Annotated in this window: 116 protein-coding genes and 3 pseudogenes (2 of these 119 cut by a window edge); 30 read left to right on the forward strand and 89 right to left on the reverse strand. The window is 52.2% G+C overall.

From position 1 onward, the window contains the following. From F1381_RS21510 to F1381_RS21645, 28 genes and pseudogenes are all read right to left on the reverse strand, one after another. On the reverse strand, positions 1-1,367 hold the 5' portion of the coding sequence (locus F1381_RS21510) for a glycoside hydrolase family 1 protein (RefSeq protein WP_151736905.1). It extends 91 nt beyond the left edge of the window; the window shows 1,367 of its 1,458 coding nt (coding positions 1-1,367); it begins with the start codon at positions 1,365-1,367; its stop codon lies beyond the left edge, outside the window. A 229-nt stretch (positions 1,368-1,596) separates the two neighbouring features. Continuing rightward, positions 1,597-2,013, reverse strand: a complete 417-nt coding sequence (locus F1381_RS21515; protein WP_151736906.1) for a cupin domain-containing protein — start codon at positions 2,011-2,013, stop codon at positions 1,597-1,599. A 30-nt stretch (positions 2,014-2,043) separates the two neighbouring features. Further along, complete coding sequence (locus F1381_RS21520; protein WP_151736907.1) at positions 2,044-2,907, reverse strand: aldo/keto reductase; 864 nt, start codon at positions 2,905-2,907, stop codon at positions 2,044-2,046. 412 nt (positions 2,908-3,319) lie between these two features. Then, complete coding sequence (locus F1381_RS21525; RefSeq protein WP_151736908.1) at positions 3,320-3,610, reverse strand: hypothetical protein; 291 nt, start codon at positions 3,608-3,610, stop codon at positions 3,320-3,322. 22 nt (positions 3,611-3,632) lie between these two features. Then, entirely contained in the window at positions 3,633-3,998 is a 366-nt protein-coding gene (mnhG, locus tag F1381_RS21530; protein ID WP_151736909.1) for a monovalent cation/H(+) antiporter subunit G, read from the reverse strand. Further along, positions 3,988-4,281, reverse strand: coding sequence for a Na(+)/H(+) antiporter subunit F1 (locus F1381_RS21535; RefSeq protein ID WP_151736910.1), 294 nt, complete (start codon positions 4,279-4,281; stop codon positions 3,988-3,990). Before F1381_RS21535 ends, mnhG begins: the two co-directional genes overlap by 11 nt. Beyond that, entirely contained in the window at positions 4,281-4,763 is a 483-nt protein-coding gene (locus F1381_RS21540; RefSeq protein ID WP_151736911.1) for a Na+/H+ antiporter subunit E, read from the reverse strand. Before F1381_RS21540 ends, F1381_RS21535 begins: the two co-directional genes overlap by 1 nt. A 5-nt stretch (positions 4,764-4,768) precedes the next feature. Continuing rightward, positions 4,769-6,244, reverse strand: coding sequence for a Na+/H+ antiporter subunit D (locus tag F1381_RS21545; RefSeq protein WP_151736912.1), 1,476 nt, complete (start codon positions 6,242-6,244; stop codon positions 4,769-4,771). Continuing rightward, positions 6,241-6,573: a Na(+)/H(+) antiporter subunit C gene (locus tag F1381_RS21550; protein WP_151736913.1), complete on the reverse strand. Its 333-nt coding sequence runs from the start codon at positions 6,571-6,573 to the stop codon at positions 6,241-6,243. Before F1381_RS21550 ends, F1381_RS21545 begins: the two co-directional genes overlap by 4 nt. Next, the gene (locus F1381_RS21555) at positions 6,561-9,425 is read right to left on the reverse strand and encodes a Na+/H+ antiporter subunit A (protein ID WP_151736914.1); all 2,865 of its coding nucleotides are present in this window, start codon (positions 9,423-9,425) and stop codon (positions 6,561-6,563) included. Before F1381_RS21555 ends, F1381_RS21550 begins: the two co-directional genes overlap by 13 nt. A gap of 33 nt (positions 9,426-9,458) precedes the next feature. After that, a complete protein-coding gene (locus tag F1381_RS21560; RefSeq protein WP_151736915.1) occupies positions 9,459-10,091 on the reverse strand; it encodes a universal stress protein in 633 nt (210 codons plus the stop codon). 462 nt (positions 10,092-10,553) lie between these two features. Beyond that, entirely contained in the window at positions 10,554-12,110 is a 1,557-nt protein-coding gene (locus tag F1381_RS21565; RefSeq protein ID WP_151736916.1) for a glycine betaine uptake BCCT transporter, read from the reverse strand. Between the two features lie 379 nt (positions 12,111-12,489). Continuing rightward, complete coding sequence (locus tag F1381_RS21570; protein WP_151736917.1) at positions 12,490-14,316, reverse strand: APC family permease; 1,827 nt, start codon at positions 14,314-14,316, stop codon at positions 12,490-12,492. Positions 14,317-14,594: 278 nt separating this feature from the next. Beyond that, positions 14,595-15,077, reverse strand: a complete 483-nt coding sequence (locus F1381_RS21575; protein WP_151736918.1) for a heme-degrading domain-containing protein — start codon at positions 15,075-15,077, stop codon at positions 14,595-14,597. Between the two features lie 172 nt (positions 15,078-15,249). Next, the gene (locus F1381_RS21580) at positions 15,250-16,020 is read right to left on the reverse strand and encodes an ABC transporter permease (protein ID WP_151736919.1); all 771 of its coding nucleotides are present in this window, start codon (positions 16,018-16,020) and stop codon (positions 15,250-15,252) included. Beyond that, a complete protein-coding gene (locus F1381_RS21585; RefSeq protein WP_151736920.1) occupies positions 16,021-16,782 on the reverse strand; it encodes an ABC transporter ATP-binding protein in 762 nt (253 codons plus the stop codon). It abuts the gene before it with no gap. Further along, complete coding sequence (locus F1381_RS21590) at positions 16,779-17,150, reverse strand: DUF1048 domain-containing protein (RefSeq protein ID WP_151736921.1); 372 nt, start codon at positions 17,148-17,150, stop codon at positions 16,779-16,781. Before F1381_RS21590 ends, F1381_RS21585 begins: the two co-directional genes overlap by 4 nt. Further along, positions 17,143-17,457, reverse strand: coding sequence for a PadR family transcriptional regulator (locus F1381_RS21595; protein WP_281349943.1), 315 nt, complete (start codon positions 17,455-17,457; stop codon positions 17,143-17,145). The genes F1381_RS21590 and F1381_RS21595 overlap by 8 nt, the downstream gene beginning before the upstream one ends. A gap of 140 nt (positions 17,458-17,597) precedes the next feature. Beyond that, a complete protein-coding gene (locus tag F1381_RS21600) occupies positions 17,598-17,807 on the reverse strand; it encodes an RNA polymerase sigma factor (protein ID WP_246188143.1) in 210 nt (69 codons plus the stop codon). A gap of 144 nt (positions 17,808-17,951) precedes the next feature. Further along, positions 17,952-18,251 carry an iron-sulfur cluster assembly accessory protein gene (locus F1381_RS21605; RefSeq protein ID WP_151736923.1) on the reverse strand — a complete coding sequence of 100 codons (300 nt, stop codon included), beginning with the start codon at positions 18,249-18,251 and terminating at the stop codon, positions 17,952-17,954. Positions 18,252-18,330: 79 nt separating this feature from the next. Continuing rightward, a complete protein-coding gene (locus tag F1381_RS21610; RefSeq protein ID WP_343043451.1) occupies positions 18,331-19,992 on the reverse strand; it encodes a DUF6138 family protein in 1,662 nt (553 codons plus the stop codon). An 86-nt stretch (positions 19,993-20,078) separates the two neighbouring features. Beyond that, a complete protein-coding gene (locus F1381_RS21615; protein ID WP_151736924.1) occupies positions 20,079-20,363 on the reverse strand; it encodes a metal-sensing transcriptional repressor in 285 nt (94 codons plus the stop codon). Between the two features lie 118 nt (positions 20,364-20,481). Continuing rightward, complete coding sequence (locus tag F1381_RS21620; protein WP_222850470.1) at positions 20,482-22,389, reverse strand: heavy metal translocating P-type ATPase; 1,908 nt, start codon at positions 22,387-22,389, stop codon at positions 20,482-20,484. A gap of 167 nt (positions 22,390-22,556) precedes the next feature. Next, positions 22,557-22,712 (reverse strand): annotated as a pseudogene (locus tag F1381_RS21625) (ferritin-like domain-containing protein); the annotation flags it as partial. Between the two features lie 47 nt (positions 22,713-22,759). Next, the gene (locus F1381_RS21630) at positions 22,760-23,311 is read right to left on the reverse strand and encodes an STM3941 family protein (protein WP_151736925.1); all 552 of its coding nucleotides are present in this window, start codon (positions 23,309-23,311) and stop codon (positions 22,760-22,762) included. Positions 23,312-23,389: 78 nt separating this feature from the next. Continuing rightward, entirely contained in the window at positions 23,390-23,944 is a 555-nt protein-coding gene (locus tag F1381_RS21635) for an ATP-binding cassette domain-containing protein (protein WP_187355506.1), read from the reverse strand. A 347-nt stretch (positions 23,945-24,291) separates the two neighbouring features. Next, complete coding sequence (locus F1381_RS21640) at positions 24,292-24,480, reverse strand: hypothetical protein (protein ID WP_151736927.1); 189 nt, start codon at positions 24,478-24,480, stop codon at positions 24,292-24,294. A gap of 102 nt (positions 24,481-24,582) precedes the next feature. Next, positions 24,583-25,401, reverse strand: a complete 819-nt coding sequence (locus F1381_RS21645; protein ID WP_151736928.1) for a DUF2935 domain-containing protein — start codon at positions 25,399-25,401, stop codon at positions 24,583-24,585. Positions 25,402-25,735: 334 nt separating this feature from the next. Here F1381_RS21645 and F1381_RS21650 point away from each other — a divergent pair, with 334 nt between their 5' ends. Next, positions 25,736-26,395, forward strand: coding sequence for a pectate lyase (locus F1381_RS21650; protein ID WP_187355514.1), 660 nt, complete (start codon positions 25,736-25,738; stop codon positions 26,393-26,395). Between the two features lie 145 nt (positions 26,396-26,540). Beyond that, on the forward strand, positions 26,541-27,002 hold the full coding sequence (locus F1381_RS21655; protein WP_425495287.1) for a GNAT family N-acetyltransferase: 462 nt from the start codon (positions 26,541-26,543) through the stop codon (positions 27,000-27,002). Here F1381_RS21655 and F1381_RS21660 read toward each other — a convergent pair. The 5 genes and pseudogenes from F1381_RS21660 to F1381_RS21680 form a co-directional block, all read right to left on the reverse strand. Then, positions 26,983-28,068, reverse strand: coding sequence for a hypothetical protein (locus F1381_RS21660; RefSeq protein ID WP_151736929.1), 1,086 nt, complete (start codon positions 28,066-28,068; stop codon positions 26,983-26,985). The genes F1381_RS21655 and F1381_RS21660 overlap by 20 nt on opposite strands. 75 nt (positions 28,069-28,143) lie before the next feature. Beyond that, the gene (locus tag F1381_RS21665) at positions 28,144-29,424 is read right to left on the reverse strand and encodes a sensor histidine kinase (protein ID WP_246188146.1); all 1,281 of its coding nucleotides are present in this window, start codon (positions 29,422-29,424) and stop codon (positions 28,144-28,146) included. 80 nt (positions 29,425-29,504) lie between these two features. Further along, positions 29,505-30,164, reverse strand: coding sequence for a response regulator transcription factor (locus F1381_RS21670; protein ID WP_151736931.1), 660 nt, complete (start codon positions 30,162-30,164; stop codon positions 29,505-29,507). 70 nt (positions 30,165-30,234) lie between these two features. Beyond that, the gene (locus F1381_RS21675) at positions 30,235-30,906 is read right to left on the reverse strand and encodes a S1 family peptidase (RefSeq protein ID WP_151736932.1); all 672 of its coding nucleotides are present in this window, start codon (positions 30,904-30,906) and stop codon (positions 30,235-30,237) included. A 67-nt stretch (positions 30,907-30,973) separates the two neighbouring features. Continuing rightward, positions 30,974-31,189, reverse strand: a pseudogene (locus F1381_RS21680) (ATP-binding protein); the annotation flags it as partial. A gap of 24 nt (positions 31,190-31,213) precedes the next feature. On the opposite strand from F1381_RS21680, the gene F1381_RS28440 reads away from it, so the two are divergent. Then, positions 31,214-31,447 carry a hypothetical protein gene (locus tag F1381_RS28440; protein ID WP_187355507.1) on the forward strand — a complete coding sequence of 78 codons (234 nt, stop codon included), beginning with the start codon at positions 31,214-31,216 and terminating at the stop codon, positions 31,445-31,447. Positions 31,448-31,515: 68 nt separating this feature from the next. Here F1381_RS28440 and F1381_RS21685 read toward each other — a convergent pair whose 3' ends face one another. Together F1381_RS21685 and F1381_RS21690 are read right to left on the reverse strand one after the other, a co-directional pair. Then, on the reverse strand, positions 31,516-31,743 hold the full coding sequence (locus F1381_RS21685) for a HAMP domain-containing protein (protein WP_187355508.1): 228 nt from the start codon (positions 31,741-31,743) through the stop codon (positions 31,516-31,518). Between the two features lie 39 nt (positions 31,744-31,782). Further along, complete coding sequence (locus F1381_RS21690; RefSeq protein ID WP_151736935.1) at positions 31,783-32,124, reverse strand: DUF1801 domain-containing protein; 342 nt, start codon at positions 32,122-32,124, stop codon at positions 31,783-31,785. Positions 32,125-32,299: 175 nt separating this feature from the next. On the opposite strand from F1381_RS21690, the gene F1381_RS21695 reads away from it, so the two are divergent. Then, entirely contained in the window at positions 32,300-32,659 is a 360-nt protein-coding gene (locus tag F1381_RS21695; RefSeq protein ID WP_151736936.1) for a BlaI/MecI/CopY family transcriptional regulator, read from the forward strand. After that, positions 32,656-34,098, forward strand: coding sequence for a M56 family metallopeptidase (locus F1381_RS21700; protein WP_246188147.1), 1,443 nt, complete (start codon positions 32,656-32,658; stop codon positions 34,096-34,098). Before F1381_RS21695 ends, F1381_RS21700 begins: the two co-directional genes overlap by 4 nt. 54 nt (positions 34,099-34,152) lie before the next feature. Here F1381_RS21700 and F1381_RS21705 read toward each other — a convergent pair whose 3' ends face one another. From F1381_RS21705 to F1381_RS21740, 8 genes are all read right to left on the reverse strand, one after another. After that, positions 34,153-34,623, reverse strand: coding sequence for a DinB family protein (locus F1381_RS21705; protein WP_151736937.1), 471 nt, complete (start codon positions 34,621-34,623; stop codon positions 34,153-34,155). A 134-nt stretch (positions 34,624-34,757) separates the two neighbouring features. Further along, entirely contained in the window at positions 34,758-38,054 is a 3,297-nt protein-coding gene (locus F1381_RS21710) for a chitinase N-terminal domain-containing protein (RefSeq protein WP_151736938.1), read from the reverse strand. Between the two features lie 274 nt (positions 38,055-38,328). After that, the gene (locus F1381_RS21715; RefSeq protein ID WP_151736939.1) at positions 38,329-39,126 is read right to left on the reverse strand and encodes an ABC transporter permease subunit; all 798 of its coding nucleotides are present in this window, start codon (positions 39,124-39,126) and stop codon (positions 38,329-38,331) included. A 45-nt stretch (positions 39,127-39,171) separates the two neighbouring features. Beyond that, positions 39,172-39,972: an ABC transporter permease subunit gene (locus tag F1381_RS21720; protein ID WP_151736940.1), complete on the reverse strand. Its 801-nt coding sequence runs from the start codon at positions 39,970-39,972 to the stop codon at positions 39,172-39,174. A gap of 5 nt (positions 39,973-39,977) precedes the next feature. Then, on the reverse strand, positions 39,978-40,859 hold the full coding sequence (locus F1381_RS21725; RefSeq protein WP_151736941.1) for an ABC transporter ATP-binding protein: 882 nt from the start codon (positions 40,857-40,859) through the stop codon (positions 39,978-39,980). A gap of 42 nt (positions 40,860-40,901) precedes the next feature. Beyond that, positions 40,902-41,516, reverse strand: coding sequence for a TetR/AcrR family transcriptional regulator (locus F1381_RS21730; RefSeq protein ID WP_151736942.1), 615 nt, complete (start codon positions 41,514-41,516; stop codon positions 40,902-40,904). A 138-nt stretch (positions 41,517-41,654) separates the two neighbouring features. Beyond that, a complete protein-coding gene (locus tag F1381_RS21735) occupies positions 41,655-44,306 on the reverse strand; it encodes an ABC transporter permease (RefSeq protein ID WP_151736943.1) in 2,652 nt (883 codons plus the stop codon). 13 nt (positions 44,307-44,319) lie between these two features. After that, positions 44,320-45,021 (reverse strand): ABC transporter ATP-binding protein, encoded by a 702-nt coding sequence (locus F1381_RS21740; RefSeq protein ID WP_151736944.1) that lies wholly within the window; start codon positions 45,019-45,021, stop codon positions 44,320-44,322. Positions 45,022-45,239: 218 nt separating this feature from the next. Here F1381_RS21740 and F1381_RS21745 point away from each other — a divergent pair, with 218 nt between their 5' ends. After that, complete coding sequence (locus F1381_RS21745; protein WP_151736945.1) at positions 45,240-45,476, forward strand: CBS domain-containing protein; 237 nt, start codon at positions 45,240-45,242, stop codon at positions 45,474-45,476. Positions 45,477-45,556: 80 nt separating this feature from the next. Here F1381_RS21745 and pdxT read toward each other — a convergent pair whose 3' ends face one another. Both pdxT and pdxS read right to left on the reverse strand, forming a co-directional pair. Beyond that, positions 45,557-46,135: a pyridoxal 5'-phosphate synthase glutaminase subunit PdxT gene (gene pdxT / locus F1381_RS21750; protein WP_151736946.1), complete on the reverse strand. Its 579-nt coding sequence runs from the start codon at positions 46,133-46,135 to the stop codon at positions 45,557-45,559. A gap of 17 nt (positions 46,136-46,152) precedes the next feature. Further along, complete coding sequence (gene pdxS, locus F1381_RS21755) at positions 46,153-47,037, reverse strand: pyridoxal 5'-phosphate synthase lyase subunit PdxS (protein ID WP_222850473.1); 885 nt, start codon at positions 47,035-47,037, stop codon at positions 46,153-46,155. A 148-nt stretch (positions 47,038-47,185) separates the two neighbouring features. Between pdxS and pdxR the strand changes: the two genes are divergently transcribed. Together pdxR and F1381_RS21765 are read left to right on the forward strand one after the other, a co-directional pair. Next, the gene (gene pdxR / locus F1381_RS21760) at positions 47,186-48,640 is read left to right on the forward strand and encodes a MocR-like pyridoxine biosynthesis transcription factor PdxR (RefSeq protein WP_151736948.1); all 1,455 of its coding nucleotides are present in this window, start codon (positions 47,186-47,188) and stop codon (positions 48,638-48,640) included. A gap of 96 nt (positions 48,641-48,736) precedes the next feature. Beyond that, on the forward strand, positions 48,737-49,558 hold the full coding sequence (locus F1381_RS21765) for a DUF2785 domain-containing protein (protein ID WP_151736949.1): 822 nt from the start codon (positions 48,737-48,739) through the stop codon (positions 49,556-49,558). Positions 49,559-49,736: 178 nt separating this feature from the next. Here F1381_RS21765 and ppsA read toward each other — a convergent pair whose 3' ends face one another. The 3 genes from ppsA to F1381_RS21780 form a co-directional block, all read right to left on the reverse strand. Beyond that, on the reverse strand, positions 49,737-52,352 hold the full coding sequence (ppsA, locus tag F1381_RS21770; RefSeq protein ID WP_151736950.1) for a phosphoenolpyruvate synthase: 2,616 nt from the start codon (positions 52,350-52,352) through the stop codon (positions 49,737-49,739). 189 nt (positions 52,353-52,541) lie between these two features. Beyond that, on the reverse strand, positions 52,542-53,123 hold the full coding sequence (locus F1381_RS21775) for a lysozyme inhibitor LprI family protein (protein WP_187355509.1): 582 nt from the start codon (positions 53,121-53,123) through the stop codon (positions 52,542-52,544). A gap of 92 nt (positions 53,124-53,215) precedes the next feature. Next, complete coding sequence (locus F1381_RS21780) at positions 53,216-53,983, reverse strand: AIR synthase related protein (RefSeq protein WP_151736952.1); 768 nt, start codon at positions 53,981-53,983, stop codon at positions 53,216-53,218. 218 nt (positions 53,984-54,201) lie between these two features. On the opposite strand from F1381_RS21780, the gene F1381_RS21785 reads away from it, so the two are divergent. Continuing rightward, positions 54,202-55,008: a DNA-binding protein gene (locus F1381_RS21785; RefSeq protein WP_151736953.1), complete on the forward strand. Its 807-nt coding sequence runs from the start codon at positions 54,202-54,204 to the stop codon at positions 55,006-55,008. Positions 55,009-55,021: 13 nt separating this feature from the next. Next, positions 55,022-55,171, forward strand: a complete 150-nt coding sequence (locus F1381_RS28445) for a hypothetical protein (RefSeq protein ID WP_187355510.1) — start codon at positions 55,022-55,024, stop codon at positions 55,169-55,171. Between the two features lie 202 nt (positions 55,172-55,373). Here the strand turns inward: F1381_RS28445 and F1381_RS21790 are convergent, their stop codons facing one another. From F1381_RS21790 to flgB, 5 genes are all read right to left on the reverse strand, one after another. Next, positions 55,374-57,176, reverse strand: coding sequence for a methyl-accepting chemotaxis protein (locus F1381_RS21790; RefSeq protein WP_151736954.1), 1,803 nt, complete (start codon positions 57,174-57,176; stop codon positions 55,374-55,376). A gap of 365 nt (positions 57,177-57,541) precedes the next feature. Next, entirely contained in the window at positions 57,542-58,696 is a 1,155-nt protein-coding gene (locus F1381_RS21795) for an NAD(P)/FAD-dependent oxidoreductase (protein WP_151736955.1), read from the reverse strand. A gap of 40 nt (positions 58,697-58,736) precedes the next feature. Further along, positions 58,737-59,450 carry a methyltransferase domain-containing protein gene (locus F1381_RS21800; RefSeq protein WP_151736956.1) on the reverse strand — a complete coding sequence of 238 codons (714 nt, stop codon included), beginning with the start codon at positions 59,448-59,450 and terminating at the stop codon, positions 58,737-58,739. Continuing rightward, positions 59,437-60,594 carry a type III polyketide synthase gene (locus tag F1381_RS21805; protein ID WP_151736957.1) on the reverse strand — a complete coding sequence of 386 codons (1,158 nt, stop codon included), beginning with the start codon at positions 60,592-60,594 and terminating at the stop codon, positions 59,437-59,439. Before F1381_RS21805 ends, F1381_RS21800 begins: the two co-directional genes overlap by 14 nt. A 153-nt stretch (positions 60,595-60,747) precedes the next feature. Then, positions 60,748-61,158, reverse strand: a complete 411-nt coding sequence (gene flgB / locus F1381_RS21810; RefSeq protein ID WP_151736958.1) for a flagellar basal body rod protein FlgB — start codon at positions 61,156-61,158, stop codon at positions 60,748-60,750. A gap of 139 nt (positions 61,159-61,297) precedes the next feature. Here flgB and F1381_RS21815 point away from each other — a divergent pair, with 139 nt between their 5' ends. Next, positions 61,298-61,738 carry a DUF6376 family protein gene (locus F1381_RS21815; RefSeq protein WP_151736959.1) on the forward strand — a complete coding sequence of 147 codons (441 nt, stop codon included), beginning with the start codon at positions 61,298-61,300 and terminating at the stop codon, positions 61,736-61,738. Positions 61,739-61,833: 95 nt separating this feature from the next. Beyond that, positions 61,834-63,009 (forward strand): serine hydrolase domain-containing protein, encoded by a 1,176-nt coding sequence (locus F1381_RS21820; RefSeq protein ID WP_151736960.1) that lies wholly within the window; start codon positions 61,834-61,836, stop codon positions 63,007-63,009. Between the two features lie 71 nt (positions 63,010-63,080). Here F1381_RS21820 and F1381_RS21825 read toward each other — a convergent pair whose 3' ends face one another. Further along, a complete protein-coding gene (locus F1381_RS21825; RefSeq protein ID WP_151736961.1) occupies positions 63,081-64,019 on the reverse strand; it encodes a glycoside hydrolase family 43 protein in 939 nt (312 codons plus the stop codon). 294 nt (positions 64,020-64,313) lie between these two features. After that, complete coding sequence (locus F1381_RS21830) at positions 64,314-65,540, reverse strand: NAD-dependent epimerase/dehydratase family protein (RefSeq protein WP_151736962.1); 1,227 nt, start codon at positions 65,538-65,540, stop codon at positions 64,314-64,316. 476 nt (positions 65,541-66,016) lie between these two features. Between F1381_RS21830 and F1381_RS21835 the strand changes: the two genes are divergently transcribed. Next, positions 66,017-66,871 carry an AraC family transcriptional regulator gene (locus F1381_RS21835; RefSeq protein WP_151736963.1) on the forward strand — a complete coding sequence of 285 codons (855 nt, stop codon included), beginning with the start codon at positions 66,017-66,019 and terminating at the stop codon, positions 66,869-66,871. Positions 66,872-66,963: 92 nt separating this feature from the next. Continuing rightward, the gene (locus tag F1381_RS21840) at positions 66,964-67,341 is read left to right on the forward strand and encodes a hypothetical protein (protein WP_151736964.1); all 378 of its coding nucleotides are present in this window, start codon (positions 66,964-66,966) and stop codon (positions 67,339-67,341) included. Positions 67,342-67,402: 61 nt separating this feature from the next. On the opposite strand, the gene F1381_RS21845 is transcribed toward F1381_RS21840, so the two are convergent. Next, positions 67,403-70,729 carry a DUF5107 domain-containing protein gene (locus F1381_RS21845; RefSeq protein WP_246188148.1) on the reverse strand — a complete coding sequence of 1,109 codons (3,327 nt, stop codon included), beginning with the start codon at positions 70,727-70,729 and terminating at the stop codon, positions 67,403-67,405. A 152-nt stretch (positions 70,730-70,881) separates the two neighbouring features. Here F1381_RS21845 and F1381_RS21850 point away from each other — a divergent pair, with 152 nt between their 5' ends. After that, entirely contained in the window at positions 70,882-71,757 is an 876-nt protein-coding gene (locus F1381_RS21850; RefSeq protein WP_151736966.1) for an AraC family transcriptional regulator, read from the forward strand. A gap of 28 nt (positions 71,758-71,785) precedes the next feature. Here the strand turns inward: F1381_RS21850 and F1381_RS21855 are convergent, their stop codons facing one another. Next, positions 71,786-73,753 carry a glycoside hydrolase family 2 protein gene (locus F1381_RS21855; RefSeq protein ID WP_151736967.1) on the reverse strand — a complete coding sequence of 656 codons (1,968 nt, stop codon included), beginning with the start codon at positions 73,751-73,753 and terminating at the stop codon, positions 71,786-71,788. Positions 73,754-73,883: 130 nt separating this feature from the next. Next, the gene (locus tag F1381_RS21860; RefSeq protein ID WP_151736968.1) at positions 73,884-74,726 is read right to left on the reverse strand and encodes a helix-turn-helix transcriptional regulator; all 843 of its coding nucleotides are present in this window, start codon (positions 74,724-74,726) and stop codon (positions 73,884-73,886) included. 198 nt (positions 74,727-74,924) lie between these two features. Here F1381_RS21860 and F1381_RS21865 point away from each other — a divergent pair, with 198 nt between their 5' ends. The 3 genes from F1381_RS21865 to F1381_RS21875 all read left to right on the forward strand — a co-directional run bounded on the left by F1381_RS21865 (position 74,925) and on the right by F1381_RS21875 (position 78,681). Further along, positions 74,925-76,589 carry a glycoside hydrolase family 2 TIM barrel-domain containing protein gene (locus F1381_RS21865; protein ID WP_246188149.1) on the forward strand — a complete coding sequence of 555 codons (1,665 nt, stop codon included), beginning with the start codon at positions 74,925-74,927 and terminating at the stop codon, positions 76,587-76,589. A gap of 253 nt (positions 76,590-76,842) precedes the next feature. Further along, complete coding sequence (locus F1381_RS21870) at positions 76,843-77,832, forward strand: HD domain-containing protein (protein WP_151736970.1); 990 nt, start codon at positions 76,843-76,845, stop codon at positions 77,830-77,832. A 48-nt stretch (positions 77,833-77,880) separates the two neighbouring features. Continuing rightward, the gene (locus F1381_RS21875; RefSeq protein WP_187355511.1) at positions 77,881-78,681 is read left to right on the forward strand and encodes an aminoglycoside phosphotransferase family protein; all 801 of its coding nucleotides are present in this window, start codon (positions 77,881-77,883) and stop codon (positions 78,679-78,681) included. Positions 78,682-78,797: 116 nt separating this feature from the next. Here the strand turns inward: F1381_RS21875 and F1381_RS21880 are convergent, their stop codons facing one another. From F1381_RS21880 to F1381_RS21935, 13 genes and pseudogenes are all read right to left on the reverse strand, one after another. After that, complete coding sequence (locus F1381_RS21880; RefSeq protein WP_151736971.1) at positions 78,798-80,096, reverse strand: glycoside hydrolase family 28 protein; 1,299 nt, start codon at positions 80,094-80,096, stop codon at positions 78,798-78,800. A gap of 72 nt (positions 80,097-80,168) precedes the next feature. After that, the gene (locus F1381_RS21885; RefSeq protein ID WP_151736972.1) at positions 80,169-81,197 is read right to left on the reverse strand and encodes a glycoside hydrolase family 88/105 protein; all 1,029 of its coding nucleotides are present in this window, start codon (positions 81,195-81,197) and stop codon (positions 80,169-80,171) included. 207 nt (positions 81,198-81,404) lie between these two features. After that, a complete protein-coding gene (locus F1381_RS21890; RefSeq protein ID WP_151736973.1) occupies positions 81,405-82,295 on the reverse strand; it encodes a class I SAM-dependent methyltransferase in 891 nt (296 codons plus the stop codon). 68 nt (positions 82,296-82,363) lie between these two features. Continuing rightward, positions 82,364-82,765, reverse strand: coding sequence for an RrF2 family transcriptional regulator (locus F1381_RS21895; RefSeq protein WP_151736974.1), 402 nt, complete (start codon positions 82,763-82,765; stop codon positions 82,364-82,366). A 207-nt stretch (positions 82,766-82,972) separates the two neighbouring features. Beyond that, positions 82,973-83,506 carry an MFS transporter gene (locus F1381_RS21900; RefSeq protein WP_151736975.1) on the reverse strand — a complete coding sequence of 178 codons (534 nt, stop codon included), beginning with the start codon at positions 83,504-83,506 and terminating at the stop codon, positions 82,973-82,975. Between the two features lie 67 nt (positions 83,507-83,573). Next, the gene (locus F1381_RS28625; RefSeq protein ID WP_222850471.1) at positions 83,574-83,687 is read right to left on the reverse strand and encodes a DUF6254 family protein; all 114 of its coding nucleotides are present in this window, start codon (positions 83,685-83,687) and stop codon (positions 83,574-83,576) included. A 189-nt stretch (positions 83,688-83,876) separates the two neighbouring features. Beyond that, positions 83,877-84,158, reverse strand: a complete 282-nt coding sequence (locus F1381_RS21905) for an alpha/beta-type small acid-soluble spore protein (RefSeq protein WP_151736976.1) — start codon at positions 84,156-84,158, stop codon at positions 83,877-83,879. A gap of 112 nt (positions 84,159-84,270) precedes the next feature. Continuing rightward, positions 84,271-85,014: an SDR family NAD(P)-dependent oxidoreductase gene (locus F1381_RS21910; protein ID WP_151736977.1), complete on the reverse strand. Its 744-nt coding sequence runs from the start codon at positions 85,012-85,014 to the stop codon at positions 84,271-84,273. A 506-nt stretch (positions 85,015-85,520) separates the two neighbouring features. Further along, positions 85,521-85,829: pseudogene (locus F1381_RS21915) on the reverse strand (aldo/keto reductase); the annotation flags it as partial. Between the two features lie 34 nt (positions 85,830-85,863). Then, on the reverse strand, positions 85,864-86,844 hold the full coding sequence (locus tag F1381_RS21920; RefSeq protein ID WP_151736978.1) for an aldo/keto reductase: 981 nt from the start codon (positions 86,842-86,844) through the stop codon (positions 85,864-85,866). Positions 86,845-86,896: 52 nt separating this feature from the next. Then, positions 86,897-87,286: a MerR family transcriptional regulator gene (locus F1381_RS21925; RefSeq protein WP_151736979.1), complete on the reverse strand. Its 390-nt coding sequence runs from the start codon at positions 87,284-87,286 to the stop codon at positions 86,897-86,899. Positions 87,287-87,498: 212 nt separating this feature from the next. Then, positions 87,499-87,924 (reverse strand): MaoC family dehydratase, encoded by a 426-nt coding sequence (locus F1381_RS21930; protein WP_151736980.1) that lies wholly within the window; start codon positions 87,922-87,924, stop codon positions 87,499-87,501. A 74-nt stretch (positions 87,925-87,998) separates the two neighbouring features. Then, complete coding sequence (locus F1381_RS21935) at positions 87,999-88,541, reverse strand: GNAT family N-acetyltransferase (RefSeq protein WP_151736981.1); 543 nt, start codon at positions 88,539-88,541, stop codon at positions 87,999-88,001. Between the two features lie 174 nt (positions 88,542-88,715). Between F1381_RS21935 and F1381_RS21940 the strand changes: the two genes are divergently transcribed. Together F1381_RS21940 and F1381_RS21945 are read left to right on the forward strand one after the other, a co-directional pair. Next, complete coding sequence (locus F1381_RS21940; RefSeq protein WP_151736982.1) at positions 88,716-89,354, forward strand: nitroreductase family protein; 639 nt, start codon at positions 88,716-88,718, stop codon at positions 89,352-89,354. Positions 89,355-89,427: 73 nt separating this feature from the next. Beyond that, positions 89,428-89,853: a MarR family winged helix-turn-helix transcriptional regulator gene (locus F1381_RS21945; RefSeq protein ID WP_151736983.1), complete on the forward strand. Its 426-nt coding sequence runs from the start codon at positions 89,428-89,430 to the stop codon at positions 89,851-89,853. Here F1381_RS21945 and F1381_RS21950 read toward each other — a convergent pair. After that, on the reverse strand, positions 89,834-90,724 hold the full coding sequence (locus F1381_RS21950) for a LysR family transcriptional regulator (RefSeq protein WP_151736984.1): 891 nt from the start codon (positions 90,722-90,724) through the stop codon (positions 89,834-89,836). The two genes, F1381_RS21945 and F1381_RS21950, sit on opposite strands and share 20 nt — an antisense overlap. Before the next feature lie 133 nt (positions 90,725-90,857). On the opposite strand from F1381_RS21950, the gene F1381_RS21955 reads away from it, so the two are divergent. Then, on the forward strand, positions 90,858-91,076 hold the full coding sequence (locus F1381_RS21955) for a hypothetical protein (RefSeq protein WP_151736985.1): 219 nt from the start codon (positions 90,858-90,860) through the stop codon (positions 91,074-91,076). Between the two features lie 125 nt (positions 91,077-91,201). Here F1381_RS21955 and F1381_RS21960 read toward each other — a convergent pair whose 3' ends face one another. From F1381_RS21960 to F1381_RS21970, 3 genes are all read right to left on the reverse strand, one after another. Next, complete coding sequence (locus F1381_RS21960) at positions 91,202-91,651, reverse strand: OsmC family protein (protein ID WP_151736986.1); 450 nt, start codon at positions 91,649-91,651, stop codon at positions 91,202-91,204. Between the two features lie 3 nt (positions 91,652-91,654). Continuing rightward, positions 91,655-92,779, reverse strand: a complete 1,125-nt coding sequence (locus F1381_RS21965; RefSeq protein WP_151736987.1) for an NADH-dependent flavin oxidoreductase — start codon at positions 92,777-92,779, stop codon at positions 91,655-91,657. 203 nt (positions 92,780-92,982) lie between these two features. Then, complete coding sequence (locus F1381_RS21970) at positions 92,983-93,429, reverse strand: acetyltransferase (protein WP_151736988.1); 447 nt, start codon at positions 93,427-93,429, stop codon at positions 92,983-92,985. Positions 93,430-93,738: 309 nt separating this feature from the next. On the opposite strand from F1381_RS21970, the gene F1381_RS21975 reads away from it, so the two are divergent. Then, positions 93,739-93,987, forward strand: a complete 249-nt coding sequence (locus tag F1381_RS21975) for a stalk domain-containing protein (protein WP_187355512.1) — start codon at positions 93,739-93,741, stop codon at positions 93,985-93,987. A gap of 87 nt (positions 93,988-94,074) precedes the next feature. On the opposite strand, the gene F1381_RS21980 is transcribed toward F1381_RS21975, so the two are convergent. From F1381_RS21980 to F1381_RS22005, 6 genes are all read right to left on the reverse strand, one after another. Then, positions 94,075-94,818, reverse strand: coding sequence for an amino acid ABC transporter ATP-binding protein (locus F1381_RS21980; RefSeq protein ID WP_281349942.1), 744 nt, complete (start codon positions 94,816-94,818; stop codon positions 94,075-94,077). 15 nt (positions 94,819-94,833) lie between these two features. Continuing rightward, complete coding sequence (locus F1381_RS21985; protein WP_151736990.1) at positions 94,834-95,493, reverse strand: amino acid ABC transporter permease; 660 nt, start codon at positions 95,491-95,493, stop codon at positions 94,834-94,836. A 28-nt stretch (positions 95,494-95,521) separates the two neighbouring features. Beyond that, positions 95,522-96,295, reverse strand: a complete 774-nt coding sequence (locus tag F1381_RS21990; RefSeq protein WP_151736991.1) for an amino acid ABC transporter substrate-binding protein — start codon at positions 96,293-96,295, stop codon at positions 95,522-95,524. Positions 96,296-96,442: 147 nt separating this feature from the next. After that, positions 96,443-97,219, reverse strand: coding sequence for a DUF817 domain-containing protein (locus tag F1381_RS21995; protein ID WP_151736992.1), 777 nt, complete (start codon positions 97,217-97,219; stop codon positions 96,443-96,445). Positions 97,220-97,431: 212 nt separating this feature from the next. After that, positions 97,432-98,283 carry an aldo/keto reductase gene (locus F1381_RS22000; protein WP_151736993.1) on the reverse strand — a complete coding sequence of 284 codons (852 nt, stop codon included), beginning with the start codon at positions 98,281-98,283 and terminating at the stop codon, positions 97,432-97,434. Between the two features lie 39 nt (positions 98,284-98,322). Beyond that, entirely contained in the window at positions 98,323-99,174 is an 852-nt protein-coding gene (locus tag F1381_RS22005; protein WP_151736994.1) for an aldo/keto reductase, read from the reverse strand. A gap of 175 nt (positions 99,175-99,349) precedes the next feature. On the opposite strand from F1381_RS22005, the gene F1381_RS22010 reads away from it, so the two are divergent. After that, positions 99,350-99,892, forward strand: coding sequence for a TetR/AcrR family transcriptional regulator (locus F1381_RS22010; RefSeq protein WP_151737029.1), 543 nt, complete (start codon positions 99,350-99,352; stop codon positions 99,890-99,892). Between the two features lie 165 nt (positions 99,893-100,057). Here F1381_RS22010 and F1381_RS22015 read toward each other — a convergent pair whose 3' ends face one another. Continuing rightward, positions 100,058-100,432, reverse strand: a complete 375-nt coding sequence (locus F1381_RS22015) for an MmcQ/YjbR family DNA-binding protein (RefSeq protein WP_151736995.1) — start codon at positions 100,430-100,432, stop codon at positions 100,058-100,060. Next, positions 100,422-101,318 carry a LysR family transcriptional regulator gene (locus tag F1381_RS22020; protein ID WP_151736996.1) on the reverse strand — a complete coding sequence of 299 codons (897 nt, stop codon included), beginning with the start codon at positions 101,316-101,318 and terminating at the stop codon, positions 100,422-100,424. The genes F1381_RS22015 and F1381_RS22020 overlap by 11 nt, the downstream gene beginning before the upstream one ends. A 109-nt stretch (positions 101,319-101,427) precedes the next feature. Between F1381_RS22020 and F1381_RS22025 the strand changes: the two genes are divergently transcribed. Further along, positions 101,428-102,789 (forward strand): MFS transporter, encoded by a 1,362-nt coding sequence (locus F1381_RS22025; RefSeq protein ID WP_151736997.1) that lies wholly within the window; start codon positions 101,428-101,430, stop codon positions 102,787-102,789. Here F1381_RS22025 and F1381_RS22030 read toward each other — a convergent pair. After that, positions 102,754-103,677 (reverse strand): LysR family transcriptional regulator, encoded by a 924-nt coding sequence (locus F1381_RS22030; protein WP_343043454.1) that lies wholly within the window; start codon positions 103,675-103,677, stop codon positions 102,754-102,756. The genes F1381_RS22025 and F1381_RS22030 overlap by 36 nt on opposite strands. Positions 103,678-103,862: 185 nt before the next feature. Here F1381_RS22030 and F1381_RS22035 point away from each other — a divergent pair, with 185 nt between their 5' ends. Then, entirely contained in the window at positions 103,863-104,456 is a 594-nt protein-coding gene (locus F1381_RS22035; protein WP_246188150.1) for an ankyrin repeat domain-containing protein, read from the forward strand. A 53-nt stretch (positions 104,457-104,509) separates the two neighbouring features. Continuing rightward, positions 104,510-105,847, forward strand: a complete 1,338-nt coding sequence (locus tag F1381_RS22040; RefSeq protein ID WP_151736998.1) for a uracil/xanthine transporter — start codon at positions 104,510-104,512, stop codon at positions 105,845-105,847. A 127-nt stretch (positions 105,848-105,974) separates the two neighbouring features. Here the strand turns inward: F1381_RS22040 and F1381_RS22045 are convergent, their stop codons facing one another. Further along, positions 105,975-106,625 carry a FusB/FusC family EF-G-binding protein gene (locus F1381_RS22045; protein WP_151736999.1) on the reverse strand — a complete coding sequence of 217 codons (651 nt, stop codon included), beginning with the start codon at positions 106,623-106,625 and terminating at the stop codon, positions 105,975-105,977. Between the two features lie 250 nt (positions 106,626-106,875). After that, the gene (locus F1381_RS22050; protein WP_187355513.1) at positions 106,876-108,102 is read right to left on the reverse strand and encodes an NAD(P)/FAD-dependent oxidoreductase; all 1,227 of its coding nucleotides are present in this window, start codon (positions 108,100-108,102) and stop codon (positions 106,876-106,878) included. Between the two features lie 340 nt (positions 108,103-108,442). Here F1381_RS22050 and F1381_RS22055 point away from each other — a divergent pair, with 340 nt between their 5' ends. After that, the gene (locus F1381_RS22055; protein ID WP_151737001.1) at positions 108,443-108,892 is read left to right on the forward strand and encodes a GreA/GreB family elongation factor; all 450 of its coding nucleotides are present in this window, start codon (positions 108,443-108,445) and stop codon (positions 108,890-108,892) included. A 96-nt stretch (positions 108,893-108,988) separates the two neighbouring features. Here the strand turns inward: F1381_RS22055 and tlp are convergent, their stop codons facing one another. From tlp to F1381_RS22070, 3 genes are all read right to left on the reverse strand, one after another. Next, positions 108,989-109,213, reverse strand: a complete 225-nt coding sequence (gene tlp / locus F1381_RS22060) for a small acid-soluble spore protein Tlp (RefSeq protein WP_151737002.1) — start codon at positions 109,211-109,213, stop codon at positions 108,989-108,991. Between the two features lie 72 nt (positions 109,214-109,285). Continuing rightward, positions 109,286-111,712, reverse strand: a complete 2,427-nt coding sequence (helD, locus tag F1381_RS22065) for an RNA polymerase recycling motor HelD (RefSeq protein ID WP_151737003.1) — start codon at positions 111,710-111,712, stop codon at positions 109,286-109,288. A 257-nt stretch (positions 111,713-111,969) separates the two neighbouring features. Next, positions 111,970-112,707, reverse strand: coding sequence for a glucose 1-dehydrogenase (locus F1381_RS22070; protein WP_151737004.1), 738 nt, complete (start codon positions 112,705-112,707; stop codon positions 111,970-111,972). A gap of 178 nt (positions 112,708-112,885) precedes the next feature. On the opposite strand from F1381_RS22070, the gene F1381_RS22075 reads away from it, so the two are divergent. The 3 genes in view from F1381_RS22075 to F1381_RS22085 are tightly spaced (at most 5 nt apart) and all read left to right on the forward strand, a layout consistent with a single transcriptional unit that may run on beyond the window. Beyond that, positions 112,886-113,812, forward strand: coding sequence for an AraC family transcriptional regulator (locus F1381_RS22075; RefSeq protein ID WP_151737005.1), 927 nt, complete (start codon positions 112,886-112,888; stop codon positions 113,810-113,812). A 5-nt stretch (positions 113,813-113,817) separates the two neighbouring features. Further along, positions 113,818-114,492: a response regulator transcription factor gene (locus F1381_RS22080; RefSeq protein WP_151737006.1), complete on the forward strand. Its 675-nt coding sequence runs from the start codon at positions 113,818-113,820 to the stop codon at positions 114,490-114,492. Continuing rightward, on the forward strand, positions 114,489-115,343 hold the 5' portion of the coding sequence (locus F1381_RS22085) for a sensor histidine kinase (RefSeq protein WP_151737007.1). The gene runs 201 nt beyond the window's last position; the window shows 855 of its 1,056 coding nt (coding positions 1-855); the start codon lies at positions 114,489-114,491; its stop codon lies beyond the right edge, outside the window. Before F1381_RS22080 ends, F1381_RS22085 begins: the two co-directional genes overlap by 4 nt.

The raw sequence follows: 115,343 nt of genomic DNA on the forward strand, positions 1-115,343 counted from the left end.
TCCAGATCGACATAGATGAACCCGTACCGCTTGGACATTTCCGAGGTGGACATGCTGACCAGATCAATCGGGCCCCAAGCAGTATAGCCCAGCAGTTCAACGCCATCCTTGACGGCTTCCTTCATCTGGATAATATGCTTCTTCAAGTAATCAATCCGGTAGCAGTCATGGATAGCTCCGTCTTCCTCGACCCGGTCAATGGCGCCAAGTCCGTTCTCTACGATAAAGAGCGGCTTCCGGTACCGGTCATACAGCGTATTCAGGGTAATCCGCAGGCCCACAGGGTCGATCTGCCAGCCCCAGTCGGAGGCCTCCAGATAAGGATTCTTGACGCCGCCGACCAAATTACCGGCTGTCGCTTCGCCTTCCGGTCCGGCGGAGACCGCCACGGTCATGTAATAGCTGAAGGAGATGAAATCCACGGTATGCGCGGCAAGAATCTCGTCATCCCCCGGCTCACGCGCGATGACAATGTTATTGTCCGCAAAGTAGCGGTCCATATAAGCAGGGTATTCGCCGCGTGCATGCACATCGGTGAAGAACAGATTCATCTGGTTCTCCTGCTGGCTCTTGCGTACATCCTCCGGATTGCAGGTATGCGGGTAAGATTCGATCCGGGCCAGCATGCAGCCGATTTGCGAGCCCGGGATGATCTCATGCCCCAGCTTCGTCACCATGGCACTCGCCACGAATTGATGATGCAGCGCCTGATACACCGTCTGCAGCTTATGCTCTGTGCGGTCCGTAAGCACTCCGCCACCGGTGTACGGGCTGAACAGCATAACGTTAATCTCATTGAAGGTCAGCCAATATTTCACTTTATTCCGGTAACGGGTGAATACGGTTTCGGCATACTTCACATAATGGCCGATCACCTCGCGGCTGGCCCAGCCGTTGTACTTCTGCGTCAGGCCCAGCGGTGTCTCATAGTGTGACAGCGTAACCAACGGCTCGATGCCGTATTTAAGGAGTTCATCGAACACGTTGTCATAGAATTGCAGTCCCGCTTCATTCGGCTGTGCATCATCGCCGTTCGGGAAGATCCGCGCCCAGTTGATGGACATGCGGAACACCTTGAAGCCCATTTCAGCGAAGAGCGCGATGTCCTCCTTATAACGGTGGTAGAAGTCGACACCTTCCCGCTTCGGGAACCGTTCCTCAATCTCACCGGCCAGAATCTGCGCAATGCGCTCGCTGGAAATCTCCATGGCATGATCCCCCTGGCGCTGGGCCTTCGGCACATAGGCGATCATATCCGCTGTTGACAGTCCTTTGCCGTCCTCGGCATAGGCACCTTCGAGCTGATTAGCTGCAGTAGCTCCGCCCCATAAGAAGTTTTCAGGGAATCCTGTTTTGGCTGTAGTCATCGTTTCTGCCTCTTTTCTGTAGTGATTGGTGGAGCCAAAGGGCCAATAAAACAAGAAAAACCTAAACCATTGGCAAAGAGTTAAGACCTTCATGAAGAAGATCCAATCATTCACCATCGGTTTAGGTTTTGCCTGGACGCCCAGTAACAATCCGTTAAACGATGTATTTAAGGATTATTTAATTGAATTCATCCTATCACAGGTACAAGGAGATTTCAAATGTGTAACATTAATTAGCTAAAAGGCTGTCATAATCCTCATCCGCAACGGGCTCCAGCCATTCTGGCGTACCTGCAGTGATGGCAATATGCTCGAACCAGCTGTCATGGGTTGCACCATGCCAATGCTTAACCCCATCATGGGTAACGATCACATCCCCTGCTTTCAACGATTGTGCGGGTTTACCTTCTTCCTGGTACCAGCCTTCCCCGCCGGTTACCAGTAAAATTTGAAAGCCATCCCGGTGGATATGCCAGTTGTTTCGGCAGCGCGGTTCAAAGGTCACGTTTCCAACGCCAACATTCACTTTTGAATCGGCAACCAGCGTCTTCAGGTAACTTTGTCCTGTAAAATATTGTGCAAAGGCTTCGTTCTTCTCGCCCGCAGGGAAAATCACGCCCGCTTTGACTTCTTCGTATTTTGCCATTGTACATCCTCCATTATCAATAGAACTGGTTTACTTCATTTTCCCGCCAAATACCGGGAAGAAGCTATGCTCACCATAATTCTGGATGGGCTCAACGTTCTTCAGCGTCTCCATATCTGCATCGCTGATCACAAAATCAAGCTCGCCATTGACTCTCATATGCTCCGGATTTGCCGTCTTAGGGATAACTACAAGACCTAACTGGATATCATAGCGCAGGCTAAGCTGGGCTACCGATACTCCATACTTATCCGCCATAGTCTTAATCTCCGCGTGATCAAGGATAGCACCGTGGGCAATCGGTGAATAGGCCTCAACCAGGATGTCATTCTGCTGGCAGTATTCAATTAATGCAAACGGCGTATTGCTCACATGGGCCAAAATCTGATTGACCATCGGCTTAATTTCACAGCTCTCCAGAATATTTTCTATATCATCCTGAAGGAAGTTGGACAGTCCGATCGCCTTGACTTTGCCGGCTTTATAAGCATCCTCCATGGCTTTCCATGCTTCTTTGTTTTCCTGGAAATAGCGGTTCTCCTCACGGAACTCACTCCAGGGCTGCGGGCTGTGAATAATCAACAGGTCAATGTAGTCCAGCCCCAATTTAGCTAAAGACTCATCAATGGAATGTGTAACTGCAGTATAGTTCTTTGCCTCGGCAGCGACCTTTGTCGTAATGAACAGCTGTTCTCTTGTGGTACCGCAGGAGCGGATGCCTTTGCCTACACCGGCTTCGTTCTGATAAGCCTGAGCCGTGTCAATATGACGATAGCCGAGGGACACCGCATCACGTACGGCCTGTTCTGCCTGTCCATCGTCAAGCAGCCAGGTACCCAGCCCTAATGTGGGGATATTTACACCATTAGATAATCTGAGGGTTTCGTTAAACATGTGTATGTCTCCTTTGCATAGTTTTATTTTTAGAATGCCGATTGGCGCTTTCAATTAATCGATAGTAATCGATTAAACGACATATGTTTATAATAAATCAAATTCAATACGGATCAATCGTTATTATTCGCGGATTCGTCCATTACTCGACACACCGGTGGAAAGTGTCAATTATTGAGGATGCCAGTATATCCGGGATGGCTGAATGCATGGTCGGGATTACCAACGGAGACGCCTTGCCTGCCCCGGGAACTGGCCGAACAAATATGGATTTGTTGAAAAGGGATTTGCTGCAGCCTTATACGGCATAGGCTGTATGAATATAGTTCAATAAAAAAACCGCTTATTTGGTAATCTGGCAGTGTCAAAGTGCCATTTTCCAATGAGCGGTTTCTTTTGTGAATTGAATTTACTATGGTTCTAACTGAGCTATGAGCCGCTTTACTTCTGCAACAAACATCTCGTCCACTGCTTCTATTGTGTAGGGATAAACTCCTTGTTTCGTATGCAAATACAACACTGCATGTCCTTGACCGTAGTCCTTAAAAGAGACATCAAAGACATCTTCAATGAAAAACCGGTGGTAAGCGGAATGGATTTGAGTCGGACATAAACATAATAACCGTCTTTGCTTGATGATTTCGAGTTTCTCGCCAGTCATGATTCGTTCGACTTTGTAGTACGGCTGAACGGCGATCGTCAAAGCACTCCCTCCTGTTAACCAGTCATGATTTATTGGCTGGGGATCGCAGCTCTTCTTCCGACAGGGATTTCAGATCATCCCGCACGCTTCCCTTCCATAGCGGTACACCCGAGCGGTAAGCCGCCCGGCCGTTCAAATGCCCCGCTACCGGAGACGTAATAAAAACAAACAAGATGGCGAGCAGCAGCTTGACATTCACCGTCCCGTCTTTAAACAGGAAATACAGAAATCCTCCCCCCAGCAAACACAGCACGCCGAAGGTCGCACTTTTGGTGGCGGCATGCGAGCGCAGGTATACATCGGGAAGCCGGATTAATCCAAAAGCGCTTATTCCGCAGAAGATGGCGCCGCATACCACAAGGATCGAGCTAATCAACTCACCTGTCATTTACGTCCCCTCCTTCCTCCATAATAACGCCCCGTTCGATGTATCTGGCCAGTGCGGTGGTTCCAATAAACGTCAGAATGCCGATGACCAGAATGACCTCCAGAAAATCACGGGTATCCAGCAGCATACAGATAACAGTAATCATAGCGAGCACATGGATGCCTATAGTATCCAGTGCCGCTACCCGGTCTGATCGGGTCGGCCCTTTCAGCAGACGGAAGAGACAAGCCAGCATCGCCAGACCCAATATGATAAGCGAGGTCGTTAACAGCACTGAAACCATTAGCGGGTCACCTCCACGATCGCTTGTTCAAAGGTTCCGCGGATCTGGGCAACCTGCGCTTCCGCATCTTTAATATCAATAGCATGAATGTATAACGTCTTTCTGTCAGGAGAAACATCCAGCGTTAACGTTCCCGGTGTGAGACAAACCAGGCAGGACAGTAAGGTAACTTCCCACGCTGAAGCCAAAGCTGTCTCATAAGCAAATATTCCGGGCTTAATGGCCAGCTTAGGACGAAGAATATGCCCGATGACTACAAAGTTCGAGATGGTCAGCTCGCGGATAAAGATCAGCAGCAGCTTCAGGATAGCCCATAGGCGTCTGAGGTAAAACGGCTTTTTCTGCGGCCTGGTTCTTCGGAAGAAGATTAATAAGGCAACCCCGAGCAGATATCCTACGATAAAGCTTGAGCCGGAATCATTGTTGTTCATCGCCATCCATAGAAAGGCAATCAACAGGTTGAACAGAAATTGTAAGGCCATCTCCTCTACTCCTTCATTATGGCTTGGATATAAATATCAGGTGTAGCCAAGACCTCGCCTGCCTGCGCTACATAGTCATATACGTAATCGGCTCCGATTCCCATTACGATTACCAGTACAACCAGTCCGGCGGCGACAGCCGCAGCCCCTCTCAGGTTCACTTTAGGCAGTTCTGTCTCCGGTTCATTCCCCCAGAATGCGAGCCGGAACACCTTAATCAGGGAATACAGCACCATTAAGCTTGAACCCAGGGCAATGAGGGACAATGGCAGCATACCCGCATCAAGCGCTCCCCGAATGATCAGGACCTTGCCTGCAAAACCGCTGAGCGGCGGTATGCCCACCAAAGCAAGCGTCAGAATAAAGAACATCCAGCCAATGAGCGGATACCTTTTGATGAGGCCGCCCATGCTGGTTAGCCCCTCCGTTCCCGCTGCGGATATGATCATCCCGCCGAGAATAAACATGAGCGCCTTAGCCAGCATATCGTGCAGCAGATAGAAGACTGCACCGTCAAGTGCATTCTCTGTCCCTGCTGCGAGCCCAAACGCGACAAACCCTACACTAATGATCACATTGTAATTAAGGATGCGCGGGATATCCTTATAGGCTACGGCTCCCAGGCTGCCGAGAATCATTGTAACAGCAGCCATCCAGGCGATCAGATTATGGGTTAGCCCCGGATCGTTAACAAACAGCAGTGTAAAGGTCCGGATTATCGCGTAAAGCCCCACTTTGGTCAGCAGTGCCCCAAACAGCGCCCTTACCGCCGGCGGCGGAGCACTGTAGGATCCCGGGAGCCAGAAGAACAGAAACAGTCCGGCCTTCAAGGCAAATACAATCAGAAACAATACGGCAATTACATTCAGTACACCGCCTTGTCCGGTTTCGGCGATGCGCTGGGACAGATGCGCCATGTTAAGCGTCCCTACTGCTGCATAGAGGTAAGCGACGGCTGCAACAAACAACGTCGAGGACACGATGTTGATTAATAAATACTTGGGTGTTTCCCGCAGCTGAAGCTTTGTCCCGCCAAGTGAAATCAGGGCATAGGAAGATATCAGCATCACTTCAAAGAAAACAAATAAATTGAAGATGTCTCCCGTAAGAAAGGAACCGGTAACCCCGACCATCAGAAACTGAAAGAAAGGATAGTAATAAAATCGTTCCCGCTTCTCCTCAATGCTCTGGAATGAGTACAGCAAAACCGCAAAGCTGACCACAGCCGTCATCATAACCAGTAACGCTGCAAGCATATCCCCTACAAATACGATTCCGTAAGGAGCAGCCCAGCCCCCCATTTCCAAAGTTAGAATGCCCTCCCTGTGAATATGCGAAACGAGCAATATAGCAGTAAACAGATTCAGCAGTCCGCTGACCGTACTGATACCCCGCTGAAGGCGGATCTTCTCTTTAAAGAAAAACAGGATCACAGCCGTGCACAATGGTATCAGGACAGGCAGCACCAAAACATTGCTCATTCTTTGACCTCCTTGATGCTGTCAATCTCATCCGTACCTAACCCCTGATAAGAACGGTAGGCCAGTACAAAATAAAAAGCGGTAACGCCGAAGCTGATGACGATGGAGGTTAGGATCAGCGCCTGAGGCAGAGGGTCAACATAGGATTCTGCGTCCCCGAGTACAGGTGCGGCTCCCTGCTTGAGTCCGGCCATGGTCAGGAGCAGAAGATGAACGCCGTGCGTCAGCAGAGAGGTTCCCAGTATAATCCGCAGCAGGACCTTTGAAAGAATCAGATAAACCCCAATCGTAAATAATATGCCTATGGCCAGCGCCATTACGAGTTCCATTGTTTATCCTCTCCGATCGTTAAAATAATGTTCATGGTTACACCCACCACAGCCAGATAGACCCCCAGGTCAAATAAAACGGCCGTTGCCAGCTCGGTGTCCCCAAGGATAGGCAGATGGAAATGGCCAAAGGCATGACTCAGGAACGGGGCGCCAAAGAGAAATGAACCTGAAGCCGTTAGTATGGCGGTTAAGAGCCCGGCCGCAGTCAGCAGCCGGTAATTCACAGGAACCGCCTGCCGGATCTGATCCATACCAAAAGCGATGGCCATCAGCACCAGTGCGGCAGAGGTCATCAAGGCCCCGATAAAGCCTCCCCCCGGGTTGTTATGTCCCGCAAAGAACAGGTACAGCGAAAAGATCACAATAATCACTACAATCGCCCTCGACATCGTCTGCAGAATGACGTCATTGCTGCGCACCGGCAAGGCTGCACGCGGTTTCCCCGGCGGCGTTTGCTGCGCATCCCCGTCCAGCTTTAATTTGATTAGAGCGTAGATGGACAGTGAGGCGATGCCAAGCACCATAATCTCAAACAAGGTATCGAATCCGCGGAAGTCCACCAGGATGACATTGACTACATTTTTTCCTCCGGCCAAATTATAGCTCTCTTTCAGGAAAAACTCGGAGATGGGCTCGAACGGGCTGCTGCCCATCGCTGCCAGCGCAATTAAGGTCATTGTAACGCCAACGCCCACCGCAATAACCAGATTTGGCAGCTTAAAGCGCAGCGGCTCCTTCTGCTGCTTCAGCTTCGGCAAATACCGGAAGCAGAGCAGGAACAGAATGACCGATACGGTCTCGATGATCATTTGTGTCAATGCAAGGTCCGGCGCCCGGAAAAGAACGAACAACAGCGTTACCATATATCCTACACAGCCGGTGAAAAGGATGGCATTAACCCGGGACTTGGCAAACGGAATCCCGAAAGCCGCCAGCAGCATGACTAATACTACAGCCAACTCGTATATGGACAGCGGAGCATACTGCTTCATGCCAAAGCTTATACCGGGTTCCCGTACCATGACGGTAAGCAGCGCAATGACGAAAAAGCTGAAAATATACAGCAGGTAATGACGGTTCGAGCCGGTCATATACGCATCGGTCAGACGTCTTGATCCCCGCTCAAGAAGCTGGAGGGATCCGTCATATATTCGGTTGAGGGTATTGGTGCCCTTTGCTTCCCGGTCCAGCAGGCGCAGCCGGGTGTATGTTCTGTAAAGAAGGATGCCCACTGCAATGACACCGAGTGTCATAAAGATCTCGGCTGTCCAGCCATGCCAGAAATGAATCGACACCTCGAAGGTTTCACCGGGCGCAAGCATTCCCTGGTGAATGGAAACCATAGCCGGTTCAATCAGCGTCCTAGACACAAGCTTCGGGAAGAATGCAAACACAACAGCCAGCGATATTAACAATACCGGCGGCAATAATAGTCCCAGTGGCGCTTCATGCGGGGCTTTATCCAGCTTATCTTGTTTGAGCTTGCCGCCAAAGGCCTTAAATACGAGAATCATGCTGTATACAAAGGTGAATACACTGGCAATCCAGGCCATGACCGGAAAGAGACTCAACCAGAAGCTGGAGTTCCAGAGGTCAAGCTCCCTGATATTCAGCATGGAAGTGAAGAACATTTCCTTACTCAGAAAACCGCTGAAGGGCGGCAATCCCGCCATCGAGAACGCCCCGATTGACGCAATGGTGAAAGTAACCGGCATCACCGTCATGAGTCCACCCAGATTGCGGAGATCCCGGGTTCCGGTCTCATGGTCAATTATGCCGACCACCATGAACAAGCTGCCCTTAAAAACAGCATGGTTGATCAGGTGAAAGAGCGCTGCTGTAGTAGCCATAGCATAGAAGACGGCGTCTTCTTTACCGCTGAAAAAGGCAGACGCAGACCCGAGTCCCAGCAAAGACATAATTAAGCCGAGCTGGCTGATCGTCGAGTAGGCAAGCAGGGCTTTAAGATCGGTTTGCCGGATCGCTTTAAAGGAACCGTAAATCAGCGTGATCAGACCGGTGGCAGAAATCAGCCAGAACCAGCCGGCTTGACCGGCAAATACCGGGGTCAGTCGGGCCACGAGGTATAATCCTGCCTTCACCATCGTTGCCGAATGAAGATAGGCACTTACCGGAGTCGGAGCTTCCATGGCATCTGGCAGCCAGATATGAAACGGGAATTGCGCTGATTTCGTAAATGCACCCAGCAGAATCAGCAGCATAGCCGGAATAAACATTGAGTTCTCTGTTAAAGCTCCCGCCTGAGGAATAATCTCGCGGATACTGTACGATCCGGTCATTAAATACAGCATATTAAAGCCGGCAAACATCGCCAGACCGCCGAAGACGGTAATCAGCATGGATTTCAGCGCTCCGTAGCGGGATCTCTCCCGGCCGTACCAGAATGCGATGAGCAGGAAGGACGAGATGCTTGTAAGCTCCCAGAACCCGTAGAGTACCATCAGATTATCCGAGAGAACGACGCCGAGCATTGCCCCCATGAACATGAGCAGATAGATATAGAACTGGTGAATTCCTTCTGTATGCTTATCCAGATAATGAATGGAATATAGTACAACAAGCGCACCCATCCCGGTAATCAGCAGAACAAACAGCAGGCTCAGTCCGTCCAGCACCAGCGTAATGTCAATTCCCAGTTTGGGCATCCAAGCAATAGTGGACACTATGCTCTCTTCCGTCCGGACCGTATGAATCTCCGTCAGGAAATACACAAAGAGGGCAGCCGGAAGCGGTAAAACTACCCAACCCGGATGAACGAGCTTGGTTGGTTTGATCAGCAGTATGATTACTGACAGTAAAAATGGAAGCAAAACAGCGACATGCAGCAAAGCTTGGTCCCCCCTCTAATTTGTATTGTTTATTTAAACGGGCTTCACCCATTCATTTTGGACAATCCTTAAGTATTGCGCTTCACCGTGCTTAACCACCTTAAACAAACCGGTGTTAAAATCCGTGTCCAGCTCGCGGAAGAATACGCCTTTGATCGTTTCGCCGCCGGCAGCCTCCTCAGCAAGAATGTAACGCCCTCCCTCTGGGACCAGATATGCAGTGGAGCCCTGTTCATGGGTCTGCTCCAGCATTTCCGGATAGCGCTGGACTGCTACAATATGCAGATCAATGGTCCCTACACGTTCCATTAAATCGTTGATGAAATTACCCTTGGTGATTTCCTGCCACAGCGTTCGGATCGATTGTCCAAGCACAATCTGAGTAATCCGGTTCTCTCTTGCAGTCTCGGTAATAATATCAACTGTTTTTCTTCCGTTACATTTACGAATTAAAAACTGCCCTCCCGCTTCCTTCGTCTGCTTCTCCCACGCGGAAAGGTAATGCTGCCTTTGCATGTTATACTCATTGTCCCCAATTGCATCAACCGTAAGTACAATCAGGGGGGCCTGTAAGCGTCTGGCCAGCTCTCCTCCCCGATGAATCAGCCGTTGTCCATGGGGACCGTAGTGTACACATACCATGATGCCCTCCGTGCGTATTTCCATTTCAAAGCCTCCCTGATAGTTAAATTATTCCATTAAAAAACAATAAAAAGAGCCCGCTGTTGGCAGGCTCCTCCGGTTTGGTGCGTATACAATTAGTGACATTATATAGTCAACCGTAAAGAAAGTAAAGCGATCTGCTTGGGTATAGTCTGAAATTGATTAGGGGAGCCTGTGTTAAAAGGAGATGGCTCGCTTGACTGTGCTGAGATATAAAATTACTATCTGTGCTACACTGTTCGTTCTAATGTTAATGCTTGGATGGGGACTGGAGCAAACGATGAGTGCTTCCCAGGCAAAGAATTCCCCTGCTCTGATCCCGAGCGAAGAAAGTGAACTGTATAGTGAAGGTGGATATACGGAGATTCAGCTTCTTACAGAACCTTTTCTGCCCCGTCAATACGCAAGAATCCGCAGAATGGCGGAGTAGAGTATGCCCGCAGCTCAAAGCGCTTGCCCCCGCCCTCACTTCACTGGAATTTCGTTCTGGAATGGTTCTTGTTCCTCCAGCAATTGCTTCAGCTTCTGACGGTGACGTTTTTCCCTTTGGCGGCGCTCTTTATCCTCAGCCTGAAGAGCCTTGAGCAGTGAGAAACACATGCCGATCAGGACAACAGCAAAAGGTAAGGCTGCTACAATGGACGCTGTCTGAAGGCCGCTTAATCCGCCGCTGATCAGCAGCACTACCGCTATAGCAGACTGCAGGATCCCCCAGGTTAATTTCACTCTGGCACTGGGATCGAGCTTGCCGTCCGAGGTCAGCATTCCCAGCACAAAGGTTGCCGAATCGGCTGAGGTGATAAAAAAGGTCATAATCAGCAGCGTCGCAATAAGCGCGATGATGTAACCTAAGGGCAGTTGCTCCAGTGTGATAAACAGAGCGGTGGTAGTATCTTCTTTAACGGCTTGAGCCAGCTCGGCGGCATTGAACATTTCCAGATGGAGCCCCGTCCCCCCGAAAACCGAAAACCAGACAAACCCGAACAGACTCGGAATAATCATGACACAGATGACAAACTCTTTGATGGTCCTGCCCTTGGATACCCTTGCGATAAAAGTCCCGACAAAGGGAGCCCAGGCGATCCACCAGGCCCAATAGAATAACGTCCATGCGCCGACCCAGGTTCCTCTTGAGAATGGAGTTAACCGCAAACTCATATTTATGATATTTTGCAGGTAGCTGCCTAACGTTGTTGTAAACGTATCGAAAATAAAGGATGTCGGTCCTGTTGCCCATACGAACAGCATTAACAGAACGGCTATAACCAGGTTGGTGTTGCTGAGGATTTTGATTCCTTTATCCAGGCCTGTAGTGGCAGAGATGAGGAACAACACGGTCACTATAGCAATGATAATAACCTGGGCTGTAACAGAGTTCGGAATCCCGAATAAATATTCCAATCCTCCGCCGATTTGAAGAGCACCTAGTCCCAGTGAAGTTGCAACCCCGAAGATCGTGGCAATCACCGCCAGGATATCGATAATTTTGCCCAGCCAGCCGCCAGCCAGCCGTTCGCCCAATAAAGGAATAAACGTTGAACTGATCAGCCCTTTATACCCTTTCCGGAACTGGAAGTAAGCAAGCGCCAATCCGATGACGGTGTATATAGCCCAGGGATGCAGTCCCCAGTGGAAAAAGGAATACCGCATGGACAGCCTTGCCGCTTCTGCTGTACCTCCTTCTACGCCCTCCGGCGGAGATAAATAGTGGGATAAGGGCTCCGCCACGCCCCAGAATACAAGCCCGATTCCCATACCGGCGCTAAAAAGCATCGACAGCCAGGAGAGTGTGGAATATTCCGGTTCATCATCGTCATCCCCAAGCCTGATCCCGCCAAACCTGCTGAATGCTAAGTAGAAAGCGAATATTAAGAAAAACAGAGTAGCCAGCAAGTAAAACCAGCCAAAATTGTGGATGGAAAAGTTATAAGCGACATTAGCTGTATTCGCCAGCTGGTCAGGAGCAACTGCTCCCCAAATTGCAAATAACGCCACTATGGTAATGGCAATGGTGAAGACCATGAATATACCTCCATTAATTATTAAATCGTTTACAGGTATGGCTTAGTATGTGTTAAATCAACATGTAATATTTCGGCAGAAGTGATTTCGAGACATTATAGTTAATGATTACTCCTTTCCTATATATTTTTAACAAAACAAAAAGAGCCTCCATGGTGCAGGCTCCTCCTTGTACAACTAACCAAACTGACCTTCTCGACCTTAATACTGAAGGGGAAACGGGAGATTTCCGTTCAAAAATATGGATCTTCCCGTGAACTGGCACAAAGGCTAGTTACTATCTTCCTTAGAGGGACAGCGTCAACCTGAATCGCCGCAGTCATTGACTCCGGCGACAATAAAGGGCTTGTCTCAATCCAGTTGAGACAAGCCCCTTGATTCATTTTTTTAAATGATAAGGCACGGTCGTTACGATCACATCTCTGCGGAACAATAAATGCGCGCGGATCAGCAGGCTGGACTGGTTATGCAGGATGTTCTGCCAGCCTTTCTTCGGAATGAATTGCGGAATAATAACGGTTACCTTGTGATTGGACTCGGCAGCCTTCCACTGGACTGTGTCAATAAACTTGATTAACGGCTGCAAAATACTGCGGTAAGGCGTATACAGCGTCACTAAGCGCACATCCGGCAGAATCCGGCTCCACTTCTCCTCGAAAGCAGCCTCTTCCTCCCGTTCAAAAGGAACATAAACCGCGATAATCTGCTGCGGCGACAGTGATTTGGCATACTCCAAAGAATTCATAACTACATGGGTAATTCCTGCTACCGGCAATATAATTACATTTCCATCAATCCGCGCCGTTTCCTCACAGGTTGTGATTCTGAGCTGATCAGCAACGGCCTCATAATGCTTGTGAATCCGGTCGAATACGAGCAGCAGCAGCGGCAGGAACACGAACACGGGCCACACCTGTGTAAACTTGGTCAAGAAGAACATGAGCGTCACAATAAGGCTGATTAATGCCCCCACCGTGTTGATGACAAACTTCTGCGTCCAGCCGGCCGGCTTCTCCCGCAGCCATTTCACCATCATTCCGGTCTGCGATAACGTAAAGGGAATGAACACGCCAACAGCATAGAGCGGGATCAGCTGCTCGGTTTCCCCTTCAAAGACATAAATTAAGACAATGGAGAGAAGTCCCAATATAATAATCCCATTGGAATACCCGAGCCGGTCCCCTCGCACCGTGAACATTCTGGGAATAAACTTGTCCTTGGCCAAGTTTACAGCGAGCAAAGGGAAAGCGGAATAACCGGTATTGGCGGCAAGAATCAAGATTAATGCCGTCGTTCCCTGGATGAAATAGTACATCGCGTTCCGGCCGAAGGTCTGCTCAGCAATCTGCGAGACGACAGTGACATCGCCGCGCGGGGCCACCCCGTAGTAATAAGCCAGCACCACAATTCCCGAGAACAAGACAGCCAGGATCGCCCCCATGGCCAGCAGGGTTTTGGCTGCGTTGGAGGCTGCGGGATGCTTGAAATTCGGAATGGCATTAGAGATGGCTTCGACGCCGGTCAACGCCGAGCTACCGGAAGAGAAAGCCCTGAGCAGGAGAAACAAGCTGATGCCTGCCACCGGAGTGCCTATGGGTGTATGCAGCTCTGCCGGAACGTTGCCCGTCAGGATGTTATACAGGCCTGTACCGATCAGGATGGCCAAGGCCAGAACAAATAAATACACCGGATATGCCAATACAGATGCGGATTCTGTTACCCCTCTTAAGTTGAGTATCGTAATCACCAGCACGAAGCCGACGGCAATGATCACTTTATGCTCATGCAGACCGGGAAACGCAGAGGTAATCGCATCGGTTCCGGCCGATACACTTACAGCTACCGTCAGGATGTAGTCGACCAGCAAAGAGCCTCCGGCAATAAGTCCGGGGTAGCGGCCCAAATTCTCCTTGGAGACCACATACGCTCCCCCGCCATGCGAGTAGGCGAAGATAATTTGCCGGTAGGATAAAATAAGTGCGGTCAACAGCACCAGTACGCCGACGGCAATAGGGATCGAATACCAGAAGGCAGCCGCCCCGATGGTGAACAGTACAATCAGGATTTGTTCCGGTCCGTAGGCAACGGACGATAAGGCATCGGATGATAGAATGGCCAAGGCTTTCTTTTTGTTTAATTTCTGCTCCCCCAGCTCAGTGGACTTTAACGGTCTTCCGATCAAGAATCTTTTTAGAAATGAGATCACGGGTTTCACCACTCGTTGTTTATTAATACAGCTAAATGGCACAAGAAGCCATATTGCTGCGAGTATATCATCTGTGGCGTTAACACCGCGTTAAGATTTGAACGGAGACATTAAGATTGCATTAAGATGGGAGTCGTCCTTAGATCAAGTAAATAAGTCTGTTCTAAGTGACGTTTACCCCATGGTTCGTTTTCTTGTTCGGCATGTTTCTTAAAGCCAGCTTTCACATACATAAGCAGCTTCATATTAGTCCTTCGTATGGATTTACGCTTCCAACGTTAGGAGCTCACCTTAGAGTGCAGCAGCTTCTTAAGCGAGGCTACGACCATCTCATGGTCTTCGTGGCCTTCCAGCCCGGAGACGGTAATGGTGCCGATCATTCCGGCACCCTTAACGATAAGCGGGAAGCAGCCCCCTTCGGCCGCATAATTCAGCGGATCGATAAAGGCGTTGTCCTGGATTGTCGTGTTCCAGGACTTCATCAGGAAATGTATGTAATAAGAACTGTGTTCAAAATGATGGGCAACATTGATTTTCCGTGTAATCCACCGGTCATGGCCCAGGCCGTTGTCATTCATCTTCGCGTGGAACAAGGTCATGCCGTTCTTGCGGATGTCCACCGTAATTTGTTTGCCTACCGCGAAGGCTTTAGCCAGTATCAGCTGGCCCAGCTCGATGGCTGTATTATTGCTGAATTCGCTGAATTGCAGCTCCTGCTCCTGAAGAAGAAGCGTATTTAACAGTGCTGTGTAATCTTCCACTCCTGCACTTCCTTTGCTTTAAATTGTGTGTTTTCCCCGGCAAATCTTCTTCAGTATACTGTGTCTTTGCACTGTTGAACATCCTAAAAAGAGCCGACAACAGTGATTACTCACGGTTATCGGCTCAGCGTCTGCGCATCCGGCTCTTGAATCTCGGATCATCACTTTTACATTAAGCTGCTTTTCTTCTGTATGCGCGCATCGCGAATAAATAGGCGACGACCATGATTCCTAAGCACCAGGCAAGCGCGGCCCATATATCATTGCCCACAGGCTGGCCTGAGAGTAATGCCCGCATAGCGTTAACGATGGAAGTTACCGGCTGGTTTTCAGCAAAAGCGCGAACGGCTGATGGCATCGATTCGGTAGGCACAAACGCTGAGCTGATAAACGGCAGGAAGATTAGCGGATAGGAGAAGGCACTTGCGCCTTCCATAGTTTTGGCAGACAGTCCGGAAATGACCGCCACCCAGGTTAAGGCCAGTGTAAACAATGCGAGTATACCGGCTACGGCAAGCCATGGCAGTACGCCTGCGGACGAACGGAAACCCATAACGAGCGCAACCAGAAGGATGACGATGACAGTGATGGCGTTGGACACCATGGAGGTCAATACATGCCCCCAAAGCAGGGCCGAACGTGATATCGGCATGGTATGAAACCGCTCGAAGATGCCCCGCTGCACATCGGTGAACAGCCGGTAAGCCGTGTAGGCAATTCCGCTGGCGATGGCCATCAGCAGAATGCCCGGCAGCAGGTAATTCACATAGTTGTCCGTCCCGGTCTGAATCGCCCCGCCCAGCACATAGACGAACAGCAGCATCATGGCAATCGGAGTGAGACAGACCGTGATAATGGTATCCAGACTGCGGAAGATATGGCGCATGGAGCGTCCGAGCATCACGCTAATATCGGTGAAAAAATGACCTTTTGCCGTTTCCATTTATATGGCCTCCTTGTTGCCGACGATGGCGAGGAAAATTTCCTCTAATGTCGGCTGCTTCTGGGTGTACTCCACTGCTGCAGGCGGGAACAACTGCTTGAGTTCTTCAAGTGTGCCGCCTGCAATAATTCTTCCGTCGTGCAGAATGGCAATCCGGTCGGCCAGCTGCTCAGCCTCATCCAGATACTGCGTGGTGAGGAGAACGGTTGTACCGCCCTCAGCCAGCTCCTTCACATTCTTCCATACCTCGATGCGGGCCTCGGGGTCCAGGCCGGTGGTCGGCTCGTCAAGGAAAATGATCTGCGGATGGCCCACCAGGCTCAAGGCGATGTCGAGCCGGCGGCGCATCCCGCCAGAATAGGTCCCTGCCCTCCGATCGGCCGCTTCCGTCAAGCCGAAGCGTGCGAGCAGGTCGTCCGCAACCTGGCGGGGATTGCTGAGGTACCGCAGTTTGGCGACCATGATCAGATTCTCCCGTCCGGTCAAAATTTCATCCACGGCGGCAAATTGCCCGGTCAGGCTGATGGCCTGCCGCACCTTCCCGGGTTTGGCCGCAACATCGAATCCGTTGACAGCAGCGCTACCGCTGTCCGGCTTGAGCAATGTGGAGAGGATCTTTATTACCGTAGTCTTGCCCGCCCCGTTGGAGCCGAGCAGGGCGAGAATTTCCCCGCGCCTCACCTCGAAGCTCACCCCCTTCAGGACTTCGGTAGTCTTATAAGATTTTCTCAAGTCCTTTACCTGGATCGCAATGTCATTCATTTGGCATCCCTCCCTTTACCGAACTTTTTCTTGATATCGCGGTTTAAAGAATCTCGCCAATTCTCTGTGTAGGTGCTGGCGCTGCGCAAGAGCTCATCGCAGAAGGCGGCCACGTCTTCCCCGGTGATCTCCAGCACATGCTTGCCGTCCGCAGCACCGGCCTCGAACAGCTCTATCAGGCCATAATGAATTTCCATCATGTCATAGCCGCTCCCTGCCACGAACATCCACATATGGCTCTGTATCTTCTTGAATACGTACCGGTAGTCTTCCGGCAGCGCCTCTACCCTTGCCATCTGTTGCTTGTATTCTCGCTTGCTTTCAATCATCTTCTTGATATTGAGGTAATTATCGAAAAAATCAGCCATTGAATTCTTCCTCCTTTAATTGTTTGAGCTTCGACGTGACAAACTCCCACTTCTCCCAGAATTTCCGCAGCTCTTCCCGTCCGGCATCGTTGAGCGCGAAGAACTTTCGCGGCGGTCCCATGTCGGAGGGCTTCTTGACAGTCTCTACCAGCTTGTTCTTCTCAAGCCGGAGCAGGATGGTGTACACCGTTCCCTCCACAACATCGGTGAAACCGAGAGCGTTCAAGTGCCGCGTGATTTCGTAGCCGTAGGTTTCTTTGCGGCTAATAATTTCCAGGACGCAGCCCTCGAGAACGCCCTTGAGCATTTCTGTCAGGTTTTCCAGCACAATCACCTCCTGCTATTCAGTATGACTGGTATTCAGTGTTACTAACTACTACTACATAGTAACACAGAATAGTGGAATGTCAATGGGCTGATCAGCGACCGGGCTGAGCTCCAATTGCTCTACTGTATAGCTGAAACCGCCGCTGGTCTCTGCGGCATCTCCGTTTCCGCATGATTCTTCAGAATGTAGTAGCAGTACGCGTACATTTGCCGCTCAAATTGCCGGATGATCATGGCGTAGGCCTGCCGGTCTCCTGCCTGCACGCGCTGGATAACGGCTTCAATATCTGGATGTGTTCCTTCCGCTTCCCCGGGGATGGATGGCTTCAATCGCTCACCTCCTTTGTTTCTTTGTCTATATAACAGTCGGCGCAGGCCGTTTTGTGACACGGGTTCAATCGTAAAGGTATACCTTCGCAAAAAAAGAGTCCAGCCCGTAAACAGGCTGAACTCTGATCTGTGTGAAACAATGCTTTATTTCTCAAGAAAGCCGGTAGACGGATTCGTGATGAAGAAGCCCTCTTCCGGAACATAGAAATATTGAATCCATACGCCGTCCAGGAGCGGCTCGCGCGTATCCAGCAATACCTCAATTCCCTTGTCTGTAGCCACAATCTCATCATGCTCAGTAGGTGTATCCAGAGTTACATCGTAATGTCCGTGGTTTCCGTGATTCTGTGTAATAATAACACGGATCTTCTTTCCTTCCGCTTCCGGAGTGTTGAGCATATCTTTTAGTACTTTGGCTGCATTGCGGTTAATTTTACATTTCATCGTAGAACGACCTCTATTCTTCTTATTTTGCAGTGAGAGTTCTATTATAACATATGATAAGGAACTATATATAATTTAGTTAACGTCGCCGGGTAGCCCCGATCAATTCGAGAAGGCCTTGCTGCTGCCCTCCAGCCTGGTCAGCCAGCTTCTTGAGCTTGTCCGTTCCGCCCCAGATCACATACACCAGATGCTCCACCTGATAGCACTCAAGACCCCTCACTGTATGGAGCAGCAGTCCCAGCAGCTTCTCATCCTCGAAGGCTCCGGACAGCTTCAGCTTTAGTGAATCTGAGCTGTACAGCATACTGGTTACCAGAACGGGAAGAGTCTCTTCATGAATACCGTAATGGTCGGCGAACGCCGCGATGAACTTATCCTGTACGAGCTGGTGTTCAACGTCAACCTTCACCATATATTGCAGAACAAGCGGGAAATATCTGCGGTCTGCCAGCCCAAGGCCAAAGACTGCATAGGTGCCCGGCATACAGTTCTTCTCCCCTTCCGTATCCGTATACCATTCATAGGTTTCCATGGCCGCCCCGGCGTACTCCTCCAGCAGCGGGTGGAGCTCCGGATATTCAAGCGCATTCGCGAAGAAACGGTGCGTCCCCGATTTGGCCAGCCCTTTAACCGGCAGCCAATGCTTAGCTGGAGACTTTAGCTTAATCTGATAGCTTTTTGGGAAACCCTGCTTCAGGAGATGAATCAGGAACCGGAGCACGAGGGCATAGCTCTCCGCGGATTCCTGCTTCATATGTACGCTTATTTCGGCGAACACATCATTTGCGCTGCACTCCGCCAGCTCGCTGCGTAATCGCGTATCCTCTTCCGCAAAGGTTCCGCTCCCGTGCTTCATCAGCTGCTTAGCCTGAGTGCTGCCGAGTTCGATCGCACAATTCAGAAAGGTCAGCCCCACATTTCTGCTGTAGGAAGGCTCATATTTGAGGATACAAACGGCAGCATAGAGCACCAGTTCGAAAGAGCTCAAATCCGTATTGTCCGGTTGAACGCCGCTCTTCTTCTGATATTCCCTCTGCCATTCGGTTCCGGTGTTCTCAAAATAACGGGGCAGCCACCGGTCTTCTGCCCACCTGCGCAGAGCTCCGGTCAAAGTGCTGCGATGCTCCGCAAGATGCTGATTACCCTTATTCAGCTCCAGAATCTTCTCAAAGATCTCAATGATTCGGGCAGATTCCAGGACGGGAAACAGTCCTTCATCCAGCAGATGCCGGGCCAGGAAAAAGCTCTCCAGCGGCTTGGTCGGATAGTTGCCGGCATTAAGCTTATTGGAGATATAATGGCTGATCTGATCCTGCAGCCATTGCTTCTTGGCCTCGTCTACACTGTCCAGGATACGGACATGGACAAAGCCGCTGCTCACCCGGAACTTTCCTTCAAACGTAAACCGGTAATCTATAACTGCCGGTGGTAAAATGTTTATTTGGTGCTGCATATACTGAGCCAGCTCAGGGACGATGTACTCCCGGACCTGCTGCTCGGTCAACGGCTCTGCGGGACCCGGTTTATTTTTACGCGAAAATGATAAATCCAGCCCATCATCTGTGACATCTACCCGGCCATTCTCATATTCGAGAAGAGCATAGTCATGTATGCCAGCCTGCAAGGGAGTGCGCTTCACAATTTGGCCGGCGTCCTTAGCGCTGATAGAGGCGATCCATTTGTCTATTTCTTGTTTCATTTCTATAAGAATGGCTTCAAGCGTATGAGTCATATCCATTATCTGCTCCTTGGTTCAATACCGTCTATCTTCTAGTGCAGGTTGCAAAGCCCCTTCTTTCTTCTGGAAAAAAAGAGCTCACATCTTTACCGGATGTAGCTGTTAATCGCCGCATTCAGTTCTGCGATCACTTGCTCTTCATTCCCGTGATGTACGGCATCCACGACACAATTCTCCAGGTGGTCTTTTAGCAGCAGCTTTGCAGCACCGTCCAGTGCTTTTTGTACTGCTGCAATCTGCAGCAATATATCAGGGCACTGCCGTCCGTTGATGGCCATTTCTTTGACCGACCGCAGGTGCCCCTCAACCTTAGCTAAACGATTTATGATCTCTTTACGGTATTTATGTTCATGGTTATGCTCTTCAGACATCTGTCCCTTACCTCCCAACCTGAATCCTTTGAATGACCTGTTGCTTGGATCTGCAGCGTAACTTAATAGTACCGTTGTCTTGGCTGCCTGTCCATTTCATTCAATCTGATGTAAGGCTCTACCTTAGTAAGCGCAAACCGCTGAGAATAACCAGCAATGTACTACCCTCGTGGCCGACTACTCCTGAAGGGAGATTAATGCCTCCGAAGAAGTTGGAGATAACAAGGATACAGACGACAGCGATGGCAAAAACCAGGTTCTGCTTAATGACCCGGGCGGTGCGGCGACCCAGATGGATCGCGAACGGAATCCTTGAAAGATCATCTGACATCAGAACTATATCGGCTGTCTCCAAAGCCACATCCGTTCCCGCCGCACCCATGGCAATGCCTACGGAGGAAGCAGCCAGAGCCGGCGCGTCGTTGACCCCATCCCCGATCATTGCCACTTTTCCGTCTTCGGACATTTTTTTGATCATGGCTACTTTATCTTCCGGCATCAAGTCCGCGTATACCTGGTCAACACCAAGAGTGCTGCCGATCGACTGAGCTGCAGCTTTCCGGTCCCCTGTCAGCATGATGACCCGCATTCCCATTTGTTTAAGTGCAGCTACCGTTTCTTGGGCATTCGCCCGAACCACATCCTGAATGGCTAATATGCCGATCAGCACATCATCTGCTTGAACGTAAATAACGGTTTTTCCTGCTGCTTCGAGCCGCTGGACAATGGATTCATCCTGCTCAGACAGCACTTGATTATGTAATAATCCGGGTTTACCAGCTTTGTAGATAACTCCATTTAGTGTACCGCTGACACCCTGCCCCGGAATGGACATTAATTCCTGAGCGGTTTGAAGCTTGATTCCTCTCTCCGTGGCCTCATAAACAATCGCTTTGGCGATAGGGTGCTCGGAAAGATTCTCAATAGATGCAGTTGCTTGTAACAGGGATTCCTTTGAATGGTGCTGCAAAGCAATGATATCTGTGACGGCCGGTTTTCCTTCGGTTAACGTGCCGGTTTTATCAAAGGCGATAATTTCTACATGAGCGATCTGCTCCAGGTGAACACCGCCTTTAAAGAGAACCGATTTGCGGGCGGCATTGGAAATGCCGGACAATATGGCGGGCATAATTGAAGATACGAGTGCACATGGCGATGCGACTACCAGGAAGATCATGGCCCGGTAAATGGTCTTATCCCACGTCCAGTCCAAAATAAAAGGAGGGAGAAGCATCAACAGCACAGCTGCAGCGACGACTATTTTGGCATAAATTCCTTCAAACCGTTCCACGAATAATTGGCTCGGCGGCATTTCATTTTTGGCTTCTTGCACCAAATGAATGATCCGGGACAGCAGAGTCTCTTCCGGCGGCTTGGTAACCTGAATTTTTAATGCACCTTGCCCATTGATAGTTCCGGCAAATACTTCCTCACCGAACTGCTTATCCACCGGAAGCGATTCACCGGTAATCGAGGCCTGATCCACTGAGGAATACCCCTCTACTACCTTGCCGTCGGCTGGAATGCGGTCACCGGGACGAACGAGTACGATATCGCCCAACTGCAGAAGCTCAACCTTTATTTTTTGTTCTTGCCCGCCTTTGCGCAGGACGACGGCCTCTTCCGGCCGCAATTTCATAATGGATTGGATGTCCTGATTCGTCTTCTCCATCGTAAAATCTTCAAGTGTACCGCTCAAGCAGAAAATAAAGATTAAGATCGCTCCATCCATCCAATAACCGATGCTCGCCGCTCCGGCAGCCGCAACAACCATTAATAAATCGACATCCAGATCCTTTTCTTTGACTAAAGTACGGATTCCCTCCAATGCTTTGCGGTAACCGCCAATGACGTAGGCCGCAACATAAAGTGTGCTTTCTGCTACTCCTAAACCCATCTTGCCCATCAGCCAGGCAAGAAGAATACAAAGTAAACAAAGAAACGTAATGACAACTGAACCATACTTCTCCCATATTTCCTGTAGCGATTGTGACGCACTTTGTTCCGTTTTGGCAGCATTTTCCACTTCATCAGGGCTCCTTTACAAATAATCTATTGGGATCATTTTCAATTATTCTAACCCCCCCGGGGGGTTGATGTAAATGAGAATTCTTCCATTAGACCGGAGCATCACAAAGGCAGCCCCATCGATACCTCGGCTGCCTTTGTATCATTTTCGAAGATATCTGCACGTTACCTGGAATTCAGCGTAAACAGATAATTATATTTTGCAGCATGCTTAAGTTCATCCAAAATAATCCCGTACACCGTATCCTTGTAGATGCCGGCAGGCAGTCCAAACCAGATATTGCGGTAACGTTCCACCGCACTCAGTTCCCCCATTAAGGCAGTTATGCTGATCAATCCGTTGGAGCCACCTGCAATGGATGTCCGGATTATTCACTCAGCCGGGATTTCTGCTGCCAATGCCAGCGGTGAAACATCTCTTCGTAAATCTGCTCTAACGGCATCCGCAAGGCAGACTGGGCAATATTGACCGGCGCCTGCACCATGCCCTGATTAATGGAGATCAGCCGGCGTTTAATGCCTTTTTGGCTCCGGAGATAAGAGTCCGGATCTTTCAATTGGATGCCAATCATTTTCTGCCCGGCCAGCTGATACAGTTCAATGTTATGGATATCCTTCCAGCGGATAAGGCCTCCCGCAATATAGGAAGAGTTATCGACGATTCCTTCCTCATTGAGGATGAGCCCCGGAGCGCGATCAAAGAGCTTTAGAATAAAATAAATCAGACAAATCCCGAAAAATAGCATGCAAATAACCCCTATGATTCCGTAGATAAATACTTCATCCCCACTCCAGTAGGCCGAGAAGATCCAGCCCCCGGCAGCAATAAAAGCCAGACAGGCCAGGATGAGCAGCCAAAGCTTGCCCTTTCCCATATGCACCTCCAGGGGTTGTTTACTTAACGTTGTTGAATGATCCATAGCAGGTATCCCCTTTCTACATTTTGACTCCCAATGTATTTTACCCAAATCCTGGCGCTGACGCTGTTCATTATGAATTCATTTAAATGTCCGGCGGTTGGTTTGACGGTTAATTACTCTTCCTTCATGCATCACAAGTAGTTGGTCCGCACGCGGTATCTCATCTAATTGGTGTGTGGATACGATTACAGTGCTGCCCCCAGTATGCATTTCCTTGATCAGGCTCCATACCCGTTTTGAATTCTCCGGATCAAGGCCTGATGTGGGTTCGTCCAGGATGAATAAGCCGCTTCGGCCCAGAAGTAATCTGGCGATATCCATCCGCTTTTTTTGCCCGCCGGACAAGTTGCTGCCGTTCTCTTTCAATTGATGATCATATGTATCGGTATAGCTTTCAATATGTGGGCCAAGGTTTACTTTGCGGATGGCTACTTCGATCATTTCAGCGGACGTTTCCCGGCCTAACCCGAGATTATCTGTTACCGAAGCATTGAATAGCACGGGTTCCTGCCACAGGATTGCGGGTATTTCCACAGACTCCCCTACGCCTGAAAGACTTCCTTCAGAAGGCTCATATAATCCGGCTAGCAATTTTAATAAAGAGGATTTTGCGGACCCGCTTTCTCCGACCACGATTACCAGGCTGCCGGGTTCGATGCTTAAGCTAACATCACAGGCCGCGATAAATTAAGCGCCGCAGCTGCGATCCCGGCCGATATAGAGGTGTACACCAGACGTTTCTCATTCTGAAGCGGAAACCAAATGGGTTTGTTCATAGCCATGCCATCTCCTTTTGTTGAACAACAAAAAACCCGCGCTATGCGCAGGCTCTGGTCAAAAAACTATGCAGTTGTTCCTAATTATTCCTGTATTATCTAATAACTAGTGCAAGGTGTCAATGGTAATATCGCTGCCGGTGCCAGCAGGACATAATAAGCCGATCCTGACGGGACCGGCTCATGTTTATCGCATGCTTAACTTTACTCCTGTCTGTTCTCCACGGATTTCATCCGGTTCTGATCATCCGGCAGCCGATCACTACTGAATTCCTGTCCTGCTTCGGCCTCACCCTCGCCGCAAACGCTCTTGGCAAAATTGGTGAACTGTCTTTTATGCTCATCCATCGCATGCTTAAGCTTCAGGAGCTCTTGCGGATCCTGATTTGTCATTATCTGAACCTCCCCAGAATGGAATATGCTGTTTATCCGCACTCCTGGAGTTTTCCATAATCGAGGGGTGCTTATGCAGGGATTTCAATAACCGTTATAGGATCAGAACAGAATTTCCCGTTTGTTAATTTGGGCTCCGGTCAGCGACTTCTCGAACATATCGAGAATTACCAGGAAATGCTCCGCCTCCCGGTATACATGGTCTGCCAGCAGCGGATGGATGATGCTCTTGATCCGGCATTCAGCGATTAAATCGCGGGCCGTTCGCTTGAAATCGCGCAGGGATTCAACGGACACTCTGTTCTCATCGACAAATTGGCTCAGCAAAGGCACCGTCTGCGATTGCGGCCGCATCGAGCTCAGGTCAACCGCCTGGAACAGCAGTGTATCGAAATCGTGGCTGAATTCCCTTGCCTGCTCCACCAGCTTCCGTTCGGAGGGGTCCAGCAGGTGGCTGATAAATTTAGCGTGATCCGCCATTATCCGCAAGAAGAACACATTCTCATCAATGATGGCATCATGCAGCGGCTCAAGCGTACCGTTGTTAAGTTCCTCCAGGCGGTTGCGGAAATAGTTCGCCTCCCTGCTCACATGATCCACCAGCAGCGGAAAGTTGTTCTGGCCCGGCAGCTTGCATTGCAGGATAAGCCCGAGCACCTTCCTCTTGAATACCCATATATGGCTGACAGCACTATGTACTTCTATGTTGAATGCTCTAATGGTCTGAGGATCTGTCTCTGCCGTAAAAACATAAGACCTCCGTTCGATATCCTCAAATACCGTTTGAAATTGACTGGCTTCGTTAATCAGCTGTGTATCCTCACACCTGAAACCCAGACGCAGGAACAGCGAATGCTCCTTCATAATACGCGACCAGAAACGTATCTCCTCCAATGAACGGTCTACAAAAGGATCGGACATTTGAACCCCTCCATGATTCCGGATTGTTCTTCTATGGAAATATATGGGCTGAGGCTCATCTATATTCGCCGGAGAATCAACGGGCTGAGTTATGTCTGCTAGGCTGTAGCTTATCGAATAATGGAATATTGAATCATCTGCCCCAAAATGTGTCTAATATATGGAATCTGCATCCAGCTGCCTAAGCACCGTTCTATGCACACGTGTCCGGAATATTCTAATTATCGGGTACGCAGCAGAGGTGCACATCTGCCGCAAAGCCTGCGGTACCGGTAATTACCGGACCACCAATTTCCTGTTGAAGGGCGGTATTTTATTGAAAAAGGTTTTAGGGATGCTCCTGTCGGTTGCCATGCTTTCCGTGTTCTATGTTGCCAAACCGTTACCGGCTTCTGCTGCAACGCCGATTGTAGTCAATTCGACGATTATAGTACCTGCAGGTCAGACGTATGACGGCGGCGGCCAGACCTTTGTTGCCAATGCCAGCACACTGGGCGACGGCGGCCAAGGCGAGAACCAGAAGCCCATCTTCCGGCTGGAGAACAATGCCACACTCAAAAATGTAATCATCGGTGCTCCCGGCGCCGACGGCGTCCATTGCTATGGAAACGCTACAATCAGCAATGTAACCTGGCAGGATGTCGGCGAGGACGCCCTGACCCTTAAAGCCTCCGGCACCGTTAACATTACGGGCGGCGGCGCATATAAAGCCTACGACAAAGTGTTCCAGGCCAATGCTTCAGGTACGATCAACATCAAGAATTTCCGGGCAGATGACATCGGCAAGCTCGCCCGCCAAAACGGCGGTACCAGCTATGCGGTCACGTTCACTTTGGCGAACTCCGATATCTCGAATGTGAAGGATTCGATTTTCCGGACCGACAGCAGCAGCAGCAGCGCCAAAATCACAGGCACACGTTATCATAATGTGCCGACTTTATTTAAGGGGTTTGCCTCCGGCAAGACCAGCCAGTCGGGCAATACGCAGTATTAACTCAGAAGCAGAGACTGTCTGAACAGACAGAAAGCCGCCGAAATGGCGGCTTTTTGCTGTAAGCTGTCGCAATGCATTGTTTGTTGTATTTGCAACAATGCTGCTGTATACTAGCTTTAATTCAGCGACGGATAGGAGACTAGGTATGGACATTCTAATTAAGATTGACAGTCTGCAGGGACCCGAAATCATCGCTCTGCTTGAAGAGCATCTGCGGGGGATGCATCAAGATTCTCCGCCGGAGAGTGTACATGCACTCGATTTGGACGGGCTGCGCAAGCCGGAGATTACATTCTACAGCGCCTGGATCGGCGGGGAATTGGCGGGCTGCGGTGCGATTAAGGAGCTGGACCCGGCACATGGAGAATTGAAGTCGATGCGTACCGCTGCAGCCTACATACGCAAGGGTGTGGCCAGCGCGATTGTTGAGCACATTATTGCAGAATCCCGTAAACGCGGCTACTCACGGCTCAGCCTGGAGACGGGCACGCCGGAATCTTTTCTGCCTGCAGTCCGCCTCTACGAGAGCTTCGGGTTTCAGGAATGCGGACCGTTCGCCGATTACAGTCTCGATCCGTACAGCAAGTTTATGACGAAGGAATTATAGACTTATAGATCAGGCAGCGCAAGGACTGATCGGGATAACGCAGTTCCGCAGTGTAGCTGCTCCCGTCTTCAAGCAGCAGTTCTACGGCCACCATCCCTCTTTTATTGTTGGTTTCCACTTCGGTCAGGCTGGCTTTGACGACGGCTTTGGTCTCTCTCTGCTGGTCTTGTACGATTCGGATGGCCTCTTGAATCCAGCTGTCATCCTTGCGGATGCTACGTGCTGCAGCTTCGTCGATAGGCGTTCTCTTCAGGGACGGGTTAAACGCTGTCGTATCCTCTACCACGCCGGATTTGGCATCAATGAACACGTTGTATTCCCAACAGGACTCGCCCTGACCGCGCAAGGTCTGCGCACGGTATGGAGCGAAATGCACCGTCCAGGTTGGGCGCTTGTCTTGTCCCAGCTCTACCAGCAGCACAGTGGCTTCCAGCTTGGAGACATCCCCTTCAAACAGCTTGTTGACACTTTCTGCCGCCAGTTCTTCCGCCTCAGTTTTGCTGATATTCTGGGCTACTGGCGGCGCTGTCACGCTTCTGCTGGAGAGGACATAATTGAGCCGGTAGGACCAGTCTATGAGCTGCAGCAGTTCTTCGTCGGTCATCGTCCGCTCCGGATACGTGTATATATTATTGTCCAGATCCAGATAAAATTCGGCTTGTCCCGGCACTAACGGCAGCAGCTCCTTGGGGCGGAGGCCGTCGTACACATATCCGTCCTCCAGCACCAGTCTGCGGTTCACCTCCGCTTCGGTAATGTCCCGGCCGGAAATACGGGGATCCCTGCTCAGCTTGTCCAAGGCATCCGTAATCTGCCGGATTTGCTCCTCTGTCATGCGTTCTACAAGTTCCTCGTTCACAGTAGATACCGGCGCCGGCGCTTCCACCTTCAAGACGGGGCCGCTCTTACCGGTCAGGTCCAGCAGCGAACCGGTTTGTTCCTCCGGACGGTCTTTGGCGACAACTGCTGAATTTACCAGGCCGGGAACGGCAAACGAGCTTAAAGTAAGTGCGCCCCCTGTGAATAACAGCACCGCCCATGTTGCTTTCCGTTTGTTCTTGTTCATGACATTACCTCCAATGGGGATCTGAGATGTTGAATCTGTATATACCTTAATCCCGGGATGTTATCGAGTAGGAGGTCAGTTGTTAAAGAGTTGTAAAAAAATCCGGACGGTTGTTCCTTCACCAGGCACCGAATTCAGGCCGACCCTGGCCTCATGCGCCTCGGCAATTTGCCGGCACAGGGAAAGGCCAAGCCCTGCATTGCCGTAGACCCTCGAACGTGCAGGATCTGCCCGGTAGAATGGTTCGAAGGCCTGCTTACACTGCTCCGCGGTCATTCCACTGCCGCTGTCGCTTACTTCCAGCACGGCTTCCCCGTCCTGCTCATAAGCCAGCAGGCGGACCTGGCTGCCCGCCGCCGAAGCACGGATGGCATTGTCGATCAGGTTCACCAGATAAGCGGCAAGCAAGTCGGCATCCCCCCATACCCTCCGGATGGAGCAGTCCGTCTCCAGCGGGATACCGTTTCCGGTTAATTGCAGCTGCTCCGTCTGCACCACGGTCTCAAACAGCCGGGCTACATCCACCTCTGTTAACACCAGCGGATGGTGCCGCAGAACCGATAAATCCAGCAGCTTGAACGCCAGGTTCTTCAGCCGGAGTGTCTCGCTGCGGATGTAGCTGCCCGCCTTCATCTGGTCTTCCCGGCCGATATTGGCCGAGGTGAGCAATTCGGCAAAGCCCTGCATACTGGTCAGCGGAGTCCGCAGCTCATGGGCCAGATTATCGACCATTCGCTGCTTCTCTTCGGCCATGTCGGACAGTTCGTTCATCCGCTGCTCCACTACCGAAGCCATCCGGTTGAAATTGACAGCCACCTCGCCGAATTCATCCTTGCTGTGCAGGTTCACCCGGTTGGAATAATCGCCTTCGGCGATCGTCTTGGTCGTCTCTGACAACTCCTTGAGCGGCTTGGTCAGCCGCTTAATCATGAGGAAGAGCAGCAGTGCCAGCACAGGACCCGAAATCCAGTTAATCATGACAAAGAATCGGTTCAACTCCCGCTGCTGCCGGTGAAGTCCGCTGATATCGCGGGTATAGGTCAGCTCCAGCTGCTGATAGGGAGCCGGCAGCGGCATAGACATGCGGATGAGTTGTACTTCTTGCACGGCTGCATTCCTTTCTCCTGCCCCGGGATAAATCAGCCGCCCGTTCTCCCTCAGCTCCAGCCCAATTCCTTGTTTGCCGTAATAATCACCGTACGATTCAGCAACGCTGGCCAGCAGAACCGGAGTGAGCGGGTTCCCCCGCGCCCGGATGGAATCGAGATTCTCGAAGATATTGTTGGCGATCAGCAGCTGCTCGCTGGCCGCCCGTCTGGTCTCGCTCTCCATATTCAGCTGCCAGCTCTTTTTCATCACCATAATGACACTGATGTCCAGGGCGGCAATAAAAAGCGTAATAACGGCTAGCAGAATTTTATGCCAGAACCGCATGGCTATACCTGAACTTCCAGGCGGTAGCCCAGTTTAAATACCGTTTTGATCCGTTCTTCCCAGCCCAGCTTTTTGCGCAGCTGGCGGATATGTACATCTACGGTGCGGGTATCCCCGGCGTAATCATAGCCCCAGGCCAGTTCCAGCAGCTTCTCCCGGGAAAGGGCGATGTTGCGGTTGCGGATCAGCACCTCCAGCAGTTCGAATTCACGGGCGGTCAAATCGACAGGAACCTGATCTACCCGGACTTGCCGCTCCGGGAACCGGACTTCCACGTCATCGCATACGAAGGAGGCTGCGGTCACTTCATTCCGGCGCAGCACGACATTGATGCGGGCCAACAGCTCCAAAATCTCGAAAGGCTTAATAATATAGTCGTCCGCCCCCAGCTCAAACCCCTTGATCCGGTCTGCCAACGCATTCCTGGCTGTAATCAGAATGACCGGAATCCGCAGATGGTGTATCTGCTGCATCACCTCAAACCCGTCCAGTCCGGGAAGCATCACGTCAAGGAGGATCAGGTCCGTCCGTTCCCGGCCCAGCCTTTCGATTGCCTCCGGCCCGGAATAGGCTTTGGAATAGGTATGTCCGACCAGCTTCAGATTCATCGTAATTAAATCGCTGATCGGCTGTTCGTCTTCAACCACTAGAATATAAGCCATATTACTGCATGTCCTCCTGAATTCTGTAGTGAGCGTCTTACTCAATTACGATTTTATTTTTGTGCAGGATTTATTTAATGGGGTCAGTGCTGACAGCCGCCGCATATCCAAGCTCATAGTCCTTTCCCTCCACGCTAAGCGCGCTGACTAATACTCCAAGAACGTATCCGTATTCTATAATTACCGGTCCCCCGCTGAACCCTCCGCGAGGTAAGCTGGAAATGATGAAATGCTTGCCTTTCAGGAGATAAGGATCAATGATGGCGTTTATCTCTCCTTCTGCAGCAACAAGAAAAGCATCGGAGGCTAATGGAATTGGCGGATAACCCATAAGTAATACTTTATTCAGAATCAGCCTGTCGTTCACTTCTTGATCGGAAAGCATCATATTAAGAGGGATTTTATCGTGATAAGAAGGCAACTTCTCAAGTTTCAACCCGTTTATATAATCGTCTAAATTGAAGTCCGTTTTTAGAATGACCACATCTACAATAGGGTCGTCATGAAAAAGAATATCGCTATACTCAATCTTGCGGTTCTTGTATTCTCCGTAGATCTCGAAGGCGTTATTGTCAATAACATGCCTTGCCGTAACTATGTATCCGTTACCTATATGAAATCCCGTGCCGATATTTGATTCTCCAGCTTCTGATTGAACAATAATCTTGACCAGACAATACCTGTATTGCTGGTATGCTGTCTTCATTACATTTGGGTTGGGAATGTATTTGAATTGCGCCATAGCGTTCTCATCTCCTCATACGCGAATCATATCAAAAAAGGGCTGCAAATGCAGCCCGTTATCGTGACTATGCGCGGAAGGTCAACGTAAACGTCACGCCCCCGTGTTTGTTCTCTACCTTATACGCTCCTTCGTTCAGCTCCACAATCCGTTTTACTATGGCAAGCCCCAGTCCGGTTCCGCCGCTGATACGGTCCCTTGCGGCTTCTGCGCGGAAGAACCGCTCCCAGACCCGTTTCAGATAAGGCTCGGGTATACTCTCGCTTTGATTGTGCACGTAATACGTACACTGATCGCTGCACCTAGTATGCCAATTTCGATTGTACTGCCGGGCTCAGCATGGCGGATCGCATTGGTCAGCAGATTCAATACATCCTGCTCATACGGTACCCGAGTTTCTGAGTCACCTCTTCCGTCAGCCCGCAAGCAGCACTGGGGAGCTGTACAGCTTGACGGCCGGAGAATCAAGGCGAAGCAGCTCCAGAATATCCTGGCGAGCCGCTCCATCTTCCCGGTCTCCTCCAGCATTACGCTGATATAATGCTCCTGCCTGAGCTGATCCCGTCCTGTATCCCTTCCCGAAGCCGCGCACGATGCTAAGCGGCGTCTTTAATTCAAGCGAAGCATTGGCAAAAAGTCCTTCTGCCCCAGCGTGATCCCCAGCTTGCTCGACGGCTTGAAGAGCGTATTCGAGAGGTTGCCCGGCTCATCCTTGCGGTGCAGCGGCTCCTCCCCGGAGCAATCCAGGCTCTTCATCTGCTCCGCTCTCTGGTTCAGTGACAGCAGGGGACGCGTTACCACACGCGAATACCAGATGGAGAGCAGGACGATCAGCACCTGGTAAAGGGTACTTGTGTTTTTTATGTGTTCCAGATTCTACCCCAATGTGGAGACAGCTTGGCTCAGCAGGGTGTTCAGCTGTGCCGGGTTCCATTCCTGTCCCTTTTGCAGTTTAATCGTCTTGCGTTCCGGCGGCCCGGCGAATTCTTCCGGGAAGTTGATTCCGTCCGCATTAAAGATTGTAAAGCTCACTGCATCCTTCGAAGCGGAGATGACCGCCGCATATTTGCCGTTCTTCAGATAATGGGGCTTCTTATACTGCATCCGTTCCTGGGCGTCCGGAATCACTGACAGGGTAAGCTCACGCAGTGCGGCACACAACTGGCTTTGCCAAGACTCTTTCAATGCACGGATATATTCTGTAACTTCCTCATTCATCTTAACTCCTCCTCTATCATCAAAAAACACTTTGGATTTTAAATAATTCTCCATTCATGGGTGCTTTGCCTTCATCCTTTTCTAAAAAGAAACAAACCATGATTGACTTTCGAGGTTTACTACAGTAGACTTATCATCAGAGGTTTACTGTAATAAACTTAGGAGGAGAAGTCCTATCGAAGCCTACAAATTATTCGATGCCGAGTATAAATTCGCGTGCCTGGTCTGGGATCATGAACCGATTAACTCTACGGAGCTGGTCAAGCTAAGCCAGATGAAGCTCGGCTGGAAGAAGTCTACCACGTATACGGTGCTGCGAAAGCTGTGTGAGCGCGGTGTCCTCAGGAATGAGGATGCAACGGTTACTGCCGTTATCAAGAAGGAAGAAGCGCAGCAATACGAGAGCCGGACGGTGGTGGACAAAGCTTTTGGCGGCTCGCTGCCGCAGTTCTTGACTGCATTTCTGGGCAAGAAGAAGCTGTCCGAAAAGGAGGCTGAGGAGCTGAAGCGGATTATCGAGGAGGCCACCCGATGATCACAGACCTGTTTATCCTGACCCTCAATATGAGCATCACGGCGGGTTACGCGGCAGCTGCGGTTATCATTACGAGGTTCGTGCTAAGGCGCTCCCCCAAAATATTCTCTTACTTCCTATGGTCCGCCGTAATGTTCCGGCTGTTGCTTCCATTCAGCTTCACTTCAAGCTTCAGTTTCCTGCGGTGGGTACAGCCTGAGGACAAGGCGGGTACGGGCGTCCTGGCCTTTGTCCCCCAGGATATCGGAATGCAGCTGCGGCCGGCCGTAGATGCCGGGATTAGCGGAATCAGCCGTCTGGTCAATACTTCTCTTCCGGACGCCGACCGGGCGGCCAGTATAAATCCGCTGCAAGTCATGCTGTGGATAGGGAGCTTGATTTGGCTGGCAGGCGTGGCGATGATCCTTGTATACAGCATCGTATCGTATCAGCGGCTCATGTCCCGGGTCCGGACGGCTACCCTGGTCAGGGGCAATATTTTTGAGAGTGAGCAGATCGGTACGCCCTTTGTCTGCGGCTTCCTGAAGCCGAGAATCTACATTCCCTCCGGCATGGACGGGCAGGAGCATATATTACTGCATGAAGAGACGCATATCCGGCGGCGGGATTATCTGATTAAACCGTTTGCGTTCGTGCTGCTGGCCATTCACTGGTTTAACCCGCTGATGTGGTTGTCCTATGTTCTTATGAGTAAAGACATGGAAATGTCCTGCGACGAAGCTGTCGTGAAGAAGCTGGGTAGCGGCATCAAAGGGAGCTATTCCAATTCCCTGCTCTCCTTTGCAGTAAGAGGTAACGGGGTGTGGAACGGCAGTCCGCTTGCTTTCGGCGAGAGTGATGTAAAAGCAAGGATTAAGAATGTTCTGGCTTACCGTCAGCCCTCACGCCGAATGGTTACTGGTCTTGTGCTCGTCATTGCAGTGATCATTGCGGGCTGCACGGCAAACCCCAAACTGGTAGGGCCGACGCCAGCACCAGCCTATTCCGGATATGATCTGAAGCAGCTTATGCAGAACAGCACACTTTACGTGGGCAACGCCAGCAAGGTCGGCGGTCTGCTCCGGGGTATGCCGGTCCCGGAAGGTCTCGAATCAACAGGGATGGAGCTGCAGACGGCCGATCCTCCTTATGGACTGACCGTTAATTATGACGTGCATGACTCTGCTGCGTTAATGAAGAATGAAGCGATTAGCGGTGATGCTTTTTATCCTAATGCGATTCTGCTCTTCAGCCTGATCGACAACGTGGATCACGTAACCATTTCGCTTGCTGATCACACGGGTCTATATGACGGCGCTTCATACAGCTTTACCTATTATAGAGAGCAGGCAGAAAAGCTGATGGACGAAGACGTCCGGCTGTATGCCGAAGATGAAGCGGGCCTGCGCAGGCTGATTGACAAGATTAACGGGATGACTTCGTATTATCATTATAACTAAAGAGAGCAGCCGGCAATTTAGCCGGTTGCTCTCTTTGGATTTTCCCTCTCTTTGTCAATCCCAAAGCTTTGGCCGCCGGATTCCTGCCGATCTTAAATAATCTAACAGCTGGCCTGTATGTACAGATTCGTGGTAGGCAATTCTTAACAGCATATCGCCTAATGTGCGAATGTATCCGGCGTCACTCCGGTCGATCTGGATTTGCGACAAATCTTCTTCCCCGTATGATTTTACCGTGTCAATAAAGGCATTCCTGTACGGGCTTGAGAAATCAAGCTCGTCCTGAAGGGTTGTAAAGCTGCGGTTATCGTACGGCGATTCATAGGCAGGCAGACTTCCTTCATTAATGAGTGCAAGATGATAGTAATGCTCACTGTCCAGCACATGCCGGATCATCTCTTTGATGCTCAGGGCATCATCATCCGGCTTCCAGTCCAGCTCCGCTTCCGGTATGCTCTCCCATAGGATAATGCTTCTGCGCCGTACCTCTTCCAGATTCCAGACCATACATTCAATTGCGTTCATAAGCGCTCCTTCTATATAGCAGAGTTTCAGTTATTATACCAGAACATTTGTTTGTAAAACAAACTTCTAACTTCTTCGTGAATGAAAAGAGCAGCCGCAATGCGGCTGCTCCCCTGTTAAAACACTCTTCTCCCCTATTTGCTGACAGTTACTTTAAGGGTGTCACTAACGGTCTCTCCCGCTGCATTGACCAGCTCTGCACGGTATTCATACACGCCGGAAGTGCGGCCGCTGACGGTTGTCACAGCGCTCTGGGCCGCAGGCGTATCGGCATTCAGCGTCTGCGTATCGATCAGCTGTCCGTTCTCATACAGGCGGTACTCCGTGGCGTTGGTACCCCACCACAGATTCATCGTCACTTTATAAGAGCCGTCTCCATCCCAGTTGTCATGAGCCAGGACCGGCTTGCCCGGAGCGGCATCGCGTATGGTCACCGTAAGCGGCTGACTCTTGGCTGTGCCGTATTTGTTGGTCAGCTCAGCAGTGTATACATAAGTGCCGTTTGGCTTGTCTTGGAGCGCTGTGCTTACCGTCTGGGCGGAGGGAGACACATCCTGCAGCGTCTTGGATTCGATCAGCGTCCCATTCTCATAGAGCTTGTAGCTTGTGCCGTTATTGCCCCACCAGAGGTTCATGGTAACGGTAAAGTTGCCGTCGCTAAGCCCATTGCTGTGACCGCTGTTCGAGGATAACACCGGCTGTCCGGGCTTGTCCGTTGCGAGTGCTGTACCGCCCGTAATCTGGAACGTGTAGCTCTTCTCGGTGATATTGCCCGCGGCATCGCTCACGATGTAGCTCACAATATGGGACCCGGCGCCCATTTCGGCGGCATTCAGGACCTGTCCTTCGGCAATGGGCTGCCCGTTCAGGAAAAGCTGCTTGGAGGCCACGCCGGAAAGGGCATCGGCAGCAGCCAACTCAAACTTCAGCTGCGCCCCCTCCTCCACATCGCCGACCGCATGGCCGGATTCTGTCAGCTCTGCTGTCGGGGGAGCCGTGTCGATCTGAAGGTTCAGCGTCTTGGCTTCCTCTGTCTTACCCTTGACCGGCACCGCATGGTAAGCCAGCGTATGCCGGCCGTCTTCACTTACGGCTACCGGCGCACTGTACAGAGCCTCCGCACCGCCATCCAGCGAGTAATATACCTTGGCTGTGTCGGAATCGGCTTTCAGCGTAACTTTGACGGGCTGTTTCAACCAGCCTGCGGTGTTCGGCTCCGCCGACAGCGTGGCCGCCGTTACCGGAGCTCCGGCTTCTTCAACAACGCTGAAGTCTCCGAGACTTCTCGGCTTGAGCTGGAATACGCCTTTGAAGATCGCAGCAACGCCGGTAATATCCAGCCTCTGTCCTTCAGCATAAGGAAAGCTGTCTACAGTGATGCCCGTCCGGACATCGACCCGGACATGATTGCTTGAACCGTCTTCGGCAATGGCATCAAATTCAAAAGAACCGCTGGGAGCAGCGGTGATCATATTCGTCACCGTCACACCTTCAAGCTTGAGCAGCTGCCCCTGGTTAGCATCATTTACTGCTGCAGCTGAAACCGGCTGCGGCAGCTCCGCCGTTCCGGTCTTCTCGATCTGCACTACTTCGGTCAGCTCCAGCTCTGTATTATACAGCGCCGTGGACGCGGTTACTTTGACGGTGTCACCGGCATGAAAGCCGGACTGGCTCTGATAGACGTAAAGTCCGCCAGTCTCGTCCTGGAGGTAGAATGTCTGTCCGCCGAAGATGCCCGGCTCGGTCGTTACGGTTCCTTCTACCGTCACCAACGCTCCGGCTGCTTTGCTTCGGGCTTCGGCGATGGAAATGGCCGCCGGAATCGGATCTTCCTCAGCCGGAAGCGGCTCTGCCGGAACATTGCCGAGCGTTACCGCTTCGGTCTTCAGATTCGTGCCGTTCTGGCGCAGGCGCAGGTTGGAAGCAGCCGTGGTACCCGGCTTGATCTGCACAGTCAGGTCCTTGTAAGCATGCCCGTTCAGGTCGGCCGTCAGGCTAAAGTTGGCGCTATAGCCATAGCTGCTCGGCCACGTGCCGTCGCTGTTTTGGATCTTGGCGATCTGGGCGCCGCCGCTCACCTGGTAGATGCCTAATTGGAAGCCGGATACGCTGGTACCGGCAGGGAGGTTATCCGCGCTGACGCGAATCTGGAAATTCTGCGCATTCGGCAGCACCGCCTGATGCGTGAAGTTGTACACCGCAGTTGCGGTGGCCGCCGCTCCGCCGTAGGAGCCTGCTCTGAAGGTGCTGCGGTCATACCATTTGTAGCCGGCATTCGGCGCAGCCCAAGGCTCAGCCTGCGGTTCAGTGGACAGTGCCGGTTCCTCGAACGGGAGCAGCTGTGTCGGCTGATCCAGCGTCAGACCGCTGACCTGGGTGAAGTCCGTATAGCTCTCCTGCTCAGCGAGCCAATGGACGGTGTTCACCAGGAGCTCGGCATCGTCGGCCTCCTTAAAGCCGTCGTAGGTCGTTTTCTTGGCGCCGGTATCCTCGCGCAGATATTTCGGCGTGACATCCTCGACCGGCGAGGAGTCCCCGAGGAAGGCGGCTTTGCCGGCACCTTTTTTGGCGACCGCCACGTATGGGCCTTCCGCTACCCCGCCGCCGTTGTAGACGCCTTGGTCCACAGCGTTGCCCCAAGCGCTATTCGTTTGGGGCAGGTAGACGATGCCCTTCGCACGGGTGGGGTCGAGGATGGCCAGGGTGGACCCGGCATGCATGGCTACACTTGATACTCCCGACGTAATCCCGAAGGCTTGATTGGGCGCAACGATGTTGGTGGCGTTAATGTCGCCGAGCGCATTATAGCGGAACCGGACGCCGAACTCTTCGGCCAGCCAGTCAGAGCTGACCACGCCCTGCATGGCGGCGGAGCCGGCTTCTTCGGCGCTCATACCCTTGGCCGGATTGTCCCAGGCGCCGCGGCGGTAGCCGTTGAATGCCTCGTTGCCATCCCAGCGGTTCTTGTTGCGGTCGGCGTTATAATGATCGCCGATGAAGAAGATGCTGCCGCCGTTCTCCACGTACTCTGCCATGGCTGCCTGCTCGCTGACTTTAAAAGGGATATTGGCCTCAGCCACAACAAAGACATCATAGCCGGAAAGATCGCCGAGCGTTATCGGAGCAGTCTTGCGAAGCTCCTTGACGTAATAGCCTTCCTGGGCCAGCGCATTCCCGAAGTCGGAAAACGCACCGTCGATTACCCAGTCAGCCGCGCCTGCGGTCTGCGCATGCGTGTTGTCGAACAGAATTTTCTGGCCCGCATGCTCGTTAACCACTTTGGCCTCGATGTACGGTGCAGGATCGGTTGGCCCTTCGGCGTATACCGCAGTCCCTGCCCCAAAGGCTAACAATTGCAGCGGTACGGCTACCGCCGCGGCCAGCGTGCCGTTAAGCAGCTTCTTGGTCCAGCTTGAATGCTTCTCCTTCATATCCTTCCTCCTTCAGATGTAGGTCGGCAGAAATTACCAGAATTGTCCACCGTTATCGTCTACTATCCTATCTCGCAAGGATCAGGAAAAACATAGATTTTTGTAAACGGAAGTAAAATTATACTTTTGGCCTAGACGCCGTAAGAGAACCAAGTCGAAACATGGAGGTGAATTATGAAAAAAGTCACGGGTGTAACAGCATGAATCCCCCAGGCACATCAGGAGCTCATCGCGTGGAACCTTACCTCATCCAACCGCGGAGCCCTTATAGCTTCTATCCGATATCCAGTTCCCTCTTCCCGTAGAAGTAATACGTTAAAGCCGACAAACCAGCGGTCAGCAGAACAGTCAGGATCAGGATTCCCGGACTGAGCCCCTCTCCTGCCACAATGCGGTTGTAGCTGAAATACTTAAAGGGCGACAGCACATTAAGGACAGAGAGCCGGTCGCTTAAATCCGTGATTTTGGATATCACAAACGAACCGACCAGAACTCCTGCAGCAGCGGCCCCGGAGGATTTCGCTTGGCTCATCCAGGCGGAAAGCAACGCGCCAAACGACAGAAAAACCAGCTGTACCATAAACATGCTCCATAGAAAATAAGAAATTTCACCAGTAATATCCTGTCCCTTGTTATAAATTGAAACCAATACCAATGATGAGATCAATGTGACAAGGTTAAGGACAACAATGTTCGTGAGGGCGGCAAGAAGCTTGAAAGTCACTACCGTTGACCGTGAGACCGGTTTGGCCATCAGGAACTCCGCCGTCTTATCCCTCTCTTCCTTCGCAATGATGCTGCTCCCCAGCAGTACGGCATGAATGGCGGCGGTAAGCTCCACATACAGAAACAGGAGGGCAAAATAACCGCTCATCACATTCACATCCAGCGAGCCCATTCCCAGCAGGGCTTTAACCGTAGACGGCAGTTGGTTAAAGAGCTCACCGCTTGCTCCTCCGGAGGAATAAGCCGTATATTTACCCATGCCGCTTGCGATCAGCAGAACCATACAGGCGCTCCAGATAATCAAACCTTTCCGTCCCGCCTTCAGCTCTCTCCAGAATATATTCATAATCTGACCTCCTTCAGCTCTAGCGTAATATCGTCTGCACACCCGCTAAACGGCATGGATATCCTTCCTGACATAAATCCGGCAGGTGACTGCCACTGCAACGGCGATAAGAAGCGCTCCGGCAAACAGATACTGAATCTCATAGCCGCTATGTTCAATGATATAGATGCTGTCAAAATACTGAAAAGGTGAAAGGTAGCGTCCCGCCCCTTCCTTTGCATCTGCATTTAGCAGTGCACCGGCAATATAAAGCCCGAACACTGTACCGAGAGAAAGGGGAAGCACATTCTTCAGCCGGCTGAAGAATACGGAAACGGCCAGCCCGATGGCCAGAAAGATCATCTGGATGAACAGCAGAGGGAGATTAAGCAGCACGAACAGATGCATGCTGTAACCGGCGGCAGCAACAGCTCCGGCCAGGATGGCTGTGACTGCAAAGAACACCATATCGGTGGCGATAATTACAGTGCAGGCTGCGAGGAGCTTGGCAGTGACAATACTTATGCGGGATACAGGCTTAACCAGGAGGAAATCGGCCGTGCGCTCCCGCGACTCCCTGGACAGAATGGATGCGCCGAGGTGCATGGCCTGTATGGCTCCGCAGATTGCAATATAGACGAACACCATGGAATAGTACCCCATGAGGGAGGAAATCACGTCGAGATGAATGCCAAGCATCGCCCTGACAGATGCGGGGTAGCCCTCCAGCAGCTTTCGGAAATCCTCCGTGTCGCCCGCCACACTGGGATACAGCGACAGAAACAGCCCCGCGAGGGCAATCATAGCGGCTGCCCAGAGCATGCCGGATTTACGGAGAGACTTCAGCTCATGCCGAAATATGTTCATCCCGCTCAATCCTCCTTGACATAATAGTGCATGAAGATTTCCTCCAGATCGGGCTCCTCGACTGAGAGGTTGCGGAGCTCAACGGCGGTAATGGCTTTCATAATCGCATTGATATTCCCTTTAAAAATAAATTTAGCCGCGTTGCCGTTCACTTCGAGATGGCTTACGCCGGCGAGACTGAAATCTTCCTTGCGGATGGCCGCTGCGCTCTCCAGGCTGATCCGCTTGTAGCTGCTCTCTTGCAGAGTGCTCATCCTTTCCAGCTTGATGATTTCCCCCTCTTTAATGAAGGCTACCCTGCTGCACATTTTCTGTACTTCGCTAAGGATGTGAGACGAGAAGAATACCGTCGCGCCCTTCCGGTTCTCCTCCGCAATCAGCTCAAAAAATTTCTGCTGCATCAGCGGGTCAAGGCCGCTTGTAGGCTCATCCAGAATGATCAGCTTCGGTTCATGTAGCAAGCCCTGCACGATACCGACCTTCTTTTTGTTGCCGAACGACAGATCGTCGATTTTCTTCTTCAGGTCCAGGTCCATCATCTCCGCCAGTTCCCTGATCCGTTTCGTGCAGTCTTTCTTATAGAAGCTAGCCGAATAGTTAAGAAGATCAATAACCCGCATGTTGTCATAATAAAAGACCTCGGAGGGCAGATAACCAAGCTCTTTGCGGATTTCGGGGTGCTCGGTGCAATTCCTGCCGAAGACGGCAGCACTGCCGCTGGTCGGATAAATGAGCCCAAGCAGTGTGCGGATGGTCGTCGATTTCCCTGCACCGTTAGGCCCGATGAAGCCGAAGATTTCTCCTTCTTCCACAGCCAGATTCACATCCCTGATCCCTCTCGACTTGCCGTAATGCTTGGTCAAATGATTCAATTCTATGACGGTCATTGGCGTGCCCTCCTCATATATCCGGAATGTTATTTCTAAATCTCAGAGATATTCTTCCTTATACAGATTGGTTCTCAGCAGACGGGTACACTCATCGAACTCCCGGTAAAGCGCTTCGGGATCGATTACCTCATCGCTTGGCAGCTCGCTAACGAATCCCTCTGAGTATCTGACCAGTATTTTCATCACCAGCTTGGGGTCAACGCCGTCCTTGAATTTCGAGATGTCCAATCCGTCGAACGCAATTTGGTTCCTGAAGCCTTCACCCATGGCCAGTATGAATTGGATATCCTGCCGCACCTCCTCATCCTTCTCGAACAGAATGCTGCTCAGAAAGGAAAGAATGGCGGGATGCTTTTGCATCGCCAGGATTTTGATCATGGACACCATTTGGATCCGTTCAAAAAAATCAGTGACATCTTTATCAAATTTCTCGGTGATTGCATTCATGACAATTTGGCTGCAGAATTTAATCAAATACAGATATAATGCCTTCTTGGTTCCAAAGTAATGAAAGACCATCGCTTTCGAAATGCCGGCTGCGGCGGCAATATCACTGACTGAAGTTTTCTTGTAGCCGTTAATACTAAAGGCCTGAAGCGCGCCGTCAATGATTTGGGTTTGCTTCTCTGCCGGCAGGCTTGCGAACTTTTCCAAAAGGTCACCTCCGCTAAAAACATCAACCGAATCGGTTTATGGTGCCAGTATATTCCTCTAAACCGAATCGGTCAATGAATATTTATGAAAAGCAAAGACCCCTCCGGATTTCCGGAGGGGCCCCTGTAATCAGCACTCCTATTCCACTGATTTGAGCGCCTCGATCATATGAATCCGCTTGAGCTTCATGTGCATGAAGACCATGACAATACCGGAGAACACCATGGTCAGGAGCGCTGCGTACACGTAGCTCGGCCACTCAATGACCGGAGCGAACATGGTTGCATCGAGCTCGGCCGTCTGCAGGACGAAGCGGTGCAGCAGAATTCCGAGTCCCGAACCGCCTGCGATGCCGAGCAGGGTCAGCAGGATATTTTCCCGGTAAATGTACATCGTCACTTCGTTGTCGTAGAAGCCCAGCACCTTAATGGTCGACAGCTCGCGGATGCGCTCGGACACATTGATGTTGGTCAGATTGTAGAGGACGACAAAAGCCAGCGCCGCCGCGGACACGATTAACACAAGGGTTACGACATCCATGCTCTTCATCGTCTCGTCGAAGGCCGTGCCGACATTACTGGAGAAGCTCACTGCGGCAACGCGCTCATTCTCCGTCAGCTTCGCGCTGAACTGATCCTCCCAGGCGCGGTCCTGGGCCGTATAGTTCAGCAGCGAGGTATTGAATACCGGCTCTTTGCCGAATACCGAAGTATAGTAAGACGGTGTCATGTAAGCATAATGCAATACATAGTTCTCAGTAATTCCCGTAACATGGATGTCATAGGTGTCATTCTTGTTATCCACCAGTGTCAGAGTGTCTCCCGGCGTAAGCCCGTACAGCTTGGCGAGCTTTTCCGAGATTACAGCGCCCTCGTCCGCAAGCTGCTTCCCTTCCCCGCTGGCCCGGTCGCGCAGCTGCACATAATCGGACAAGGAACCGGCAGATTGCGGGATGAACAGATTCACATCCTGGTCGTTTACGCCCTTGGCATGGGCGGTCAGGGTCTCCTGAGCCACATCGAGCGTTCCGGTAATGGCGGATTCGCTGCCGATAAGCTGGTCATAGGATTCCTGTACTTCAGCGGAAGCGTCAGTATGCAGCGCTACCAGCGCATCGTATTTCATAATAACGCCGAACTGCTGCGGCGCGATGCTGCCGATCGAATCCTTCAGGCCGAAGCCTGTCAGAATCAGCGCGGTACAGCCAGCTACACCAAATACCGTCATGAACATCCGCTGCTTATAGCGGAACAGATTGCGTGCGGTAACCTTCTGGACAAAGCTGAGCCGTTTCCAGACTAAGGTGAACCGCTCCAGCAGAATCCGCTGCCCGCCCTTCGGTGCCTTCGGACGCATCAATACGGATGCGTTGCTGCGCAGCTCCACTCTTGCGGCAAGCCATGCTGTCAGTGTAGTGCAGACCAGCGCTACAATGATCGAGATGATCGAATACGAAGGATAAAAGCTCTTGATCAGATCCGGCAGGTTATAAAGCGAGCCGTATGCATTAAAGACAATGGCCGGCAATAGTGTAAAGCCGACGGCAAGGCCGACCGCCGAGCCCGCCAGACTGGCCAGTGTGCCATAGACCAGGAATTTGGCCATAATGTCGTTGTTGCCGTACCCCAGCGCTTTGAGTGTGCCGATCTGCAGGCGGTGCTCCTCAACCATCCGGGTCATGGTGGTCAGGCTGACCAGCGCCGCGATCAGGAAAAAGAAGACCGGGAACACGCTGGCAATGGCCGACAACCGGTCTGCATTGTCCCTGTACTCGGCATATCCCGGATTTGCGGTGCGGTCCGTGACATAGATTTTGGGGAGCTCCAGCTCAGCCAGCTGCCGTTCCCCTTCGGCCAGCTCCGCTTTCGCAGCGGCGAGCTGCTCCGCAGCCGCCGCACCGTCACCTGCCGGCGCCTGCGGCTGGCCCTGCGCGGCGAGCTGCCGGGCCGCTTCCGCCAGCTGCTGCTCAGCAGCGGCGATTTCCGCGCGGCCCTTCTCCAGCTCCGCTTCGCCTTCGGCCCGCAGGTCTGCCAGCCGTGCCTCCGGCACGCCTGCCATCGCCTGCTCCACGGCTTCGGTATGCTGCGCTACCAGGCCGTCATACTTATCACTGTAAGCTGTAACCCCCGCCGTATCCTTGAACGACAGATAAGCTTCTGTATACACCGGCCGCTTGAAATCCGCTTCCGGGATGGCGGCGAACGCATCGGCCGTACCCTTGCCGATCGTGCTGGTGCCGCGGTTGCTTTTCTCGATATACTGGGGACTCCGCACAAAGCCAACGACCGTATACTCCAGCTTCCCGAAGCTCTCCGCCAGATTGCTGTCCGTCCCGTCTCCGCTGAAGCCAACCTTATCGCCCAGCGCATACTCGCCCGCCAGCAGATCATCCAGGACGATTTCGCCGGAGTTCTCCGGCAGATGGCCGTCTATCAAGCGGTATTGGTTCAGCGGCTGGTCTGCATTATACGAGAAGACCTTAAGTATCGTGCCGTTATCGCCGGCGAATACATCTGCACTGTAGCCCGGCTGCACCTCGCCGACTTCCGGCACCTCCTTGAGGAGCGCCAGCTCATCCTCATTCAAGCCATAGGTGCTCTGCACCTTCAGGTCCATCAGCTTCGTTTCCCGGAAAAAGCTGCCCGCCGTATCCAGCATATCCGGACCGGCCGCCTTGATGCCAGAGAAGAAGCATACGCCCAGCATGATGATTGCAAAAATCGAAATAAAGCGGGCCTTGGTATGCCCGATCTCCCGAAAGATATCCTTCCACAACGCCTTTTTCTTCATTGCCCTTCGCTCCTTACCATTCGATATCGTCAACCGACACCGGCGAAGGATTGACAGTCATTTTCCGAACCTTGGCGTTGTTGATCTCAATCACCCGGTCAGCCATCGGTGCAATCGCCAGGTTGTGGGTGATGACGATCACCGTGGTGCCGGTATTGCGGCACGTATCCTGCAGCAGCTTCAGCACCTGCTTGCCGGTGTTGTAGTCGAGCGCTCCCGTCGGCTCGTCGCAGAGCAACAGCTTCGGCTGCTTGGCCAGCGCCCGGGCGATGGCGACGCGCTGCTGCTCCCCGCCGGAGAGCTGGGCCGGGAAGTTGTTCAGCCGCGCTCCCAGCCCTACGTCCTCCAGCACCTTCCGGGCATCCAGCGCACGCGGGGAAATCTGCGAGGCCAGCTCCACATTCTCCAGGGCGGTCAGATTGGGTACCAGATTATAGAACTGAAACACGAAGCCCACGTCATTGCGCCGGTAGCCGGTCAGCTCCCTGCTGCCGAACCGGGCAATATCTGTACCATCCACAATGACCTGGCCTTCGTCGGCCGAATCCATCCCGCCCAGAATATTCAGCACCGTTGATTTCCCTGCGCCGCTGGGACCGACGATCACCGCGAACTCACCCTTATTGATCTCAAAATCAATGCCGTCATTGGCGACAATGACGCTCTCGCCCATCTTGTAACGTTTGTACTCACCCTTTACCGCAACAAAGCTCATTCCTCATCCTCCTGCTTCTCTCTAGGTCCAGTCTGCAATCTACTTCACAATTAAGTGTATCATAAATAGTTCCAGGGAAAGAAATAGGAGCGCGTAACCGGCGGTGAAACCATGACGTGCAACTGGATGGTTTAAACCGATATATGCTATACTCTTCCGTAAATATTACGGGGGAGGCTGAACAATAATGGGAAGGCGATTTTACAAAAGGATTGTTTATGGAGAAAGAGAATCTGCGGGATGTCCTCTTACGGATGCAGCACACCAGAGTTCATATGGCCGCAGTTACAGATATGTCCGGAACCATTACCGGTATTGTAATGATGGAGGATCTGCTTGAGGAAATCGTCGGTAATATCCGCGATGAGTCGCTGAATGTGAATGTGCCTTCGCCTCAAGAGGGAATGAATTACTGGCTTTACACGGCCTGCACTTTGTGCAAGCTTTTCATTTAGACAGCAGAAGCCCGCGCATAGCGCGGGCTTCAGTCATTTATAGCGATGGAGAACAGCGATGAAGAATTCAGGCCTGAAGATCATTCCGGCTCCGCTTCCTTCACCATATCCAGAAAGTAACGATGGAAGCTGGTATCCTCGGTTAGCTCCGGATGGAATGAGGAGACTAACAAATGCTTCTGGCGTGCAGCCACGATCTGCCCGTCGTAGGCGGCCAGAATATCCACCTCCGGACCGGCCTCTTCAATCAGCGGGGCCCGGATAAACACGGCTTGAATTTCTTCCTGCAGCCCCTTCAGCGGCAGCTCAGCTTCAAAGCTTTCGCGCTGGCGGCCAAAGGCATTCCGCGACACTGTAATATCCATCAGTCCCAGATGCGGTTCCTCTCCCCCGCTGATCCGCTCAGCCAGAACGATCAGTCCTGCACAGCTTCCGTAGATGGGCTTCCCTGCGCCGGAGAACTGGCGAATGGCCTCGATAAATCCGTATTTGCGCATCAGCTTGCCGATGGTCGTGCTTTCTCCTCCAGGGATAATCAGGCCGTCAATGTCATTCAATTGCTCCGTTTTCTTCACGGCAATCCCGGTGCCGCCGGCAAGCTCAATGCTCCGGATATGCTCAGCTACGGCACCTTGCAGTGCCAATACACCGATATTCATGGCTATTCCCTTCTCTCTTACCAGCCGCGGTCGGACATGCGTTCTGCTGCGGTCAGTTTTGAAATCTCAATGCCTTTCATCGGGGTTCCCAGATTCTTGGAGACTTCGGCAATCAGCTTGTAATTTGTGTAGTGGGTTGTCGCCTCTACGATGGCCCGGGCAAATTTCTCAGGGCTGTCGGATTTGAAAATCCCGGAACCGACAAACACGCCGTCTGCCCCCAGGTGCATCATCAGTGCGGCATCTGCCGGTGTGGCTACACCGCCCGCCGCGAAGTTCACCACCGGAAGCTTTCCGTGCTCATGTACGTCACGCAGCAGCTCGTAAGGTACGCCCAGATTTTTAGCCTCGGCGTATAATTCGTCCTTGGACATATTCTGCACCTTGCGGATCTGGCTGTTGATCAGACGCATATGGCGGACGGCTTCCACAATATTGCCCGTTCCGGGCTCGCCTTTGGTGCGGATCATGGAAGCTCCTTCGCCAATGCGGCGCAGCGCCTCGCCCAAGTCTTTCGCACCGCATACAAAGGGCACAGTGAACTCATGCTTATCAATGTGGAATACTTCATCGGCAGGCGTCAGCACCTCGCTTTCGTCGAGGTAGTCCACGCCCAATGATTCCAGGACCTTTGCTTCCACGTAATGACCGATGCGGGCCTTGGCCATAACCGGAATCGATACCACCTTCATCACTTCTTCAATGATGGTCGGATCGGCCATACGGGCGACCCCCCCGGCAGCACGGATATCGGACGGCACCCGCTCAAGCGCCATAACGGCGGTAGCCCCTGCCGCCTCAGCAATTTTGGCCTGCTCGGCATTCATGACGTCCATGATAACGCCGCCTTTTTGCATTTCGGCCATCCCTCTTTTGACACGCTCTGTTCCCGGTTGCATGATTGTATCCTCCTATGTATTGTATTTATATTTTCCGGCTGACTCTTGTTTGCCTTAAATCTATCGCTTAGTATAAAGTGAGAACTGACAACTAAAAAGGTCCAATTATATCGATTTTCGATGTACCACTTCGGGCGGATATGGAGGTTTTATGCAATTTCATGCTGCTTACTGTTTCTATATAAACCGGGATTTCACCAAGCTGAAGGCGCTGTACCAGGCGATCCGAGACGCTATTCATGAGGGTGCTGTCGTATATGGCGAGAAGCTGCCGTCCACCAGAGAATTGGCTGCGGCGTACCATATTTCCCGCGGGATCGTCAATCAGGCCTATGATATGCTAACCTCCCAGGGCTACCTTCATTCCGAGCATGGCAGAGGCACCTTCGTTGCCTATCAATCCGATATCATTCATGATCATCAGCAAACGGTGAGATCTGATACTGAGCGCTTGTCGGCATGGGGAACCCGGATACAGCAGCTGGAACAGACAGCACACTACCATGTGGATGAAGGTGCGGCGTGGATCGACTTCAGCCGGTATCAGCCGGATTTGTCCAAATTTCCATATGATGAATGGAACAACCGGCTGTATGCAGAGGTCCGGAACCGGGAGCAATACACGGCAGCGGCAGCGGTAAGCTCATTAGGGGAGCCTAAATTACGGGAAGCGATTGCCGCCTATCTCCGCCGGATGCGGGGAATTCAAACCGATGCCGCTCATATCGCTGTGACTGCAGGCTCTATGCAGGCTATTGCCCTGCTCACCCAGTTGCTTGCCGATCCCGGAGATCACGTGGTAACCGAAAGTCCCAGTTATGTAGGGATATCGCAAGCTATTCTGGCTGCAGGTGCAAGACTGATAGAAGCCAATCTGGACGGCCAGGGACTTGTCCCGCAAGACTGGCAAGCCCGGATGCTGTTTGTTACGCCGTCACGCCAATTTCCTACCGGTGAGATGCTGAGCCTTGAACGCAGACAGACCTTGCTGGATTGGGCGCACCGTCAGGATGCCATCATTGTCGAGGATGATTATGACAGTGAGTTCCGTTACCGCGGAATGCATGTCGAGCCGTTAAAGACTCTAGATAAAGAAGGACGCGTAATCTACCTCGGCAGCTTCACAAAGACCTTGCCCTTTGAAGTTCGGCTGGGATATGTCGTCCTCCCTCCTGCCTTGGCAGAGCCTTTTCAAAAAGCTCAGGCCTTGTATGAGCCCCGGCCGGTCAATCTGATCGAGCAAAGGGCGCTTGCTGAATTCATGGCCAGCGGGCAATATGAACGGCATCTGCGCAGGATGAACCGTCTGTACAGCCGGAAATTTCAGGTTTTACTCCAGCTTCTGAAGCAGGAGCTGTCCGCATGGCTCGACTGGGTGGAGAATGACGCGGGCCTGCATGTATTTGGCTGGTGGCGGGGAGATGCCGCCTCCTATGAGGCGTTCCAGGCATCCGCCAGGTCAGAAGGTGTGCTTTTCTCGGAAGTCAGCAGTTCATCCGCGCTCGGCACGAAGTATGGGATCTACTTATCTTTTGCCCACTTGTCCGATGCTCAGCTGCAGGAGGGCGTATCCCGATTAGTGAAAGCCGCCGGCGCAGCCCCGTGACCAGATATTAATCACTGCATTATTTATGAATTGTAAGCTATAGTGTTTCTGCTTATATCCAGCTGTTCCGACTAATTCCAAGCAGGAGCGTGTAGCATGAATTTAAAACAAAAACTGATTGAAATTAAAGAAAATGATTACCAGGCACCTCCCGGGGCCTTTGGCTTAGTCCAGGAAATGATTGAGAATATCGGTTCTCCGGACGCAGAGCTGCGGGATGAGCTTATTTATACAACATTAACCCATTGGATTCCCGGCAATACGTTAACGGACGACGAACTTAAACAGATGATTCCGGTAGTATTGGACAAGAACCATTTGCTGTTTAAGGTTGGTGAAACCGGTACAGACTCTGTTTTCACCAGGGCTTTTTCATCGCTGGTCATTCCACTTCTTCTTATAAGACACAGAGAATCACCGTATCTCTCCAGAGAGCAGGTTCATCAGATCAAAGCGGGCGTATTCTCCAATGTTCGGGGAGAGCGGGATTATAGGGGATACGATGATGAAAAAGGCTGGGCTCATGCCGTAGCTCATGCAGCAGATGCTTTAGACGATTTGGCCCTGTGCGCTGAACTGGATGCAAATGACCTATTAACGATCCTTAATTTGGTTCAAGAGAAGATGACCATAACAGAACGGGTGTACACCGACGGGGAAGATGAACGGATGGTGTGTTCCATCATGAGTGTGTTGAAACGGAAGATACTGGATGAGGCGGATATTGTGCGATGGATTCAAAGCTTCGGTGAAGTAGAAAAGAACCCGGAATATATACCTGCCTTCCGGCAAAAGATTAATATCAAAAACTTCCTGAAGAGTTTATATTTCCGGGTTAAATATAATGATGCTGACGTCGAGCTCTGCCCGGTTATCGAGAAAACCCTGTATAAGATAGAAAAAGTATACTATTCCTGATCGCAGTAAAAAAAGGCTGCCAAGAATCTCTCGGCAGCCTTCTGACTCTTACCCTTAACAAGCGCGGGCCGGCTTAGCCGTTCGGTCAGGCAGATCAGAACAAGTCCGATAATGACTACGGCCGCGACCTGAATCAGAGTTAATACGCCCGAAGGAGTCAGTGTGGCGAATGTGCAATCTATAATATTTCTACATACCCTTCAGTGCCATTCACGCGAATGCGCTGACCGTCTTGGATCAATCGGGTGGCGTTCTCGACGCCGACGACAGCCGGAAGGCCGTATTCACGCGCAATGACGGCCCCGTGGGTCATCAGGCCGCCGACTTCGGTGACCAGTCCTTGAATGGATACGAACAGCGGCGTCCAGCTTGGATCTGTGAAAGAAGTCACCAATATGTCCTCTTCGCCCAGATCAGCGTCCTCCATGTTCATTAGGACACGCGCCCGGCCCTCGATCACTCCGGATGAAACGGCCAACCCTGCGAGGGCTCCGGACGGGAGATGATCCCGTTTGTACTTTCCGGCTATAATTTCGCCTTCGGAAGTCATTACGCGCGGCGGAGTCAGCTTCGCATAATGTTTGTACTCTTCCCTGCGTGCGCTGATGATCCGGTAATCCAGCTTGCGGGTGCTAACGGCTTCCCGGAGCTCTTCAAAGGTCAGGTAATAGATATCTTCCCGCTCTTTGATAACGCCGTCTTGGACAAGCCGGGCCGCTTCTTTCAATAATGCTTGCTTATACACAAAATAGCGGTTGACCATTCCGTATTTCGGATATTCCCGGTACCCGCTGAAATTGCGGATCAGGCCGATCATCCGCCCGGTGTCTTTGGCTTTCTGCTCACCGTCTGGCAACAGCTTCAACCGCTCCAGCAGCTCCTGTTCTTTCCGCAACGCCTCCTGCAGTCCCTGCGCGAATTTGCGTTCGCCGGCCTTGGGCCCAAAGTTCTTGATATTGTTAAGAATCAGGGGGATCAGCATCGCGGGCTGCTCGATCCAGCGCGTTCGGGTCAGATCGATTTCTCCCGGACACCGCATGCCATATTTCCGGAGATAACCTTGGATCGCGTCCCGGGCTTCCTGCCCCCCCTCAAGCTGAAGCAGTTCTTCCAAGAAGCAGTCATCCTTCGTCTGCTGTAAATAGGCAACAACCTCCGGGTAAGGACGGATAACATCCGCTACATCCATCAATGCCAATCCCATTTCCGAAGTAATGTTGCCCGGTACGGATTGAGCCAGCGTATCCGCAGCATTCTTCTCGCCTAACCACAGGTTTATGTTCCCGTTGATCCATGAGGCAGCATCCATAGCAGCCATAATGACGGCTGAGCTTTGCGGGGCGAATAAAATGCTCTTCAATTCCTGCAGATCCTCAAGGATAAATGCAAATACCTCGGGTCCGGTCTTCGTCTGAATGTTCTCCTTCAATTGTTCTATCGAAGCTTCACTGCGCTTGATTAACCCGGTGACGATGGCCGGATCAGGCTCCATCAGCGCTTCTGCACCGTCAGGCGGCAATCCTTCAGGGGCTTTGCCGGGCCCTTGTGCTGTCTCAGCCTCCGGCAGTAATGGAACAAAATCTCCCCGTTCAATAATGGCCGTAAGCGCGTCTTTAATCAGCGGATCGGATGGTCCCAGCGTGTTCAGCAGCCGTTCTCTGCCTGCAGGTGTAGCCAGAATGGGCGCAACATCCACGAACAGCCTTCCGCCTGCTATACGCATGCGCGCCGGAGTCGTTAACAGATAAAAGGAAAGCCCCAGCGGCTTGATGGGGTCGGTCATCATTTGCTGGTGACCGACAGATACATATACATGGTTATCCTGGTCATCTGCTTCAGGGACCGGGAACAAGGTCGTAATCGGCCGGCTCTGGACCATGTAAAAGCTGTCACCGGCCAGACACCATTCGATATCCTGCGGGCAGCCGAAATGAGCTTCGATCTTGCGCCCGAGGCGGGCCAGCTGCAGGATTTGCCCGTCGGACAGCGTCTGTGCGTTCTGCAGGGCGGGCTCGACTGCAGCAGTCACTGTTCCCCCTTCTTGCCGGGGATTGATAGTCAGATGTTTAGCCGCTATCCTCTTGTCGGTGATGGCATCCTCCCTGACTTTATAACAATCGGCCGACACCAGGCCGGAGACCAGTGCCTCGCCCAGTCCATAACCGGCATCAATCGAAAGCACCTTCCGGTGTGATGAAACCGGATCGGCGGTAAACATAATGCCCGAAGCCTGCGGAAAGACCATTTTTTGTACAATCACCGATAAATAGACTTGACTGTGCCCAAACCCGTTGTGCTGCCGGTAGATAACCGCGCGGTCCGTGAATAATGAAGCCCAGCATTTACGGATGTGCTGCAGGATGGATTCTCTGCCGATGATATTCAGGTAGCTGTCCTGTTGTCCGGCAAAAGAGGCCGATGGCAAATCCTCAGCAGTCGCACTGGAGCGTACAGCATACGCCTGTTCCTCTCCCAGCAGGGAAAGATAGTAATGAACGGATTCTTCAACCTCGGCAGGGATCTCCGTTTGCAGAATGAGCTGTCGCAGCTTGCCGCTGATCACGCCGATTGCTTCGCGGTCTTCTGCTTTCAGTCCGGTTAGCTGAGCCATCAGTGCATGAACCGCTGCATTTTGCCCGACTGCCTTCCGGTATCCAGCGGTAGTAACGCAGAACCCTTCGGGCACTTGTATGCCCCGGATTCCGGCTAACTCCGCTAAATTCACCCCTTTTCCGCCAACCTGTTGCAGCTCCGTACGGGTCATTTCCTGAAAACCGAGCACCCAATTCGCCATGCCTATCTCTCCTTAGATTCAACTGAAAAAACATTTGACAAGAAATCGATCAGCATGCTACAATTAAAATGTAAGATAAGATATCTTTGTCTATTTCAATAAAATATAGTTGCGATCCGATTATAACATCGTGTTCGTTGACATGCAATATGCAAGAACCTGATCGATAGATCAGGTTCTTGTTGTTTCTTATTCCATATACATCTCCACTAGCTCATAGCATCTGTCCTTAGTGACGCCTGCCAGTACTGATGCATGCTCCAGCGGCTGCATCGTGCCCCCTTCGAATTTCAGCGCTGCTTCTTCGGCGGTATGATCTCTGTAGGTAATCCAATCTAACTGCTTTTCCTTCAGCTCCGCCATTTCGCTCTCGGGCAACCGTCTCTTCAGTTCGGCGTAAATCTGGTTTAGAGCTTCATCCCAGCGTGCATATTCTTCACCCGCAGCTTCAATCATGGATGCTGTGGAGCCTGCTCTCAAGTCTTGCAGGTCACTGAGGCCCGCTTCGACAGCGTTCAGCTTGTCGAGATATTCCTGCTTGGTGCCGGAAGCCGCGGGCGGCTCATCGGTGGCAGGAGAAGCAGCTGGCGCTGCGGTCGCCTGCTGCGCCGGTTCCGGCGAGGCCGACGCAGGCGATGTAGGTGCCGGTGCTGCAGTCTCTTGCGCACTCTGGCTTGGACCGGCAGAACCGGTGTTATTGGCCGCGTCAGTTCCGCAGCCGGCAAGTGCCAAGCCGCAAACCATAAGCATAAATAGAAGTGATTGTCTCATATCTGTCCTCATCTCCTCTACTGTATTTGCCGTGATGTCAGCATGGTCTTCCCTGCTTCAGACGAATCGGACAGCCGGATTGTTGCCCCCGCTTAGTTGTTAATTACCCGCAAATGACCGATGAGCTCTAACTTGCATCCGACATGGGCTTGAATGTGCGCAAGCGCCCTCTCTGGCGCAGAGAAGATTACCGCCGTCGCCGGTCCCCCCGACGCATTCAGCTTATCCGCATTTCCCGGACTAGCCTGGAAGCGCAAGCCGTTCAGCTCTGCGAGGAGTTGGGCCTCATAGCCGGCTCCTTTCGAGCCGACCGGATGAATCTCATGCACCTCAGACATTCCCGTGAGCAGTTGTAGCTGGCGGATGCTGCATTGCCTGTCCGGGTGCTGCATTACAGCTTCCCCGACTAACGGCTCTCCCAGCATCACCATACAGTCTCCGGAAGTTGAGCGCTTTAGCTTCAGCCCCTTTTCGCCGGCTTCTCCGATCACTGTAATCCCGATACCGGTCTGGCAGGAAACGAAATTCTCTTCCGTGCTGCCGTTCACATGAGCCGCTGTGAGACCGGCTTCGTTAAGCAGTTGTTCAATTCCCCGAATAATCGCCTCTCCTGTCGGCTTGCTCTCCACGGCCAAGGTATCCACAACGGTAAGTACGTCTGCACCCACCGACAGCACCTCCATTACCGCTACCCTGGCTGTGTAATAACCGACAATCTCCGGTGTTGTCTGTACAGCATCCATGGGCTTGTTCCCGATTCCTGCGCTTGAATCGCAGGCTATAACCAGGGAACGGCTTCCTCCTCTGTTTACGATCGTAAGATCGCGAATTTTGTAAACGGATGATTTCATGGCTTTCATGGATTATAATCCTCCTGCCGGATTTGACTCTACAAGTCAGTATGCTTGCTGCAATTATTTAAGATCAATTCTATACATAAAATTTCTATTTATCGTGACAATGCTCACATACGGATAATGTTAAATATTAAATAATAAACATTAGAAGTGCATAATTTAGCATATGATGGAAGAGTATGAAGCGTTGTTTGTCACTATTGGCGAGAGGATGGATCTATTTGGAGTTAGATCTAAACGGGATCAACGCTGATTCATTGGTTCAGATGCTGCGGGCATCCTTTACACTGGAGAACTGGGACGGAATTCTGCAAATTGCCGATCGTTTGCTCTGCGAGGTTAATCGTTTCTACAGCATTATCCAGTATGAACATGCTAACGGGCAACGGGTAAGCACCTTCGGTTTAAACCGGAGCATCGTGTATTACTTCGGGTACAGTATGTGTTTGAAGGGCATTGCCCTTGAGAAATTAGGCCGTTATGTCGAAGCGAGAGAATGTATTTCCAGGTATGGGGAACTCGGTTGGATCAAGGATATCGATGAGGACAGCCACGCCGAGGTTGAGTATTACCGTGAAATTGCCAGAGCCAACCAATATGTGATTGAACTGAAAGAAGGAAATACCGCCATTCTTCCCGATTATCTGGCGCTCCTGAGACATAACGATGAGGAGGTCTTGCCGGGAATCATCTACATTCTGGAGTCTGCAATCAAGCATGAATACAATGTGGACGATATCTTAAATGAGTTCAAAGACCGGATCATGGCCATGGATCAGCAGAACGAAACGAAGAGAAATATCCGGTATTATATAGATTACATTTATTTGGTAGCCAAATATTTTTCCTTAAACGGAAAGATATATGAAGCTATAGACAATCTTCTGCTTGCTTTGTCAACGTCGGTTAGGATGAAAGACGATACAGGGTTCCGCAAGTCAGCGGCTCTATTCGAGAAACTCCGCAACCAGGCAACCTCCGGACAGCGGGACAAGTATCTGGGCTTGATGCAAGAAATCATTGACTAGGGAGGAAATCGAAATGAAGAGAAAAGTGTTTGCCTTTATCCTGATTGTTACCACTCTGGTAAGTGTCAATGCTGCAGTCGTCAGTGCTGACGGCGGATCCGCCCGGGCAGCTGCAGATGTTAGCGGCAGCGTCGTGCCGCTGTTTCATGGAGTTGACCATTAATTGCATGAAGACCGGACAAGCCTCTGCGGCCGCAGAGGCTTGCTTGTATTCGCCCGGATTCTCAGCCTCTGACCTTCTGTCCTTTCATTGGCCGGAGGCCATCCTTCCAGCGGATATTTAAGGAACGGGAGCCGAACAGATCGGCTCCATCCGAGATCTGGTAATGCAGGTGCGGCTCACTGGAATACTGGAATTGTTTAGGTTAAAGCCTGAACGAATCTACGGAAGCTCTCAACTCGGCTACCACTTGCTCCAGATTAACCGAAGAACGGACTACATCGGATAATACAGCCTTTTGGGCCGTCGCCGCCGTGTTTACCGAGCCTACCATTCCAGATACGGCATCTGCGGCGTTAGTCAGCTCGCCCATAGTTGCGGCCACCTCCTCTGACGAAGCAGACATTTGCTCAGTTACAGCGGATGCTTCATGCAGTTGACTGGTGATCGACGCGACCGAACTTATAATTGTCTGAAAAATAGCATTTACTTCCGCTGCCGATGCGTTTCCGAGCCGGGTCACTTCGGCACTCTGATGCATCAGAGTGGAAGCCCTCCTGATATCTTCGACGGTTTCGCTCAAAATTGTGCTGACTTCCTGGGCAGCTTGTCTGGAGTTATCCGATAAACGCCGCATCTCGGCAGCCACTACCAGGAACCCTCTGCCATGTTCCCCGGCCCGGGCCGCTTCAAGAGAAGCATTTAAAGACAGCAGGTTGGTGTCTTCCGCAAAACCCGAGATGCTGGATACAATCTGATTCATTTCAGCGGATTTGCTGCTTAAAGAGGAAACGACATTTTCCAAGGTGGAATTTGCTTCCAAAATATCGGACATTTGCGCTATTAACGACAAAACCGATTCCAGACCGTGTGTGGCCGAAGTGTTCATCGCCGTGGAATTATCCGCAATTTGGGTTGTCGTTTCGGCTATCCGGTTAACCCCAGCGGCCATTTCTTCCACCGCACGGCCGGTTTCCATAATCCCCGTAAACTGGCTTGTTACACTGATGGACATACTCTCCATGCTGCTTACCACACTGTCCGTTTTCTCGGAGGCCGCCTGTGATCCTGATACTACTGAATGCATGGCTTGCTCCGTAACGGTAGCGTTAGCCATAATAAGCGATATAATCTTTCGCAAATCCATGACCGTAGTGTCAACGGATTTGGACAGCTGCCCGAGATCGTCCTGCGAATAGCTTTGCTCGGGCGCCACCGTCAAATCGCCGCTGGTGACCTTTGTCAATTTGGTATTTACACTGTGCAATGTACTCACGATATGTCTGATCGTCAACCCTGCCAGCACCAATGTCGCCAGCATCACCACAACTAACATGGCAAGTCCGAATCTCTCTTTGCGTAGAGCTTCTTGCTCGGCGGCTTGAATATGTGTTTTGGAATAACTTTCTAATGAAGAAGTGATTTTAGTTATTGTAGAGCCTATGTTTGTGAACAGCCCGTCCAGTGCTTCCTCGGAGGCGGAGGGCTTCGTGATCTCGGATGACCAGTCTGCCAGTTGTATGTCCAGATCATCGAACAGCATGTTCAAGGTCTTATTGGTATCCCTATAAAGGATTTTATCCAGTACCCCTAACTGCTTCAGCTCATCTCTGGCCATACTTACTTTGTTTATGACGGGTTCCATGGATGCAGCAGTTGTCTCGGAACCGGAATTCCCGCCGGTATATGTATATTTCTTATGCTCCAGCAAGATGTGCTGTGCATTTTTATCCGCATCTACCAGCTCTGTAGTGGAGCGGATGGTTGCGCTGTATAGAACGGTGGTCAGGTTGTTGATATCGCGTTTTCCGGTTTCGACCAAATAAACCATGGCTACCGTAAAGGAGATGAGACCAATGGAAACCAATAGATACAGCTTCAAGCGAACCGACAGATCACTCCATAAATTATACGCCAGCATGACCCACCACTTGGGAGATAACATTTTTCTCTCTGCCTGATTATTCTGTGAAACAATGCTGCCGACATCCTGATTTAAAGCACTCATCTGCTGCCTTCTTTCCTGTATGTATTTGCTCTACATTAATAGTGCAACAAATATGTTATTTCTGTATAAAGCAAATCACCTGCTTAAGCTTATGCAACACCGATGCTCTCCTTTCTTTGGCTTTCGCACTCAACCATTTTATTGTATCTTGTGCCGATGATAAAACACTGAAGGGATCCGCAGCGCATGAGCGTAAAATAACACAAATAACCCGCTAGCTGGAGCTTGCGGGTTACTTACTATGCCGTAGATTTCCCTTTCTCCGTCTGGAATGCCGGTAGCTTTCCATCACGCCCAGGGACACATCATTACCGTCTGTTTCGCCTCCCGGAGGGCGGCTTGCTTAGGTCGCTGTCTCCCGTATACTACTGCCGGGCCATCCCGGTTTCCGACAACCTTGTAGCTTTCACTACGTACCTCGCCAACCCGGGGAACATCCGGGCCAGGCCCGGATACAACCGGTTCGTTCTGGCGAATGCCAGCTTCTGTATCATTCCTGCCCGCTTCAGCAGCCGTGAGAACTCGGCGGCGGCTTCTTTGCTATACCCGCTTTGCCACTGATCGTAGCTGAGTGCTCCCTTAAGGTACTTGTCGCTCCAGGCACAGCACAGCAGCGAGGAACGCAGCGCGATGGACATTCCGTCCCCGCACAGAGGCGGAATCATGAGCATCGCGTCTCCGATATGGGGGAAGTCGGACCATGGCTGCGGAACCTCCGACAGGCGGACGGGTGCCATCGATACCTGGGAGCCGGCTATCGGGGTTCCGCTGGCAAGCCTCGTAGCCAGACGGGGATTGCTCCGGGCTGCCGCCTGCAGAATCTCTGTCACCGATTTTCCGTTTCCCTGCACCGAATCCAGAGTCAGCAGCGCAGCGACATTGGCTTTTCCGGCTTCAACCGCAGATATTCCGACGTAGCCTCCGCTGCAGAAATAGAGTTCTACCTGATTCTGTGTCCGGATACCGCTATAATGCGATTTTAATCCAATGTAAACGGTGTCCTTCTTAGCTTCCTCGTCGGCCGATGCAAGGTCACGGGGCTTCTTCGTTCCATAGGCACCGATGACAGCCCTGGCCTGATAACGCACCTTCCCGCCGTCCTGCCTTGCCTCCACTTCATAAAGGCCGCCGTCCAGCTTACGGATTCCGGTCACGGCTGCTTTCGTAACAATTTCAGCGCCTGCCGATTGAGCCTCCAAGTGCAGCAGCCGGTCCAGTTCATAACGGCTGATGCCGATGGCCGGCCCCGGCAGAGGAGCGCTGATCTCACCGCCATGGGGCAGAATAATCATCGCTTTGTCCATCGAGACCGGCGCCAGCTTATGACTCGGAAGATCGAGGCCGAGCACCTCCAGCATTTCCCGCGTTTCCGGCGACATGAACTCTCCGCAGGGCTTGTGCCGCGGAAATTCCTGCCGGTCCAGCAGAACCGTGCGGTGACCGAGACGGGCAAGCTGAATCGCACTGCTGCTGCCGGCGATTCCCGCTCCGGCGACGATAACATCCACTGGCTTTAACATTCTGCGTTCACCTGCTTTGCTTAAGATACACTGATCCGTTTCAAGCGTTAGGGATAACTACCGAGTACCGGAACAGCGGCTTCCAGGTATAGGTCATTGAATCGGACTGCAGCCTGTGCTTCAGCTCTTGCCAGTCCCTGTCCGTGAACCCTTTGGCCACCGACAGCGGCCCGTCATGCCGGATGTACCGATTGCGCGAGATGAGATGAGTGACAATCCAGACCGCTGCATATGACACCGGATGACGGTGGATATCGTTGATTACAACGCCGTACCGGGAGGCTCTCCGCATATGGGACACCATCTCCACCAGTTGCTGGCCATCAAAATGATGGACAAACTGCGAGCCCGTAACAATGTCAGCAGAGGCGTCGGCCAGCTCGCGGAGATCTCCCCGCAGCACCTTCACTCTCGGTTCATGTAGAAACTGGAGTCTCGCTTCCTCACAGGCTTCCTCGGTCATGTCGACCAGAGTGATGGACAGCCCGATTCCCTGCTCATCCGCCCATTGCAGAAGCTTATGGTTCACGTCGCCCGAGCCTGCCCCCACATCCAGAATACTCAGTGTGCCGGGACGGCCGCTGGTCTGCCATAGCTTCTCTACACCATCCTTGGTAGGACCCGGTGCGGCAAAAATCCGGTTCAGCCTCCTCAGGTGCTTCAGCGCTTCCCGCAGGTCTTCCCCGCCCATGGAGAAATCATCCATCAGCTCCTCTTCCTTGGCCCGGACCGCAAGTGTCCTAAAGAATGGCATGGTCCTGCTCCTTGGCGGACGGAGTATATGCCGGAACATAGGAGAACCTCATCAGTTCCGCGGTGAGACCCGGACCGAACGCCATCGCTACACCGGCCCGGGCGGAACTTTCCTTAGCTCTCATGTCCTGCCGCATGGACTCCAGTACAAACAGGATGGTGACCGAAGACAGGTTGCCGGCCGTCCGCAGAATCTCTCTGCTGTATCTTGTCTCTTCATCGCTCAGCTGCATTACGCTCTGAACGGAATCGACAATGCCGCGTCCGCCCGGATGAACCGCCCACAGCTCGGGACGTCCTGTGTCTCCCAGCAGCATGGCCAGCTCCGCTTCCAGATGGATGCCTAGTAACTCGGGTATCCGCGGGGATAAATACAGGTCAAATCCGGTATCGCCTACTTCCCACGTCATATCCTCCGTCGTATCCGGAAGCAGCACCGAATACCCGCGCCCAAGGTCTAAGTAATGGGTATGATGAGCTTCCGGAGCAGCGATCACACATGCGGCTGCACCGTCGCCGAAGAAGGAGGCGGCAAGCAAGGCTCCCCGGTCCTTGACCGGCTGGAAATGCAGGGTGCATAGCTCGACGCAGACGACCAGCACCCTGGAACCGGGAGTGCCGAGGACGACATCCCGGGCCAACTGGATCGCCTTCAGGCCGGCTGCGCAGCCCTGAAAGATGAGCGGCAGCCGGTTCACGCGCGGCGGCAGCCCAAGCTGCCTGATCAGCTCAACGTCCAGACCCGGCAGATACTGGCCGGTGCAGCTGACGGTAATCAGGTGGGTAATATCGCCGGCGGATTGCCCGGCATCGCGCAGGGCTCTTGCTGCGGCTTCCAGTCCTAAGGGAGGCGCCTCCTGCTGATATTTTTTCATCCGTTCTTCCGTAGCCGGGATGTGGCCCTTATCACCTGAAGGCAGATAGCGGCAGTTCTCTGCTGAACCCAGGTAACTGTCGTCGCAGGTGTACCGGGTCTCGACTCCGCAGGATTTGAAGACTCTTCTGGCGAAGCGCGCCAGGTCCGGACGGTCTTGAAGCGAGGAAGCGATCAGCTCCGCTATATCCGGCTGGGTAATCGAATAGGCCGGCAGGGCAGTTCCCATTCCCACAATCGCTGCCGCGGGATTCCTGTTCAGTTGTGTCATCGCATAAGCCTCCATCAATGGATTTTTGTTCTTGGCTAACAATGTTTACCCTCAACCTCATCCCTGTAATCCGGATTCATGATGTACGCTTTATGCAATAAAAAATCAACCCCTGAAGCATGGGTTGATTTTCACAGCCTGTCTCCTGCCGGATCATTTTAAATCCTGCAGCAGATTTTTCATTTTTGAATAATGTCCGCTTACCCGGTCTGCCAGGTAATTGTACATCAGCTGGTTCTCGGCCAGATTTGCCATCTCCAGGTCCATGTCCACGTTGTTACCGTTGTTGTTCATGGAAGTTTCGCTGTTCTGGACCACCCGGTAGGGGATATAAGCAGTGTTGGGATCGTTAACCGGCAAATGCTTTGGATGAGTACGCTTGATCTCCAGTTCCTCTTTCGATCCGCTCTCGATGACGCGTCTGAGCTCGTCTTCAAACTCCACGGTTTTCTTTTTGTAATGGGGAGTGTCGGCGTTGGCGATGTTCTCAGCTATGGCTGTATGTCTTACATTCAGCACCTGCAAAAGAGCTTCGTTGAGTCTTGATGAGCTGCTCTGGATCATGGCTCCATCTCCTTCACTATGTAATCATGCCCGGATGACTGTTCCGGCGCCTGCAAAGAGACGCAACCCGGCACCGGTTTGCCCGTATAACTAATTACATTAAACTTTAAAATTAAAATAACTGCAAGGAGAGAATGCGATGAAAAAGCACAAATTTAGTTTTCTGCTGCTGCTGCTGCTGATTATGCCGGGCTGCGCGTTTGCGGAACAGGTAGGAGACGGCGTGAATTTCGCTACCGATACAGCGGCTTATATGCAGGATTTGAGCCAGTTCGGCCAAGAGATGAACACCTGGGCTGCAGATGCCGCTACTGACCCGCAGGCGCGGGAAGATTTAATGGATAGGCTGACTGCCCTTAAGGAGGAAAGCGCCCAGTATGCGAACCTCCCAGTTCCGGAATATGCGGCAGATTTGCATGCGCGGATTGCGGAATATAATGAGACGCTGCAGCAGGGTCTGGATCAGGCCATAGCCAATGTGGAAGAGGGCAAAGCGGCCTTTGAATCGACGGGCATACCCGACACGATCAGTCAGGTGAATGAGCTGATGAGCCAGCTTAACCAGCTGATCCCGAATTAACGGCGCGTGCTGCAAAAGCACTATACAACTTCTGCGAAAGCGTTTAAAATTCTCTTTATCCAAGAACTTATCCGCAGAAGGAGATATGTCGTGACATGCTGAATTCCAACATTATCAACCGCTTACAAGAAACCCTGAAGGCAAGTATCGCTAACCAAGAAATCGCGGGTGCCAACTTTATGGTCATTAAGGACAGCCGCGAGGCGTTCTACCTTGAAGAAGGCATGGCCGACGTTGAAGCGGGCCGGCCTATACGCCGGGACTCGATTTTCCGTTTGTATTCCATGACGAAGCCGGTGACCGCCACGGCCGTCATGATGCTGCTTGAACGGGGGCAAATCGACTTGTTTGACCCTGTCAGCCGCTATATTCCGGGATTCAAGAACCAGCAGGTCGAGAAGAACGGTGAGCTGGTGCCTGCTGCCCGGGAAGTCAATATTCATGATCTGCTGAACATGACCTCCGGGCTCACTTACGGCGGGACTGACCAAGCCGGGCAGGCTACCGATGCCTTGTTCCGCGAGCTGGGCGGCCGGCTGTTCGGCGATAACCCGATGAGTACGCTGGAATTTGCGAACCGCCTGGGTCAAGGCCCCCTTTCCTTCGAACCGGGATCATCCTGGCAGTACGGAACTTCGGCGGACGTCCTAGGCGCAGTTGTGGAAGCCGTAAGCGGTATGCGGTACGGGCAATTTCTGCAGCAGGAAATCTTCGGCCCGCTCGGCATGCAGGACACCGGCTTTTGGCTGCCCGAGGACCGCAGACACCGCCTGGCAAACACGTATCAGGATGACGGCGAAGGCGGCTTGAAGCTGTTCAGCGAAAGCCACCTGGGCATCGTTCATCCGCTGGACCGGGAGCCGGCCTTTGAGTCCGGCGGTGCGGGCCTGGCCTCGACCATTGACGATGCCGCCAAATTCACCACAATGCTGATGAATCAGGGCAGCCTGGACGGCGTACAGCTGCTCAAGCCGCGGACGGTTCAGTTTATGACGTCGGCGGCGCTGTCCGGCCGTCAGCAGCAAGGCTTTGATAACTGGCATTCTCTCTGCGGCCACAGCTACGGCAACCAGATGCGCATCATGACCGAGCCCGGCAAAGCCGGACTCATCGGCGGCCCGGGTGAATACGGCTGGGACGGCTGGCTTGGCGCGTATTTCACTAACAGTCCGCAGGACCGCTTGACGGTGCTGTTCATGATCCAGAAGCGGGATGCCGGCACGATGCCGATTACCCGCAAACTGCGCAATATTGTATTCAGCAGCCTGTAAATGCTAAACCGCGCCCCGGGGATTCCCGGGGCGCGGTTTCTTTTGAACGTTACGGACAAATCCTGCACAGACTAGGAGCCGAACGCCTCTTTGATCCGCGTATACTCTTCCTTGGTGATCTGCAGCACTGTTCCGTGCTTGAACCCGTACGGGAAGCTGAAGCTTTCGTCGGAACGCACAAACCGGCCGCTGGCCAGCGAGTCGGCGACAAAGGGAACATACCCCTGCCCCTCCCCTTCTACGCCATAGAAATCGAGCATCAGGCACCATTTGCCGTCCGGCAGGCGGAACGCCGTGGGTGCTTCGTATACCCCCTGCTGCAGCTTGGCCATTTCTTCATCAAAAGCAGGAATCCGTGTATAACCTCCGCCGGCCAGCGTGTCGCCCTTCTCCAGAATGATGGTCGCCGGGTTGGCTTCGCTCTTCAGAAAACGGTAGAATATGCCGTTCTCCTCGTAAATGGCCGAGTCAATAATTCCGCTGTCCTCCTTCCGGCACAGCAGCGCCGGTTCGCTGAAGGTCTTGAAGTCCGGCGTACGCGAGTAATAAATTGCCTTTGGACCATAGTCGTTAGAGGCATGAGAGGAGGACCAGTGCAGCACATAATCCCCTTCGTTCGGATCGTAGATAACGTCCGGCGCCCACAGGCAGCCGAAATCGTCATCACCGAGCTGGATCAGCCGCTGCTCCGACCAGTTCACCAAATCCGCGGACTCCCACAGGGACAGGCTTTTGCTGCCTTCCTTCGTAATATTCTCCCAGCTGCTCTGATATTTCGTATGGAAGCAGTTGGCCAGGCTGAGGTCGGTGGCGAGAATGACAAAGCGCCCGTCGCCGGTTCTGACAATGGTATGGTCGCGCACACCCTTCTCCCCTAGGCCGCTTTCCAGTATAGGCTCGCCGCCCTTCACCGCTTCCCAATGGAACCCGTCGGTGCTGAGCGCGAAATAAACCTGCTCCCCGTCAGGCGTCTTCTTCTCTTTAAAATGCACGAATAAATACGCTTCCACGCTGGACACATCCTTCTTGTGATATTCATTCTCTTTAACTTTACGACGCGGAAGCGAGAATTCCTTTAATTAAATATGAATCGATTTATATTTATTTGGGTTCATTTCCCGGGATAGCAGTGCGGCCAGCATATGCGCGGTCTCAGCGCGGGTGGCGGCCGATAAGCTAATAACCGGCCCCGGAATGGTTGGTAACTGCAGCAAAAAAGCCCCTGTATACGTATGTATACAAGAGCGCTTTTAACGGATGGTTTAGGCAAATCAAATGGATGTAAAATAAGTGTGTTCCGCAGCTTACAAGGTCCCCTCTGCGACCGGAAGAATTCCGGGCTGCTGCTGCCGGGTCCATGTGCTCATAGCGGGGAATTTGGAGCTGTCGGCATACTTGGCGTATTTATGGGCGATGTCGCTGATCTCCATGAGCAAGCCTTCATTCAGGGTAATGGGAAGCAGTCCCTTGGACAGGAACAGATTATTTTTGACGTGGAACTCATTCTCTGCGGCCTCCTGCCGGGGGTTCGGGACATACGCAATTTCGCAACCTGTCAGCCGGCTTACCAGCGCAGCCAGATCTCTCACCCGGTGTGTCTCTGTCATCTGGTTCATAATCAGCACCCGGTCCCCGGCTTCCGGCGGATGCTCGACGGCAAGCTGCACGCACCGCACTGTATCCTGTATATGGATGAACGCCCGGGTCTGTCCGCCTGTGCCGTGTACAGTAATCGGATGGCCTGCGGCTGCCTGGATCAGGAAGCGGTTCAGTACGGTCCCGTAGTCGCCGTCGTAATCAAACCGGTTAATCAGCCGCTCGTCGAGCAGCGTCTCCCGGGTATGGGTACCCCAGACGATCCCCTGGTGGAGGTCGGTGACGCGGAGCTTGTCATTCTTGTTGTAATAAAGAAACAGCAGCTGGTCCAGCGATTTGGTCATGTGATACACGGATTCCGGATTCGTCGGGTACAGAATCTCCTGGCGCAGCCGCTCTCCGGTTACTCCCGCAACCTCCACCTCCAGATACCCTTCGGGAATCTCCATTCCTGCCGTACCGTATCCGTAGACCCCCATCGTTCCGAGATGGATCAGATGGATATCCATGCCGCTTTCCACGATGGCGCATAACACATTATGTGTCGCATTGATATTGTTGTCGACCGTGTACCGCTTGAGCCGGGAGGATTTCATGGAATAAGGCGCAGAACGCTGCTCGGCAAAATGAATGATGACCTCCGGTGCCTCCTGCCGGATAACCTCCAGCAGTCCTTCGTAGTCTTCAGCGACATTAAGCGGATAATAGGCGATCCGCTGCCCGGATACCTCTTCCCAGGCATCCAGACGGACGCCGATCGGCTGAATCGGGGTTAAGGAATTCATCTGGCATTCTTCATCGATTTGCCTTCGGGACAGATTGTCGACAATGACAATCTGATACCCTAAGCCGGACAGGTGCAGGCTGGTCGGCCAGCCGCAGAAACCATCCCCGCCAAGCACGATGATCTTGCGGGGCTGAAGCTCTTTTCTCATCTCTTATCCTCCTTTAACCATTCCATTGAATTGCTGCCTGAAAGGATGGGGCCCGCTAATTCCGTATGAATCTACCCGCTGCCGGCAGTGATTCCGGCCTGAAGTGAGAAGATTTTTGTGTCTATGGAAAGCGGGAATGGATGACAAAAAGCAGAGCTGTATGCGGTTAAGCTGGGCAGCGGTTCCGTGATTGCTTATGAGCACCTCCCTTTTGCGAAGCGTTTCCACAGGTATACCAACTTCTGCCTATCATTTTACATTTTAATGCCTAAAAATTGATTTGTAAAAAAAGAAAAAATTAAAAAATATAGCCATATCCGGCCGCCGATTTACCCGGCTGGCATGTCAGTACAGGTCGCTCCGGTATAAAACTATCGTCTATCGCTTAACTTTGTTATATTTATATTGGATTTTCGTGTTTAGCATTGAGTAATCTAACCATATTAATATCTACATTAAAATATTCAGGTGATATCATGTATAGACGGCTGCTGCCGGTCATTACGGAAAAGGATAAAGAGCTCCCCTATTATCTCGTCGACGCGGGGATTCGCTGGAATCAGGAGCATATTGTAAGGCCGGGCGGATATTTGCATCAATGGATTCAGTGTGTGGAAGGTGAAGGGGAGCTGTTGGTCGGCGGACGGACCTACCGGGTCAAGGAGGGAAACGCGATGCTGCTGTTCAAGGGGGTGCCGCATGAGTACTATGCCGTCAGCTCCGCCTGGATTGTGAACTGGGTTGTCTTTGACGGCGCAATGGTGGAGCCTTTTCTGAAGCAGACGGCCGGGCTGCAGACCTCTGGGGTGATGTATCTGTCCAGACCGGAGCTTTTTCTGGCGAAAATTCAAGGCGTCATGGATATCCAGCAATCGGATTACACCCTGAAAGCACTGCAGTGGTCAGCGCAGGTATATACCTTCCTGACCGGTATCGTTCAGTTTGCCTCCACCACTCCTGACGCCAGCGCCTCCAGCCTCAATCTGCGGTTAAAGCCGCTGCTCGACTATATCCATCAACATTCTCATCAGCAGCTTACGCTGGAAACGATGGCCGGGGTGGTCGGCATTACGCCTCAGCATTTGTGTACACTCTTTAAAAAAGCGACCAATATCCGGATCTTCCAGTATATCAATTCCGTGCGGATTCAGAAGAGCAAGGAGCTGCTGCTGCTGCATCCGCTGAAGCCCGTACAGGAAATTGCCAGATTGGCCGGGTTCGAGGATGCCAATTATTTCAGCACCGTCTTTAAAAAGCATGAACAATTGACGCCCAACCAGTACCGGAGGCTTCACTGCCCGCCGCTGTATGATTCCGGAGCCATCCGCTGATCCTACCTGATGCGTCTCCGGGAGCAAGCATGCGCCGGGCTGTCCGGCCAGGCATGAAAGCAGTCTTTAATTAATGAAAGGATGGTATACCTATGGAAGTGGTATCCCGTGAAGATCAAATGGAATCCATCCAATCCCTGCAGTCAACAATCTCAAAGCTCGCGAACGCCTTAACCCAAATGACGGAAAGCGGCGCTAACACTGCCCTGGTCAAGAAACGGCTCCAGGCTGCTTCCGCCGGATTAGCAGCTCTGGACAACGTCTGGAATCAAACGCCTCTTCCATGCACTCCGGAAGATTTAGCCGCAGCCTGCAAGGTTCTATACGGACTAACTCCGGTTATACAAAACAGCTATGTCAAGTCTAAGGCCGGCAGCCCGCAAAGAACGCTGCTGGAAAGAAGAATAAAGGCATTGGAGCGGGCTGTTCAAGCAATGGAGTTCATCCTGGCACAGACGCACCGGACGTAATAGCAGATTCAATGGCCAGCGACAGCCGGACATCCAGCAGCGCTTCAGCCAAGGAATCATGCTATCGGCTCAGCTGCAGATGGATATAGGCCCCCATATGATGGCTATCGAGCTCAAGCGCTTTATTGAATTCCGCTCCGGCTGCGCGTCTGTTGCCGAGCCCGAGCAGGCCCAGCCCCCGCATGAAACGGCAGTGGATTTCATTCCGTCTGTCCAAATCCTCATCGAATACCAGGAAGTCCGGAAGCGAAACGGCAAAATAATCGATCTTCACTTCATCGAACAAATGCTTCTCCGCATAATCAACCAGCTTGTTGAACCGCCGTTTGGCTTCATGCCCGTTCTCTAATTTCAGCCAGGCCAACCCCTGATAGAAGATCATTTCCGGCGGCTGATCGTTGTAGTACATCGCACTGGTAGGCTCCTCCAGGCCGTGCGCCGCCTTCCGGAATGCGTCCCGCGCCTCCTCCTGTTGTCCCAGGCTCTCATAGGCGCAGCCGAGATAATAGTAAATATTATTTTCCTGTGCTCCGGCCAGCTTCCCTTCTCCCAGATTGTGCGGATAGACCAGTGCGTTCCTGAGCAGCTTCACAGCCTGCTCATCACCGCCGTCCGCGATATGCCGCTTTGCCAGTTCGACATGCGCCAGCACATACTGCCCTGTTGCTTTGCCCTCGCCGCCCTCCCAGGGGTGGAAATTCCGCGCCGTCAGCAGCTTCAGCGCCTCTTCATACCGGCCGAGCCGGTTGTGCAGCGTGACATACTCAAGATACAGATCGTCGCGGGCTCCGACGAGTTCGGCGTGGGTCTCCAGGATGTCCAGCCGTTCGGCTGCCGGCAGTCCGAGCTTTTTATATAACTGGTCCAGTTCGAATAGTACACGGGCATCACCAGGAGCGCATTCCAGCGCTTGCTCCAGTGAGATGCGGGCTGCGGCCGCGTCGCCCAGCTTGTTGAAATAGGCCAGCGCCAAATTCCGGTGGACGACGGAATAGGTTCCGTCGAGGGTCCGGGACTTCTCCCAGTAAGAGATAGCCTCCTGATGGCGTTTCTTGTCGTAGAGCAGATTGCCGAGATAATAACAGGCTCTGGGATCCTGCGGGTTAACGCAGACGGCGTACTCCAGCACCTGCAGCTCGAATAAAGAATTCGGGAAGCAATAATCCGGACTTGCTTCTCCACCGGCAAGAACATGTCTGCGGGCTTCAGCTTCTTTGCCCTGCTTCCCGTACAGGTACCCTAACGTATAATCCACAAGCGGATTTCCGGAACCGGGCAGTAGCAGCAGAACATTGATGGCATCCTCGTACAGTCCGGCGCCCGCGTAGTCCGATGCCAGCTCCAGGTAATTCCGCGGTTCGCCGCGCAGCAGCTTCCGCAGCTGATCTAGTGCCGACCGGAAATCCGCGTCTCTGCCCGGGGCTTCTCGGATGAGCGCCAGTTCATAATGAGCGCCGAAATCGGCTGTATCCAGCTGCAGAGTCTCTTCCGCATAACTTTCGGCTTCAGCGGTTCTGCCCAGCTTGCGAAGCATTGCTGTCTTGATATTCCGCGACTTGTAGTTCCGCGCATTACGGATCAGCGAACGTTCGGCCAGCTCCAGCGCCTCGGCATGATTGCCCTTTCCTGCGGCTATCTGTGCCAGCGAGAAATATCCGCCGTCCTGCCACGCTGCGCTCCAGACCGCTTTGTAGAAGGCGGCGAACGCCTCATCCAGGCGGTCCTGCAGCTTCAGGCTGAGCCCGAGCTGGTAGTAGGCTTCACCGTCGTAGGGATTCGGGTTACGCCAGGTCACCCGGTTGACCGCTTTACGGAAATGGCGTTCGCTCTCGGCGAGCAGCCCTCTGCGCAGCAGCAGCGTGCCGTAGGCGGTATTGATCCGGCTATCGCCTTCGTCCCGCTTCAAGCCCTCCAGATAGTAGGACTCCGGCTCAAAAGTCGCATGGCGGTACTGCTCCAGATGCAGCCCGGCGAGATACAGCTCCTCGTTCGTAGCCAGCTCGGCCGGCTCCGGCAGCGGCTTCGCGGCATCCGGCACCTGCTCAATATCCTTGCGCTGCGGAGCATAAGAGACTAGCAGGCTGCCTGATGCCTCTCTTACTGACAGCTTAAGCTCATGCTCCTGAATTCCTGCAGCCAGCTTGACCTCTGCCACATAAGTATCCGCCGGAGTAAGCGTCAACCGTTTAGCCAGCAGCGTCCCGCCCGGTCCGGCCAGCTCTACCTCCGCATCTTCATAACGGGCAGTAGTATACACATATACTGACGCGATCCCCCGTTGTTCGTCCACTTCCAGGTTGACAGCCGCTTCGGTTGTGGCGTTCTTGACGACGCCGATGTTCTTGTACGGCATGAAATATTGGGTAAAGGTCTTCTCTTCGTACGGCTGCAGCCAGGTGAAGTCGGGCTGGTTGTCCGTAAATACACCGGTCATCAGCTCGATGTACGGGCCGTCCTCGTCGGTAAGATTGCGGTCCCAGGCCTGGCCGAATTCCCCGTTGCCCCAGGTCCATTGCTTCTTGCCCGGCGATATGTAATGGTTCGCCACATGCAGCAGCCCGGCCTGCACCGAATGGTCATATCCGCCGACAAAATTGTAATCCGATTTATACGCCATATATGAGGTCGGCACAGGAATATTCTTATAGCGGGAAATATCGACGCCGGATGAATAGTCCATTTTATAATAGGTGCCGGTAGCAATCGGGAAGCGCGAGACATCGCGTTTGCCGTGGTCGAATACGGCAGTTACATCAGGCGGAAACACCGACTGGGTGTGGTCATTTACTGCCACTGCCGGATTCGCCCACCAGAGGAAGGTCTGCGGTTCGGGGGTGCGGTTGTACAGCTGTGCCGCAATCTCCAGATACGCTTTGTCCGGATATAGGGTAAAGCCTGCCGTCACCTTGGTGCCGTACATCCGGTCGATCTCGCTGATCCAGACGGTGGCGCTGCCGTCCTCCTTCTCCTCCAGCTTGTACTCCACAGGGCCATAGGTATTCGGACGGTGATGCTGCGGCCAGTTGAATTCGATGCCCCCGGAAATCCACGGTCCGGCAAGGCCAACGAGCGCCGGTTTAATCACCTGATTGTAATAGACAAAATCGTAATTGTTCGTCCGGTCCACGGCGCGGTAAATGCGTCCGCCCAGCTCCGGCATGATTTCAATATGCAGGTACTCGTTCTCCAGTATGACGATCCGGTAAGGAGCGGGCTTCTTCTCATCCTCGATTTTTTCGATGACGGGATACGGGTACACTTTGCCGGTGCTTCCCTGGTAGACGCGTTTTTCCAGAAACATCGGATTTTTGTTTGGTTCGCCAATGCTGTATGTCGGGATTTCCACGGTTTCTTCCCATATTTTGGTGCGCGGGCTTGGTACAGTCAACATGATCACTCCTATGTGTAGAGTTGGCTTATACCTCCACATTACAGGAGTGCTGCTGGAGCTACAATTCACGAAATTCGGAACATGATGGACGATTCTCTTGTTCCGGGATATACTAGGCATGACTTAACCGGAAGGAGCGTTTCCTACCCATGAAGAAAACCGACGGCTTTGCAGCGGAGAAAATCATCGTCCTTCCCGCCTACCTGCTGGAACAGATTACCGCCCATCCGCTGAACCGGATGCTGTACATAACCGATATCGGATTTTTTCCGCGGGCGCAGTATCATTACAGGGAAAGGCCGGAGGGCTGCGACACCTGCATTCTGATCTATTGCGCAGAGGGGGAAGGCCGGGTCTCCATCAGCGGAGTACTGCATACGCTGAGAGAGCGGCAGCTTGTCGTCATTCCGGCAGACACTCCGCATGCCTACTGGACAGAGACTGAACGGCCATGGACGATTTACTGGTTTCATTTCAAGGGGGAGCAGGCCGGGGATTATACTGCCCTGCTTAAGGGAGGGTCAGGGCCGCTGACGCTTGCCGCCCAGGATTCCGACAAATTCATCGACTTGTTCCATCAATGCTACGACCTGCTGTCGGGCGGTGCCTACTCTGCTTCGCATCAAATTCTGGCCATGCAGACTGCTGCATACGCTATGAGCTCACTTGGCATCCTTCCGGAGCGCGAAGATGAGGACCGCAAACGGCAATACATCGAATCGGCGATTCATCTGATGAACTTGAGGCTGGAGGAGAGCCTGACGCTGGATGAAATCGCCCAGTACACACAGGTCTCCAAGCAGCATCTCAACCATCTCTTCAAAAGCTCAGTCGGGTTCGCCCCGATCGATTATTACCTCCGGCTGAAGATGCGGCGCGCTACCCAGCTCCTCGATCTGACGGCGCTCAGCATCAAGGAAATCTGCCATACGCTCGGGTTCAAGGACCCGTATTATTTCTCCCGGCTGTTCCGCAAGATCAACGGGCTCTCGCCCACCGATTACCGGAATAAACTAAAAGGCTAACTGCTGCCGGATGATGCAGCTTATTCCGCTATTGTCCGATCCGCCGGTTCAGTACCTCAAAGCCGGTTGGCCTGCGGACAACCGCGTGAATGCCGCCGGATATCCCTGGCGTCTCAACGATAAATTCGGCTGTGTCGCCTGGTGCAAGCGGCGGAATATCAAAGCTCTGTTCCCATGCTTCCTCCGCTGCGGCCAGCAGCAGCCGGTAACCGGAAACGGAATGAGCAGGAAGATCACCAGCGCAGCTCACGCGCAGGTGCAGCCTTTTGCCGGAATCGCTGTGTACCGCTTCAAGCCTAACCGGAGACGACACCTCTGCCAGCAGCCGGTAGGACGGCTTCTCATTCCCGGACAGATCGGTAACCCCGTGCACCCGCTGGCGCATCCGCCCTTCGCCCTCTTCGCCCATTTGCGTCCGGTAATCGTTGAGATTGAAGTAGATCATTCCGGCAATATTGGGAACTTTGCGGTAGATGTCCATCTTCTCGCGCAGCTGTTCGCTCCGCCGCACATCGCCGCCGGAAAAAGCCGGTTCGCACAGACCGAATTCGGAAACGACAATCGGCTTGTCCGGATAGGCCGCAATCAGTCTCTTCACCGTCTCGTCCATGTCATGCTCCCCGTGCCAGGTCCCGATATAATCGTTCCACATGATGACATCGCCGGCACCGGTTGCATCCGCAGCCGGATCGAAATGAACGGTGTTGCTGACATAATTGACCAGCCGGCCGGAATCCAGACTGCCGATGTAGGCTTTCATGTCTTTGACATAACGAACGGTTTGCTGAGACTGCCCGTCCAGCTCGTTGCCGACGCCCCAGGCAATCACGCTGGGATGATGGTTATGCCGCGAGATCATCTCCGCCAGCTGCCGCTGGGCCAGCGTCACCGTCTCTCCGGCAGGCTCCATCGGCTGCTGCCATAGCGGGATCTCCTCCTGGACGAGAATCCCGTAGCGGTCGCACCAGTCCAGCAGACGTTCGCTTTGCTGCCAATGGAACCGGGTCAATACACAGTTGGCCTGCTTAAGCTGCTGCAATACACGTTTCATATCCTCTTCCGATTCCGCCATGCCCTTATCCGGGTGTGAGCCCGGCATCCATTCCACGCCGGCCAGCCTAACGGGCTCGCCGTTCAGCAGAAACTGGCTGCCGCGCGTCTTAAATTCGCGGAAACCGATGCTCTTCGTAACTTCATCCTGAAGCTCGCCGCCCGCTGCAACCCGTATAGTGAACTCATACAAATGCGGGTGGTCAAAATGCCACAGCTGAGCGCCTTCAATCTTAATCTCCGGCAGCGGAATCCCGGTGCAGGGGTAAGCAGCCGTTTGCGTTCCCGCCCATACCTGCTTGCCGTCCTGCTGCAGCAGCAATTCAAGCGTCAGCTCCTTCCCTCCGGTCTGCAGCGCCTGATGAAGCGCAACCTTTCCGGTAATGACTCCCGCCGCTTCCGTTTGTCCGGCATGCGGCAATATCGGTGCAGCCTGAAGGCTCACCGCATCAATGGCTGCTTCGCCTGTTACCGACAAATACACCTCCCGGATGATTCCGCCATCATCGGCCCAGTCAAAGCTGTTGCCCTTAGGCAGGGCTGTATCGCTGTTCCCGTTGTCGACGGATATGACCAGCAGGTTCTCTTGCCCTGCCTTGATATACCGGGTCGCCTCGATCCGGAACGCCGTGAACCCGGAATCCAGATGGCTGCCGGCCTGCTCTCCGTTAATCCAGATCACCGCGTCGCGGTATACTGCTTCGAAATCAAGCCATACCCGGTTGTCCGGTGAAAGTTCCGGAGCTTGGAAACGGCACTCATACCAGCCGAGCCCGCGGTAATTCTCGGTTTCAGGCTGCACGTTCCAAGTGTGCGGCACTTCTACCGGCTCAGGAGACGGCAGGCCGCTCCTTGCCCAGTCCTTTATAAGCCCGATTGCTTCGGGGTCGGGCTGAAATTTCCATGCTTTTTCGAGCAGTGCTGTTGTTCTTCCCTGTTGTTCCATTCTCTTCACTCCTGTCGTCGCTTACAGATCCCTTTACAAGTTAACCTAACCTCAATGTAACCCAAGCCAGGCCGGAAGGAAATTGATGATGTTCGGCACTTCATGGACTATTTTCTTGCCGGAGCCTTCATTACTCTTCCACTCTTCTGCTGCGGCGGTAAGCGCTCGGCGAGAGGCCGTTCAATTGTTTGAACATTTTGCTGAAATGATATTCCTCGTAGAACCCGCACAGCCTGGCGATTTCCTTTACCGGATAATCTGTATAGACCAGATAGCCGCATGCATGTTGGTTGCGGAAATGCATATGGTATTCCTTCGGGCCCATGCCGGTATATTTCAGGAACAGCTTCCGCAAATAGGAAGCAGAGATGCTGTACTGCTCAGCCAGTTGTTCGATGCGCAGGTTCTCCTTCGCACTGTTCTCCAACTGCTTCTTAATCTGCTCAAAAGCGGCAAAAGCTCCCGATTCCATCAGGCTCCAATCCGCCTGCGCGCTTCTATGGAGCTTATGCAGGAGCAGCTGCAATTTAGCCTTGGACACGGCTGTTCCGGCGGGCAGGCCCGGCGACCATTCCTGATGAAATTCCCGGAACCTTTCGCTTAATTCTTCGGCTTCCGAGCCATGGAACTGGCTGATGAACGGGAGCGCCAGCTTCCCTACCGGCAATACATTTTGCCACACCGCATCATAGACCAGCTCGGCACAATCGAACAGCAGCATGGTGATCCGCAGCGGAGCGCTGCTCTCGGAGCGCATGGACATATGCAGGCCGGGCTTTAAGTATACAAGCATCCCTGCCTGCACCTGATGTTCCAGGTTCGTTAAGAAGGTCCCCTCTCCCTCGTGAATCCAGTACAGGCTGTGCACATTCACCAGGTTGCGGATATCTTCCCAGCCGGGATAGGTGACTTTGTCCAGTACAAAGTGGATATGTACGATAAGGTCGTTCAAGTTGTATCCGAATTCCTGCAAGCGATGTCGTCCTCCTTGCTTTTGTAAGCGCGATTTATACAAGCGCCTGTTGTTTTTTTCTATTCAATACCTGAACTGTACATGATACGCTCGATATTATCAAGGAATCTGCAGCCGCTGCGGCAGCAGCGCTTACAACGAGGAGGAAGGCCATTGTTAAGGACTTTTCGTCAGCATCACATTCGGAGGACAGCGCTTTTGGACGGTTCGTGGGATTTTGCCAAGGATCCGTTGAATGTGGGCGTTCAGGAGCATTGGTTTGAGCGATTTCCACAAGACAGACAATCTGTATATGTCCCCTCCTGCTGGAATAACGAGCTGGGTCTGTTCGAATATGAAGGTGTCGGCTGGTACAGAACCAGGCTGGAGCTCGGACAGACACAGCACATCCGGCTGATCTTCCATGCCATATTAGGCCATGCCGATGTCTACCTGGACGGACAGCATCTCGGCTATCATTATGGCGGTTATACCCCTTTTGAGTTTGTCATTCCTTCCCTGCCGGCGGGAGAGCATGAGCTTGTCATCCGGGCGGACAGTACGCTGGACCGGCTTACGATTCCGACGGAGCTTGTAGACTGGTTTCATTACGGCGGCATCATCCGGTCGGTCGAGCTGCAGATTTTACCGGACTTGTATATTGAACATTTCAAGATCGGCTATGAGCTTACCGGTACGGACGTAAGTGTGAATTTACAGGTAAAGATCCGTTCCCTGGCGGGGACGGCACAGACGGCCAGGCTCGAATTGCTTGAAGGCGGGCAGCCGGTCCTGTCGGAAGAATTGCAGATTGAAGCAGGGCAAACTTATCATTACAGCGCAGAGCTGTTGTGGAACGAGGTGCGCCTGTGGAATGTCGGACAGCCGGAATTGTATACCCTTACAGCCCGGATTGCGGATGACGACTTAAGCGAACGCATCGGCTTCCGCCGGATTGAGACGAAGGATCACCGTGTCCTGATCAACGGAACACCGGTGTATCTGAAGGGCGTCAACCGGCATGAGGAGCATCCAGAATGGGGCTTTGCCTTCCCGCCGAAGCTGATGCACAAAGAGCTGGACATCATCCTGGAGCTGGGCTGCAATTCGGTGCGGGGTTCCCATTATCCGCAAAGCCCGTATTGGCTGGACCTGCTGGATGAGCATGGCATCGTGTTCTGGAGTGAAATTCCGATCTGGGGCGCTATGCTGCCGAATGAAACCGTCGCCGAGCCGCTCTTCCAGGAGCGCGCGCTGAACATGATCCAAGAAATGATCGGACTGCATATCCATCATCCCTCCGTCATCTTCTGGTCGGTGCATAACGAGATCGACACCCGCACGCAGGACGCCTACGTGTTTACGCAGCATCTGGTCCAGCTGGTGAAGCAGCTGGATAACACCAGGCTGGTCACTTATGCCACCATGCATCCGCTCGAAGATGTTGTATTGCCCCTCTTCGATGTCATCGGCATTAATAAATACTTTGGCTGGTATGAAGGGGAAGCCGGGAATTTCAAAGGAATGCTGGAGCAGTTCCATGAACGCGCACGGAAGCTCGGAGCAGGCGACCGGGTCGTGCTCATGACCGAGTTCGGCGGGGCTGGGCTGTTCGGGGACGTCGGCTGGGAGCCGCGGCTGTTCAGCGAGGATTACCAGGCGCAGATTATTACTGAGGCACTGGCCGTCTTCCGCAGCGATCCGCAGATCGGCGGGACCTATATCTGGCAGTTTGCCGACATCCGCGGGGATCTAAAGAGCAGCAGCACCCATTTCCGGGACCGGGCCCGCGGCTTTAACAATAAAGGCCTGGTCAATGAATACCGCAAGCCCAAGCAGTCCTTCCGGGAAGTGCGGCGGATCTACCGAACCTGGAACGACTAAGCATCTGTGCAGTCTTATAAGTGGAAGTAGCGGTGTTTATCGCGGCAGTAATTTCATCCGAGCTGTCCCGAAGCCATATTCTTCAAATGGCTGCCTGGGGCGGCTTTTTTGATTAAGGGCAAGGCTCATTTGTCCGCGTCGTAAAATCGTTCTGTCGTGCAATTTGCGAAGCACGCTGTTACAGCGGGCAGGATAGTTCTATTAACACGCCGAAATCCATTATGAGATTAAAATTCCAGGAGGAACCTTTAAAATGGATTTCCTGTTAAGACTCGACGGTGCTTTAAACGAAATTTACGAACCCCTATGGAAGCTGCGGATTCCGCTCGCCGATGAAGAACAAACACTGCTCCGAAGCATAAAGGTGAGACGACTTCATTATATCCGGCATGGCGGAGCTTCTTACATCAATACTCACCATACCTACAGCCGCTTACAGCATACGCTGGGCGTATTTGCGCTTACGGCGCATTTTGTGCCGGATGACCGGACGCTGCGGGCAGCGGCGCTGCTGCATGATATCGGGCATGCACCTTTCAGTCATACGTTAGAATCCCTTGAAGGGGCGGACCATCACCAGTGGACGCGGGCGGCTGTGTTCTCAGAGGAGATCGTTGACATTCTTTCCCGTGCGAATATTTCTCCGGCAGACGTCATGGACTATATTGATGGCTCCCGGCGCAGTATATTGAGGAACACTGATGGAATTATTCACGCCGATCATCTGGATTCGTGGGTCAGGAGTGCATTTATCGGCGGTTATCTGACGATTTCAACGGATGAACTTCTGGATGAAATGGACTACTGCAATGGAAGTCTCCAGTTCACACCGGAAGCCGGCAAGCATGTTACCGGGCTCATATGGGAAGAAGCCCGTATGCATGCCTCCCCGGCAAATATCGGCATAAATACGATCATGAAGAAACTGGTTCGCCGTTTACTGACCAAAGGGGATCTTGATGCCGCCAGGCTGCCGATGATGACGGATTCGCATATCGAGCAGTTGCTTCGTGACGATGCAGACACACACGCAGAGTATGAACGGCTGCTCATGGAATCACGGCGGATACGCGTGTCTCGGGATCAACCTGCAAGCCATGCGGAAACGGCAGTGTTGAGTAAGCTCTATCTCGCGATGCCGCTCATTCAAGGCATGGTGACCACCGAATATTCGCCAGACAGCCTTGCTGCAGTCCAAGAACTCCAGCAGCTGCTCGGCACGTATTATGTTTGGTGGGAGTGAGACAGGATTGCAGTATACTATCATCGATTTGAAATGGAGAAGGCTATCATGACTCAGGAAGAAGTGTTAAAGGGCGGTAATGTTAATCACATTGTCCGTAAGGAGAATACCGTTTTAAGACCTACAGGCTATTGGAGCCCTAGTGTTCATAAGCTGCTAAAACATTTAGAGAAGCAAGGCTTTGAGGGAGCACCCCAATTTCTCGGCACCGACAGCTCTGATCGTGAAATATTAACGTTCATTTCTGGAGAAGTCCCGGGAAACGATTATCCTGAACTCGAATCGTACATGTGGTCGGATGAAACGCTTATAGATCTGGCACGTCTTTTACGGCGTTTTCATGATGCGACGGAAGGATCTGCTCTTATGACAAGGGGCAAGTGGCAGCTTAGTTACGGCGATGCCCGCGAATACGAGGTGATATGTCATAATGACGCTGCGTTGTACAATGTCGTTTTTCAAAAGGGTGCTCCTATAGCGCTGATAGATTTCGACATGGCTGGACCAGGTCCGCGTATGTGGGACATTGCGTATACCCTTTATACATCGGTTCCGCTGGCGAGCTTCTCACCTGACCTTTCTTCGGGAAGAACGGCAGCGTATCAAAGTGATTTACACGCTAATGAGCGCCGTAGACGAATATATTTGTTTTTTGAATCGTATGGAACTCCCGTTCCTAATGAACTGCGTCAGTGGATCATACAGAGGTTGACTACGATGTGTGAAACGTTGAGAAATGGTGCGGCTGAAGGAAACCCTGCTTTTCAAAAAATGGTTGACGAGGGCCACCTGGCTCACTATGAGAGTGAGATTCGATTTGTTGCGAATCATTTCAATGATTGGATTTAAAGTTTAGGGCTCAAGAAACATATGTACCACACAAAAGAAACCGCCCTGATTGGCAAAATGAATGAGCCTCGATCCATCCCAAAGGAGCGGTTCTTTATGCAGCCCGTCATTTCCTGCTAGCGCACGTTGAAATTCTCCAGCGCCAGCCGTCCGACATTACTGAATTCCACACGCTTCCCGGTTGCCTGCAGATCGACATCTTTCAGCACAATGCTCTCGACATCGCTGCAAACGATCGCGTTCCCGGCGCGCAACCGGATGTTGTGCAGTTCAATATTGCTGAGACGCTGCTCGGGCAAACCTTTGATTTCTATAGCGATCCGGGCGCCATCTCCGGCAATATCCTGAATATGAATCTGGTTAAAAATAGATGGGGTATCCGTTTTGGGAATGACCGTACTGTAGCCGTAGTACATATTGATTTGCACCGCCTCTTCTCTGACATCGTTAATCTCGATTTGCTCGAACCGGATATTCTCCACGAAGCCTCCGCGGCCGCGCATCGATTTCAGCCGGATGCCGCGGTCGCCGCCGCTGATGCTGCAGTGATGGGCATATACATTCCGGACGCCACCCGACATGCCGCTGCCGATCACCAGTCCGCCGTGCCCTTCCTTCATCGTACAATTCCGGATGACAATGTTCTCGCAGGGCTTATTCACCCGCCAGCCATCCTCGTTCATACCGGAATTGATGGCAATGCAATCATCGCCTGTCTCGAAGCTGGAGTCTTCGATCAGAACATTCCTGCAGGAATCCGGGTTTAGACCGTCCGTATTGGGACCGCAGCTGACAACCTTCACCTTCCGGATAATGATATTCTCGCAGTAAACCGGGTGAATCGTCCATTGGGGGCCGTTATGGATGGAAATCCCTTGAATCAGTACGTTTGTGCAGCCAACCGGCTGGATAAAAGAAGGCCGCAGCGCATCCTGCTCGGTACCGAATATCCGCTGCTCTACTGGAATCCCCTCGCTCTCAGCATAGCAAAGCTTGTCTGCCGCCGTCTGCTGAAGCTGCTTCCAGTGCCACCATGCCTCGCCGTTTCCGTTCAGCGTCCCTTCTCCGGTTACGGCAATGTTCTCGCAATCCCTGGCATAGATCAGCGGAGAATAATTGTAGCATTCCATCCCCTCCCAGCGGGTGAATACAGGGGGGAGATAGTCGGCGAATACATCGCTGAAATGAATCACGGCCCCTTTTTCGACAGATAAATGAACGTTGCTTCTCAGGTGGATGGGACCTGTTCTCCACTCCCCCGCAGACACAATGACCGTCCCGCCCCCCTGTCCGAAACAGGTATCTACCGCTCTTTGGATGACACCGGGGTCATCCTCTGAGCCTTCTCCGGGCAACCGGAAATCCTCTGCGCGGAATAGCTGCTCCGGAAAAACCGGAGCCATGATTTCTTCCATTTCAAACGCGCTTCCATAAAAATATCGCTCAGCCACTACGAATGACACTCCCTTCCTTCGAATAAGGCAAGATTAACGGGTCTGTTCAAGAACGGCGGTAAGAAAGGCGAGCGCCAAGCCTTGGCCCCAGCCCTGCGCCCATTTCCGGTCGATCTCCAGATAACCCTGAAGGTCGTTCATCACGGCAGTGCCGCCGGAGACATTGAGCACCCGTCCGTTATCGGCGATATTCGCCAGCAGTCCGTCCAAGGCCCGGCGGATGTATTTCCCGTGCAGCGGGTTCCCCTGCATGACCATTGCCGCGCCGATTCCGGCCGTGGCCGACACTTCGCCGTAAGCTTCGGGGTAGTCAAGTACGGTACCCCAAAGCCCCTCTTCCTTCTGCAGCTTCTTGACACTTGCCAGCTGCTCACGCAAAGAGCTGGAAATATGCATGCATGGAGGGTAGAGATAGGCTTCAGGCAATACCTTGCCTACCCTGGACATCGTATAGGCTGCCCAGGCGTTGGCTCTGGCCCAGTATATTCCGGACATGTGATCCCCCTGGATATGATTATATCCATGGTACCAAAGTCCGCTGTGCTCATCCTGCAGGTAATGGATATGCCAATAGTATTGATGCAGCGCGTCATGGATGAGCGCTTTGTCCTCAAGCAGAACTCCCGCACGGAGCATGAAATAACCCGCCATGAACAGCGTATCCGCCCAGGCCTGCTCCGGAAAATCATTGGTGGGTGAGACCGTATGCTGCAGCACACGGTCGCCGAAGCGCAGGGCTTGGTTGCTTAAGTAATCCAGCTTGCTCAGGATCAGATCCAGGTACTTCTGTTCCTTGGTCTGTTCATACAGGGTGAGCAGCATATGGCCCATCGCACAGGAGTTCACGGTCCATTGCTCCGGAAGCCCAGCCTCTATATACTCTCCGCACCATTCCGCCATCCGGTCCAGATAGCGCTGTTCCCCGGTTACTTCATAAACCCGGCTTACGCCGTAATAGGCGACTCCGCAAGGCCAGTTCCAGGTCATATCCATGCCCAGAGTATAATCCACAACGCGGTCGATAACGTTCTCCAAGTCAATACCGGTAAGATTCAGCTTCAATGTGTACAGCCTCCTTTACATTAATAGGAATCATATCATCCCGCTCCTGAGGCGGTGAATGGAGAAAAAGACTCGTGGGCTTGTATGTTTCGAGCCTGCGCCCAAAGGCGCCGGAAAAGTGGAGTGCTGCCTCCCGGTGGTTTATCCTTCGATTCAACAAAAAACAGCGATTCCCCGCCGGGAACCGCTGTTTGATTCAGAAATTATTCACTTACCGGCATACATATTCTGGTCCTGCAGCCGGATCAGCACCTTGCCGAACCGGCCGCCCTGCGAGATCTCGACTGGCCCCGCAGCATAGGTCCGCTCCAGATAATCGGCAGCGATTTGCCGGGTTTGCTCGTCCGCCGGCAATCCGTATATAGGCAGCAAATGCATGGCTTCCTCCAGCGCAGCCTCACGGGAAACCGTCGCCGTCTTCATTTCTCTGGTAACGATGGATTCATAAGCATAGCCTTTCAGCAGCAGCAGCTGCTGCAAATAGGCGAATTCCATATGTCCGCTGTCCATCGCCCGGCCGCTAACCAGCGGCCAGAGCTCGTTGACCAGACTGTGCTCACGCGGGCCGACGGACAAGCTGATATAACAGAACTTCCGCGCACAGCTGAGTACCTTCTCCACACTCTCCCAACTGTCGATGACCGGACACATGGACACAAAGACAAGATCAAATGCCTGCTCCCAGCCCTCAGCCTTAATATCGATGTCCTCAAAGGGCCGGGCAACGAGGCTGACGCTCCCGTTTGTAAGCCCTGCTGAATTTTGCTGCAGCAATTCGCCCAAAGGCAGATTGGGCTCTACCGAGGTTACGCTGGCGCCTCTTTCGGCGAACGGTACACTGAACCCTCCGGACGCGGCACCTATGTCCAGGACGGTCTGGTCCGCAAAAGTGACCCCTTGCCCTTCCAGCCAGTTCATAATCCGCCTGGCCCGGCTGCGTCCCTCTTCATTCCAGGTCTGCTCGTTGAAGGTTTGGGCCTTATCGTCAAAGGTACGGGCCGGGTCCATGCCTGCTTGCTTCATCCGGGCCACCGCAGTCAGCGGGTCCCCGCTCCAAACGTTTTTCCATATGTGCTCATCTAGTAATAGCTCCTTCATCGTTATCCTCCTTTAAAGTTAACATAGATACGGAATGTCTTTGATTGTCATAAAAGAAAAACTGTCCTTTATTGAACAACCGGCATTTGCTTGGCCAGGTCAGACAGCTTCTGGTTCCGCAGGTGCTCCTCCATCTTCTGCTCTGCAGAGAGCATAACCTGCTGGATCAGGCACTCCGGACCGTGGTTCATCCCGCATTCGAATAGGGAAGCCGTGCCTTCAATGGCATGAATAACGTCAAGAAAAGATACTTCTTCCCAGTTCCGCTTGAGACGGTAGCCGCCACTCGCTCCCGAAGTGGATTCAATCATGCCCGCCTTGACCAGCTTGGTCAGAATCTTGGATAAATACGTCGTGGAAACCTGCTGCCGTTCCGCCAGCTGCTGAACGCCGATCAATTTATTCTGCGGGGAAACCGCGAGAAAAAGCATCGTGTGCAGGGCATAGTTCGTCGCTTTGGAAAATTTCATCGCCTGCTGTTCACCTCTATTGTAGACTTTATTTGTCTATAATAGCTTTAATAGGCCGTGAAGTCAATGTGCCACCCTCTCTAAGGGGGATAAAGAAGGTCAGGATGAACCCTATAACCGCAAGGCCTGCCAGAGTTAAAAATGCGGTATTGATCCCTTTACGCATACCGGCAGTAATGGATAGACCGCTATAGTCCACATTTATGGTCACCAAAGTGACGAGGAGTGCACCCAATGCAGTACACTGCTTCCCTGCTCACCCAAAATGCTGAAGCAGTATAACAGGCAACCGAAGCCCAGGCCCGAATAGGTAATAGAGCGCCTGTCCAGAACTGCCGGCCGGGTCTCCCCTACGTTCACGAGGAAGAAATAACCGGCGGCCAAATTGGCGAGCGCTACGGGTGCAACCGCATAGAACAAGAGCCGCCAGGAATGCCCTTGAATCACGAAGCCGGCAATGGTTGGTCCGAGCGCCGGAGCAAGACCGACGACAAGGCTGGCCAGACCCATTGCAGCACCCAGCTTCTCCTTCGGAAACACCTGAATAATCGTGTTTAAGAACAACGGCACCAGCAGACCCGTGCCGATCCCCTGCAGGATCCGCCCACAGAGTATCCATTCGAAGCCGTAGGAGAATCCGACCAGCACGGTGCCGCCCGTAAATGCGCCTACAGAGGCAAAGAATAACCCCCGGGTCGGATATTTCCCGATCAGAAATCCCCTATAAAAGAAGCAGATCATATCTATTTCTCTCTATAAAAAAGACTCACGGCGCTCAGCCGCAAGTCTTCTTGTCATTTGTAGTATGCTACTCTCCGCTTTCGGCGGATAATTCCTTGAGCGATTTGATTTTACCATGGGGATGCTGCTCTTGCTTCCGTGACTTCCAGGCCGCTTCTTTCCTTCTCTTCTGGTGAGCCATACAAGATAACCTCCTCAGGAAATTGAGTTGTATACTACTTTCTTATAGTGTCATAACCGGGTGGAGTTCATGCATCAAATTCCGTTATACTGTTCTGTTGGGAGGAGGAGGCTAAAATGAATCATTCTCTTAATTACTTTCCTAAAGAAAAAAGCACCCGTCAATGACGGGTGCTCATACGCATCTGAGTCAGTCTTTATTGTCCGCAAGCCGCTCCTGGGCCAGGCGGATCATTTCCCGCACCATGGCGCCGCCGATTCTACCGCCCACCTGGCCGGCGGATTCCGTATCCAGGCTGCCGTTGTAGCCGCGTTCCAGAGGTACACCCAGCTCCCTGGCGACTTCATATTTGACATCGTCGGGGCGCTCAGGGTCCACGGCATACCCTTCATTCTGCATGACGGATGCCTTGAAGCTCTGCATGCCCTGCTCTGCACCGGGAACCGCATACCTGCGTCTTCTTCTGGACATTCCGCTCCACATCCTTCTGTTTTTCTTTAAGATGTGCAGCTGCGGCGGTTATTATCCACGAATGATCGTCACCGGCCTGCTTCGCCCTGCCGAAGGCCTATTGCCTCCGGTATTATTTGGACAAGTATCCGCCATCTACAAAGAGGGTAGTGCCTGTAACAAAATCATTCTCCGCCAGGAACACGACGGCGTGAGCGATTTCTTCCGGTTGTCCGAGCCGGCCGAGTGGATGCTTGGCAACCAGACCGTCATAGAATTCACCCAAGGCTTCTTTGTTGACCATGCCGCTTTCGATGAAGCCGGGTGCTACCGCATTGACGCGGATGTTACGGTCCGCATACTCCAGCGCCAGCGATTTGGTAATCTGGTTTACAGCGCCCTTACTTGCCGCATACGGCATCGAGGTGGGTTCGCCGACCGAGCCGAGAATCGAGGAGGTGCTGATGACTGAGCCGCCGCCGGTTTTCAGCATTTCGCGGATCGCATATTTCGCACCGAAAAATACTCCGTCCTGATTAATCGCAATTACGCGCTTATATTCCTCGGCCGTCAACTCATGCGATGGCTTCTGTACGCCTACTCCCGCATTGTTGAAGATTACGTCCAATTTGCCAAACGTCTTCACCGTTTGTGCCACCAGATCTTCCACCTGCTGCTCTTCGGCTACATTCACTTTAATGAACACGACATCCTTATAAGTCTGCTTCAGTTCCTGTTCCACAGCCTTGCCGTGTTCCTCGTTGTAATCGGCAATTACCACTTTAGCGCCCTTGTCCAGAAACGCCTTAACTGTCGCCAAACCGATACCCGATGCGCCGCCGGTAATAATTGCAACCTTGTCCTGAAGTGTAGTCATGATGTTTGCCTCCAATATAATTGTAATAAAAACTCTGCTTTCTTTTAGTACGTAGAGATCGTTAAGTGATTAACTATATTACTTATATTAAACCTTTAACTATATAAAGTCAATAAGCTTATCTAAAGTAAGTTAGTGAAAAACGTAACAAGCAGCGTGAGGTTCTTATAAATCCGTTTCTGGAAGCGTGCTGGTCATTTGCCGTCTACAGAAACAAGGAAGGACACCAAAGCCAGCGTCCTTCCTGTGTAACAAATAATATTCCTGTTATCCGGCCTTATGATCCAAAGGAATAATTGACAATAAAATAGCTACCCGTACGAGATCCGCGCGCTCGCCAACCCGGCACCTGAAGCCGTCCGGCTCAGGCGCCGGTATTCTTAGCTGCCGGCAAAAGAAAAGGGCTATCTCCGTCAGCCAAGCATGGCACTCGGGAAATAGCCCGTTTTACTTTTTTTATGAATGAATCTTCACACTGCCGATTTGCTTGACAATTTCGGGATCTACAAATCCAGATAGTCCAGCTGCAATTTGCGGAGCGAATCGGCGAAAGCCTGCTTCGTGCGCTCATATCCCGCATTCTGCACCCACAGCTTGGTGGTTACGAAGATCTCTTCCCGGGGAATACCGCTCCGGATGATCGCCCGCCCTACCGCTTCTTCATTCATATAAGCCGCTGCGGTATCAATCAGCCGGTATCCGGCCGCCAGTGCGTCGTATACACTTTGCTCACATTCCGCCTCATCCCTGATTTGGTATACACCGAAGCCGAGAATCGGCATTTCTACACCGTTGTTTAAAGTCACTTTCTGAATAACAGTATCCTCTTATCTATAGTATTGTTTACGCTTATTGCGGACCCACGACCGGGTGCGGAACATACGGCTCTTCCAGGAAGGAGATTTCTTCTGGGGTAAGCTTTACCGACAACGCGGCGATGCCGTCCTCCAGATGCTTCATTTTGGTCACGCCGATGATCGGGGAGGTGACCGGAGACTGGTGCAGCAGCCAGGCCAGGGCAATTTGCGCACGCGGAACCCCGTGTTGCTCTGCAACAGAAGCTACCCGCTCCGCGATGAGCCGGTCGGCGTCCTGCATGGCATCGTACTTATTGCGCTGCACCTGGTCGGTTTCGGAACGGAGCGTCGATTCCGTCCAGTCTCTGGTCAGCCTTCCGGAGGCCAGCGGGCTGTACGGGATGACGCCGATCTTCTCTTCCCGGCACAGCGGCAGCATCTCCCGTTCTTCCTCGCGGTACATCAGGTTGTAATGGTTCTGCATGGAGACGAACCGGGTCCAGCCGTGCTTCTCGGCGACATGATTGGCCTTCAGGAACTGCCAGGCGTACATGGCGGATGCGCCGATATACCGGACCTTACCCGCTTTTACAACATCATGGAGCGCCTCCATCGTCTCCTCAATCGGCGTGTTATAATCCCAGCGGTGAATCTGGTAGAGATCCACATAATCGGTTCCCAGCCGTTTGAGGCTTTTGTCGACCTCGCTCATGATCGCTTTCCGGGACAGTCCTGCCCCATTCGGCCCTTCATGCATCCGGAAGTATACCTTGGTGGCAATCACCACTTCATCCCGGTTTGCATATTCCTTGAGCGCTCTGCCGACAATCTCCTCGCTTGTCCCGTCTGCATACACATTGGCCGTATCGAAGAAATTAATGCCGGACTCCAGGGCCTGCCGGATAATCGGCCGGCTCTGCTCTTCATTCAGCAGCCACGGATGAACCCAGCGCTCCTTGTCCCCGAAGCTCATACAGCCCATACACAGCCGGGATACTTCCATTCCCGTATTGCCAAGCCTTACATAATCCATGCTACACAGCTCCTTTGGCTTGAATTAAGATTCATAGCGGTTGCGCAACGAGTTATTCAGGCTGTTGCTTAAGCGTTTTTTCTTTCAGCAGAATAGTCTGCTCATACCGCTCAATCTTATCGTCGAGCCGCAGCAGCGTGCTTGTCAGCTCTTCGATCTTCTCCGCGAGCCGGCCGCGCTGTTCGACCAGCAGCCCTTTGCGCGTTTCCAGCGTGTTATCGCCCTGCCGGGACAATGTGACATACTCGATCAGCATCTCTACAGGAAGTCCTGCACCTTGACGCATGCATTTGATGAAATCGACCCATTTGCAGTCCTCTTCCGTATAGGACCTTATACCGCTTTTGTTGCGGTGAACCGGCGGGATCAGGCCGATGCGTTCATAGTAGCGGAGCGTATCCTGCGAGAGATTGAATTTTTCGCTGACTTCGGCAATCGACATGGACAACCTCTTCACCTTCTTTCTTCGTTCTTGCCTGCAAGAAAAGCTTACTACCTGAAGTTAACTCCAGGTCAAGGTTTTTTTCAAGAATAGTGTCGGCTAACGTCGGGCCCTTCAAACCGGGTGACAGAACGCAAAAAATGCTGGCGGAAATGAGACTCTGACCAAACAGAAAGGCAACCGACTCTGGAGTCCGTTGCCTTTCTTCGCAGCTATAGTTTGACCAGTACGGTCAATTCACCCTCAAACACCTTATCTTGCCTTTCGTTATACGTCCGCAGGAAGACCGTTACGAGTCCCGTCTCATTCGCTTTTTCCCGGAGATTAGTAACCTCTACGACCGTGTGCAGTTCATCCCCCGGATAGACCGGCTTGATGAAACGGATATGATCCATGGCAGTTCCCGCTATGATATCGTCGCCGTAGACCCCTGTCTCCACCCACAGCTTGAAGGAAAGCGCCATCGTCTGAATGCCTGAAGCGATAATACCTTTGAATCTGCCCTGGGCAGCTTTCGTTTCGTCCACGTGCATGTACTGGGGATCGAATTCGGCGGCGAACGAGGTTATATCCTCTTGGGTCAGCCGTATGGATTTGGTCGTGAAGGTTTGACCGGTATAAAATTCATGAAACCGCATGGATACACCCCTCTATCTATTAGTAGCTAATAGAGTATATCACATCCGCTATAATCGCCGGATACATCACCTCTTCAGACATCCCCGGACGGATTGAGAATGGCCAGCACCTGATGGTCCTCCCACACCCCGTTTATTTTTACATTGGCCTTAGAGATCCCTTCTTTGTGAAATCCGGCATGCTCCAGGACACGGATAGACCCGGGATTGCGGGGAGATACTTCTCCATAGATCCGGTGAAACTTCAGCTCCTGGAAAGCATAATGAACCGCCTGCTTCACAGCCTCGGTCATGTAGCCTTTTCCGTTGTACGCCTGGTCCAGATTGTAACCGATCATGCAGCTCTGAAGGGGTCCCCGTATCACAAAGGACAGTCCGACATTTCCGATAATCCGGCCATCCCCGCGCAGACCAACCACAAAATCATATTTACGGTCTTCCTCCCGCGCGGCTCTGCCGGAGCGGATCAATTCAAGCTGGTATTGCTCCGTGTAAAACTCTTCGGGTACTGCGGGAGAATAGGCGGCGAAGAACTCGCGGTTACGCTTGAGCATAGCCGTTATTTCGGCAGCGTCACCTTCCTCCGGAAAGCGGAGGAACACTTGCGGATTGAACATCTTCATCATCTCCATCATTGTTGTTCCATAAATCCACAGGCTACTACGCCAGTGCAACTTTAAAAATGTTCTTGCTTTCGCTCCCTATCTGCGTTATATTTGATGCATCAAACATTGACTAGTCAAATATTGATGGGTCAAATAAATAGATCAACTACCAAGGAGAGAAACCCAATGAAAAAATTTCAGCAGACCAACGACTTCAACGAGATTGTATATGGACGCCGGTCCATTAAAACCTACGATCCTTCTGTTAAAATCAGCAGAGAAGAAATGACGCAAATTCTGGAGGAAGCAAGTACAGCCCCATCCTCCATCAACATGCAGCCTTGGCGCTTCCTGGTCATCGACAGTGAAGAAGGCAAGCAGAAGCTCGCTCCGCTGTCGCGCTTCAACAAAGAGAAGGTCCTGCAGGCTTCCGCGGTCATTGCGATCTTCGGAGACAAGAACAACTTCGATTACGCCGAAGAAATTTACGGCAAAGCGGTTGAACTGGGATACATGCCCCAGGAGGTCAAAGAGTACCAGCTGAACGCATTCAAGCCTCTCTATTCGCAAATCTCCGATGAAGACATGCGCGATATTATGCTGCTTGACGCAGGTCTGGTATCCATGCAGCTGATGCTAGTGGCCCGGGCGCACGGGTATGACACCAACCCGATCGGCGGCTACGAGAAGGATCAGATCGCCGAGGCCTTCGGACTGGAGAAAGACCGTTATCTTCCGGTAATGCTGCTTACCATCGGCAAGGCTGCGAGCGAAGGCTTTACCTCTTACCGTCTGCCGGTTGACAGAACTACAGTTTGGGCGTAAACTTCTTGATACTTTTACCCGGGAGACGGAGACCCCTCCGTCTCCTTTCACTTCACAATAAGGAGGGACCTTTATGAATTGTTCGATGGAGCAAGAAGGCATTCTATACCTGCTCAAGAAGATGGGCAATGAGCTTAGCCCCAAGTTCGAGCGCTGCACGGGCATCGGTTCATCGCGTTACGATTTATTGTATCAATTGTACAATGCGGACGAGCTAACCCAAAGCGGTTTGCAAAAAGCTGTCCATATTGACAGCGCCGCAATTACCCGCCACTTAAAGCAGCTGGAGTCCGAAGGCATGGTGTCCCGCAGACGCAATCCCGAAGACCAGCGGGTCACCTTCGTCAAGCTCACCGATTCCGGCCGGAATGTCATCGTGAATTTCAACAAAGAGCGGACAGAATTCATCCGGCAATTGCTCCACGGATTCAGCGAAGACGAGATGAATGTGCTTACGGACATGCTTAACCGGATGCATCTCAATTTGAAGGATCTCTGAATTCGGCATCCGGCAGCTCTTCTTTCAGAATCGAAATCAATTCCCGGAAAGCACTCGTCATATACAGATCGCGCCGCCGGATGAAGACGGTGGGAACGTTGCCGTACCGCTCCGGAAACGGATAGCAGCGCAGGCCGTCTTTTACAGTGAGCCGTTCATAATACGACGAGGGCAGGACGGCGAAGCCGATCCCCGCTTTGACGCAGCCCAGCAGTCCTTCCATTGTGCCGAATTGCATGACTTTGGCTAACCGGAACCCTTCCTCACGCAGCCACTCCTCCAGCTTCATCGGATAGATACAGTCCGAATTCAAGCTTAACAGCGTTTTGCCTTGAATCGAGGACAGCCCTCTGTACTCCAGCGTATCGGGAACAATCAGTGCCAAATGCTCGTTAATGATCAGCTCCTGGATGATCTCCGGATGCTCTACGGGTCCGTCCATGAAGGCTCCCATAATGGAATATTGCAAAACCGCCTCAATCAGCTGCTCGATTCGGCCAATGTCCAGATGAACCTCAACGTCCGGGAACCTGGTGCGGTATGCCGATAGAATACCCGGCAGCCTTACGGCAGCCGTGGTGTCGGACCCGATGGTGATGGAGCCCTTCGGCACGGGAGAATCCTGTACTGCTTTTTCAGCCTCAATTAGGAGGTTAAGGATCTTCTCCGTGTACTCCAGCAGTGTCTGACCCGCCGAGGTTAATGTAATCCCCTTACTATGCCTGTAGAACAGCGGGGTCTGCAGCTCCTGCTCCAGCTGCTGAATCCGTGCAGTCACATTGGACTGTACATAGTTTAGACTATGAGCCGCTCTGGAAATGCTGCCTTCCTCGGCCACACTTTTGAATACCTTCAATAAGCCGATATCCATATCCGCCGTTCCCCTCCTCTGCCAGGCTATCACTCCCAGTGATGTCCCTCCATCATTTCCCTTCATTATACATGATCTCTTAAAACGAATATGATGAATTTATAAAGAAACCAATCATAAAGGAGCGCTAAGAATGACTGACAAAACATGGAGATTTAGAGATGGACGCGGAAGAGAGATCGTGATGAGCGCCAGCGACATCCGGAGCGTTCAGGATATTATTGAACTTATGAACAGGGATGAGCATCCGGAAATCCGCAAGAATGAGACAGCTATGAGTAAAAATAAGCAAAGAGCAGCGTTGAGCCTAGTTGGCGGGCGGGGGGTTAAGCGGCATCATCCGTCGGCTTAAGGATTCTCTTCGCGTATGTAAGCGTTATCTAAAGATGGCGGCTGCAGCTGGCATGCATGCTGAAAGCAGGGGGATGAAATCCCCCCTGCTTCGGAGCATGGCCGGTTTCTTCCGTATAACAAGTTTCAGTCTCCTGCTGTCAGCACAACCGGCTCTGTGGTTATTTGCACATTGCCGGCTACCGCTCTGGAGATCATGCAGGAGCTCTCGGCTTTGTAGGCGAGCCGCAGGGTTTTCTGTACAGCTTCTTCTGTTGCCTCACCGGCCAGTGTTATAACCGGCAGATGCCTGATGGCCTCGTAGGTGAAGATGTTGTTCGTGACATCCACCGTGGCCTCAGACGTTAAAGTTAAGCTTACCGGCTCGATGGATGATCGTTCCAGCATCGCTGCCAGCGTAATCAGATAACAGGTGGCGGCAGCACCGAGCAGCATCTCGTCCGGGTTCGTGCCGACGCCAGGTCCGCCCATTTCCTGCGGAATGGAAATATCGGTCTTCAGCTGGCCGGCGTCAATCGTCCCTGTGCTGTTCCGTCCGCCGTTCCAGACCGCATTCAAGACAAACGGATGCTTCATGCCTTACTCATCCACTACCGGAAACCATCCGGGAACGTGAATAATCATATTCCATAACGGATCCGGTATGACCAGTCTTTCCTGGTCCTGCTTGGACAGTGTTACCGCAATGTGCTCCTCGTTGCCCGATTCGACCTTCTCCACCCAGTCCGGTTCGATAATCAGCTCGCGGCCAAGCGCCAGCAGCGGCACTCCGGTGCCCAGGGCATCCAGCGCTTCGTCCGGCGTATGAATGAAGCCCACGCCGATGACCGGAACCCGGCCTCCGACACGCTCCAGAATCCATTCCATTCTCGTTCTGGAAGGCTCCGCGCCCCGTCTCGGCTTGGACCAGAACTCATTAAGCGACACATGAATGTAATCCAGGCCCTTCTCTTTAATCGCATCCAGCAGAATGAACGTTTCTTCCATCGTCAGCCCCGGCGTCTCCGGTTCTTCCGGGGAGAAGCGGTAACCGATGATGAACGGAGCCGTTGCGTGCTTCTGGACCACCGCCTGGACCCGGTCAATAACCTCCAGCGGGAAGGTCAAACGCTTATGCGCATCACCGCCGAACCGGTCTTCTCTGCGGTTGGAATGCGGGGAGACAAACTGCTGGATCAGATAGCCGTTCGCCCCGTGAATTTCTACTCCGTCGAACCCGGCGGCAATCGCCCGGCGGGTCGCCTCGGCGAAATCGGTAATGATCTGTTCGACTTCGGCCTCTGTCAGCTCCCGTGGTACTGGTGAGCCCGGCCTTTCGCTGGCGACGGCGCTTGGTGCCACGACATCGCCTCCTACTTCTTCCGGCGGGCACTGGCGTCCGCCGTGGAAGATCTGCAGCACAGCTTTGGCCCCCTGCTGCTTAATGGTGCCGGCCAGCTGTGACAGGCCCGGAATGAACGCATCGTCTGTTGCCGCGAATTGGTCTTTAAACCCTTTTCCGTTTGGCGAGACATAGGTTACAGCGGTGATGACCATACCTGCTCCGCCGGAACGCCGTGCATAATAAGCCAGCTCCGCCTGGGAGACCGTGCCGTCCTCATTGGATGAGGAATGGGTCATCGGTGCCATGACGATTCTGTTCTTCAAGGTGATTCCATTCGGCAATGGCACATTCTCAAAGATTGGACTGTATTTCGGATTCATCGCTTCCACTCCCTCTAGTTATTAATAAGTATGGTTAGAGACTTCAAGTATCTTACTTAAACAATTATAGTTACTTTAATTCAATAATTCAAAGATTCGGCTTGCTTGCATAATAAGCATTATGCCCGCTTTCCTTATCGACATGCTTTTCATAAGCGGACGCCATTTTATTATAGCTTACGATCAGGGGTCTTTAATCCGCCTTACTCAGGCTGAGCCATGTGGATTAGGGGGTAAGGTCTCCCCGAGTCATCGCTCTCCGACCGTCCAACCGGCTTAAATCCGCAGCGCAGATAGAACCGGCAGGCCGCCTCATTTTGCTCATTGACATCGACCTGCAGCGGCTTGCCTTTAAGGGCTTCAATATGCGCAATCAGGCGCCGTCCTGTTCCTCTGCCGAAATGCTGCGGATCTACGAAGAGTGTATCAATCTTCTGCCCTTCCACTCCAATAAAGCCTAGAAGCGCGCCGATACCGTCAACCGCCACCCATAGCTCAGACGTTCTCAACGCGCCTTCCTCTACAAACTGATGATAATAATCGAAATCTGCCTCCGTCAAAAAGTGGTGAGTAGCCCTGACGGCCTTGTACCAAATCTCCACCAGCTTAGGGTAGTCTTGCTCCTGAAAAGCAGTTACCGTTATTGTCATATGAAATCACTCCCATATTTTCAGCCTACGCATGGGAGATTGTACCATAGGGTGCGTTCTCCGGGCCACACTGACGGGCAATGATTGAATGCGACTTTTTGCATAAACACTTATATTCTATTGATGGTAGAGGTGCAAAAATAAGATGTATCTGGTGAGTGAATTTTCAAACCCGCAAGGGAAACAGGTATATTCTGTATATGATACAGTTGCACAGAAAAAAGTCCGTGACATCGAACTGCCCTACACTCAATACCCGTGGAATGTCACTTGGCTAATTATTTCACCTACACACGTCCCTGGAAGATCATGTATAATGATAAATCGTTAATTTACACCCATCAGCCTGCTTTTTTGGGCGTGAACGATTTGTTGTATTGCCCAGTCAAAGACTTGGCAACCGCGCTGGGCGCAGGTATAAGTCTAAAAGAAAGACAGGTAGTTCTCTCTTTAAAAAACAAGCAGACTACAGTCGATTTAGATAGTAAGGATGTCCTTATTCAGGACGGAGTCGTCTATGTCCCGGTCAAAGCGATTGTGCTGAAGCTGGGATTTTAATCAAGTAAATCCTGATCCCGAAAAAAGAGGCGGACCCAGCAGCCATTTCATGGCTTATGGGTCCGCCCCTTCTTCGTTATCCAACCGTCAATCCCTGGTTAAAAATGCCTTCGTCCGCTCCAGCTGCGGATTCCCGAAGATTTGCTCCGGCGTCCCCGATTCAGCGATCTCGCCGTTGTCCATAAAGAACACCCTGTCGGCTACATCTCGGGCGAAGCTCATCTCATGCGTGACAATCATCATCGTCATGTTCTCGTCGGCCAGCTGACGGATAACCCGCAGCACCTCACCGGTCAGCTCGGGATCAAGCGCCGAGGTCGGCTCGTCGAACAGCAGAATGTCCGGGTCCAGCATCAGCGCTCTGGCAATGGCTACCCGCTGCTTCTGTCCGCCCGACAGCATCGAAGGATATACATCGGCTTTATCGGCAAGCCCGACCTTGGACAGCAGTTCCAGGCTCCGGGCAGCAATGGCTTCCGGACTCGCCTTCTTGAGCGTTCTTGGCGCCAGCTCCAGATTCCCCCGCACCGTCAGATGGGGAAACAGGTTGAAGTGCTGAAACACCATCCCCATGGTGGAGGTAATCTTACGGATATCGGCAGCGGCCGCATATTTCCCGTTCTGCACAAGCGGCTTGCCGTGGATCAGGATGCTGCCGCCGTTCACCTCTTCGAGATGGACCAGACTGCGCAGCATCGTGCTTTTACCGGAGCCGGATGGTCCGATCACCGCCACCGCCTCTCCGGGCGTCACCGAGAAGCTGACTTTCTTCAGCACATCCAGGCTGCCGAAGGATTTCTGTAATTGTTGAACTTCTATCATACTGCTCATTCCCAAACAGTCCTTCTACTCGAATTTGAAACGTTTCTCCAGCGCCTTAAAGAACAAGGTCAGCACCAGTGTCATCAGCAAATAAATAATACCTGCTACAACGAATGGCGTTACCGTAAAGTCACGGTTCACTGCCGTCTTTGCATAGTTGAGCAGCTCCGGTACGGCTACGGCATACAGCAGGGCGGTATCTTTTACCAGAGTAATCGACTCATTGGCTACCGCGGGCAGAGCTACACGGAACATCTGAGCCAGTATAACCTTGCGCAGGGTCTGCCATTTACTGAGCCCCAGTACCTTAGCGGCCTCATGCTGCCCTTTGTCGATTGAGAGCAGTCCGCCGCGGAAGATCTCGGCAAAATAGGCGCCGTAATTCAGCACGAAGCCGAGAGCGGCGGCGACGAACCGGTCGAACACCAGATACTCCCCGATTACCGGAATCTGCGGCAGCCCGAAGCAGAAGAACAGCAGCTGCAGCAGCAGCGGGGTGCCCCGCATGACGTAAATATAAGTGTGTGCAATCCAGGCCAGCGGCTTGAACCGGCTCTTCGCCATCAGCGTCACCAGCATCCCCAGCGGGATGGACAGGACGATAACGATCAGGAACAGCAAAATCGTTGTACGTGCGCCTTCCAGCATCGGCCCGGAAATTTGAATAATATAATCTATATCCATTGCTTCAACCGACTCCTAATAACCTGTCTTAATTCAGTACCTTATCTTCCCCGAACCATTTGGTGGATATTTCGGCGGCGGTGCCGTCGCTGCTCAGCTCGTCGAGTGCATTCTGCAGCTCATCCAGGAGCTCTTCATTGCCTTTCTTGATGCCTACTCCATACTGCTCGGGCGCAAGCGACTCATCCAGCAGCTTATAGGTGTCCGGTTCAATCGACATATAGTATCTGGCTACCACTTCGTCAATGACAACGCCGTCCAGGCGTCCCGATTTCAAGTCGGTCAGGGCCAGCACATTATCGGAAAATTCGGATACGCCGGCTACCTCGTCTTTGATTGGACTTGCATTCAGGGCATCGGCTGCGGAAGACAAGCTCTGCAGGCCAACTTCCTTGCCGGCAAGATCACTGAGCTGAGCCAGTTCAGAATCCGCCGGTACGACCACAACCTGGCTGTTCTCCAGATAAGGCTTGGTGAACAATACCTTCTCTTTGCGCTCATCCGTAATGGTATAGCCGTTCCAGATCATATCGATACGTCCGCTGTTCAGCTCCGATTCCTTGGCCGACCAGTCGATCGGCTGGAAGGTAACTTCTTTGCCCATTTTATCAGCGGCAGCTTTGGCATAATCAATGTCAAACCCGACAATCTCATTGTTCTCGTCGCGGAAGCCCATCGGTGCAAACTTGTCGTCAATGCCAATGACCAGCTTACCGTCTCCGTTATCCGAACCCGAGCAACCCGATATTGCAGCCACCGCTGCAATAGACACCAATAATACTCCCAATTTCCGTCTCTTCATCTCTTTCTACTCCCCCTAGTAAGTTGCTTGCGGCATCTGGCGCTTTAGTTCGCTACCACGTTATCAGACTATCATAATAACACATCATGTGAATTGCGTCGACAATAAAAAGAAAGACTCCCGTACGGCAGGAGTCTTCAGAGAAGTTTAAGAGGCACCGCTCTCCCGGTTCGCCTTTACATGCTTAAGCTGCGCGACAATGATGACGCTGATAATCACCAGCAGGAACCAGGAGCTGATCTTGCTGAAGCTGACCGGCTGCCAGACCTGATGCTGGTCCGGGTACTTCCAGGCATTGAAGAAGGTGGCGATATTCTCGGCCAGCCAGATGAAGAATCCGACGATAGCGAAGGCCAGCGTCAATGGCATCCGGTAGGTAACCGTCCGTACCCGGTAGATAATCCAGGTTCGCCAGAAGACAACAACGACTAGCGCCGTCAGCCACCAGCGGAAATCCGGAATGAAATGGTGCGTGAAAAAATTCAGGTAGATGGCCCCTCCCAGCAGGCCCGAACTCAGCAGGCCCGGCCAGCCGGTCATATCCATCTGCAGTCTGCGCCAGATCTGACACATGAAGCTGGCAACACTAGCATACATAAAGCCGCTGTAAAGCGGGACTCCGAACAGCTTGGTGAGCCCCGGCTCCGGATAAGCCCATGAGCCCATATGCACCTTATAAACCTCTAGCAGTAAGCCGATGATGTGGAAGACGCAGATCACCTTGATCTCATCAAGTGTCTCCAGGCCGGAGCGGTACATTAGATATTGCACAGTCAGCAGTACCAGCAGAATCAGATCATAGCGGTGGATATAAGGCACATTGATGATTCCGGACAGGGCCAGCGTTCCGAAAATCGCTGACGGAAAGATGCAGCTCATCGCCTGGTGGTAGCCAAAGTGCAGAAGCTGAGTGATTGACTTCATTGAAATCCCCCTTGCAGAACAATGCATAATTATCGTAAATCAATAAAATAATATTAATTTATAATATATTATTATTGTGCTGGAAGTAAAGATATTCGGGATACATTACTGATTCCTTAAAAGAAGCAGCGGCAGAACAAGACTCAATCAATAAAGTCTTGGACTGCCGCTGTTGTTGTTCATCTAACGATTCTCAGCAATTTCGTGTCCGATTATTCATGTACTTTTAAGCTATTTAGCATTTCTGCTGATGCAGCTTGTAAATAGTCGATTAATTCACTGCGTCCTAAATCTAACTCAGCAATTTTCCCCATATCTTCTTTAGTTAATTCAAAATCAAAAACATCCAAGTTTTGTTTCATATGTTTTGGATTAGTTGATTTTGGAATCACTATGACCCCCCGTTGAATATGCCAGCGTAAAACAACTTGACCTACTGATTTTCCGTGAGCTTCTGCAATTTCTAATAATGCTGGATTCATGAAAATATTTTTACCGCCTTGGGCAAATGGCCCCCATGATTCGATTTGAACACCGTATTTTTTCATGGTTTCACTGGCAATTTTCTGTTGAAAGAATGGGTGTGTTTCCACTTGATTCAAAACCGGAGCGACTTTATTATTGATAATTAAGTCAGCTAAGCGAGCATCGTCAAAGTTACTAACGCCAATCGCGCGAACTTTTTTACCGTCATATAATTCTTCCATAGCACGCCATGCACCATAATAGTCACCAAATGGTTGATGAATTAAGTAAAGGTCTAAATAATCCAAACCTAATCTATCTAAAGAAGCTTGGTAAGCACCTTTCGCAGCTTCGTAGCTTGCATCTTGAACCCATAGTTTTGTGGTGATAAAAAAATCTTCACGAGGCACACCACTTTTAGCGATTGCTCGTCCAACAGCTTCTTCATTAAAATAAGCAGCTGAAGTATCGAAAGAACGAAACCCCGCTGTAATTGCCTCTCCGACGATTCGTTCACACTCTTCCATGTCCGTGATTTGATAAACACCAAAACCGATAATGGGCATTTTCACTCCATTATTTAATGTTACATATTCCATAATAAGTCTCTCCTTTGAAGGGTTATTGATTTTCTGTGCTTACTCACCAATCTTATAATTACCCATCCATTTAACGATTTCAGGGTCGGTATGAGAAAAGAACAAACTCTTGCCTGTATCTAACGCAGCAATCTTATCCATATCTTCTTTGCTTAACTCAAAGTCGAAGATATTAAAGTTTTCGATTATTCTTTCCTTACGAACAGATTTTGGAATCACAACAATCCCTCTTTGTGTAAACCAACGTAAAACCACCTGAGCGACTGATCTATTATGCCTTTCAGCTATTGATACCAAAATTTTGTTTTGGAATAGATTGTTTCTTCCTTCCGCAAAAGGTCCCCATGACTCAATCTGAACGTTGTGCTCTTTCATAACTTTTTGACTCTCGATTTGCTGATTGAATGGATGAGTTTCGACCTGATTTACTGCGGGAGCAACTTCGTTATGAAGAATTAAGTCCACCACCCGGTCGGGATAGAAGTTGCTAACACCAATTGCTCTGATCTTACCCTCAAGGTACAACTCCTCCATAGCACGCCAAGAACCATACACATCACCAAATGGCTGATGGATTAAATATAAATCTAAATAATCCATTTGTAGTTTTTCTAGAGATTTTGCGAATGCTATCTTAGTGTTCCCGTATCCAGCATCCTGTACCCAAAGTTTTGTCGTAATGAATAGTTCTTCTCTTGGGACACCGCTTCGTTTGATGGCTTTTCCCACCGATTCTTCATTCAAATAAGTAGCAGCGGTATCAATCAGGCGATAGCCTGCCATAATGGCGTCGTAAACAGCCTGTTCACATTGCTCGGGATCTTCAATTTGAAAAACGCCAAAGCCCAAAATCGGCATCTCTACACCGTTGTTTAAGATTACTTTTTGCATATGAACCTCCAAAGTTAGACATAAAAAATTTTCCACTCGGATGGAATAATCCTCACATGTGTATTATTATATGAGATATAGTATTACCGCAATAACCAGATGGGGATTATCCGTGGATTATGTAACAGAAATCATGATATTGGGGATTATTTATGCGAAAGTTGGTGGATTTCATATGTCTAAAGTGGATCGTCGAATATTAAAGTCACAAGAAGCGATTAAAAAAGCCGTCATTGAATTGATGCTTGAAAAAGAATTTGATCACATTACGATGCAGGAAATTTCTGACCGAGCAAACGTTGACCGTAAAACGATCTATCATCATTACAAGGATAAATACGACTTATTGGATAAGCTCATTGAAGAACATTTGCAGGAGCTTTGGGACATTTGCTACTCTGAATCTGATACGGCCAAAGTTCATTTAACCTGGTTTGAATACTTTGAAAGCAAATATGCATTCTTTTCGGCTATGTTGGCCAGTAAAGGAGCTCCATATTTTCGTAATCAATTCCTTGAATTTGTTATAAAGGATATCCGAGATGGGTGGGATATGATTGAGGGAAAAGAAAGCGGATTAAACGAGGAAGTTTTGGTACAATTTTTCGCACCTGCATACGTAGGGTTAGTAGAATGGTGGTTTACGAAAGGTATGCCATATCCTCCTCGTGTGATGGAAGAACAAGTGTTGATCTTGTTAGAAAAGAATTTATCTTAAAGCAATAAAACCAAGAAATGTCGGTTCCGCTTCTGAATCATCGACAGCAAATACCGTCGCCATTACAAACTAAAAGTATCGTCGATGCATATACATACCTCCAAAGGTTAATGTAAGATTGTCCGGCTTACCCATGAGTGTATGGTTTGTGATTAAATAAAGTTATCACAACGGGGTGTCATTGACTTCCGTCTGACTCTTTTTCTTTCGCTTGAGCTTGGGTCTGGTCAACTCGTAGCTGACTTGCACCATTTCCTGAATCGTATCCCGAGGCAGCTCACCGTCCAGAAGCACCGTGTTCCAGTGGGCCTTGTTCATATGGTAGCCCGGCTTTACCTCCGCAAATAGGCCCCGCCAGAAATCCGCCCGCTCAGGCTCGCATTTCAGATTTACGCATAGGTGGCCGTTCCGGACATAAATCAGCGCAAAAAGCTTCTTGTTGCCGGTGTGGCGCATTGCAGTGTACTCTATCCCGAAGGGATGGTCTTCATAGGTACTCGGAAAGGATAGACAGAATTCAACAATTTCCTCATAGGTCATCAGGTTTGGCCTCCTCTAGCTTCCGGTAATAGTCGGCAACGATCTCGCGGAACTGCAGAGCCGCACGTGACAGATACCTGTCCTTATGCCACAGCAATGCGATCTCCCGGGTCAGTGCCTCATGCTCCACGGGCAGGCATTTCACCGCATCCCGGGCATACCTGGCCGTAGCCGGAATAAAGGCAATGCCGATCCCCGCCTCCACTAACGCCGTAATTCTGGCAGGCTCGTCTCCTTCATAAACGTACTTGGGCATGAAGCCCTCCGCTTTGCATATAGCATCTGCCAAGTCGCGGGTACCGTAGCCCCGTTTGACTCCGACAAAGCTCTCATTGCGCAGATCGCGCAATGACAATTGCTGCCGGTCAGCCAGAGGATGACCCGCCGGAACTGCGACAACAATACGGTCTGTGTACATCATCTGGCATTCAATATCTTCGCCTTCCAGAGGGGGAGATGAGAGACAATAATCGAGCTCACCGCGCTTGAGAAGGGCGGTCATCTGCTGGCTGGACAGCATTTGCACATGGAACTGCACGGCAGGCATCCGTTTCCGGAACTCGCTGAGAATACCGGGCAGGGTGCTTGCGGTGTTCACCGCCAGCTCAAGTGTTCCCTGCTCCGGACCGGATAGTCCACCGAGCTCCCGCCTCCCTTGCTCCAGCTCGAACAATGCCCGCTGCGCCCGGCGCAGGAAGCTTGCTCCATTTGAATTCAGCCGTAGCTTCCGGCCCGTCCGGTCAAACAAAGGAACCCCTAAATCCTCCTCCAGCCGCTGAATGGTCTTGCTTAATGATGATTGCGTAACATGCAGGCTCTTGGCCGCTTCCGTCATATGCTCCAGCTTGGCGACAGCAAGAAAATACTGCAGCTGCAAAAGTTCCATAATCCCGCCCCATTCATTCCTTTTAGTCTATGGAATTATAACATAAAATGCGTTGGAAGATATGAAAGCAATCCGGTACGATAGCTTCAAAACAACTGGAGGCTGAAAGATGAATACACGCAGCAAAATGCTAATGATTTCAGTAGGACTGGGGATCTTGCTGAATCCTTTGAATTCCTCCATGATTGCCGTAGCGATCGCAAGGCTGCAGCAAGTGTATCAACTGGATTATACAGAGGTTTCCTGGATCATTTTTGCCTTCTACATTGCGAGTGCGGTGGCCCAGCCGGTGATGGGGCGCGCAAGCGATATGTTCGGAAGACGAAAGATTTTTCTGGCCGGGCTTGTTGTCGCCTTCTTTGCTTCCATGCTGGCTCCGTTGTCACCCGGCTTCGGCTGGCTGATCGTCTTGCGGATCGTACAATCGGTCGGGACAAGTATGATGATATCCGTAGGCATGGCCATCGTGAGGATACATATTGCCGAGCGGCAGGCGGCAGCACTGTCCGTCCTGTCCATATTTATGTCGGGAGCGTCAGCGGTCGGACCTTTCATTGGCGGTTTGCTTATTCACCGCTGGGATTGGCAGGCTATCTTCTATGTAAATCTTCCGTTTGCGGCGGCAAGCTTTCTGCTCGCGCGGAAGATGATTCCGCTGGACGCACCTGCATCCGCTGCTGCAGGGCGGCGCTCGTTCCGCGAGTGGTCCGGAATACTGGATTTGTCCGGAATTGCCCTCTTTGCCGGCGGCCTTGTTGCTCTGCTCACCGGGATATTGTCCGCCAAATCCTCCGGTCATTTTACGCTGATCAATGTCTTGCTTATCGTATCGGGACTAGTTCTTACCGGCGTTTTCGCCAGACATGAGCTGCGGACGGAGCGGCCGTTTCTTCCTCTCCGTACGTTCGCCAAATATCCGGCGATCCTCTCCGTCAACCTGCAGTTTATGCTGGTGAACCTGCTGTTTTATACGCTGTTCTTCGGGCTGCCGTCCTATCTGCAAACGGTAAGGCAGGTAAGTGAGTACGATACGGGGATCCTGATGTTAAGCTTGGGGTTATGCTCTCTTCTGGCTGCACCTGTGGCCGGACAATGGATTGAGCGGAGCGGTCCGAAGCCGGCCTTGTTCGTATCGGCTCTGCTGATGACTGCAGGCTCGGTCTGGCTCATAACCCTGAATGCCAATGCTCCGGTGGGAAGTGTCTGTGTGGCGCTGGCGGCATTCGGCATCAGCAACGGGCTGAACAGCGTCGGTCTGCAGGCGGCTCTGTTCCAATGCTCACCCAAGGAAATCATCGGCGTAGCTTCCGGTGTCTTTAATACATCCCGATATTTGGGGACCATCCTCTCCTCTTTGCTGATCAGCCTCATTATGGGAAATGAGTTCAGTACAGCCGGTCTGCAGGTGCTGGGCATGATTCTGACCGTCATTTCGTTATTCCTTGTATTTATGAGCCGGCGGCGTCTTTGAGATGGTCTCGATGAGCTGGACGGCAGCCTTGCTTAAATATTGCCGTTTCAGCCAGATTACCGCGGAGCCGGAGACGGCCTGCGGATCCTCAATCCGGCACACCCGGAGGCGTCCCCAGGTGTATCTGGACAGCGAGGTTTCAGGAAGAATCGAGGCTCCGAACCCGGCGGCTACCAGTTCCACCAGCATTCCGATATCGGAGCACTCCCCAATAATGGAAGGAGACAGGTTCCGGGAATGAAATTGCTCCAGGAGCAGATTGTACAGGCCCAGGCCTTCCGTGCTGGGCAGCAGCAGCGGGTAACGGGTTATCCTCTCATAAGTTATTGTTCCGTATTCCTCAATGTCCAAGTCGTGCCCCTGCTCTCCGGTTACAAAATATAGCGGCTCCTCCCCCAGCATGGCACAATCGAAATCACTCAGATCAATCGGCAGGCGGATGATAGCCAGATCAAGCGTCTTCTCCCGCACAAGCTTCACGAGCGTGTTCGTCTCGTTCTGCTGGATTTTAAACGTTACTTTCGGGTATAACTCCCGGAACACACTGAGCGCTGCGGGAAGCCGGGCATCTGAAAGCGTATTGACTCCGATGGACAGCTTGCCGCGTATCCCCACTCCGGATTCGCGCGTCTCCGCCTGCGCTTCTTCCATTAAGCGGGTGATGGTCAGCGCGTGCTCATACAAGGTTTGACCTGAAGCGGTCAGCTCCAGCTGCCGCCCGTTCCGGTTAAACAGCGGTACGCCAAGCTCGGTCTCCATGAGCTTGAGCTGCTGGCTTAGCGGCGGCTGCGACATATGCAGGCGCTGCGCCGCAGCAGTGACTTGCCGCTCCTCAGCTAGTGCGATGAAATAACGCAATTGTTTGATATCCAGATGTTTCTCCTCCATCTATATGATTTCCATATACTTTTTCGTTGAATTTAATATTATCCATATATAATATCCCATGATACCATAAACATGTTACACAATCATGGAGGGATAATGTGAGCTATTTATTCCGCTGTTTCTTAGGGATAGCGATGCTCCTGCTGGCTGGTTGCACGGAGTTACCGGAGGGAGATGAACCATTGGTGAATCATGAATTAATTGTAGCTGCAGAACAAGGTGATATTGCTGCGGTAACCGCATTGCTTAATGAGGGCGCCGATATCAACGGCACTGACGAACGCGGCCGCACGGCTGTATTGGCAGCAACGCATGGCAATCAGCCGGAGGCGGTCAAGAAGCTGATCGCGGCCGGAGCGGATCTCAATCTCCGCGATCACCGTTCCGATAATCCGCTGCTGTATGCCGGGGCTGAAGGAATGCCCGAGATTGTCAAATTGGCGGTTGAAGCCGGAGCGGATACTGCCCTTACGAACCGGTACGGCGGAACGGCGCTGATTCCGGCGGCTGACCGGGGACACGTGGAAATTGTACAGTATTTGCTCGAACATTCGGACGTTAAAGTCGACCATATTAACAATCTGGGCTGGACGGCATTATTGGAGGCTGTCCTATTAGGCGACGGCGGTGAACGGCATACGCAAATTGTCCGTCTGTTGATTGAGCACGGAGCCGATGTCAATCTGGCCGACAAGGATGGCGTAACTCCGCTCGCCCATGCCGAAAGCCGGGGTTATGCGGATATGGCCGCACTTCTGAAGGATGCGGGAGCACACTAAGCAACATCAGCAGGATAACATCATGATTTCACGGAAAGCTGGGACCGAAGAATATGTTATGGAAAAAATACGATATAGGGATAAGCTCACTGCTGGCAGGCGTGCAGTGGCTTTTCTTTTTGTTTACGAACACAGTGTTGGTGCCTTTGTCGGTAGGCCATGCACTGGAGCTGGGCTCCGCCGATATCGCCGCCTCATTACAGCGTTCCTTCATCTTAACGGGTCTGCTTTGCATCGTGCAGGCCCTGTGGGGCCACCGGTATGCACTGATGGACGGCCCCGCCGGTGTGTGGTGGGGTCTTGTGCTCGGGATTTGCGCTTCCGCTCCGGCGATGGGAATGGATACAGCCGCAGTGGCGGCGAATTTGACGGGCGGGTTCCTGCTGGCCGGCGTGGCCGCAGTCCTGCTGGCCATGCTTGGTTTCCTAAAGCTGCTGCAGCGGGTATTTACCCCTGCGGTCATGGGGATTTATTTGCTGCTGCTTACCTTCCAGCTGGCCAACACCTTTTTTAAAGGGATGATCGGTTACAGCGACGGTGGGCAATGGGACTTGCAGCTGACAGGACTATCCTTGTTCGTCATCGCCGTAGTCACGATCATCCATTTAAAGGCTAAGGGCAAGCTGGGGCAGTTCTCCCTGCTCGCCGGGATTGTAGTCGGCTGGATTGCCTATGCGGTACTGTTCGGAAGCGGCGGTTCTGCGGCCGCAGCGGCCGGAACTATGGAAATGTGGAGCTGGATGCCCTGGGGCCTGCCCGCCTTCGAGCCAGGGATTATGCTGGTCGGTCTTATAGCCGGTCTGGTCAACATGACGAATACCTTGACGGGCATCATTGCCGCAGGCAAGCTGTATCAGCAGGAAGCTGATGACAAGCAGTATATCCGGTCACTACTGTTCACGAATCTGTTCTCGATTGCCGGAGCTTGCTTCGGCCTGATCCCGTTCGGCACGTTTGCCTCTTCGATCGGCTTTCTGGAGAATACGAAGGTGCTGCGCCGCTCCGCACTCATTATCGGTGCCGCGCTGCTGATGCTGGTCGGCTTTGTTCCGCCGTTAAGCGGCTGGCTGGCGCTCATGCCGATGTCCGTCGGCAGTGCTGTGCTGTTCGTAGCCTATCTGCAAATGTTCGGCACGGCGCTGAAATCGCTGAGCGGAACTTCCCTAAACGCCAAATCGATATACCGCATCGCTCTGCCCGTACTGACGGGGATCGGAATTATGAACATGCCTGCCTCCGCTTTCGCCGGGTTTCCGCCGCTGCTGGCACCGCTTGCCTCAAACGGGCTTGTTGTCGGCGTCATGGTGGCGATTGCCATGGAAGCTTTTGTGCGGTGGGAGAATTATGATAACAAGCCTGCCGCTGCAACGGCACCAAAAGAGTCTTATTAGGAACATAAATAGAAGAAGCTGTCTCAAGGCCATGACATCATGGCTGTTTGGACAGCTTCTTTTAGCGTATGGTGTTCGGCTACCGGCTTTAACGGCCGCCCCTGAGGGCAGCCGCGTGGCCGTTCATTTATGATTTACGGGCAGCAAGAATGAACTTCTCCAGTGCCTCCGTATTCGTAATGCTATGATTGCAGCTTCCGTTGTCCAAGCAGACATAGTGACCGTAGCGGGCAATGTTGTCCTGAGAGGCAAAGGCGGCCTTGGTCTCCACGGAGAAGAACGCCAGCTCCTGATGCCGGTTGCAGAACAGGCAATATCCCTTCTTGTTGGTCGGAGTAATCCGGCCTTCGATACCCGCAAACTGGCCGTCACGCGGATAGACAATGAACAGCCGGCCGGTGGCGATATCGGTCCAGCCCAGGTACGTCACATGTCTGAGGTCGATGGAGTCGAGATCGGGAAGCTTCAGCTTTTTAGTCTTGGGAAACAGCTTCTGAATCTGCTTGGCCGTTATGGCCGGAAACGGAACCACATAGGCTTCCAGATCGTCCAGATACCGCTGGAACTCCTGTGCCGTCTCCAGGCTGGAGACTGGCGCGAGCAGCTGCTTCTGTTCCTCTGTCAGTGCGGGAAAGGCAGCAAAGATATTCGTTACGGCAGTCAGCCTTACGGTTTCCAGCACTTTCCGGTCCGCGACGGTCCGCAGCGTCTTCAGCACAAATTCTGCCTGCTTCTTAATTACGTTCATCTGATGGTTTCTAATAAATGGTGTATTCATGGATCTTCAGCCCCTTATATTTAATGAGTTCTTATAAGGTGCAAAGCCCGTTATTAGAAACGATAAATTTCAGGTTGGGCGATCAGATAGCTCCTCTTCCGCCCCATGCAAAGTATCGCCCCTGTTCAGGCTCTGCATGAGGACTTCCTAGCCCATGAGCAACACAGCATTGCCAACGGTAAGACCCCCAATCACATAATATGGGAGAAGTATAGCAAAATTGCACGGGTTGTACAATTGCGTACCCCGTTTATTTTCCGCCAAGCAGCGGTCGGTTCTGCAAATACATCACCAGGTCAGGGCTATGTCCCTCGGTGATCTCTTGCACAATGAGCCTGGAAAGAAGCTGGCTGTACACGGTCCCGTTGTCGCCGTAGGCCAGCAGGAAATAACAACCCGGATAATCCGGGTATTTTCCGACCAGGGGCACACCATCCGTAATCCCGCCGTAAAAAGCTGCACTGGCATATTCCGCCTTCACCCGAATGTCCGGAAACCGCCGGTTAAATTCCGCGATTAATTGATCCTTCTTATGATGCAGCCTGCTGTCCCGGTCCTCCGGAATATCGGTATCGTGGTCGAGGCCGCCGATGATGACCCGGTTATCTGCGGTGGTGCGGATGTAAATATAGGGCCGTGCGGTTTCCCATAGCAGTGTCCGGTTATACCAGCCCGGGAATTCCGCTACCGGCTCCGTAGTGACCGTATAAGTACTTACGAAGGAGGCTTGCTTCTCCTTGCGGATCTCCACATTTTCATAGCCGGCGGCAAAAATAACTGTTCGCGCATCGACTGTATGCCCGGTCTTTGTGCGGAGCGTCATCCGCTGCTGATCCCGGTCAAAGCTATGCCCGTTCACCCCGGTATGTTCGAAGACCCAGACGCCTAGTTCCGATGCATATTGAAGCAGTCCATGCGTGAACTTGAACGGATTGAGTTCACCGTCATTATGGGAATAAATCGCTGCTTCCCGGCTGAAAGGGTACTGCGCTTCGATCTGCTCCCTGGTCCAGAAATCGATGGCGATGCCGTGTGCTTTTATATATTCATACTCGCTGCGCAGACGCTCTATATCCTCAGGACAGCTCGCGGAGTATAACGTATCGCGGCGTCTAAATTCGCAGTCTATCGGTGCCCGTGCACAGGCGGCCTCGATCTCGTCAATCGCCTGCTTCAGCAGCTGCAGATGCCGTGCGACAAACGCTTCGCCAAAGGTGTGCACAAGGGATGTGAACATCTTTTCGCCTGAATATTGAATAATGGCTGTGTTCGCGCTGGTGCTTCCGCTGCCGGCAGTGCCCTTCTCCAGTACAACAACCGATAATCCGCTGTCAGCCAGGTAGTACGCACATTGCGCTCCGGAGCTTCCCCCGCCGATGATAGCCACGTCGCAGGTGATATTCTCTTGCAAGGCCGGGTATGCGGGAGCTTCCGGTAAGGTAACCGGCCAATAATAAGTGCCTGATTGTAAGTTCATGATACCCTCCACCATTTCTTAGACTGTGCGTTAGTATTTCCCCGGACGAAGCTGCTATACAAATTTATGTACTCCCCGGATACCGCTAGACTATAAACCATACAGTTAAAGATAGACGAGGAAGTTAATCTTTTCTTTGCCTTTAAAAGGTAAATATAATCTTAGTTGACACGATGTACCAGTTTTGTTATGGTCATGATGTGAGACATTTTATCCGCTGCGGATGAAATGTCTTTCGTTCATGCGGGTTTATAAAATCTAATTCCAGGAGGTACATGTATGAGCATGGTTTCGTTAGTTATGATTGTAAAGCGTATAGGTAAAGGGGATCCGATCTACTATGAACCATAGTCTTCTGCTGCAAGGGCCAAAGGTGCAGCTGCTGAACCAGCTGCTGTTTTTCGATGAAGGATTAGCGTCTTTTTTGAGCGGATATTACCCTGAGCCGGGTCCGGAGCGTCTGCTCGTGGAGCGTATCTTAAAGCAGTACACCTCGGTTGTCGAAAGCATTCTCCAGACGTTTTCGATGACCAGCCTGCAATCCTGTGCGCTCATTGGCAGTCATGTCACTGTTTCCTATCCGGATGAAGGCGACTTTGTGGAGTCGTATACCATTGTTTTTCCGGGTGAGGCCGATCCGGACCGCAATTATATCTCCTTCCTCTCTCCTATGGGGATGCAGCTCCTGATGGCCAAACCCCGGGAAACGCTTGAACTGGAGATTCCATCGGGAACGCTTTCTGTTTATGTGCAGGACATCCGCTATCATTGCAGCGAAATATCGGACTGAGATCGGACAAACGCAGTTGAGTAAAAAATGCCGGGCATCCATTCTCCAATGACAGGAGAATGGATACCCGGCTATTTTTGTGCACACCGGCTGCAGCTATTCCTGCGAATGTGCAGCCTCGTCTTTGACTTCTTCGCGGAAGCCTTCGACGGCTCTTTTCCGGCGTTCATTCTTCTCTTCGATCTGCTGCCGCTCCCGGCTGCTGATCTCTGATGAAAATTCATTCAGATAATCTTCTGCTTCATGCAGATTCTGCTGGGTATTCTGGATACTGTTCTGCAAATGTGCTACGTTATCTGCACGGTTATCGGGTTTAGCCATGCGGGGTTCGCCTCCTAATTACTGTGCGCAGGACGGTGCGCCATGGTTTAGATTGAACGCAGGGCGGCCTTTTTATGCGTCTTTTTCAAACAGAAAATCATCGACCCCCTCAAGATATGGCGTCCATTGCCCTGCAGCGTACAACTGAAGGTGATGCATAGCGCGGGTGCAGGCGGTGTAGAACAGCTTCCGTTCACTCTCCAGTGCATACACAGCCGCCGAGGCATCATAGATCAGGACAGCGTCGAACTCCACTCCCTTGGCAAGATATGCGGGAATCACAACTGTCCCCTTCTCGAAGGTAAGCGTATCTTTATTCACCAGCCGCAGCTTTCCGGCTCCCTCCTGCGTTAAGACTTCATAAGCTTCCCGGCTTTCAGCCGCCGTCTTCGTGATTACGGCGATGGTATCATAGCCCTCTGCCTGTAGGCGCCCGATATCAGCAAGCATTTGCACCGCTCTACTCTCTCCGTCCTTGACGCTGATGAGCTGCGGTTTCTTGCCGTGCCGGTCAAATGGTACGATCCCGGCGCCTTCCGGAAGCAGCGATTTCGTAAACTCCACGATTTCCCGGGTCGACCGGTAGCTCCGGTTGAACCGGACCAGCCGCGTGTCCTTCTCGCCGAACAACGGGATCAGCGGAGAATCCGCTTCCTGCAGTTCAGTCGCCTGCGGAAAGATCGCCTGGCTGAAATCGCCCAGCACAGTCATGCGGGCGCGGGGGAACAGCTTCCTCAGGAACATGAACTGGAAGGGTGAATAATCCTGTGCTTCATCGATAAACAGATGGCGCACCTGCGTGTTCGTCCGGGTCCCCTCAATCAGATCTTTCAAATACAGAAACGGTGTAGCATCTTCATAATAGAGTTCACCCCGATCGAGCTTCTCCAGCGTCTGGCTGCAGATCTCCGGCCAGCTGAGAGGAATCCCGCTTTCCTCCATCAACGTTTCCAGTGCAGGCACGCCGCTGAACAATTGCCGGTACAGCCCTTTCAGATCAATGAACGACAACTGTTTCACTTCCTGCCGCAGCGGACGGAAGCTTGCTTTTACCACATTGCGCCGTAATATCTGTTCTTCCTTCTCTCCAAGACCGAAGTCAAATTCATCATTTCCGTTCTCAGACGAATCTTCGTATGCATCGGCATACTGGTCATTGAAGCGGATTACGGCTTCTTCCTTCTCATATTGTCTGCGCAGCTCCGTATAGGCTTCCGTATAGTCGTCGATATCCAGAAAATCCAGCTCCTCCTGCACCCAGTCGGCCTGCCGTTCCGCCCGCTCCAGACCCGTCAGCTCGTGCAGCAGCCATTGCCGCAGAAGAACAATGCGGTTAGCCAGACGGATGGAGCTTTCATAGCTGTAGAATTGCTGCCTGATCTGATCCTCCGTAACCAGCTCACGCTCCCGGTAACGGATACTGTGAAACAGCATTCCGTCATCAAGGAGCCATGTGGCATATTGCTCCAGCGCCTCAAGGAACAGCCCGGATGCTTTGAACTGAATAGCCTGAAGACGCACCTGAGCCTCGTCAGTTCCGCCGGAGGCAAGCAGATATTCGATTTGCCCGAAAGGGTCCTCCAGCACCAGGGAATCGCCCAGCCAATATTCCAGATATTCATAGAATGTGGTCTGCTGCATATTCTCTTCACCCAGCTCCGGCAAGACAGTGGATACATAACTGTTGAACATCGGGTTCGGCGAGAACAGCACCATTTGGTCTGCCCGCAGGCTTTCCCGATTCTTGTAGAGGAGATAGGCTACGCGCTGCAAGGCAGCCGAGGTTTTACCGCTGCCTGCGGCTCCTTGCACAATCAGCATCCGGCTATGGTCGTCACGGATAATGGCGTTTTGCTCCCGCTGAATGGTCGCAACAATGCTCTTCATCTGAGCGTCCGCACCTTTGCCGAGCACCTGCTGAAGCAGTTCGTCGCCGATGGTTAAGCTTGTGTCGAAGACATGCTGCAGCTGACCTTTACGAATCTGAAATTGCCGCTTCAGCGTCATCGTTCCCTCAATCCGTCCGCCGGGTGTTTCGTAGGCAGCGTCTCCGGGAAGATGGTCATAGTACATACTGGCGATTGGCGTCCGCCAGTCGTAGACGAGGAAATCCAATCCTACCCTGTCCGCCAGGGAGGAAACTCCGATGTAGATCTGTTCGTTTGCCGGCAGACCGTCTTCCCGGAAATCGATGCGCCCGAAATAAGGCGCGGGCAGCAGTCGATGCATGCTCTTCCAGCGCTGCAGCCGGATCCGGTGGCTGCGCTCCCTTTCGGACAGGAGCGCCTCCTGCTGTTTAATGCTGTAGAAGGTTTCCTCGAAATCCTCGTCCGTGCTGGTATTAACTGTGACTTCCTCCCAGAACCGCCTGCGGATATCCGTCACTTGTTCATGAAGCCCGCTGACCTGCGGATCAAGCTCTGCGATGGCTTCCCGTACTCTGGCCAATACCAAGTCCAGCCATTCCTGCTCTTGCCGCCAATCTTTTGCATCAATCATTCTGCCGGCACACTCCTTATTCAAATTCTGCAGCAAAACAACAAATTCAATCCCCTTGACAGACAGCCATTCGTCATGCTAAGATTATAGAGTAAATAAAATGTTACACTTATGTTTTTATGTGCATTATTCGGCGCTAGTTCCTCGATTGTATCACGATGGTCTTTTAATAGCAATATTTGAAAATACATAAAGAACCGGCATTCCTGCCGGTTCTTTTCTTGTTGCGCTATGGACGATGTTAATAATCAGTAAGCTTAATTAAATCCGCCGTTTACCCGGAGCGTTTGTCCGGTAATCCAGCGCGACCGATCGCTGACCAGCAGCTCAACGGCATTGGCAATATCCTCCGGCTCACCCAGCCGGCCGAACGCATTCATGCGCCGGAAGGAATCGACCAGCTCGGGGGACTTGCCGCTCAGGAACAGTTCGGTGGATACCTGGCCGGGGGCAATGCAGTTAATTACGATATCTTTCGGGCCGAATTCCTTGGCCAGCTGACGCGTCAATTGTTCTACGGCACCCTTGGTTGCCGCATATACACTGTAAGTCGGAAGCATCGCTCCCGATACAGAGGTCGAGAAATTAATGATCGTTCCTCCGGCTCCCATGAATTTCATCGCTTGCTGACAGGCAAAATACGTACCTTTCACATTAACGGCAAAATGCCGGTCGTAAAGCTCCTCTGTCACTTCCGCAAGAGGCACGCACTCCATAATTCCGGCGTTGTTAATAAGTATGTCCACCTGTCCGAAAGCTTCCATAGCCCCGGCAAACAGAGCCTCGACTTCCCGCACTATCGCTACATCTCCCCTTATGGCAACCGCCTCACCGCCGGACTGCCTGATCACCTCCGTAACCTCCAGTGCTTTGGCTTCATTGGCGGCATAATTGACTACGACCCTGGCTCCGGACCGGGCCAGCTGGATGGCAATCTGCCGTCCGATTCCCCGCGATGCTCCGGTGACTATTGCGACTTTACCTTCTAAATTCATGCGTATCCGCTCCCTTGTCCTATTCTATAGCCGCCGCCGGGTTAGGCTGAACGGCCTGTTAGCATTAGTATAAGCAAAAGCTGCTTTTCCCTGGTAGCCCGCCCCTATTCCGTTCTTGCCTATTCCTCTTCGGGATGGGTATGATAAGGTCAATCCGTTTATTACTGGAGGTCTGCTAATGCACAGCATCACTGAACACCAAAGCATGGAAACGGCGCTGAAGCAGCTCACCGGGCTCCTGCGCAGGCATATTCCGGCAACGGGCACGCACCCCACTGCTATTCCCTCCCTGACGCTGATGGCTGCCGAGCAGCTGTCGGAGCCGATGGAGTCCGTCTATAAGCCTTCCATTTGCGTTGTGGCTCAAGGGGCCAAGACTGCCACGCTGGCCGGCCGGACTTTCCGGTACGATCCTTCGGCTTATCTGATTACTTCGGTCGAGCTTCCGGTCATCGGCAGAGTCATTGAAGCTTCGCCGGAGAAGCCTTATTTGAGCCTGAAATTAAGCTTTGATACGGACATGATCCTGGATATTATCCAAACGATGGAAGAACCCGACGGCCCGCCGGCAGAACCCGGCGGTATCAGTACCAACGCTGCCTCCAAACCGCTGCTGGAAGCCATCGTGCGCCTGGTGCAGCTGCTGGATACCCCGCAGGACATCCCGGTGCTGTCGCCGCTCTTCATCCGCGAGATTCTATACCGGATTTTGCAGAGTGAACAAGGGCTGCAGCTTCGCCAATTCGCCGTCATTGGCAGCTATGCGCACAATATCTCCTTGGCCATCAGGCAGATTAACCGGGACTACAACCGGCCGTTTGCCGTCGAAGCGCTGGCGCGGTCCGTCCAGATGAGCGCTTCCGCTTTTCACAAACATTTTAAACGGATTACGGCAATGAGTCCTTTGCAATACCAGAAGACCGTGCGGCTCCAGGAAGCCCGGCGGCTTATGCTGACGGAAGCGGTACAGGCTGCAGATGCGGCTTACCTTGTCGGCTATGAGAGCCCGTCCCAGTTCAGCCGGGAATATGCCCGAATGTACGGGCGGCCGCCGCAGCAGGATGTTCAGGCGTTGCAGCAACAAAAGACCAAGCCATTGGAGTGAATGCGATGATTCATATACTTGTAGTAGAGGATGAACGGCATGTCCGCCGGCTGATGGAGGCTGTATTGAAGCGTGAAGGCTACGTGGTGTTTACCGCTGAAGACGGTCTCAGGGCACTTGAAGTACTTGAAGTGCAGCACATCGATCTCATCATTCTTGATATTATGATGCCCCATATGGACGGCTATGATTTCGCGAAGGAGCTGCGGGAGGCCGGAAGCCAGATTCCGATTCTGATGGCTACAGCCAAGCATCTGCCGGAGGATAAGAAGAAGGGCTTCCGTCTCGGCACCGACGATTATATGACCAAGCCGATTGATACCGAAGAAATGCTGCTGCGGATTCAGGCACTGCTCCGCCGCTCGCATATTGCGAATGCCCGCAAGCTGGTGATCGGCAAGGTGATTCTCGATTATGATGCCCTGACAGTAACACGGGACGACGAGAAACAGACACTGCCGCAAAAAGAATTCTATCTGCTGTACAAGCTGCTCTCCTATCCCGACCGGATATTCACCCGCATTCAGCTGATGGACGAAATTTGGGGCATGCAAAGCGAAAGCACGGATACCACTGTGAATGTGCATATTAACCGTCTCCGGAAGCGTTTTGAAGGGTATCCCGAATTTGAACTGGTGTCTGTCCGCGGTCTAGGTTATAAGGCGGTGCGGAAGCTATGAACAGACTGGGTATCCGGTTTAAAGAGCGAATCACCCTGCCCTTCGTCTTTTCGCTGATGGTCTTCTTTATTTTCCTGATTACTGTCACCATTATCGGTTTGTTGTTCTTTCTGGCCCACTCTTTCGGATTGTTAAAAGAAGAAATTGCCCAGGACGGGACTGCACTGTCCATCATTATCTTAATTTCCTGCACCCTTATCGGCACGACGATATCAGGATTTGCCAGCCGCAGGATGGTGCAGTCCATCCGGGAATTTATTGAAGCGACCAACCGGCTGGCTACCGGCGATTTCTCGACGCGCCTATACTTGAAGAGCCCTCCCGAATACCGGATACTGTCCGAGAACTTTAACAAGATGGCGGAGGAGCTGGGAGGCATGGAGATTTTGCGCACCGATTTCGTAAACAATTTCTCCCATGAATTCAAGACGCCGATTGTTTCAATTAAAGGGTTTGCCGAAATTCTGAAATACGATGATCTCTCCAAAGAAGAACGGGATGAATACCTGGATATTGTCATCGAGGAATCCGCACGGCTCGCCGCGCTGGCCTCGAATGTGCTGGAGCTATCCAAGATCGAGACACTGACGATTCTGGCGGATAAACAAAAATATAATGTCGGAGAGCAAATCCGCCAGTGCGTCCTGATGCTTGCCGCCAAGATGGACAAAAAACAGCTGGAGCTGAACGTCAATCTTCACGATTATCCGCTGACCGGCAACAAGGAGCTGCTGAATCAGGTCTGGCTTAATCTGCTGGACAACGCCATCAAATTTACACCTGAGCATGGCCGCATCGCCGTCGGCATGAAACGGACCGCAGATTCGGTTGTCGTCCTCATCCATGACAGC

The organism is Paenibacillus tengchongensis, assembly GCF_008973665.1.
In the GTDB taxonomy this organism is placed as follows: Bacteria; Bacillota; Bacilli; order Paenibacillales; family Paenibacillaceae; genus Paenibacillus_AQ; species Paenibacillus_AQ tengchongensis.

Bases quoted from the DNA above. Each gene is read 5' to 3' on its own strand.
- F1381_RS21980 (WP_281349942.1), bottom strand. From the start codon at position 94,818: ATGAGCAGTATGATAGAAGTTCAACAATTACAGAAATCCTTCGGCAGC.
- F1381_RS21665 (WP_246188146.1), bottom strand. From the start codon at position 29,424: ATGAAAAAGAGCTGGCAGCTGAATATGGAGAGCGAGACCAGACGGGCG.
- F1381_RS21935 (WP_151736981.1), bottom strand. From the start codon at position 88,541: ATGTTCAATCCGCAAGTGTTCCTCCGCTTTCCGGAGGAAGGTGACGCT.
- F1381_RS21540 (WP_151736911.1), bottom strand. From the start codon at position 4,763: ATGGCCTTACAATTTCTGTTCAACCTGTTGATTGCCTTTCTATGGATG.
- F1381_RS21535 (WP_151736910.1), bottom strand. From the start codon at position 4,281: ATGGTTTCAGTGCTGTTAACGACCTCGCTTATCATATTGGGTCTGGCG.
- pdxT (WP_151736946.1), bottom strand. From the start codon at position 46,135: ATGAATATCGGTGTATTGGCACTGCAAGGTGCCGTAGCTGAGCATATC.
- F1381_RS21780 (WP_151736952.1), bottom strand. From the start codon at position 53,983: ATGAAAGCCATGAAATCATCCGTTTACAAAATTCGCGATCTTACGATC.
- F1381_RS21855 (WP_151736967.1), bottom strand. From the start codon at position 73,753: ATGGAACAACAGGGAAGAACAACAGCACTGCTCGAAAAAGCATGGAAA.
- F1381_RS21775 (WP_187355509.1), bottom strand. From the start codon at position 53,123: ATGAGACAATCACTTCTATTTATGCTTATGGTTTGCGGCTTGGCACTT.
- F1381_RS21795 (WP_151736955.1), bottom strand. From the start codon at position 58,696: ATGTTAAAGCCAGTGGATGTTATCGTCGCCGGAGCGGGAATCGCCGGC.
- F1381_RS21655 (WP_425495287.1), top strand. From the start codon at position 26,541: ATGGACATTCTAATTAAGATTGACAGTCTGCAGGGACCCGAAATCATC.
- F1381_RS21660 (WP_151736929.1), bottom strand. From the start codon at position 28,068: ATGAACAAGAACAAACGGAAAGCAACATGGGCGGTGCTGTTATTCACA.
- flgB (WP_151736958.1), bottom strand. From the start codon at position 61,158: ATGATCCAGAGCAGCTCATCAAGACTCAACGAAGCTCTTTTGCAGGTG.
- F1381_RS21720 (WP_151736940.1), bottom strand. From the start codon at position 39,972: ATGAACATATTTCGGCATGAGCTGAAGTCTCTCCGTAAATCCGGCATG.
- F1381_RS22070 (WP_151737004.1), bottom strand. From the start codon at position 112,707: ATGAATTTAGAAGGTAAAGTCGCAATAGTCACCGGAGCATCGCGGGGA.
- F1381_RS21805 (WP_151736957.1), bottom strand. From the start codon at position 60,594: ATGACACAACTGAACAGGAATCCCGCGGCAGCGATTGTGGGAATGGGA.
- F1381_RS22050 (WP_187355513.1), bottom strand. From the start codon at position 108,102: ATGAACTTACAATCAGGCACTTATTATTGGCCGGTTACCTTACCGGAA.
- F1381_RS21955 (WP_151736985.1), top strand. From the start codon at position 90,858: ATGACTGACAAAACATGGAGATTTAGAGATGGACGCGGAAGAGAGATC.
- F1381_RS21875 (WP_187355511.1), top strand. From the start codon at position 77,881: ATGACTCAGGAAGAAGTGTTAAAGGGCGGTAATGTTAATCACATTGTC.
- F1381_RS21705 (WP_151736937.1), bottom strand. From the start codon at position 34,623: ATGAACGCAATTGAATGTATGGTCTGGAATCTGGAAGAGGTACGGCGC.
- F1381_RS22075 (WP_151737005.1), top strand. From the start codon at position 112,886: ATGCACAGCATCACTGAACACCAAAGCATGGAAACGGCGCTGAAGCAG.
- F1381_RS21840 (WP_151736964.1), top strand. From the start codon at position 66,964: ATGGAAGTGGTATCCCGTGAAGATCAAATGGAATCCATCCAATCCCTG.
- F1381_RS21745 (WP_151736945.1), top strand. From the start codon at position 45,240: ATGGAGAAAGAGAATCTGCGGGATGTCCTCTTACGGATGCAGCACACC.
- F1381_RS21640 (WP_151736927.1), bottom strand. From the start codon at position 24,480: ATGACAAATCAGGATCCGCAAGAGCTCCTGAAGCTTAAGCATGCGATG.
- F1381_RS21975 (WP_187355512.1), top strand. From the start codon at position 93,739: ATGTATAATGATAAATCGTTAATTTACACCCATCAGCCTGCTTTTTTG.
- F1381_RS21925 (WP_151736979.1), bottom strand. From the start codon at position 87,286: ATGTCGATTGCCGAAGTCAGCGAAAAATTCAATCTCTCGCAGGATACG.
- F1381_RS21690 (WP_151736935.1), bottom strand. From the start codon at position 32,124: ATGAATGAGGAAGTTACAGAATATATCCGTGCATTGAAAGAGTCTTGG.
- F1381_RS28625 (WP_222850471.1), bottom strand. From the start codon at position 83,687: ATGGCTCACCAGAAGAGAAGGAAAGAAGCGGCCTGGAAGTCACGGAAG.
- F1381_RS21630 (WP_151736925.1), bottom strand. From the start codon at position 23,311: ATGGATCATTCAACAACGTTAAGTAAACAACCCCTGGAGGTGCATATG.
- F1381_RS22080 (WP_151737006.1), top strand. From the start codon at position 113,818: ATGATTCATATACTTGTAGTAGAGGATGAACGGCATGTCCGCCGGCTG.
- F1381_RS21870 (WP_151736970.1), top strand. From the start codon at position 76,843: ATGGATTTCCTGTTAAGACTCGACGGTGCTTTAAACGAAATTTACGAA.
- F1381_RS21945 (WP_151736983.1), top strand. From the start codon at position 89,428: ATGAATTGTTCGATGGAGCAAGAAGGCATTCTATACCTGCTCAAGAAG.
- F1381_RS21520 (WP_151736907.1), bottom strand. From the start codon at position 2,907: ATGTTTAACGAAACCCTCAGATTATCTAATGGTGTAAATATCCCCACA.
- F1381_RS21930 (WP_151736980.1), bottom strand. From the start codon at position 87,924: ATGCGGTTTCATGAATTTTATACCGGTCAAACCTTCACGACCAAATCC.
- F1381_RS21895 (WP_151736974.1), bottom strand. From the start codon at position 82,765: ATGAAATTTTCCAAAGCGACGAACTATGCCCTGCACACGATGCTTTTT.
- F1381_RS21830 (WP_151736962.1), bottom strand. From the start codon at position 65,540: ATGAGAAAAGAGCTTCAGCCCCGCAAGATCATCGTGCTTGGCGGGGAT.
- F1381_RS21605 (WP_151736923.1), bottom strand. From the start codon at position 18,251: ATGAAATGTAAAATTAACCGCAATGCAGCCAAAGTACTAAAAGATATG.
- F1381_RS21920 (WP_151736978.1), bottom strand. From the start codon at position 86,844: ATGGATTATGTAAGGCTTGGCAATACGGGAATGGAAGTATCCCGGCTG.
- F1381_RS21800 (WP_151736956.1), bottom strand. From the start codon at position 59,450: ATGCCATTCTTTAGGACACTTGCGGTCCGGGCCAAGGAAGAGGAGCTG.
- F1381_RS21515 (WP_151736906.1), bottom strand. From the start codon at position 2,013: ATGGCAAAATACGAAGAAGTCAAAGCGGGCGTGATTTTCCCTGCGGGC.
- F1381_RS21890 (WP_151736973.1), bottom strand. From the start codon at position 82,295: ATGAAGGAGCTATTACTAGATGAGCACATATGGAAAAACGTTTGGAGC.
- F1381_RS21590 (WP_151736921.1), bottom strand. From the start codon at position 17,150: ATGGCTGATTTTTTCGATAATTACCTCAATATCAAGAAGATGATTGAA.
- F1381_RS21610 (WP_343043451.1), bottom strand. From the start codon at position 19,992: ATGGATATGACTCATACGCTTGAAGCCATTCTTATAGAAATGAAACAA.
- F1381_RS21905 (WP_151736976.1), bottom strand. From the start codon at position 84,158: ATGTCCAGAAGAAGACGCAGGTATGCGGTTCCCGGTGCAGAGCAGGGC.
- F1381_RS22040 (WP_151736998.1), top strand. From the start codon at position 104,510: ATGTTATGGAAAAAATACGATATAGGGATAAGCTCACTGCTGGCAGGC.
- F1381_RS21710 (WP_151736938.1), bottom strand. From the start codon at position 38,054: ATGAAGGAGAAGCATTCAAGCTGGACCAAGAAGCTGCTTAACGGCACG.
- F1381_RS21820 (WP_151736960.1), top strand. From the start codon at position 61,834: ATGCTGAATTCCAACATTATCAACCGCTTACAAGAAACCCTGAAGGCA.
- ppsA (WP_151736950.1), bottom strand. From the start codon at position 52,352: ATGGCGAATTGGGTGCTCGGTTTTCAGGAAATGACCCGTACGGAGCTG.
- F1381_RS28440 (WP_187355507.1), top strand. From the start codon at position 31,214: ATGCCAATTTCGATTGTACTGCCGGGCTCAGCATGGCGGATCGCATTG.
- F1381_RS22015 (WP_151736995.1), bottom strand. From the start codon at position 100,432: ATGACCTATGAGGAAATTGTTGAATTCTGTCTATCCTTTCCGAGTACC.
- F1381_RS21970 (WP_151736988.1), bottom strand. From the start codon at position 93,429: ATGACAATAACGGTAACTGCTTTTCAGGAGCAAGACTACCCTAAGCTG.
- F1381_RS21880 (WP_151736971.1), bottom strand. From the start codon at position 80,096: ATGGAAGAAATCATGGCTCCGGTTTTTCCGGAGCAGCTATTCCGCGCA.
- F1381_RS21615 (WP_151736924.1), bottom strand. From the start codon at position 20,363: ATGTCTGAAGAGCATAACCATGAACATAAATACCGTAAAGAGATCATA.
- tlp (WP_151737002.1), bottom strand. From the start codon at position 109,213: ATGGCTAAACCCGATAACCGTGCAGATAACGTAGCACATTTGCAGAAC.
- F1381_RS21995 (WP_151736992.1), bottom strand. From the start codon at position 97,219: ATGAAGTCAATCACTCAGCTTCTGCACTTTGGCTACCACCAGGCGATG.
- F1381_RS21990 (WP_151736991.1), bottom strand. From the start codon at position 96,295: ATGAAGAGACGGAAATTGGGAGTATTATTGGTGTCTATTGCAGCGGTG.
- F1381_RS21700 (WP_246188147.1), top strand. From the start codon at position 32,656: ATGATCACAGACCTGTTTATCCTGACCCTCAATATGAGCATCACGGCG.
- F1381_RS21965 (WP_151736987.1), bottom strand. From the start codon at position 92,779: ATGAATCCGAAATACAGTCCAATCTTTGAGAATGTGCCATTGCCGAAT.
- F1381_RS21565 (WP_151736916.1), bottom strand. From the start codon at position 12,110: ATGGTCTTCACCATTGCCATTACCATAGTGGCGTTATTTGCAATTTGG.
- F1381_RS21595 (WP_281349943.1), bottom strand. From the start codon at position 17,457: ATGCTCAAGGGCGTTCTCGAGGGCTGCGTCCTGGAAATTATTAGCCGC.
- F1381_RS21950 (WP_151736984.1), bottom strand. From the start codon at position 90,724: ATGGATATCGGCTTATTGAAGGTATTCAAAAGTGTGGCCGAGGAAGGC.
- F1381_RS21940 (WP_151736982.1), top strand. From the start codon at position 88,716: ATGAAAAAATTTCAGCAGACCAACGACTTCAACGAGATTGTATATGGA.
- pdxR (WP_151736948.1), top strand. From the start codon at position 47,186: ATGCAATTTCATGCTGCTTACTGTTTCTATATAAACCGGGATTTCACC.
- F1381_RS21850 (WP_151736966.1), top strand. From the start codon at position 70,882: ATGAAGAAAACCGACGGCTTTGCAGCGGAGAAAATCATCGTCCTTCCC.
- F1381_RS21910 (WP_151736977.1), bottom strand. From the start codon at position 85,014: ATGACTACACTTCAGGACAAGGTTGCAATTATTACCGGCGGCGCATCG.
- F1381_RS21960 (WP_151736986.1), bottom strand. From the start codon at position 91,651: ATGAAGCATCCGTTTGTCTTGAATGCGGTCTGGAACGGCGGACGGAAC.
- F1381_RS22045 (WP_151736999.1), bottom strand. From the start codon at position 106,625: ATGAATACACCATTTATTAGAAACCATCAGATGAACGTAATTAAGAAG.
- F1381_RS21725 (WP_151736941.1), bottom strand. From the start codon at position 40,859: ATGACCGTCATAGAATTGAATCATTTGACCAAGCATTACGGCAAGTCG.
- F1381_RS28445 (WP_187355510.1), top strand. From the start codon at position 55,022: ATGAAGAGAAAAGTGTTTGCCTTTATCCTGATTGTTACCACTCTGGTA.
- F1381_RS21670 (WP_151736931.1), bottom strand. From the start codon at position 30,164: ATGGCTTATATTCTAGTGGTTGAAGACGAACAGCCGATCAGCGATTTA.
- F1381_RS21580 (WP_151736919.1), bottom strand. From the start codon at position 16,020: ATGGAAACGGCAAAAGGTCATTTTTTCACCGATATTAGCGTGATGCTC.
- F1381_RS21560 (WP_151736915.1), bottom strand. From the start codon at position 10,091: ATGGAAATACGCACGGAGGGCATCATGGTATGTGTACACTACGGTCCC.
- F1381_RS22010 (WP_151737029.1), top strand. From the start codon at position 99,350: ATGTCTAAAGTGGATCGTCGAATATTAAAGTCACAAGAAGCGATTAAA.
- F1381_RS22025 (WP_151736997.1), top strand. From the start codon at position 101,428: ATGAATACACGCAGCAAAATGCTAATGATTTCAGTAGGACTGGGGATC.
- F1381_RS22030 (WP_343043454.1), bottom strand. From the start codon at position 103,677: ATGGAGGAGAAACATCTGGATATCAAACAATTGCGTTATTTCATCGCA.
- F1381_RS21550 (WP_151736913.1), bottom strand. From the start codon at position 6,573: ATGGAACTCGTAATGGCGCTGGCCATAGGCATATTATTTACGATTGGG.
- F1381_RS21900 (WP_151736975.1), bottom strand. From the start codon at position 83,506: ATGATCTGCTTCTTTTATAGGGGATTTCTGATCGGGAAATATCCGACC.
- F1381_RS21735 (WP_151736943.1), bottom strand. From the start codon at position 44,306: ATGAAGAAAAAGGCGTTGTGGAAGGATATCTTTCGGGAGATCGGGCAT.
- F1381_RS21650 (WP_187355514.1), top strand. From the start codon at position 25,736: ATGCTCCTGTCGGTTGCCATGCTTTCCGTGTTCTATGTTGCCAAACCG.
- F1381_RS21675 (WP_151736932.1), bottom strand. From the start codon at position 30,906: ATGGCGCAATTCAAATACATTCCCAACCCAAATGTAATGAAGACAGCA.
- F1381_RS21740 (WP_151736944.1), bottom strand. From the start codon at position 45,021: ATGAGCTTTGTTGCGGTAAAGGGTGAGTACAAACGTTACAAGATGGGC.
- F1381_RS22005 (WP_151736994.1), bottom strand. From the start codon at position 99,174: ATGCAAAAAGTAATCTTAAACAACGGTGTAGAGATGCCGATTTTGGGC.
- F1381_RS21545 (WP_151736912.1), bottom strand. From the start codon at position 6,244: ATGAGCAATGTTTTGGTGCTGCCTGTCCTGATACCATTGTGCACGGCT.
- F1381_RS21645 (WP_151736928.1), bottom strand. From the start codon at position 25,401: ATGTCCGATCCTTTTGTAGACCGTTCATTGGAGGAGATACGTTTCTGG.
- F1381_RS21815 (WP_151736959.1), top strand. From the start codon at position 61,298: ATGAAAAAGCACAAATTTAGTTTTCTGCTGCTGCTGCTGCTGATTATG.
- F1381_RS21585 (WP_151736920.1), bottom strand. From the start codon at position 16,782: ATGAATGACATTGCGATCCAGGTAAAGGACTTGAGAAAATCTTATAAG.
- mnhG (WP_151736909.1), bottom strand. From the start codon at position 3,998: ATGACAGGTGAGTTGATTAGCTCGATCCTTGTGGTATGCGGCGCCATC.
- F1381_RS21985 (WP_151736990.1), bottom strand. From the start codon at position 95,493: ATGGATATAGATTATATTATTCAAATTTCCGGGCCGATGCTGGAAGGC.
- F1381_RS22000 (WP_151736993.1), bottom strand. From the start codon at position 98,283: ATGGAATATGTAACATTAAATAATGGAGTGAAAATGCCCATTATCGGT.
- helD (WP_151737003.1), bottom strand. From the start codon at position 111,712: ATGATTGATGCAAAAGATTGGCGGCAAGAGCAGGAATGGCTGGACTTG.
- F1381_RS21835 (WP_151736963.1), top strand. From the start codon at position 66,017: ATGTATAGACGGCTGCTGCCGGTCATTACGGAAAAGGATAAAGAGCTC.
- F1381_RS21790 (WP_151736954.1), bottom strand. From the start codon at position 57,176: ATGAGTGCTTTAAATCAGGATGTCGGCAGCATTGTTTCACAGAATAAT.
- F1381_RS22055 (WP_151737001.1), top strand. From the start codon at position 108,443: ATGAACCATAGTCTTCTGCTGCAAGGGCCAAAGGTGCAGCTGCTGAAC.
- F1381_RS21765 (WP_151736949.1), top strand. From the start codon at position 48,737: ATGAATTTAAAACAAAAACTGATTGAAATTAAAGAAAATGATTACCAG.
- F1381_RS22020 (WP_151736996.1), bottom strand. From the start codon at position 101,318: ATGGAACTTTTGCAGCTGCAGTATTTTCTTGCTGTCGCCAAGCTGGAG.
- F1381_RS21715 (WP_151736939.1), bottom strand. From the start codon at position 39,126: ATGAATATATTCTGGAGAGAGCTGAAGGCGGGACGGAAAGGTTTGATT.